Annotated in this window: 109 protein-coding genes, 1 tRNA gene and 2 pseudogenes (1 of these 112 only partly in view); 69 read left to right on the top strand and 43 right to left on the bottom strand. The window is 69.8% G+C overall.

Annotated elements, in window-relative coordinates; all coding sequences use genetic code 11:
• Positions 1–102: 102 nt before the first annotated feature.
• Together QM728_RS14765 and QM728_RS14760 are read left to right on the top strand one after the other, a co-directional pair.
• A complete protein-coding gene (locus QM728_RS14765) occupies positions 103–258 on the top strand; it encodes a hypothetical protein (RefSeq protein WP_415032760.1) in 156 nt (51 codons plus the stop codon).
• Between the two features lie 179 nt (positions 259–437).
• The gene (locus tag QM728_RS14760; protein ID WP_415032759.1) at positions 438–578 is read left to right on the top strand and encodes a hypothetical protein; all 141 of its coding nucleotides are present in this window, start codon (positions 438–440) and stop codon (positions 576–578) included.
• 9 nt (positions 579–587) lie between these two features.
• On the opposite strand, the gene QM728_RS14755 is transcribed toward QM728_RS14760, so the two are convergent.
• Positions 588–1,076 (bottom strand): PH domain-containing protein, encoded by a 489-nt coding sequence (locus QM728_RS14755; protein ID WP_415032758.1) that lies wholly within the window; start codon positions 1,074–1,076, stop codon positions 588–590.
• A gap of 92 nt (positions 1,077–1,168) precedes the next feature.
• A complete protein-coding gene (crgA, locus tag QM728_RS14750; RefSeq protein WP_415032757.1) occupies positions 1,169–1,459 on the bottom strand; it encodes a cell division protein CrgA in 291 nt (96 codons plus the stop codon).
• A 39-nt stretch (positions 1,460–1,498) separates the two neighbouring features.
• Here crgA and QM728_RS14745 point away from each other — a divergent pair, with 39 nt between their 5' ends.
• Positions 1,499–2,167 (top strand): aminodeoxychorismate/anthranilate synthase component II, encoded by a 669-nt coding sequence (locus QM728_RS14745; protein ID WP_415032756.1) that lies wholly within the window; start codon positions 1,499–1,501, stop codon positions 2,165–2,167.
• Between the two features lie 4 nt (positions 2,168–2,171).
• Here the strand turns inward: QM728_RS14745 and pknB are convergent, their stop codons facing one another.
• From pknB to QM728_RS14710, 7 genes are all read right to left on the bottom strand, one after another.
• Positions 2,172–4,067 (bottom strand): Stk1 family PASTA domain-containing Ser/Thr kinase, encoded by a 1,896-nt coding sequence (pknB, locus tag QM728_RS14740; RefSeq protein ID WP_415032755.1) that lies wholly within the window; start codon positions 4,065–4,067, stop codon positions 2,172–2,174.
• The gene (locus QM728_RS14735; protein ID WP_415032754.1) at positions 4,064–5,413 is read right to left on the bottom strand and encodes a protein kinase domain-containing protein; all 1,350 of its coding nucleotides are present in this window, start codon (positions 5,411–5,413) and stop codon (positions 4,064–4,066) included. Before QM728_RS14735 ends, pknB begins: the two co-directional genes overlap by 4 nt.
• Complete coding sequence (locus QM728_RS14730; RefSeq protein WP_415032753.1) at positions 5,410–6,909, bottom strand: penicillin-binding transpeptidase domain-containing protein; 1,500 nt, start codon at positions 6,907–6,909, stop codon at positions 5,410–5,412. Before QM728_RS14730 ends, QM728_RS14735 begins: the two co-directional genes overlap by 4 nt.
• Positions 6,906–8,387: an FtsW/RodA/SpoVE family cell cycle protein gene (locus QM728_RS14725; protein WP_415032752.1), complete on the bottom strand. Its 1,482-nt coding sequence runs from the start codon at positions 8,385–8,387 to the stop codon at positions 6,906–6,908. Before QM728_RS14725 ends, QM728_RS14730 begins: the two co-directional genes overlap by 4 nt.
• Positions 8,384–9,754, bottom strand: coding sequence for a PP2C family protein-serine/threonine phosphatase (locus QM728_RS14720; RefSeq protein ID WP_415032751.1), 1,371 nt, complete (start codon positions 9,752–9,754; stop codon positions 8,384–8,386). Before QM728_RS14720 ends, QM728_RS14725 begins: the two co-directional genes overlap by 4 nt.
• On the bottom strand, positions 9,751–10,215 hold the full coding sequence (locus QM728_RS14715) for an FHA domain-containing protein (protein WP_415032750.1): 465 nt from the start codon (positions 10,213–10,215) through the stop codon (positions 9,751–9,753). The genes QM728_RS14720 and QM728_RS14715 overlap by 4 nt, the downstream gene beginning before the upstream one ends.
• Before the next feature lie 193 nt (positions 10,216–10,408).
• Positions 10,409–11,431, bottom strand: coding sequence for an FhaA domain-containing protein (locus QM728_RS14710; protein ID WP_415032749.1), 1,023 nt, complete (start codon positions 11,429–11,431; stop codon positions 10,409–10,411).
• Between the two features lie 222 nt (positions 11,432–11,653).
• Between QM728_RS14710 and QM728_RS14705 the strand changes: the two genes are divergently transcribed.
• Together QM728_RS14705 and QM728_RS14700 are read left to right on the top strand one after the other, a co-directional pair.
• Positions 11,654–11,739, top strand: a tRNA-Leu gene (locus tag QM728_RS14705).
• A 67-nt stretch (positions 11,740–11,806) separates the two neighbouring features.
• The gene (locus tag QM728_RS14700) at positions 11,807–12,091 is read left to right on the top strand and encodes a YciI family protein (RefSeq protein WP_415032748.1); all 285 of its coding nucleotides are present in this window, start codon (positions 11,807–11,809) and stop codon (positions 12,089–12,091) included.
• Here the strand turns inward: QM728_RS14700 and QM728_RS14695 are convergent.
• Entirely contained in the window at positions 12,088–12,909 is an 822-nt protein-coding gene (locus QM728_RS14695; protein WP_415032747.1) for an SDR family oxidoreductase, read from the bottom strand. The genes QM728_RS14700 and QM728_RS14695 overlap by 4 nt on opposite strands.
• Positions 12,910–12,967: 58 nt before the next feature.
• Between QM728_RS14695 and QM728_RS14690 the strand changes: the two genes are divergently transcribed.
• From QM728_RS14690 to QM728_RS14680, 3 genes are read left to right on the top strand one after another with little or no spacing between them, the layout of a single operon-like run.
• The gene (locus QM728_RS14690) at positions 12,968–13,684 is read left to right on the top strand and encodes a hypothetical protein (protein WP_415032746.1); all 717 of its coding nucleotides are present in this window, start codon (positions 12,968–12,970) and stop codon (positions 13,682–13,684) included.
• Positions 13,684–14,817, top strand: a complete 1,134-nt coding sequence (locus tag QM728_RS14685; protein ID WP_415032745.1) for a DUF2157 domain-containing protein — start codon at positions 13,684–13,686, stop codon at positions 14,815–14,817. Before QM728_RS14690 ends, QM728_RS14685 begins: the two co-directional genes overlap by 1 nt.
• Complete coding sequence (locus tag QM728_RS14680) at positions 14,814–15,353, top strand: GDYXXLXY domain-containing protein (protein WP_415032744.1); 540 nt, start codon at positions 14,814–14,816, stop codon at positions 15,351–15,353. Before QM728_RS14685 ends, QM728_RS14680 begins: the two co-directional genes overlap by 4 nt.
• Here the strand turns inward: QM728_RS14680 and QM728_RS14675 are convergent, their stop codons facing one another.
• Positions 15,354–15,806: a DUF805 domain-containing protein gene (locus tag QM728_RS14675; RefSeq protein ID WP_415032743.1), complete on the bottom strand. Its 453-nt coding sequence runs from the start codon at positions 15,804–15,806 to the stop codon at positions 15,354–15,356.
• Positions 15,807–15,879: 73 nt separating this feature from the next.
• Here QM728_RS14675 and QM728_RS14670 point away from each other — a divergent pair, with 73 nt between their 5' ends.
• From QM728_RS14670 to QM728_RS14650, 5 genes are all read left to right on the top strand, one after another.
• Positions 15,880–17,235 carry a sugar porter family MFS transporter gene (locus QM728_RS14670; RefSeq protein ID WP_415032742.1) on the top strand — a complete coding sequence of 452 codons (1,356 nt, stop codon included), beginning with the start codon at positions 15,880–15,882 and terminating at the stop codon, positions 17,233–17,235.
• On the top strand, positions 17,232–18,329 hold the full coding sequence (locus QM728_RS14665) for an N-acetylglucosamine-6-phosphate deacetylase (RefSeq protein ID WP_415032741.1): 1,098 nt from the start codon (positions 17,232–17,234) through the stop codon (positions 18,327–18,329). The genes QM728_RS14670 and QM728_RS14665 overlap by 4 nt, the downstream gene beginning before the upstream one ends.
• A gap of 146 nt (positions 18,330–18,475) precedes the next feature.
• Complete coding sequence (locus tag QM728_RS14660; RefSeq protein WP_415032740.1) at positions 18,476–19,822, top strand: MFS transporter; 1,347 nt, start codon at positions 18,476–18,478, stop codon at positions 19,820–19,822.
• Positions 19,823–19,833: 11 nt separating this feature from the next.
• Positions 19,834–21,339, top strand: a complete 1,506-nt coding sequence (locus QM728_RS14655; RefSeq protein ID WP_415032739.1) for an ATP-dependent DNA ligase — start codon at positions 19,834–19,836, stop codon at positions 21,337–21,339.
• Between the two features lie 41 nt (positions 21,340–21,380).
• On the top strand, positions 21,381–21,629 hold the full coding sequence (locus QM728_RS14650; protein WP_415032738.1) for a hypothetical protein: 249 nt from the start codon (positions 21,381–21,383) through the stop codon (positions 21,627–21,629).
• A 6-nt stretch (positions 21,630–21,635) separates the two neighbouring features.
• Here the strand turns inward: QM728_RS14650 and QM728_RS14645 are convergent, their stop codons facing one another.
• The 4 genes from QM728_RS14645 to QM728_RS14630 all read right to left on the bottom strand — a co-directional run bounded on the left by QM728_RS14645 (position 21,636) and on the right by QM728_RS14630 (position 25,828).
• Entirely contained in the window at positions 21,636–22,208 is a 573-nt protein-coding gene (locus QM728_RS14645; protein WP_415032737.1) for a LemA family protein, read from the bottom strand.
• A 61-nt stretch (positions 22,209–22,269) separates the two neighbouring features.
• Positions 22,270–24,090: a DUF2207 domain-containing protein gene (locus QM728_RS14640; protein WP_415032736.1), complete on the bottom strand. Its 1,821-nt coding sequence runs from the start codon at positions 24,088–24,090 to the stop codon at positions 22,270–22,272.
• 73 nt (positions 24,091–24,163) lie between these two features.
• Positions 24,164–24,796, bottom strand: coding sequence for a DUF937 domain-containing protein (locus tag QM728_RS14635; protein ID WP_415032735.1), 633 nt, complete (start codon positions 24,794–24,796; stop codon positions 24,164–24,166).
• Positions 24,797–24,853: 57 nt separating this feature from the next.
• Positions 24,854–25,828, bottom strand: coding sequence for an alpha/beta hydrolase (locus tag QM728_RS14630; RefSeq protein WP_415032734.1), 975 nt, complete (start codon positions 25,826–25,828; stop codon positions 24,854–24,856).
• Positions 25,829–26,069: 241 nt separating this feature from the next.
• Between QM728_RS14630 and gltB the strand changes: the two genes are divergently transcribed.
• From gltB to QM728_RS14605, 5 genes are all read left to right on the top strand, one after another.
• Positions 26,070–30,662: a glutamate synthase large subunit gene (gltB, locus tag QM728_RS14625; protein ID WP_415032733.1), complete on the top strand. Its 4,593-nt coding sequence runs from the start codon at positions 26,070–26,072 to the stop codon at positions 30,660–30,662.
• The gene (locus QM728_RS14620; RefSeq protein WP_415032732.1) at positions 30,655–32,103 is read left to right on the top strand and encodes a glutamate synthase subunit beta; all 1,449 of its coding nucleotides are present in this window, start codon (positions 30,655–30,657) and stop codon (positions 32,101–32,103) included. Before gltB ends, QM728_RS14620 begins: the two co-directional genes overlap by 8 nt.
• Positions 32,104–32,155: 52 nt before the next feature.
• Positions 32,156–33,166 carry a bestrophin family protein gene (locus tag QM728_RS14615; protein ID WP_415032731.1) on the top strand — a complete coding sequence of 337 codons (1,011 nt, stop codon included), beginning with the start codon at positions 32,156–32,158 and terminating at the stop codon, positions 33,164–33,166.
• 140 nt (positions 33,167–33,306) lie between these two features.
• Positions 33,307–34,194: a cutinase family protein gene (locus tag QM728_RS14610; RefSeq protein ID WP_415032730.1), complete on the top strand. Its 888-nt coding sequence runs from the start codon at positions 33,307–33,309 to the stop codon at positions 34,192–34,194.
• 126 nt (positions 34,195–34,320) lie between these two features.
• Entirely contained in the window at positions 34,321–34,473 is a 153-nt protein-coding gene (locus tag QM728_RS14605; protein WP_415032729.1) for a hypothetical protein, read from the top strand.
• Here QM728_RS14605 and QM728_RS14600 read toward each other — a convergent pair.
• Positions 34,470–34,694 (bottom strand): RNA-binding S4 domain-containing protein, encoded by a 225-nt coding sequence (locus QM728_RS14600; protein WP_415032728.1) that lies wholly within the window; start codon positions 34,692–34,694, stop codon positions 34,470–34,472. The two genes, QM728_RS14605 and QM728_RS14600, sit on opposite strands and share 4 nt — an antisense overlap.
• 41 nt (positions 34,695–34,735) lie before the next feature.
• Between QM728_RS14600 and lysX the strand changes: the two genes are divergently transcribed.
• From lysX to QM728_RS14580, 4 genes are read left to right on the top strand one after another with little or no spacing between them, the layout of a single operon-like run.
• Entirely contained in the window at positions 34,736–38,086 is a 3,351-nt protein-coding gene (gene lysX, locus QM728_RS14595; protein ID WP_415032727.1) for a bifunctional lysylphosphatidylglycerol synthetase/lysine--tRNA ligase LysX, read from the top strand.
• Between the two features lie 20 nt (positions 38,087–38,106).
• Positions 38,107–38,598 carry a ribonuclease E activity regulator RraA gene (gene rraA, locus QM728_RS14590; protein ID WP_415032726.1) on the top strand — a complete coding sequence of 164 codons (492 nt, stop codon included), beginning with the start codon at positions 38,107–38,109 and terminating at the stop codon, positions 38,596–38,598.
• Between the two features lie 23 nt (positions 38,599–38,621).
• Positions 38,622–40,175, top strand: a complete 1,554-nt coding sequence (locus tag QM728_RS14585; RefSeq protein WP_415032725.1) for a succinic semialdehyde dehydrogenase — start codon at positions 38,622–38,624, stop codon at positions 40,173–40,175.
• Positions 40,176–40,186: 11 nt separating this feature from the next.
• Positions 40,187–40,630 (top strand): hypothetical protein, encoded by a 444-nt coding sequence (locus QM728_RS14580; protein ID WP_415032724.1) that lies wholly within the window; start codon positions 40,187–40,189, stop codon positions 40,628–40,630.
• Between the two features lie 48 nt (positions 40,631–40,678).
• Here the strand turns inward: QM728_RS14580 and QM728_RS14575 are convergent, their stop codons facing one another.
• The 3 genes from QM728_RS14575 to QM728_RS14565 are packed head-to-tail and all read right to left on the bottom strand — an operon-like array spanning position 40,679 to position 42,550.
• On the bottom strand, positions 40,679–40,915 hold the full coding sequence (locus QM728_RS14575) for a hypothetical protein (RefSeq protein ID WP_415032723.1): 237 nt from the start codon (positions 40,913–40,915) through the stop codon (positions 40,679–40,681).
• Positions 40,916–40,956: 41 nt separating this feature from the next.
• Positions 40,957–41,787: a sigma factor gene (locus QM728_RS14570; protein WP_415032722.1), complete on the bottom strand. Its 831-nt coding sequence runs from the start codon at positions 41,785–41,787 to the stop codon at positions 40,957–40,959.
• A 13-nt stretch (positions 41,788–41,800) separates the two neighbouring features.
• The gene (locus tag QM728_RS14565; RefSeq protein WP_415032721.1) at positions 41,801–42,550 is read right to left on the bottom strand and encodes a DUF6474 family protein; all 750 of its coding nucleotides are present in this window, start codon (positions 42,548–42,550) and stop codon (positions 41,801–41,803) included.
• Between the two features lie 101 nt (positions 42,551–42,651).
• Here QM728_RS14565 and QM728_RS14560 point away from each other — a divergent pair, with 101 nt between their 5' ends.
• Complete coding sequence (locus tag QM728_RS14560) at positions 42,652–44,325, top strand: TM0106 family RecB-like putative nuclease (RefSeq protein WP_415032720.1); 1,674 nt, start codon at positions 42,652–42,654, stop codon at positions 44,323–44,325.
• A gap of 11 nt (positions 44,326–44,336) precedes the next feature.
• Here QM728_RS14560 and QM728_RS14555 read toward each other — a convergent pair whose 3' ends face one another.
• Positions 44,337–45,812 (bottom strand): DUF222 domain-containing protein, encoded by a 1,476-nt coding sequence (locus tag QM728_RS14555; protein WP_415032719.1) that lies wholly within the window; start codon positions 45,810–45,812, stop codon positions 44,337–44,339.
• 170 nt (positions 45,813–45,982) lie between these two features.
• Between QM728_RS14555 and QM728_RS14550 the strand changes: the two genes are divergently transcribed.
• Entirely contained in the window at positions 45,983–46,555 is a 573-nt protein-coding gene (locus tag QM728_RS14550; RefSeq protein WP_415032718.1) for a hypothetical protein, read from the top strand.
• Here the strand turns inward: QM728_RS14550 and QM728_RS14545 are convergent.
• On the bottom strand, positions 46,540–47,352 hold the full coding sequence (locus tag QM728_RS14545; RefSeq protein WP_415032717.1) for a serine hydrolase: 813 nt from the start codon (positions 47,350–47,352) through the stop codon (positions 46,540–46,542). The genes QM728_RS14550 and QM728_RS14545 overlap by 16 nt on opposite strands.
• Entirely contained in the window at positions 47,353–48,108 is a 756-nt protein-coding gene (locus QM728_RS14540; protein WP_415032716.1) for a hypothetical protein, read from the bottom strand.
• A 212-nt stretch (positions 48,109–48,320) separates the two neighbouring features.
• Here QM728_RS14540 and QM728_RS14535 point away from each other — a divergent pair, with 212 nt between their 5' ends.
• Genes QM728_RS14535 through QM728_RS14525 form a run of 3 tightly spaced genes read left to right on the top strand, consistent with a single transcriptional unit; the run spans position 48,321 to position 50,488 of the window.
• Positions 48,321–48,785 (top strand): XRE family transcriptional regulator, encoded by a 465-nt coding sequence (locus QM728_RS14535; RefSeq protein WP_415032715.1) that lies wholly within the window; start codon positions 48,321–48,323, stop codon positions 48,783–48,785.
• Positions 48,786–48,845: 60 nt separating this feature from the next.
• Positions 48,846–49,355 (top strand): hypothetical protein, encoded by a 510-nt coding sequence (locus tag QM728_RS14530; RefSeq protein ID WP_415032714.1) that lies wholly within the window; start codon positions 48,846–48,848, stop codon positions 49,353–49,355.
• Positions 49,356–49,357: 2 nt separating this feature from the next.
• Positions 49,358–50,488, top strand: coding sequence for an MAB_1171c family putative transporter (locus QM728_RS14525; RefSeq protein ID WP_415032713.1), 1,131 nt, complete (start codon positions 49,358–49,360; stop codon positions 50,486–50,488).
• A 763-nt stretch (positions 50,489–51,251) separates the two neighbouring features.
• Here QM728_RS14525 and QM728_RS14520 read toward each other — a convergent pair.
• Positions 51,252–52,109, bottom strand: a pseudogene (locus QM728_RS14520) (formate/nitrite transporter family protein); the annotation flags it as partial.
• Positions 52,110–52,314: 205 nt separating this feature from the next.
• Here QM728_RS14520 and QM728_RS14515 point away from each other — a divergent pair.
• Positions 52,315–54,420, top strand: coding sequence for a DUF2232 domain-containing protein (locus QM728_RS14515; protein WP_415032712.1), 2,106 nt, complete (start codon positions 52,315–52,317; stop codon positions 54,418–54,420).
• On the top strand, positions 54,417–55,175 hold the full coding sequence (locus QM728_RS14510; protein WP_415032711.1) for an energy-coupling factor transporter transmembrane component T family protein: 759 nt from the start codon (positions 54,417–54,419) through the stop codon (positions 55,173–55,175). Before QM728_RS14515 ends, QM728_RS14510 begins: the two co-directional genes overlap by 4 nt.
• Before the next feature lie 186 nt (positions 55,176–55,361).
• Here the strand turns inward: QM728_RS14510 and QM728_RS14505 are convergent, their stop codons facing one another.
• Together QM728_RS14505 and QM728_RS14500 are read right to left on the bottom strand one after the other, a co-directional pair.
• Positions 55,362–55,994, bottom strand: coding sequence for a superoxide dismutase (locus QM728_RS14505; protein ID WP_415032710.1), 633 nt, complete (start codon positions 55,992–55,994; stop codon positions 55,362–55,364).
• A gap of 276 nt (positions 55,995–56,270) precedes the next feature.
• Positions 56,271–56,453 (bottom strand): hypothetical protein, encoded by a 183-nt coding sequence (locus QM728_RS14500; protein ID WP_415032709.1) that lies wholly within the window; start codon positions 56,451–56,453, stop codon positions 56,271–56,273.
• Between the two features lie 102 nt (positions 56,454–56,555).
• Here QM728_RS14500 and msrA point away from each other — a divergent pair, with 102 nt between their 5' ends.
• The 10 genes from msrA to QM728_RS14450 all read left to right on the top strand — a co-directional run bounded on the left by msrA (position 56,556) and on the right by QM728_RS14450 (position 66,832).
• The gene (gene msrA, locus QM728_RS14495; RefSeq protein ID WP_415032708.1) at positions 56,556–57,227 is read left to right on the top strand and encodes a peptide-methionine (S)-S-oxide reductase MsrA; all 672 of its coding nucleotides are present in this window, start codon (positions 56,556–56,558) and stop codon (positions 57,225–57,227) included.
• The gene (locus tag QM728_RS14490; RefSeq protein ID WP_415032707.1) at positions 57,224–58,285 is read left to right on the top strand and encodes a winged helix DNA-binding domain-containing protein; all 1,062 of its coding nucleotides are present in this window, start codon (positions 57,224–57,226) and stop codon (positions 58,283–58,285) included. The genes msrA and QM728_RS14490 overlap by 4 nt, the downstream gene beginning before the upstream one ends.
• 87 nt (positions 58,286–58,372) lie before the next feature.
• Positions 58,373–60,229, top strand: a complete 1,857-nt coding sequence (locus QM728_RS14485; protein WP_415032706.1) for an ABC transporter ATP-binding protein — start codon at positions 58,373–58,375, stop codon at positions 60,227–60,229.
• A complete protein-coding gene (locus tag QM728_RS14480; RefSeq protein WP_415032705.1) occupies positions 60,226–61,989 on the top strand; it encodes an ABC transporter ATP-binding protein in 1,764 nt (587 codons plus the stop codon). The genes QM728_RS14485 and QM728_RS14480 overlap by 4 nt, the downstream gene beginning before the upstream one ends.
• 20 nt (positions 61,990–62,009) lie before the next feature.
• Positions 62,010–62,675 carry a TetR/AcrR family transcriptional regulator gene (locus QM728_RS14475; RefSeq protein WP_415032704.1) on the top strand — a complete coding sequence of 222 codons (666 nt, stop codon included), beginning with the start codon at positions 62,010–62,012 and terminating at the stop codon, positions 62,673–62,675.
• A 365-nt stretch (positions 62,676–63,040) separates the two neighbouring features.
• Positions 63,041–63,364 (top strand): rhodanese-like domain-containing protein, encoded by a 324-nt coding sequence (locus QM728_RS14470; RefSeq protein WP_415032703.1) that lies wholly within the window; start codon positions 63,041–63,043, stop codon positions 63,362–63,364.
• Between the two features lie 3 nt (positions 63,365–63,367).
• Positions 63,368–64,411: a DUF4328 domain-containing protein gene (locus QM728_RS14465; RefSeq protein ID WP_415032702.1), complete on the top strand. Its 1,044-nt coding sequence runs from the start codon at positions 63,368–63,370 to the stop codon at positions 64,409–64,411.
• Entirely contained in the window at positions 64,408–65,190 is a 783-nt protein-coding gene (locus tag QM728_RS14460; protein WP_415032701.1) for a glycerophosphodiester phosphodiesterase, read from the top strand. Before QM728_RS14465 ends, QM728_RS14460 begins: the two co-directional genes overlap by 4 nt.
• A gap of 12 nt (positions 65,191–65,202) precedes the next feature.
• On the top strand, positions 65,203–66,192 hold the full coding sequence (locus QM728_RS14455) for a DUF5926 family protein (protein WP_415032700.1): 990 nt from the start codon (positions 65,203–65,205) through the stop codon (positions 66,190–66,192).
• A 103-nt stretch (positions 66,193–66,295) separates the two neighbouring features.
• Complete coding sequence (locus QM728_RS14450) at positions 66,296–66,832, top strand: ferritin (RefSeq protein WP_415032699.1); 537 nt, start codon at positions 66,296–66,298, stop codon at positions 66,830–66,832.
• On the opposite strand, the gene QM728_RS14445 is transcribed toward QM728_RS14450, so the two are convergent.
• Complete coding sequence (locus QM728_RS14445) at positions 66,833–68,425, bottom strand: LCP family protein (protein WP_415032698.1); 1,593 nt, start codon at positions 68,423–68,425, stop codon at positions 66,833–66,835.
• A gap of 395 nt (positions 68,426–68,820) precedes the next feature.
• Here QM728_RS14445 and QM728_RS14440 point away from each other — a divergent pair, with 395 nt between their 5' ends.
• From QM728_RS14440 to infA, 6 genes are all read left to right on the top strand, one after another.
• Entirely contained in the window at positions 68,821–69,759 is a 939-nt protein-coding gene (locus QM728_RS14440) for an AurF N-oxygenase family protein (RefSeq protein WP_415032697.1), read from the top strand.
• Positions 69,756–70,424 carry a DUF4873 domain-containing protein gene (locus QM728_RS14435; protein ID WP_415032696.1) on the top strand — a complete coding sequence of 223 codons (669 nt, stop codon included), beginning with the start codon at positions 69,756–69,758 and terminating at the stop codon, positions 70,422–70,424. The genes QM728_RS14440 and QM728_RS14435 overlap by 4 nt, the downstream gene beginning before the upstream one ends.
• Before the next feature lie 25 nt (positions 70,425–70,449).
• Positions 70,450–71,223, top strand: coding sequence for a CPBP family intramembrane glutamic endopeptidase (locus QM728_RS14430; protein WP_415032695.1), 774 nt, complete (start codon positions 70,450–70,452; stop codon positions 71,221–71,223).
• A gap of 31 nt (positions 71,224–71,254) precedes the next feature.
• On the top strand, positions 71,255–71,818 hold the full coding sequence (locus tag QM728_RS14425; protein WP_415032694.1) for a dihydrofolate reductase family protein: 564 nt from the start codon (positions 71,255–71,257) through the stop codon (positions 71,816–71,818).
• A 179-nt stretch (positions 71,819–71,997) separates the two neighbouring features.
• A complete protein-coding gene (locus QM728_RS14420; protein WP_415032693.1) occupies positions 71,998–72,480 on the top strand; it encodes a hypothetical protein in 483 nt (160 codons plus the stop codon).
• On the top strand, positions 72,477–72,695 hold the full coding sequence (gene infA, locus QM728_RS14415; protein ID WP_415032692.1) for a translation initiation factor IF-1: 219 nt from the start codon (positions 72,477–72,479) through the stop codon (positions 72,693–72,695). The genes QM728_RS14420 and infA overlap by 4 nt, the downstream gene beginning before the upstream one ends.
• A 6-nt stretch (positions 72,696–72,701) precedes the next feature.
• Here infA and QM728_RS14410 read toward each other — a convergent pair whose 3' ends face one another.
• From QM728_RS14410 to QM728_RS14400, 3 genes are read right to left on the bottom strand one after another with little or no spacing between them, the layout of a single operon-like run.
• Positions 72,702–73,166, bottom strand: a complete 465-nt coding sequence (locus QM728_RS14410) for a universal stress protein (protein ID WP_415032691.1) — start codon at positions 73,164–73,166, stop codon at positions 72,702–72,704.
• An 11-nt stretch (positions 73,167–73,177) separates the two neighbouring features.
• Positions 73,178–73,561 carry a fluoride efflux transporter FluC gene (locus QM728_RS14405; RefSeq protein WP_415032690.1) on the bottom strand — a complete coding sequence of 128 codons (384 nt, stop codon included), beginning with the start codon at positions 73,559–73,561 and terminating at the stop codon, positions 73,178–73,180.
• Positions 73,558–74,025 (bottom strand): fluoride efflux transporter FluC, encoded by a 468-nt coding sequence (locus QM728_RS14400; protein WP_415032689.1) that lies wholly within the window; start codon positions 74,023–74,025, stop codon positions 73,558–73,560. Before QM728_RS14400 ends, QM728_RS14405 begins: the two co-directional genes overlap by 4 nt.
• Before the next feature lie 165 nt (positions 74,026–74,190).
• On the opposite strand from QM728_RS14400, the gene pheA reads away from it, so the two are divergent.
• A complete protein-coding gene (pheA, locus tag QM728_RS14395; protein ID WP_415032688.1) occupies positions 74,191–75,129 on the top strand; it encodes a prephenate dehydratase in 939 nt (312 codons plus the stop codon).
• On the top strand, positions 75,129–75,782 hold the full coding sequence (locus QM728_RS14390) for a histidine phosphatase family protein (RefSeq protein ID WP_415032687.1): 654 nt from the start codon (positions 75,129–75,131) through the stop codon (positions 75,780–75,782). The genes pheA and QM728_RS14390 overlap by 1 nt, the downstream gene beginning before the upstream one ends.
• 81 nt (positions 75,783–75,863) lie before the next feature.
• Here QM728_RS14390 and QM728_RS14385 read toward each other — a convergent pair whose 3' ends face one another.
• Together QM728_RS14385 and QM728_RS14380 are read right to left on the bottom strand one after the other, a co-directional pair.
• A complete protein-coding gene (locus QM728_RS14385; RefSeq protein WP_415032909.1) occupies positions 75,864–76,214 on the bottom strand; it encodes a metallopeptidase family protein in 351 nt (116 codons plus the stop codon).
• The gene (locus tag QM728_RS14380) at positions 76,211–77,350 is read right to left on the bottom strand and encodes a septum formation family protein (RefSeq protein ID WP_415032686.1); all 1,140 of its coding nucleotides are present in this window, start codon (positions 77,348–77,350) and stop codon (positions 76,211–76,213) included. The genes QM728_RS14385 and QM728_RS14380 overlap by 4 nt, the downstream gene beginning before the upstream one ends.
• Positions 77,351–77,396: 46 nt before the next feature.
• Between QM728_RS14380 and serS the strand changes: the two genes are divergently transcribed.
• Together serS and QM728_RS14370 are read left to right on the top strand one after the other, a co-directional pair.
• The gene (gene serS, locus QM728_RS14375) at positions 77,397–78,650 is read left to right on the top strand and encodes a serine--tRNA ligase (protein WP_415032685.1); all 1,254 of its coding nucleotides are present in this window, start codon (positions 77,397–77,399) and stop codon (positions 78,648–78,650) included.
• A complete protein-coding gene (locus QM728_RS14370) occupies positions 78,647–79,171 on the top strand; it encodes a hypothetical protein (RefSeq protein ID WP_415032684.1) in 525 nt (174 codons plus the stop codon). Before serS ends, QM728_RS14370 begins: the two co-directional genes overlap by 4 nt.
• A 77-nt stretch (positions 79,172–79,248) precedes the next feature.
• Here the strand turns inward: QM728_RS14370 and QM728_RS14365 are convergent, their stop codons facing one another.
• The 7 genes from QM728_RS14365 to QM728_RS14335 form a co-directional block, all read right to left on the bottom strand.
• Positions 79,249–80,250 (bottom strand): isopenicillin N synthase family dioxygenase, encoded by a 1,002-nt coding sequence (locus QM728_RS14365; RefSeq protein WP_415032683.1) that lies wholly within the window; start codon positions 80,248–80,250, stop codon positions 79,249–79,251.
• A 4-nt stretch (positions 80,251–80,254) separates the two neighbouring features.
• Positions 80,255–81,838, bottom strand: a complete 1,584-nt coding sequence (locus tag QM728_RS14360; protein WP_415032682.1) for a Rieske 2Fe-2S domain-containing protein — start codon at positions 81,836–81,838, stop codon at positions 80,255–80,257.
• 130 nt (positions 81,839–81,968) lie between these two features.
• The gene (locus QM728_RS14355; protein WP_415032681.1) at positions 81,969–82,940 is read right to left on the bottom strand and encodes a hypothetical protein; all 972 of its coding nucleotides are present in this window, start codon (positions 82,938–82,940) and stop codon (positions 81,969–81,971) included.
• A 179-nt stretch (positions 82,941–83,119) separates the two neighbouring features.
• Complete coding sequence (locus QM728_RS14350; RefSeq protein WP_415032680.1) at positions 83,120–84,001, bottom strand: hypothetical protein; 882 nt, start codon at positions 83,999–84,001, stop codon at positions 83,120–83,122.
• A 13-nt stretch (positions 84,002–84,014) separates the two neighbouring features.
• A complete protein-coding gene (locus tag QM728_RS14345) occupies positions 84,015–84,806 on the bottom strand; it encodes a hypothetical protein (RefSeq protein WP_415032679.1) in 792 nt (263 codons plus the stop codon).
• A gap of 104 nt (positions 84,807–84,910) precedes the next feature.
• Complete coding sequence (locus QM728_RS14340; protein ID WP_415032678.1) at positions 84,911–85,936, bottom strand: hypothetical protein; 1,026 nt, start codon at positions 85,934–85,936, stop codon at positions 84,911–84,913.
• A gap of 11 nt (positions 85,937–85,947) precedes the next feature.
• Positions 85,948–86,820, bottom strand: a complete 873-nt coding sequence (locus QM728_RS14335; RefSeq protein ID WP_415032677.1) for a hypothetical protein — start codon at positions 86,818–86,820, stop codon at positions 85,948–85,950.
• A 221-nt stretch (positions 86,821–87,041) separates the two neighbouring features.
• Here QM728_RS14335 and QM728_RS14330 point away from each other — a divergent pair, with 221 nt between their 5' ends.
• From QM728_RS14330 to QM728_RS14310, 5 genes are all read left to right on the top strand, one after another.
• The gene (locus QM728_RS14330; RefSeq protein ID WP_415032676.1) at positions 87,042–87,833 is read left to right on the top strand and encodes a lysophospholipid acyltransferase family protein; all 792 of its coding nucleotides are present in this window, start codon (positions 87,042–87,044) and stop codon (positions 87,831–87,833) included.
• Positions 87,834–87,838: 5 nt separating this feature from the next.
• Positions 87,839–90,157, top strand: a complete 2,319-nt coding sequence (locus QM728_RS14325; protein WP_415032675.1) for a M20/M25/M40 family metallo-hydrolase — start codon at positions 87,839–87,841, stop codon at positions 90,155–90,157.
• A 29-nt stretch (positions 90,158–90,186) separates the two neighbouring features.
• The gene (locus QM728_RS14320; RefSeq protein WP_415032674.1) at positions 90,187–90,966 is read left to right on the top strand and encodes a lysophospholipid acyltransferase family protein; all 780 of its coding nucleotides are present in this window, start codon (positions 90,187–90,189) and stop codon (positions 90,964–90,966) included.
• Positions 90,966–91,823 carry an HAD family hydrolase gene (locus QM728_RS14315; RefSeq protein ID WP_415032673.1) on the top strand — a complete coding sequence of 286 codons (858 nt, stop codon included), beginning with the start codon at positions 90,966–90,968 and terminating at the stop codon, positions 91,821–91,823. Before QM728_RS14320 ends, QM728_RS14315 begins: the two co-directional genes overlap by 1 nt.
• Before the next feature lie 117 nt (positions 91,824–91,940).
• Positions 91,941–93,482, top strand: a complete 1,542-nt coding sequence (locus tag QM728_RS14310) for a SpoIID/LytB domain-containing protein (RefSeq protein ID WP_415032672.1) — start codon at positions 91,941–91,943, stop codon at positions 93,480–93,482.
• Between the two features lies 1 nt (position 93,483).
• On the opposite strand, the gene QM728_RS14305 is transcribed toward QM728_RS14310, so the two are convergent.
• Positions 93,484–94,242, bottom strand: coding sequence for a DUF2185 domain-containing protein (locus QM728_RS14305; RefSeq protein ID WP_415032671.1), 759 nt, complete (start codon positions 94,240–94,242; stop codon positions 93,484–93,486).
• Between the two features lie 158 nt (positions 94,243–94,400).
• Between QM728_RS14305 and QM728_RS14300 the strand changes: the two genes are divergently transcribed.
• The 11 genes from QM728_RS14300 (at position 94,401) to QM728_RS14250 (ending at position 106,981) form a co-directional block, all read left to right on the top strand.
• Positions 94,401–94,658, top strand: a complete 258-nt coding sequence (locus QM728_RS14300; protein ID WP_415032670.1) for a hypothetical protein — start codon at positions 94,401–94,403, stop codon at positions 94,656–94,658.
• On the top strand, positions 94,655–95,059 hold the full coding sequence (locus tag QM728_RS14295) for a PIN domain-containing protein (RefSeq protein WP_415032669.1): 405 nt from the start codon (positions 94,655–94,657) through the stop codon (positions 95,057–95,059). The genes QM728_RS14300 and QM728_RS14295 overlap by 4 nt, the downstream gene beginning before the upstream one ends.
• Positions 95,056–95,718 carry a hypothetical protein gene (locus QM728_RS14290; RefSeq protein WP_415032668.1) on the top strand — a complete coding sequence of 221 codons (663 nt, stop codon included), beginning with the start codon at positions 95,056–95,058 and terminating at the stop codon, positions 95,716–95,718. Before QM728_RS14295 ends, QM728_RS14290 begins: the two co-directional genes overlap by 4 nt.
• A gap of 141 nt (positions 95,719–95,859) precedes the next feature.
• On the top strand, positions 95,860–97,062 hold the full coding sequence (glf, locus tag QM728_RS14285) for a UDP-galactopyranose mutase (RefSeq protein ID WP_415032667.1): 1,203 nt from the start codon (positions 95,860–95,862) through the stop codon (positions 97,060–97,062).
• A gap of 4 nt (positions 97,063–97,066) precedes the next feature.
• On the top strand, positions 97,067–99,010 hold the full coding sequence (locus tag QM728_RS14280; protein WP_415032666.1) for a glycosyltransferase: 1,944 nt from the start codon (positions 97,067–97,069) through the stop codon (positions 99,008–99,010).
• Complete coding sequence (locus tag QM728_RS14275) at positions 98,991–99,590, top strand: phosphatase PAP2 family protein (RefSeq protein ID WP_415032665.1); 600 nt, start codon at positions 98,991–98,993, stop codon at positions 99,588–99,590. The genes QM728_RS14280 and QM728_RS14275 overlap by 20 nt, the downstream gene beginning before the upstream one ends.
• On the top strand, positions 99,590–100,558 hold the full coding sequence (locus QM728_RS14270; protein ID WP_415032664.1) for a decaprenyl-phosphate phosphoribosyltransferase: 969 nt from the start codon (positions 99,590–99,592) through the stop codon (positions 100,556–100,558). Before QM728_RS14275 ends, QM728_RS14270 begins: the two co-directional genes overlap by 1 nt.
• Before the next feature lie 13 nt (positions 100,559–100,571).
• Positions 100,572–102,644, top strand: a complete 2,073-nt coding sequence (locus QM728_RS14265) for a hypothetical protein (protein ID WP_415032663.1) — start codon at positions 100,572–100,574, stop codon at positions 102,642–102,644.
• Between the two features lie 348 nt (positions 102,645–102,992).
• Positions 102,993–103,940 (top strand): alpha/beta hydrolase, encoded by a 948-nt coding sequence (locus QM728_RS14260; protein WP_415032662.1) that lies wholly within the window; start codon positions 102,993–102,995, stop codon positions 103,938–103,940.
• Between the two features lie 120 nt (positions 103,941–104,060).
• On the top strand, positions 104,061–105,632 hold the full coding sequence (locus tag QM728_RS14255; protein WP_415032661.1) for an alpha/beta hydrolase-fold protein: 1,572 nt from the start codon (positions 104,061–104,063) through the stop codon (positions 105,630–105,632).
• 236 nt (positions 105,633–105,868) lie between these two features.
• Positions 105,869–106,981: a YdcF family protein gene (locus tag QM728_RS14250; protein ID WP_415032660.1), complete on the top strand. Its 1,113-nt coding sequence runs from the start codon at positions 105,869–105,871 to the stop codon at positions 106,979–106,981.
• Positions 106,982–107,047: 66 nt separating this feature from the next.
• Here the strand turns inward: QM728_RS14250 and QM728_RS14245 are convergent, their stop codons facing one another.
• Positions 107,048–107,782 (bottom strand): metallophosphoesterase, encoded by a 735-nt coding sequence (locus QM728_RS14245; RefSeq protein ID WP_415032659.1) that lies wholly within the window; start codon positions 107,780–107,782, stop codon positions 107,048–107,050.
• Positions 107,783–107,790: 8 nt separating this feature from the next.
• Positions 107,791–110,157, bottom strand: a complete 2,367-nt coding sequence (locus tag QM728_RS14240) for an ATP-dependent DNA ligase (protein ID WP_415032658.1) — start codon at positions 110,155–110,157, stop codon at positions 107,791–107,793.
• 54 nt (positions 110,158–110,211) lie between these two features.
• On the opposite strand from QM728_RS14240, the pseudogene QM728_RS14235 reads away from it, so the two are divergent.
• The 4 genes and pseudogenes from QM728_RS14235 (at position 110,212) to QM728_RS14220 (ending at position 114,395) form a co-directional block, all read left to right on the top strand.
• A pseudogene (locus QM728_RS14235) lies at positions 110,212–111,061 on the top strand (Ku protein).
• 67 nt (positions 111,062–111,128) lie between these two features.
• On the top strand, positions 111,129–112,631 hold the full coding sequence (locus QM728_RS14230; RefSeq protein WP_415032657.1) for a flavin-containing monooxygenase: 1,503 nt from the start codon (positions 111,129–111,131) through the stop codon (positions 112,629–112,631).
• A gap of 19 nt (positions 112,632–112,650) precedes the next feature.
• Positions 112,651–113,091 carry a DUF4334 domain-containing protein gene (locus QM728_RS14225; protein WP_415032908.1) on the top strand — a complete coding sequence of 147 codons (441 nt, stop codon included), beginning with the start codon at positions 112,651–112,653 and terminating at the stop codon, positions 113,089–113,091.
• 11 nt (positions 113,092–113,102) lie between these two features.
• Complete coding sequence (locus tag QM728_RS14220; RefSeq protein WP_415032656.1) at positions 113,103–114,395, top strand: alpha-hydroxy-acid oxidizing protein; 1,293 nt, start codon at positions 113,103–113,105, stop codon at positions 114,393–114,395.
• A gap of 39 nt (positions 114,396–114,434) precedes the next feature.
• On the opposite strand, the gene QM728_RS14215 is transcribed toward QM728_RS14220, so the two are convergent.
• On the bottom strand, positions 114,435–114,833 hold the full coding sequence (locus QM728_RS14215; RefSeq protein ID WP_415032655.1) for a hypothetical protein: 399 nt from the start codon (positions 114,831–114,833) through the stop codon (positions 114,435–114,437).
• 15 nt (positions 114,834–114,848) lie between these two features.
• A protein-coding gene (locus QM728_RS14210; protein WP_415032654.1) for an oxygenase MpaB family protein crosses the window boundary here: on the bottom strand, positions 114,849–114,894 show its end. Its footprint extends 836 nt past the window's final position; the window shows 46 of its 882 coding nt (coding positions 837–882); the start codon falls outside the window, past its right edge; its stop codon occupies positions 114,849–114,851.

Here is a 114,894-nt window from a genome sequence, read left to right as displayed (position 1 = left end):
GGCAGTGATTCGGGAGATCGGTCGAGTAGGTTCTTGGTCAATCGACCAACGTCGATTCAACAAGAGAGTCGACACAGTCGACAACGAGGAAAGGGCATTCATATGCGCCACCACCACGGTCCCCACGGTTACGGCCACGGCCCCCGCGGCTACGACGACCACGGCTACGGCCGCGGCCCGTACGGCCGCCGCTACCGCCGTCGCGGCCCCTGGGGCTACCGTCGTCGCCGTCCCTACGGCTACGGCTACGGCTGGTGATTAGCCCTCGCGGCTAACAGCTTTCTCGAGAGACCCGGTTGCTTCGGCGACCGGGTTTCTCCTTTCCACCGATTCCCAGCAAGCTGACAGGTACGAGCCAGCGGTTCGTGAAGATCGTGAACTAAGTTTTGAGATATCCGGCCGTTGACTGCGCCGAGAGAGACAAGGAGATGCGCGGCATGTTTACCAATCCCGCTCGGCGCGGCCGCCGGAATGCCAGTTGTGTCTGGGGGCCGCTGGTCCCGGGCCGCAAGCCGAAGTCGAAGTCCCGCTTCTACAACGCCCAGACCAAGCGCTGGGAATGGCGGTACTGCTACTAGCGCGCCGCGCTATCGATCGCCGCGGTCGGCGTCGTCGACGGGGAAACCCGCCCGAGCCAACGTTTGTGCCACCGCGTGCGGATCCTCGCCGAGATCCCATCGGCCGAACACCACGAGTCGAGAATTGTCCGGCGGCAACCCCGCCGCCGACTCTTGCGGTGCCGCGGTCGACTCCGGCGTCGCCAGATCCAACTCCAACTGCGAGCTGCGCCGCCCGATGTGCCGCAGCGAGAGAACCCGGATCCGGTAGACCTCGTCGGGCGCATACGACTGCCGCCCGGTCAGCGTCCGCACGGTGAGCAGGTTGTCGTGGACGGCCAGCCGCGGGCGCAGGCGCAGCGCGGAGGCGCCGGCGAACACGAGACCCGCGACGGCGACGAGCACCAGGACCAGCGCGACGGCGTCGACGCCCACGGCGAGTGCGCCGCCGAGCAGTGCCAGCGCGCCGATGAGTAGCGCATAGCCGAATCCAACCGGCGTCGCCCATGAAGCCTGCACCGCGCGCCTCCTAGTTATCCACAGGGGTTACCCACAGTGTGGACTAATTACACACATGTGATTTCCACAGTGTGGATGAAACGGTGGTCGGGTCAGCGCCACCGCATGGTCATGAGCAGACCGGCGACCATGAGCGAGAAACCGATGAGGAAGTTCCACGGGCCGAGCTCATTCATCCAGTGGAGGAACTTGCCCTCGGCGCCGTAGTGCTCGTCGTCGGCGGCCAGGTAGTTCACGACCAGCCACAGCAGGCCGAGGAGCATGAGGCCGAACATGACGCTCATGTAGACCACGCCGGACGGGCCGGCCTTCACCTTGACGGGAGTCCGGTTCGCCGTGGAGATCGTGTAATCGGTCTTCTTGCGGACTTTTGACTTGGGCATGGTTCCGAGTATCCCACGAACGGGCGGTAGCCTGTCCACGTGAGTCGCGAAAGCAGCCGGATCCTCGTGATCGACAACTACGACAGCTTCGTCTACAACCTGGTCCAGTACCTGGGCCAGCTGGGCGTGGCGGTCGACGTGTGGCGCAACGACGACCCGGCCGTGGCCGGCGACGACGTCGATCTGGCCGAGCTGATCGCCGAATACGACGGGGTGCTGCTCAGCCCGGGACCGGGTACCCCGGACCGCGCCGGCGTGACCAAGGACGTAGTGGCTGCGGCACGGACCACCGGAACCCCGCTGCTCGGCGTCTGCCTCGGCCACCAGGCGATCGGCGAGGTCTTCGGCGCCACCGTCGACCGCGCGCCCGAACTGCTGCACGGCAAGACGTCGACGGTCGAGCACGACGGCCGGGGCGTGCTCGCCGGTCTGCCGAGTCCCTTCACGGCGACCCGCTACCACTCGTTGACGGTGCTCCCCGAGACGATCCCCGACGAGCTGGAGGTCACCGGGCGCACCGACTCCGGCATCGTGATGGCGATGAAGCACCGCGACCTGCCGATCCACGGGGTGCAGTTCCACCCGGAGAGCGTGCTTACCGAGGGCGGGCACCGCATGCTGGCCAATTGGCTGCAGGTGTGCGGCATCGACGTCGACGACGCCCTGGTGGACCGGCTCGAGGCCCAACTCGCCGCTGCGCTGGACTAGTCCGTCAGAACGGGCGGCTCTGCCCCACGACGATGCTGACGCCGTCGGACTTTCGGATGGCCGACCCGGCCGGCGGATCCTGCGCGACGATCCGTCCGTTGTCGCGGTGCCGCGGCGGCAGAGCGCGGGACGACTGGGTCAGCGTCGACACCCGCCAGCCGGCGCTCGCCAGTGCGGCCCGCGCCTGGCCGGGCGTCTTGCCGATCAGATCGGGCACCACGAACATGTTGCCGCGGGAGACGGTGATCGTCACCGTCTGATCCGACGCCACGGTGGCACCCGCGGCCGGGGAGGTGGTGACCACTTCGCCGCGCGGCATCTCCGAATCGCCGGGCACGACCGACATCTTGACGCCGAGCTGGTTGAGGATCGCCCGCGCGCGGTCCTCGGTCTGGCCCACCAAGTCGGGGATGGTGACCTTCTTGGGCCCCTCACCGATGTGGATGGTGACGGTCGAGTTCACCGCGACGGCGGTGTTGACCGGGGGCGTGGTGTCGACCGTCTTGTCCAACAGGTCCGGCGGCGAATCTACCTTGTCGGTCTTGATCGTCGTGAAGCCCAGCGCCTTGAGCGCCTTGATGGCGTCGGTCTTGGACTTGCCCTTGAGGTCGGGGATCTTCTGCCGCTGCGGACCCGACGAGATGTAGAGCGTGACCTCCGAGCCCTCCTCGGCGCGGACGTCCTTCCCCGGGGTCGACCGGGTCGCCAGGCCCTCCTTGACGTCGAGACTCGACTCCTTCATGGGCTTCACCTTGAAGCCGGTCTGCGTCAACAACTGCTCGGCCTGCTGTTCGGGCAGCCCCTGCACCGTCGGCACGGTCAACTGGCGCGCCGGGCCCGACCACGGCGCCCACCACAGCAGGCCGCCGATCATCGCGGCCACCACGCCGACGATGGCGACCGCGCGCAACCGGCGCTGGCGGAACATCGCCTTCTCCTCGGCGCGGGCCTTCGGGTCGTGCCGACCGCCCGGCGTCGGGCGGACCATGGCGCGCGGACCGGTGTCGATCAGGTCGGTGCGCTCGGCCTCGGTCATGATCATCGGCGCCGCCGGCCGCTGGCCGGACAGGACGCGGATCAGGTCGGCGCGGAATTCCGCGGCGCTCTGGTAGCGGTTGTCCTTGTTCTTGCTGATCGCCTTGAGGATCACCGAGTCGAGCTCGGGCGTGATGTCCGAGCGGACGTCGGACGGCAGCGGCGGATCCTCGTGCACGTGCTGGTGGGCCACCGCGACCGGTGAGTCACCGGTGAACGGCGGCTCCCCGGTGAGCAGCTCGAACAGCACGCAGCCCATCGAGTAGATGTCGCTGCGCGGATCGACCTTCAGGCCGCGGGCCTGCTCGGGCGAGAGGTACTGGGCGGTGCCCATGACCGCCGACGTCTGCGTCATGGTGGCGCCGGTGTCGTTCATGGCGCGCGCGATGCCGAAGTCCATGACCTTGACCGCGCCGGTGCGGTCGATCATCACGTTCGCCGGCTTCATGTCGCGGTGCACGATGCCCGCGCGGTGGGAGAAGTCCATCGCCGCGGCGACGTCGGCCATCCAGGTCAGCGCCTGCCGCGGCGCCAACGGACCGTCGGCGCGCAGGATGTCGCGCAGCGTCTCGCCCTCGACGTACTCCATCACGATGAACGGCAGCGGGCCGTCCTCGGTCTGCGCCTCGCCGGTGTCGAAGACCTGCACGATCGTCGGGTGGTTCAGCTTGGCCGCGTTCTGCGCCTCGCGGCGGAAGCGCAGGTAGAAACTGGGGTCGCGGGCCAGGTCGGCGCGCAGCACCTTGATGGCCACATCGCGGCTCAGGAGCAGGTCCCGCGCGAAGTGCACCTCCGACATGCCGCCGAAGCCGAGCGTCTCGCCCAGCTGATAGCGGTCCGACAGCTGATGGGGGGTCGACGTCATGGCAACCCTGGGATCCGGGGCAGCGGCGGCGGCCACTGCGCCGTCGGGGCCCCCGGGTCGGGCGGGAGGTCCTCGGGGCGCGGGCGCTGCCGGGTCGGCTGCGGGCGCACCGGCGGCGGGGCCGGCGTCTGCGTGGTGGTGGTCGGCCGCGTCGTGGTCGGCCGCGGCGCGCGACTCGTCGGCCGCGTCGTCGAGGCCGCGGGTGCCTGCGTCGTCGACGGGCGCACGACGGTCGTCGACGACGAGGTCTCCGGTCCGGACGGCGTGTCCTTGGCCATCCGGGTGAACAGCACGACGACCAGGCCCAGCGCGGTCAGCAGCAGCATCACGGCGATCGTGGCGAGCGCCTTCTGCCCGGCGGTCCAACCGCCGTCGCCGGGGGCCGGTGCGGGCTTGCGCGGCTTGGGTCGCGGGGTCGCCCCGCTGTTGCGGGTACCGGCGGCGGACGCGGCGGCGGCACCGGCGTGCTTGCCACCGCGCTTGCCGCCCGAACGCGGCGCGGGCGGCGACTGCCCGTCGCGCACGGCGGCCACGGCGTCGGCGAACTCGCCGCCGTTGGCGTAGCGCTGGCCGGGATCCTTGGTCAGCGTCGACTCGATGAGTTCGCGGACGTTGGCCGGCAGGTTCGACGGCAGCGGCGGCGGATCCTCGCGGATGTGCTTCATCGCGATGGTGATCGCCCCGTCGCCGAGGAACGGCCGACGGCCGGTCAGCGCCTCGTAGCCGACCACGCCGAGCGAGTAGACGTCCGACGACGCGGTCGCCTCGTCGCCGTTGGCCTGCTCGGGCGAGATGTACTGGGCGGTGCCCATGACCATGCCGGTCTGGGTCACCGGGGCCGAGTCGGCCGCCTTCGCGATGCCGAAGTCGGTGATCTTCACCTGACCGGTCGGCGTGATCAGGATGTTCCCCGGCTTCACGTCGCGGTGGATGAGGCCCTGCTCGTGGGCGGCCTGCAGCGCGCGGCCGGTCTGCTCGAGCATGTCGAGGGTGTTGGAGACCGGCAGTCGGCCCAGGCGGGAGATGACGGCGTTGAGCGGCTCGCCGTCGACGAGTTCCATCACCAGGTAGGCCAGGTTCTGGCCGCCGTTGCGGTCGGGGGTCTCGCCGTAGTCGAAGACGTTCGCGATGCCGGGGTTGTTCAGCCGCGCGGTGGTCTGCGCCTCGGCGCGGAACCGGTTGATGAACTCGGGGTCCGACGAATACTCGGACTTGAGCACCTTCACCGCCACGCGCCGGTTCAGGCGCGTGTCCATGGCCTCCCACACCTGGCCCATGCCGCCGGTGGCGATCAACCGCATCAGGCGGTAGCGGTCGTCGATGACCGATCCTTGCTGCAAACTCATCGTCCGGTACCTCCTCCCAATGCCGCGTCGATCACTGCTCGTCCGATGGGCGCGGCGACGGTTGCCCCCGTCGAGTCCACGCCCAATTCTCCGTTTTCCACCACCACCGCAACAGCGATCCGGGCGTTGGTCGAGGGCCCGAATGCGATGTACCACGCATACGGCACCTGACTGCCGCCCTGACCGCCGGAGTGCTCGGCGGTACCCGTCTTCGACGCCACGGTGACCGAGCCGCCGGAGTGCCGTTCCGAATCGGTCATCAGCGACGTCAGCGTTGCCGCCTGCGCCGCGGTGATCGGTTCGTTGACTTTCGTCGGCGACGTCGTGCGCAGCGTTCGAAGGTCGGGTGCTTGTAGCTTATCGACCAGGTACGGCTGCATGCGCACGCCACCGTTGGCGACGGTCGCCGCGACGATCGCGTTCTGCAGCGCCGACGTCCGGACGTCGAACTGTCCGATGGCCGCCTGGCCGAGCTGCGCGTCGTTGGTGATCTTGCCGACGGTCGAGTCCGCGCGCACCGGGATCGGCAGCGCGGGCGACGGTTCGTCGAAGCCGAAGCGCTTGGCGGTCTCGGTGATGGTCGCCGTCGACAGCTTCATCTTGTTGATCGCGAGGTCGACGAAGGCGGTGTTGCACGAGTACTGGAAGGCCTGCGCCAGCGAGACCGTGCCGCCGACCGAGCCCGGGCACGACCGGTTGCCGTAGTTGGTCAGCGAGGTCTCGGTGCCGGGCAGCTCGATCGAGCGGGCGGCGGTCAACCGGATCTCCGGGTCGATACCGTCGCGCAGGGCTGCCGCGGTGACGACGACCTTGAAGGTCGAGCCCGGCGGGTAGTTCTGGTTGATGGCCCGGTTGAGCATGGGATCGGCCGTGTTGGGCGGGTTGGACCAGCTGTTGTAGGCCTTCTCCTGCTCGCCGATGTCCGGGCTCGCGAGCTTGTTCGGGTCGAAGGACGGCGAACTGGCCAGGGCCAGGACCTTGCCGGTGCCGGGCTCGATCGCGACGACCGCGCCGCGGCACGTGCCGCTGCACCGGCCGTTCTTCAAGGCGTCGTAGGCGGCGCGCTGGACCGACGACTTGATCGTCGTGACGACGTTGCCGCCGCGGGGGTCGCGTCCGGTGAACAGCGCCATGAACCGCTGGCCGAACAGCCGGTCGTCGTTGCCGTTGAGGATGGAGTCCTCGGCCTGCTCGAGGCCGCTGCTGCGGTAGTTGAACGAGAAGAACCCGGTGACCGGGGCGAACGCCGCGGCAGCGCCCGGGTAGCTGCGCTGGAAGCGCAGGTTGCCCTCCGACGGCACCGAGTGGGCGATCACGTCGCTGCCCGCCGTGATCGACCCGCGCTGGCGCGAGTACTCGTCGTACTGCATGCGCTTGTTGGCCGGGTCGTTGCGGAGCTTGCTCGCCTCGAACACCTGGATGTAGGTGACGTTGGCGACGAGTGCGGCGACGAGCAGGCACAGCAGCAGCCCGACCTTCTGGATCGGCTTGTTCACCCCTCACCTCCCGCCGTCGTCGACGGGATCTCCAGGGCGGTCGTCGGCATCGACGTCAGCGTCGGGCCGGCCGGCTTCGCCTGCTGCGGCTCGCGGGCCGCGTTGGACACGCGCACCAGCAGCGCCAGCAGGATGAAGTTGGCGACCAGCGATGATCCGCCGTAGGAGAGGAAGGGCGTGGTGAGGCCGGTCAGCGGGATCAGTTTGGTCACGCCGCCGCCGACGATGAACAGCTGGATCACCAGGGTGGCGGCCAGACCCGCGGCCAGCAGCTTGCCGAAGCTGTCGCGGACGGTGATGCCGGTGCGCAGCCCGCGCATGCCCAGCACCAGGAACAGGCACAGCACCGCGGCCAGACCGACCAGTCCGAGTTCCTCGCCGAGCGAGGCGAGGATGAAGTCGGTGTTCGCCAGCGGGACCATGTTGGGCCGCCCCGAGCCCAGCCCGGTGCCGAAGAGGCCGCCGTTGGCCAGGCCGAACAGGCTCTGCACGATCTGCATGCCCGAGCCGGTCGGGTCGGCGAACGGGTCCTTCCAGATCTCCACGCGGTTGTGGATGTGGTGGAACTGGGGGAGGTGATAGGCGACCACGGCGCTGATCGCGAAGAGCGTCAGCCCGATGACCACCCACGTCACCCGGCCGGTGGCGATGTAGAGCATCGTCAGGATCGTCATGAAGATCAGCAGTGCCGGGCCGAGGTCGCGCTGCAGGCCGAAGATCGCAAAGGCGAGGAGCCAGGCCAGCAGCAGCGGGCCCATGTCGCGGGCGCGGGGCACGTCCAGGCGCCAGATCCGCTTGCCCGCGGTGGTGAACAAATCCCGCTTGCTGACCAGCAGCGCCGCGGTGAACACGATCAGCGCCACCTTGGCGAACTCGCTCGGCTGGATCGAGAAGAACGGCGTCCGGATCCAGAGCTTGGCGGCATCCTGCTTCAGGTCGTCCGTGGCGGGGACGGTCGAGATGCTGTCCGGCAGGAGGATCGGCAGCGCCAGGAAGAACAGACCGCCGAAGCCCAGCGTGTACGCGTAGCGCGCGAGCGTGCGGTGGTCGGGCAGGAAGTACAGGACCGCGACAAAGGCGATGACGCCGACGGCGGTCCACAGCAACTGCTGGTCGGCGTTGTTGCGGACGTCGATGGCCGACGGCAGCGTCTCGGCGGTGTTGCGCGCGCCGAGGTCGAGCCGGTGGATCAACACCAGGCCCAAGCCGTTGAGCAGGGCGACGACTGGGACGAGCAGCGGGTCGGCGTGCGGCGCGAGGAATCGGACCGCGAAGTGCACCACGAGGTAGATCGCCGCGAAGGCGGCGACGTACTTGGCGAGGTCGAGCCCGATGGGCTGGTCCTGCGCGATCTCGACGATGACCGTGGCGAAGGCGAACAGGCCCAGCGCGAGCAGCAGGAGCCAGAGCTCGGTTCGCCGCGCGCGGTCGCGCTTGGTGGGCGCGGGGGCGTGCGGCGTCACGGCCGGGGCGCTCATCGCGCCCCCCGGCACGGCCCGTCGGTCACCGCGGGCGGTCCGGGCGGGGGCGGCGGGGCTCCGGGTGCCGGCGGCGGGGGCGGCGCCGGGTTGCACATCGGGAGCAGGTTCAGTTGCCGCACCCGCTGGTGCATGTCCTCGAGGGACAGGTTGCGCACGTTCTTCTCGCGCACCGCGTTGCGGTCCAGCTCGGCCAGCGCCGCGACCGGCAGCGGATTGCACGGCGCCTTCTTGTCGGTGACGAACGTGATGGTCGGCTTGGGTGCGGCCAGGTTGTCGATGCAGACGCGTTCGATTGCCGTGCTCAGGTCGAAACTGAGCACCGGGTCGGGCGAGCCCTGGTAGACCACCAGGTTGCCGTCGTCGACCTTGAGGAAGTGGTTGGCCTTGAGCCGGTCCTGGGTGAACCACCCGGCGGCGACCAGGCCGCCGGCGAGCACGGCCAGGATCCCCACGATCGCCAGCAGGCGCTTGAGAGCGGACTTGCGGACAGGCTCCTCGGGTACGGGGACGGCCAGCGGCGTGGTCGGTTCGGCCGGCGGGCGCAGGGCCGCGGCGCGGCCGGCCGCCGACGAGGGGTCGGGGGTGTACTCGGCTTCGCCGTCACCGCCGGCGGCGCCGCCGACGATGGGCCGAGATTCACCGAATTCGGTGTCCAGCACGTCGGCGATGATCACCGTGACGTTGTCCGGGCCACCGCCGCGCAGTGCGAGTTCGATCAGCCGGTCGGCGCAGTCGGAGGCGGACTCGACCGAGCCGAGCGTGTCGGAGATCGTCTCCTCGGTCACGACGTCGGACAGCCCGTCCGAGCAGAGCAGGTAGCGGTCGCCGGCGCGCGCCTCGCGCATCGTCAGCGTCGGGTCGACCGGGGTGCCGGTCAGGGCGCGCATGATCAGCGAGCGCTGCGGGTGCGTGTGCGCCTGGTCGGGGCTGATCCGGCCCTCGTCGACGAGGGTCTGCACGAAGGTGTCGTCGCGGGTGATCTGCGAGAGCTCGCCGTCGCGATACAGATACGCGCGGGAATCGCCGACGTGGCAGAGCCCGACGCGGGTGCCGGAGAACAGCAGTGCGGTCAGGGTGGTGCCCATGCCGTCCAGGTCGGGGTTGGCCTCCACCTGCGCGGCGATGGCGTCGTTGCCGGCGTCCATCGCGCGGTGCAGCAGGTCGAGGATGTTGCCGCCGGGCTCGTCGTCGTCGAGCGGTTGCATGGCCTGGATGACCAGCTGGCTGGCGACTTCGCCGGCCGCGTGGCCGCCCATGCCGTCGGCGAGCGCGAGCAGCCGGGCGCCCGCGTACACGGAGTCCTCGTTGTTCGAGCGGACCAGCCCCCGGTCGCTGCGCGCGACGTAGTCGAGTACGAGCGTCACGGCCTCAACTCGATCACTGTCTTGCCGATGCGGATCGGGGTGCCCAGCGGGACGCGCGTCGCGGTGGTCACCTTCGCGCGGTCGAGGTAGGTGCCATTGGTCGAGCCGAGGTCTTCGAGATACCAGTCGTCGCCGCGCCGGGACAGGCGGGCGTGGCGCTCGGAGGCGTAGTCATCGGTGAGGACCAGCGTCGAGTCGTCGGCGCGGCCGAGCAGCAGTGGCTGGTCGCCGAGCGTGATGCGGGTGTTGGCCAGGGCACCGCCGGTGACGACGAGGTGGCGCGCCGAGCCGCGGGCGGCGCGGTTGCCGGCACGGGCGCGGGGGGCGCGGGTGCTCAGGCTGACCGGGCGACCGCCGGCGATGGACAGGTCGCTGCGCAGCGCGCGGATCGTCGCGTAGACGAAGAGCCAGAGCAGGACGAGGAAGCCGATGCGGGACAGCTGCAGGATCAAGCCGGACACGTCGCACCGCCTTTCGTCTTGCGTCATCGGGTCAACGCCGCAGCCGTGATCGGCTGCGGCGCACGAGTGGTCTTCTCGATCTTATGGGTCGAACCGACACCGACACCCGTTGAAAGGTGACAGTTCGGTATCGACTGTGACCGGAGCGATACTCGACTTCCGCCCGGGTAATCGCTCCCGGGCGCGGCTTTCGCTACTGGAAGCGGACCGTGATGTCGGAGTGGCCGATGCGGATCCGGTCGCCGTCGGCGAGCTCCCAGTTGGACACCTGGACGTCGTTGACCGTGGTGCCGTTGGTCGAGTTGAGGTCCGAGAGGGTCGCGGTGTTGCCGTCCCAGCGGATCTCGACGTGGCGGCGCGAAACGCCGGTGTCGGGCAGGCGGAACTGGGCGTCCTGGCCCCGGCCGATGACGTTCGAGCCCTCGCGCAGCGTGAAGGTGCGGTTGCTGCCGTCTTCGAGCAGCAGCGTGATCGCCGTCGGGGCGTAGTTCTGCGGCTGGCCGTAGCCCTGCTGGTAGCCCTGGTCGTAGCCGGGCTGCTGGTAGCCCTGGTCGTAACCCGGCTGCTGGTAGCCCTGGTCGTAGCCGGGCTGGCCGTAGCTCTGCTGGTAGCCGCCCTGGTCGTAGCCGGGCTGCTGGCCGTAGCCCTGGTCGTAACCGCCACCCTGCGGATCGGGCTGGCCGTAGCCGCCCTGCTGGTAGCCACCCTGCTGGTAGCCGCCCTGGTCGTGTCCGGGGTTCTGAGTCATCTGCGGGGCTCCTCGTCGTGCGCTTTCATTGTGGTCTGGGGGGACGGTTGCTGCGGGGCTCGGCTGGCCCCGGCTGGAATGGGGCCGGGGGGCCGCGTCGGGATCGACGGACGCCGTGACGCGCATCTGTCCGCTGTGAAGTTCTGTTGTCGGGTCGAACTCTACGACGACCGGACCATAAGTTTGCCACCCGCTATCGCGAATGAAGTCGTTCAGGTGCCGGGAAAACGTCTTGCGGTTGAGTTCGTACTCGTCGTCGAGCGCTGCGAAATCCGCTTCGGAAACGTACAGCACGTAGCTGTTCGCGGCGAGGTAGACGCCGGCATCGAGGCTGCGCAGCGAATCCTCGGCGGCGCGCGCCAGGGCCTGTTCGATCTCCGGCGGCGCGACCTTGCCGCCGAAGACGCGGGCAAAGCCGTCGTCCACGGCGCCCTCGAGGGTGCGCTCGATGCGTTGCAGAATGCCCACGTCTCATCGGCCCCCTTTCGGCGCTCAGGCGTGTCGCGCGGGTAAAACAGATCGCTCCATGATAGCGGCCCCGAACTGCGGCTCAGGACACAAGATCGTCACAGTAGTATCGCCAGCCACATGCGCACCAGGACCCGTTCGGGGGAGGCCGATCGCGCGAAATCAGATTTCATCCGGTCTTCGCCACCGTGTTATCGTTCTCGCGCACTGTTTCAGTGCCACGGGCGAGTGGCGGAATGGCAGACGCGCTGGCTTCAGGTGCCAGTGTCCTTCGGGACGTGGGGGTTCAAGTCCCCCTTCGCCCACCACCAATCAGCGACAGCGAGCCGCGAATCCTTCGGGAGTCGCGGCTCCTTCGTTTACTACCCTGTTCCCATGCCGAACTTCGCCGTCGAATACACCTACGCACCCGACCGGGCCGCCGTGCGCGACGAGCACCGGCCCGCACACCGACAGTGGCTCGGCGACGGCCACGAGCGGGGCATCGTGCGGATGGCCGGCCCCTTCGTCGACGGCAGCGGCGCGTGGATCATGGTCGCCGCCGACGATGAGCGGGGCGTGCGCGACTTCCTGGCCGGGGACCCGTTCGCCGCCGTCGACGGCATCGCCGCGGTGCGCATCCACGAGTGGCTGAATGTCTTCGGCCCGTTCGGGAGCTAGTCGCTGAACCGGTCGGACTCATACCCGCGCCGGGCCGCCGAGCCGGTGACCGCGGCGACCTGGTCGGGCACCATCCGGCGCAGCACCCCGTCGCGCAGTCGTTGCGGCAGGAGTCCGGCGGCGGCGACGAGCGGCCCGACGTACCGGGGCAGGGTCGTGACGAATTTCGGCCGGTTGATCACGCGCACGACGGCCGCCGCGACGTCGTCGGGGGTGAGCAGCTTGGCGGCACCGGTCGCGGTGCCGACGGCGAGTTCGGTGTCGACGACGCCGGGCAGGATCGCCGAGATGATCACGCCGCTGCCGCGCAGCTCCTCGCGCACCGCGGTCAGATAGCCCAGCACCCCGTGCTTGGTGGCGGCATAGGTCGCCTCACCCGGCGGCGCCACCTTCGACGCCGCGGAGGCGATGGTGATGATCTGCCCGCCGCCGCGCGCCCGCATGGCCGGTGCGGCGAGGCGCACGCCGCGGATGACGCCCAGCAGGTTGACCGAGACCATCGCCGCCGAGGCTTTCGCGGGCTCGGCGTCGAACGGGCCGACCCACATGACGCCGGCGTTGTTCACCAGGACGTCGATCGGGCCGAGTTCGCGCTCGACGATCGCGAGGAACTCGGCGAACGATCCGTCGTCGGTGACGTCGAGGTGATAGCCGCGGGACCGGCCGCCGAGCATTTCGGCCGTGCGCGCGGCCGCCCGCGCGTCGCGGTCGCCGATGGCGACGACGGCCCCCGCCGCGTGGCAGCGCTGGGCGATCGCCGCGCCGATGCCGCGGGCGCCGCCGGTGATCGCGATGACTCGCCCCGATGCCGATCCCATGGGTCAAGCTTCGCAGATGTCCGTCTGGCGGCCGCGCCGACTTGTCATACTCGGAGGCATGCGCCGCGCCCTGCTCGTCTCCGCGACGGCCATCGGCGTCCTCGCGGCCGGTCTGGTCAGCGGGTGCTCCCCCGGTCCGGCGCCGACCGCCACCATCTCGGCCGGTGAGGCCGCGACCGCCGCCGGGTTCAGCGCCGTCACCGTCCGACGTGCCGGCCAACTCGGCGACGGCACCAACTGGACCGTGATGCTGCCGCAGGTGCGCGGCGGTGACGCCGGTGTCCGGACGTCGTTCAACGGCCAACTCGACGCCTTGCTCACCACGCTCACCGGGGCGCCCAGCGGTAACGGCCAAACCATGAGCGACGGCAGTCTGGGCAGCGCCGAGCGCAGCCGCGCGGTGATCGGCGAGCGGACCCTGGCGGGCGTCGTGATCGTGCTGTCGGGCGCGAAGGGGGCCGCGCATCCCAACACCCGGGTGGAGACCGTCGTGGTGGACAACCAGACCGGCGAGGCGATCACCGAACCGTTCGACGATCCCGACGGCGCCGCGGAAGCCATCGCCGAACTCGCCGCCGCCAATGACCCCACCGGACGGTTGAAGCAGGGCGGGGTCAGCTTCGGCACCTTCCGCGCGTGGCTTCCGCTGCCGGAGGGGATGCACCTCTACGTGTCGGTCCCGCACGCCGCCGGCGACTTCGTGCCGGTTACCGTTCCGTGGCACAAGGTGTCGGGGCTGCTCAAGCCGGACGTACGAGAGGTGCTGGTGGGCTGATGGCCGGATACACCGAGCGGGTCGCCGCGGACCTGGACCGCTGGGTCGCGGCCGGACTGGTGCCCGCGGAGAGCCGGGGCGCGATCCTCGCGACGTTGCCCGCGCGCCGTCGCGTCGATGCGGTGACCGCGTTGATCTGGGTGGCCGCGGTGCTGTTGGGCCTGGCCGTGATCGCGTTTATCGCGGCGAACTGGGAGGGGATTCCCCGATTGGTCCGCTTCGGCCTGCTCCTGGCGGGGTTCGCGGCGGCCGCGGCCGGCGGCGCGGAGATGGTGCGCCGACGTCGACGCCTCGGCTCCGACGTCCTGCTGACGATCGCGTCGCTGGTCTTCGCGTCGGCGGTCGGCTTGACCGGACAGATCTTCGAAATCACCGGCAACCCGCCCGCTGTCCCCTACGGCGCCGGGGCCGCCGCGCTGGCGCTGGGTCTGGCCGGGGCCTCGCGCGGTGCCCTCGCCATCGGCGTGGTCGGCATCCTCATCGGCGACCTGATCACCCACGACGGGAGCTGGCCGGTGCCGATCAGCCTGGTCGTCGCACCGGCGGCGCTGATCATCGCGCTGCGGTGGCGGTCGGGCTTCCTGGCGCACGTGTCCTCGGTCGCCGTCCTCGGCGTCGGCCTGTGGTTCGCGATCCACTACGAGCTGGTCGGATGGCCGCTCTTCGGCATCGCGGCCGCCTTCGCCCTGCTGGCCTTCAGCCCGATGGCGCTGACCGGTCGGCGCGGCAGCGACCGCGACGTCATCGCCCCGCTGCACCTGCTGCGGATCCCGGTGACCTGGTTCGTCCTCGGCGCGCTGGGCTTCTTCATCGCGGCCGGCTACTCCGGCGCCTTTAGCGGCCACATCGCGCTCGGCCTGACGCACCGGGTGGTGTGGATCGCCGTCTCGGCGGGCCTGATCGCCTACGGGCGCTACGACCGGCAGAGCGTGTTGACCGCGATCGGCGTCGTCAGCCTGATCGTCGCCGTGTGTGCCGTCCTCAACGACCTCGGCCTCGACCTCATCGTCATCTCGCTCGTGTTCCTCGCCTGCTCGATCGTCGCACTCGTCGTCGGCCTGGCCCTGCGCCGCGACCGCGCGCCGAAACGTGCGACGCCCGCGGAATCGTCGGAACCGGAGGCCGTGGCATGAAGCCGGATCGAGACTTGGCCCGTCCCGTCGCCATCCTCCTCGTCGCGGCGGTGTCCATCGCCGCGCTCGTCGGGCTGGTGCTGCGCGAAGCGCACGCGCGCAGCCACGGCACCGAGATCACGGTGTCGATGCGCGGCGCGGACCCGCGCGACCTGGTGCGCGGCCACTACGTCGAGATCCGGTTGGCCGAGTCGACCCCGCCCGCCGCGACGTGCCGGCCGCGCCCGGGCGAGGGGTGGATCGCCCTCCGCAACAACGGGACCCGGTACGTCCCCGTCGGCAAGTACGACTCCCGCGAGGGGGCCCGGGACAACGGCGACATCGCCGTGCGCGGCTCGCTGAGCTGTACCGAGAACACCACCTGGCTCAGCTTGGGACCACAGCGGTTCTACGTGAACCAGCGCGACGCCACGACCATCGACCGGGCACTGTTGCAGGGCCGCGAGGCCGCCGCGGTGCTGTCCGTGGGATCGGACGGCCGGGCCCGGCTCGTCGGGCTCGACGTCGACGGAAAGCGCTACGACCTGACGTGGTGATCAGGCCGGCGGGCCGAACCGTGCAGCCTGCGGTGACGTCGCCTGGAAGCACAGCGCGACGACGATGAGGCTGCCGATCAGCGGGATGAAGTGCAGGAAGAAGTACCAGCCGGAGAACCCCGCGTCGTGCAGGCGGCGCACGGTGATCGCCAGCGACGGGATGATCGTCGCGATCAGGAACACGAAGAGGAGCGCGGCCAGGATGAACACCACCGGGCCGGCGCTGCCCGAGGTCGGGTCGTCGGGGTTGTTCAGCACGAGGATGAGCAGCGGAACGTAGAGGACCGCGGTGACCAGCGCGATGCCCAGCGTCCACCACCAGAACTCGCGGCGGCTCGCCCGGCCGGAGAACGTGGCGAACTTCTGGAAGCCGCGCTTGACCGCGGCGACGAGGCCGATGTCGTAGTCGGGCCAGTCGAGCGGGACGGTCACGGGTGCGGCGGTATTCGTCATGGGTTGATTATGCATGCGCGGAAGTGTCGTACGCTGGCGCGATCGAACGCGATCGCGTGGCGGAAGGACGGGCGTGCATAACCGATTGAACGTGTTGGTGGCGGTCGCCGCCGCCAGCATGGGCCTCGTCTACGGCTACGACCAGTCCAACATCGGCGCCGCCATGGAGTACGTCGGCCGCGACTTCACCCTCGACGACAACGGCAAGCAGTGGCTCTACACGGTCGCCGTCATCGGCTCGATCGTCGGAGCCCTGCTGGCCGGACCGCTGGCCAACCGGATCGGGCGCCGCGCGTCGATGATCGGCGTGGCCATCGGGTACGGCCTGTTCGCCGTGCTGTCCGGTCTGGCCGGCGACTTCGCGACGCTGCTCGTGGTCCGACTGCTGCTGGGCGTCACGGTCGGCGTCTCCCTGGTCGTCGTACCGGTCTTCGTCGCCGAGTCCGCCCCAGCGCGCAGCCGCGGCGCGATGCTCGTGGCCTACCAGCTGACCACCATCCTGGGCATCATCGGCGGCTTCGTCATCGGCTACTTCCTCGCCGGCCACGGCGCCTGGCGGTGGATGCTCGGCCTGGCCCTGGTGCCGTCGCTCGCGGTGCTGCTGATGGTGTGGCGACTGCCCGACACCCCGCGCTGGTATCTCTCAAAGGGCCGTGCCGACGAGGCGCGCGCCGCCCTGGCCGCCGTCGACCCCGACGCCGACATCGACGGTGAGCTCGCCGAGATGCGCGCGGCGCTCGCCGCGGAGACGGGCGGGCACCTGCGCGAGATGCTCCGCAAGCCGTGGGTCCGGGCGACGGCGTTCGTCCTGGGCCTGGGCTTTCTGATCCAGATCACCGGCATCAACGCGGTCGCCGTCTACGGGCCGCGGTTGTTCGAGGAGATGGGCTACACCGACGACTTCGGCAAGCTGCTGCTGCCCGCCCTCGTCCAGGGCTACGGCCTGATCGCCGTGATCCTCGCCCTGCGCTGGGTCGACCGGATCGGCCGACGACCGCTGCTGCTCGGCGGGATCTTCGCGATGATTGTCGCCACCGCGATCCTCATCGTCGTCTACGGACCGCTCGCCGACGACGTCGCCGCCCGGCAGATGTGGGGCTTCGCCGGGCTGGCGGTGTTCACCATGGGCTTCTCCTTCGGGTTCGGCGCGCTGGTCTGGGTGTACGCCGGGGAGAGTTTCCCGGCGCGACTGCGCTCCTACGGGTCGTCGGCGATGCTGACCTCCGACCTGGTGGCGAACGTGATCGTCGCCCAATTCACGCTCACCCTGATCAACAGCCGCCTCGGCGGTGCGGGCACCTTCGCGATCTTCGGGGCGCTCGCGGTTGTCGCGTTCGTGTTCGTCGCGCGGCTCGCGCCGGAGACCAAGGGCCGGACGCTCGAGGACATCCAGCAGTACTGGACCGACGGCGGGCGCTGGGCGCGGTGACCGAACGCGTCGTCGCAGCCGGGCGCCTCGTCTACGACGGGGAGGTGCTCGAGCCCGGATGGCTGCGGATCGTCGATGGGTCGGTCGTCGACGGCGGAGCCGGCAGCGCGCCGGCCGAACCCACGCATGTCGTCGACGGGACCGTCGTGCCCGGCTACGTGGACCTCCACTGCCACGGGGGCGGCGGACACGACTTCGCCGATCCCGACCTCGACCACGTGCGCGCCGCGCTCGCCTTTCATGCCGCGCGCGGCAATGCCGCGACGATGCTGAGCCTGGTGACCGCACCTGCCGATCTGCTGCTGGAGCAGGTGCGACGACTGGCGCCGCTGGTCCGTGACGGCGCGGCGCCGGGCATCCACCTGGAGGGGCCGTGGCTGTCGGTGGCGCGCTGCGGCGCGCAGAATCCGGCGGCGATGCGCGATCCGGATCCCGCCGAGATCGACGCGCTGCTCAAGGCCGGGCGCGGGACGATCGCGATGGTGACCATTGCGCCGGAGCGAACCGGCGCGCTGGCCGCGATCGAGCGGCTCGTCGCGGCGGGCGTCGTCGTGGCCGTCGGGCACACCGATGCCGACTACGACACGGTGCGGGCGGCGGTCGATCGCGGCGCCACCGTCGCCACACACCTGTTCAACGGGATGCGGCCGTTCGGTCATCGCGATCCCGGGCCGGTGCTGGCCCTGCTCGACGACCCGCGCGTGGTCGTCGAACTCATCGCCGACGGCGTGCACCTCGACGATCGGGTGGTGGCCTCCGTCGTCGCCGGTGTGGGAACCGGGCGCGTCGCGCTGGTGTCCGACGCGATGGCGGCGGCCGGGATGGCCGACGGGCCATATCGGTTGGGTGCGCTCGACGTCACGGTCTCCGGCGGCGTCGCGCGACTGACCGGGTCGGAGACGATCGCCGGGAGCACCGCGGTCGTCGCGAGCCTGGTCGAGCGGCGGTTGGGCCTGCCGCGCGCGGACGAGCCGTCGCCGACGGAACTGTTGGCGGCGGTGGCGATGAGTTCGACCACCCCGGCGCGAGTCTTGGGGCGAAGCGACCTCGGTGTCCTGCGCCCGGGATCGTCCGGCTCCTACGCCGTGCTGTAGGTACGTGATCTGCCGAACCTCGCCGAGTGGGCGGTCCAACCCCGCCGAGTGGGCGCACAGTCGACGGCGAGTGTGCGCACAGTCGCGGAGAATGACCGCCCACTCGGCGATCTGGGGGAGGCGGCGCACCCAGTAGGCTCGGCCGGGTGACCGCAGCACAGGTGCCGGACGCAGTGCCCCGACGACGGATCATCGTCGCGTCGATGGTCGGCACCACGATCGAGTTCTTCGACTTCTACATCTATGCGACCGCCGCGGTCTTCGTCTTCCCGGCGCTGTTCTTCCCGACCGGCAACAAGACGACGAGCCTCCTCGCGTCCTTCGCCGTCTTCGGCGTGGCCTTCGTCGCGCGGCCGGTCGGCTCGATGCTGTTCGGGCACTTCGGCGACCGCATCGGCCGCAAGGCGACGCTCGTCGGCTCGCTCGTGACCATGGGTGTCGCGACCTTCCTCATCGGCCTGCTGCCCACCTACGCGACCGTCGGCCTGCTGGCCCCGGTCCTGCTGACACTGCTTCGTTTCGCGCAGGGCGTGGGCCTCGGCGGCGAATGGTCGGGCGCGGCATTGCTGGCGACCGAGACGGCCGAGCAGGGCAAGCGCGGCGCGGCGGCGATCTGGCCGCAGCTCGGCGCTCCCCTCGGCTTCTTCCTCGCCAACGCGAGCTACCTGGCGCTCATGCTGCCGATGGGTTTCGACAAGAACACCTCGCCCACCGATCACCCCTTCTATGTGTGGGGCTGGCGGGTGCCCTTCCTGGCCAGCGCGCTGATCGTCATCGTCGGCCTCTACGTGCGACTGCGGTTGACCGAGACGCCGGTCTTCAGCGCGGCGGTCGACGCCGGCGAGAAGCTGCGCGCCCCGGTGGCCACGGTCTTCCGCACGTCGTGGCGCCCGCTGATCCTGGGCACGCTGGTCGTCGTCGCCGCGTACACGCTGTTCTACCTGGTCATGGTGTGGTCGAGCGCGTACGGCACCGGCGGGCTCGACGAGGCGCGGGCACCGAACCTCGACATCGGCGAGACCCGGTTCATCGTGCTGCAGCTGATCGCGGTGAGCTTCTTCGCCGCGTTCATCCCGGTCTCGGCGCTCCTCGCCGACCGCCTCGGCCGCAAACCGGTCCTCATCCCGATCACCGTCGGCATCATCGCGTTCGGCCTGGTCTTCGGCAAGATCCTCGGGCCCGACGTCGCCACCGAGGGCTCGATGCTCGGCTTCCTCGTCGTCGGCATGATTCTGATGGGCTTGATCTTCGGACCGATGAGCGCGGTCCTGCCCGAGTTGTTCCCGACCAACGTCCGCTACACCGGATCGGGCATCGCGTACAACGTCGCCTCGATCCTCGGCGCCGCGATCGCGCCCTTCATCGCGACGGCCCTCGTCGCGCGCCACGGGGTCGCGGCCGTCGGCCTCTATCTCGCTGGCGTCGGCGTGATCACCCTGATCGCCCTCGTCGTCGCGCCCGAAACCCGCGACGTCGAGCTCACCGACGTGTAGACAATGGTCGGATGAGCGGGCTTGGGTTGGCCGAAGTCGCCGCGACGTCGGCGGTCGTCGCGGCCACCCGGTCGCGCACCGAGAAGACGGCAGCCATCGCGGACCTCCTGCGCCGGTGCGACCCCGACGAGATCGGGACCGTCACCGCGTGGCTCGCCGGCCACCTGCCGCAGGGACGCATCGGCGTCGGGTGGTCGAGCCTGGGCAAGCTGAGTCGGCAGGCCCCGGCGCCCGCGCCCGTGCTGACCGTCGACGACGTCGACAGCGTGCTCACCCGCGTCGCCGGACTGTCCGGCGCCGGATCGGCGACGGCCCGCGGGTCCGCGATCGCCGAGTTGTTCGCCGCGGCCACCGTCGACGAGCAACACCTCTTGCGCGGGCTCCTCTCCGGCGAGGTGCGCCAGGGCGCCCTGGCGGGCGTGGTCACCGACGCGGTGGCCGTTGCCGCCGGCATCGACAAGGCGATCGTCCGACGGGCCGTCATGCTGTCCGGCTCGCTGCCTGAGACGGCGCGGCTCGCCCTCGTCGGCGGGGTCGATGCGCTGACCGCGCTGGGGATCGTGGTCGGTCGGCCGCTCGAGCCGATGCTCGCCACCCCGGCCGACTCCGTCGAAGCGGCGTGGGCGGAACTCGGCCCGCGGGTGATCGTCGACGCCAAGTACGACGGCGCGCGGATCCAGGTGCACCGCAACGGCGACGACATCGCGGTGTTCACCCGGTCGCTGCGCGACATCACCGGCGCGGTCCCCGAGATCGCGCGACTCGTCGCCGCACTGCCCTGCGACGCGGCGATCCTCGACGGAGAGACCCTGGCGCTCACCGACGACGGCCGACCGCGCCCGTTCCAAGAGACGATGAGCGGCTTCGGCGGCGACGGCCTGGCGCCCTTCTTCTTCGACTGCCTGCACCTCGACGGCACCGACCTCATCGACGAACCGCTCACCGGGCGCCTCGACGCGCTCGAGTCGGTGGCGCCCGGTCTGCGGATCCCCAGCGTCGAGCTCACCGGGGCCGAGGAGATCCACGCGCAGTTCGAGCGCGTCGTCGCCGACGGGCACGAGGGCGTGATGGTGAAGTCGCCGACGGGCGTCTACGCGGCGGGCCGACGGGGACGGTCGTGGCAGAAGATCAAACCGGTGCACACCTTCGACCTGGTCGTGCTCGCGGCCGAATGGGGCTCGGGCCGTCGGCGCGGGTGGCTCTCGAACATCCACCTGGGCGCCCGCGACCCCGACGGCGGGCCGCCGATCATGGTCGGGAAGACCTTCAAGGGCATGACCGACGAACTGCTCGCCTGGCAGACCGCCGAGTTCCCCAAGCACGAGACGTCGCGGGACTCCCACACCGTCTACCTGCGTCCGGAGCTGGTCGTCGAGGTCGCCGTCGACGGCGTGCAGCGCAGCTCCCGCTACCCCGGCGGCCTCGCGCTGCGCTTCGCCCGGGTGCTGCGCTACCGACCGGACAAGACGCCCGCGCAGGCCGACACCATCGCTGATCTGGCGAAACTCGGGCCCTAGGGCCTACCGGGATACGGCGAATATCCGGCTACGCTGTCCCCATGGCAGCGGAGAAGGCTAAAGAGGCGACCTGGTCGTTGCTCGCGACGGTGCTCTTGGTGGTGCGCGTGTTCGCGACCATCGCCGTGATCCTCTCGGTCATCGCCTGGATCCTCAGCGCCCGCAACCACGGCGGCCTGGGGCCGAGCAACGTGTGGTTCTGGCCGTCGATCGGCTCGTTCATCGCGCTGCTGACCAGCACCTGGTGCTACGGCTGGATCCGCGCGCGATACCCGCGAAACCCCGACTAGTCCGGCCTAGAACTGCACCTGCGGCGGAGCCTGCTGGCCCTCGGGCGCCTGGTAGAAGTCGCGGGCCTTCACGCCGGCCACGCCGCTGAAGAACATCCACGGCACGGTCTTCACCAGCTGGTTCAGCTGTGACACGGCGTCGTTGTAGTACTGCCGGGCGAAGCTGATCTTGTTCTCGGTGTCGCCCAGCTCGCTCTGCAGCTGCATGAAGTTCTGCGAGGCCTGCAGCTGCGGGTAGTTCTCGGCGACCGCGAACAGGCGGCCCAGCACACCGGTCAGGCCGGCGTCGGCGGCGGCCTTCTGCTCGACGGTGCCGCTCTGCGCGGCCTGCTGCACCGAGGCGCGGGCCTTGGTCACCTCTTCGAAGAGTTCCTTCTCGTGGGTGGCGTAGCCCTTGACGGTGTTGACCAGGTTCGGGATCAGGTCGGCGCGGCGGGTGAGCTGGACGTCGATGCCGCCGAGCGCCTCCTGCGCGGCGATGTCGGCCTTGCGCAGCTTGTTGAAGCCGGTGATGCCGAACAGCACCAGCGCGGCGATGAGCGCCACGATGACGATCAGGACGATTGCAACAGCGGACACGTCGGTCCCCTTTCGTAGGTGTTGGTCTAGAGATTACCGGGATTCGCGGTGCCGGCGGGCGCTACCAGGAGCCGCCGCCACCGCCGCCGCCACCGCCGCCGGAGAAGCCGCCCCCGGAGAAGCCGCCGCCACTGCTGCTCGAGGCGGCCTGGCTCGCGGTGTACGCGGAGATCGACGACGACAGGCTGGACTCGAAACTGCCGATGCCACCGGGGCCGCTGAGCATGATCGCCGGGACCGGGGCGCCGGTCGGGGAGACGATCCACGGCGGCGTCGGCGGCTCGGTGCCCATCGCCAGTCGGTACTTGTTCGCCCAGGCGGCGGCCGCACCGAAGGCGACGGCGTACGGGATGAACGAGGTGTAGAGGTCCTTGCGCGCGGAGAAGTCCAACCGCTCCTTGTTGGAGTCGGTCGACAGCAGGCGCTCGAAGCCGCCCGCCCGCGACCACAGGTCGCGACCGAGCAGGGTGCGCCGCGTGCCGACGCCGCTGACGAACAGGCCGGCGCCGCCGATGACGAAGGCCGCGATCGGCAGCACCGCGAGGGAGAACGGATACCACTGGAAGATGAACAGCAGCGCCGCGAGGGCGAAGGCGAGGCCGACGAGCATCCGACCGGTGGTCTCGAAGCCGCTGCGGGCGATCGCCCCGGACTGCACGCCCCAGATGCGGGCGTTGGACGCCATCGAGGACTGGGCCTGTTGCAGCTCCTCGCCCGCGGACACCGAGCCGTCGGCCTTGAAGGAGGCACCCTTGCCGCTCGCGATGCCCAGTGAACGCGCGACGCCCAGGGTGACCGGATCGGTCTGCTCCCACTGGTGCGCGTCGGCGTCGGAGACGATCGTGAAGTCGCCGTTGTCCTCGCGGACGATGTGGGCCAACTTCTGCTCCGCCATGAAGAGCAGCGTGGCGGTCAGTCCCTTGGTCGGCTGCGACTCCCGCGTGACGTAGTACGCCTGCACCGGGGAGAGAGTCTTGCCCGCCTGATCGGTCGGCGGTTCGAACATGACCGGCAGCAGCGGGATCTCCTCGCGGCTGCGCCACGTCCACCACAACCCGAGGCCGAAGGTCACCAGCGACGCCAGCAGCGTGAGCAGCACCAACAGCAGCGACCGGCCGAGCATCGGGTCGAGCTGGATCGCCCACGGCACCGTGGCGCGCTTGGGCGGCGCGAGTTCGAGGTCGGCCAGCAGCGCGACGCCGTTGTACGTGCCGAGCTGACCGGTGCTCACCACGACGGTCCGCGGGTCGGTGTTGCGGTCCTCGCAGGGGGTGTTGTTGCTCGTCGCGCAGGTGGTGGTGATGGCGTTGGCCGGCAGGTGCACGGTGACCGTCGAGGCCTGGATCGGCATCGACCAGCCGTCGGCGACGACGCGCCACCGGAACCGGGCCCGCGTCTTGTCGCCCCAACTGGAGGACACCTCGCCCTCGCCGGGGCGCGTGTTGGCCGGTTCCAGCACCCCGTCGATGGTGTAGCTGATCGTGTACACGTGCTGGCCCGGGTCCAGGTACCGGTCGGCGGACCCGACCTTGGTGACGTAGATCCGCCGGCCGCGCTCCCAGCGCGTGACGAACGGCTCCTCGTGGCCGTCGAGGGTGACCTTGATGTCCTTCGGCACGTACCGCACATGCGTGTTCGACGAGTCGGCGAGGTCGAAGTACTTGAAGATGCCGTGCCGCAGCGACGGGAAGTCGGTGGTGAGCGTTTCCGTGGCGGTCAGCTTGCCGTTCGCGTCGATCTTGTAGTCGGCCGCGAAGTTGCTGATGGTCACCGGGTCGACGGAGCCGCCGCTGCGCCCGCTGATGCTGCCCAGGGACAGCGGGAGGACCAGGCCGACGGCGGTCAGCAGGGCGGCGAGGAAGACGAGGAAGGCGCGACGCACCTTGGCAGCCTAACGCGAAACGGCCGCCGCGTCCCCCGTGGAACGCGACGGCCGTCCGTCGATCAAATGCGGGCTACTTCTTGCCGCCCAGGATGCTGCCGAGCACGTTGCCCAGCGCGCCACCGGCGCCGCCGCCCTGCTGGCCGCCGCCGAGGACGCTGCCCAGGATGTTGCCGAGGCCGCCGCCCGCGCCGCCGCCGCCGAGCGCGCCGCCCAGGATCTGGCCGAGTGCGCCACCGGCACCGCCGGCGGGGGCCGCCTGCGGCTGCTGCTGGGCCGACGGGTCACCGGCCGACGGGGGCTGCTGGCCGGGGACCGGCTGGCCGCCCGCCTGCTGCTGGCCGCCCTGGCCGCCGAGGAACTTCTGGGTGACGTAGGCGATGACGATCGGAGCCAGCATCGGCAGGACCTTCTTGATCAGGTCGGGCTGCACGTTGGCCGGGCCGTGCTTGGCCGCGGCCTCGGCGACCTTGTCGGTCTTCTTGCCGAACAGGCCGTTCACCAGGCCCTCGCCGTCACCGGCGTCGGCGGCCTTGGTCAGCTCCTCGGGAGCCGGGCCCGGGGTCTGCTCCTGCGCGTGCAGGCCGTGCAGCAGCGTGGGCACCGCCTGCTGGATGGTGGCCTCGGCGGTCGCCTCGTCGACGCCGAGCTTCGACGCGATGTCGCCGACGTTGATGGACTTCAAGAGGTCGTCAAGTTCTGCCACTGGGGCTCTCCTTCATAGTGGCGACGGGCGATTTCGGACATCCCGCGCCGGTGGGATTCATGCTACCGAACGGACGAACTTCGCGGCTTCGCTCACAGCGCGGCGGGACTCGGGGGTGAGCCCGGGGAACATCTGGAACACGTGCCCCTGGTCGGGCCACAGCTGCAGCTCCGACTCGGCCCCGGCGGCGATGAGCGCGGCATGCAGGAAGCGGGCGTCGTCGCTCATCACCTCGCGCGCGCCGACCTGGATGAGCGTGGTCGGCAGATCCCCCGACGGGCGCAGCGACACCGTCATCCGCGGGTGGTCGGCCGGCGCACCGGCGGTGTACATGTCCAGGAAGTGCTGACCGGCCTTGGCCTTGATGATGGGGTCCTTCAGTCCGCGCGCCTCGCGGGCGATGGCCAGGCCGAAGGTCGGGTCCATCAGCGGGGAGAACAGCACCATCGCGCGCGGCTGTGGTCGCGACTGCGCTTGGTTGTCGGCCAGCAGGTCCATGGCCAGGTGTCCGCCGGCGGAATCCCCGGCGACGACGATGTTCTCGGGGCGGTAGCCCTGGTCGAGCAGCCACTCGTACCCGCGGACGGTGTCGTCGCCCGCCGCGGGGAACTGGTGCTCGGGGGCGAGCCGGTAGTCGAGCGAGAAGGCGACGCGGTCGGTTTGGCGGGACAGCCGCGACACCAGGCCGCGGTGGGTGCGCGGATTGCAGATCACATAGCCCGACCCGTGCAGGTAGTAGATGACGGGGGTGTCAGCGACCCGGCGCTGCCCGACGCCCGGGCCCCATACCCATTCGCCGCGCACCTGGCCCGAAGCGGCGGTCGCCCGCACGTTCTCGGTGCGGGTGCCCGACGGCACCGGACTGGCGACGTTGATCGTTCGGTTCACGAGCGGCCGCATGGCGGACAGGATCTGCCGGTTCCCCAGCGTCGCGAGGCCGAATGCCGGCTGCACGACGCGGGTCATCGAACCGTTGAGCGCACGGGCCCGGAGGGATCCTCGTGCGCCCGGAACACCGGTGTTCACGCTCACGAATTCCGACTGTACTGCTCCGCACTCGCCGCCGCGCGCGAAACACGCAGGTCACCGACGGGAAATGTGATTGTCGTCAAACCGATTTCCCGTGGCGGACTCGCGCGTGGGAGAATGGCCGCACAGATGAATCGTCAGCAACGACGCTGACCCTCGTCGCGCAGCCCGCGACGATATTCACCCACAGTCTTAATGTTTGGGGTGCCCAGCGTCGCGCACCGTTTGAGTGCAAGGGGCGATCATGAAGCAAGCTCCGGGACCGGTCGGTCTCTACGATCCCGCCAATGAGCACGACGCGTGTGGCGTCGCGTTCGTCGTCGACATGCACGGCCGCAAGAGCCGCGACATCGTCGAGAAGGCGATCACCGCGCTGGTCAACCTCGAGCACCGCGGTGCCGCGGGCGCCGAGCCGAACACCGGTGACGGCGCGGGCATCCTGATCCAGATCCCGGACGCCTACTTCCGCGAGGTCGTCGACTTCGACCTCCCCGCGCAGGGTGCTTACGCCTCGGGCATCGCCTTCCTGCCGCAGGGCGCCCAGGACGCCAAGACCGCCGTCGAGGGCGTCGACAAGATCGTCGAGGCCGAGGGCCTGACCGTCCTCGGCTGGCGCGAGGTCCCCGTCGACGACTCGTCGATCGGCGCGCTCGCCCGCGACGCCATGCCGACGTTCCGACAGATCTTCATCGGCGGCGCCGACGGCGACGACCTGGAGCGCAAGGCGTACATCGTCCGCAAGCGCGTCGAGCACGAACTGGGCCACAAGGGCGCCGGCCAGGGCGCCGAGGCGTCGGGCACGGTGTACTTCCCCAGCCTGTCCGGCCGCACCTTCGTCTACAAGGGCATGTTGACCACCCCGCAGCTGCGCGGCTTCTACCTCGACCTGCAGGACGACCGCGTCGTCTCCGCGCTGGGCCTGGTGCACTCGCGCTTCTCGACCAACACCTTCCCGAGCTGGCCGCTGGCGCACCCGTACCGCCGCGTCGCGCACAATGGCGAGATCAACACCGTCAACGGCAACGAGAACTGGATGCGCGCCCGCGAGGCGCTCATGGACACCTCGGTCCTCGGCGAGGGCGGCGACCGCATCTTCCCGGTCTGCACCCCCGGCGCCTCGGATACCGCGCGCTTCGACGAGGCGCTCGAGCTGCTGCACCTCGGCGGCCGCAGCCTGCCGCACGCGGTCCTGATGATGATTCCCGAGGCGTGGGAGCGCCACGAGTCGATGAAGCCCGAGCACCGGGCGTTCTACGAGTACCACTCGGCGCTCATGGAGGCCTGGGACGGACCGGCGTCGGTCTGCTTCACCGACGGCTCGGTCATCGGCGCGGTCCTCGACCGCAACGGCCTGCGTCCCTCGCGCATCTGGGTCACCAAGGACGGCCTGGTCGTCCTCGGCTCCGAGGTCGGCGTCCTCGACATCGACCACGCCGACGTCGTGCAGAAGCTGCGCCTGCAGCCGGGCAAGATGTTCCTGGTCGACACCGAGCAGGGCCGCATCGTCGACGACGTCGAGATCAAGGATCAGCTGGCCGCCGAGCACCCGTACCAACAGTGGCTCGACGACAACCAGATCAAGCTGGCCGAGCTGCCCGCGCCCGAGCACATCCACATGTCGCACAAGCGCGTGGCGCACCGCCAGCAGCTGTTCGGCTACACCACCGAGGACCTGAACATCCTCCTCAAGCCGATGGCGGCGACCGGCGCCGAGGCGATCGGCTCGATGGGCACCGACACTCCGGTGGCCGTGCTGTCGGCGCGCTCGCGACTGCTGTTCGACTACTTCCAGCAGCTGTTCGCCCAGGTGACCAACCCGCCGCTGGACGCCATCCGCGAGGAGGTCGTCACCAGCATCGGCCAGCGCATCGGCGGCGAGCGCGACCTGCTCAAGCCGACGCCCGAGTCGGCCAAGCAGATCGTGCTGCCCAGCCCGATCCTCGACAACGACGACCTGCAGCGCCTGATCAAGATCGACGGCAAGGGCACCGGCTTCCCGTCGGTGCACATCCACGGCCTCTACCCGGTGGCCGAGGGCGGCGAGGGCCTGCGCAAGGCCCTCGACGAGGTCCGCGCCAAGGTGTCGGCGGCTATCGCCGACGGTGCACGGCTGATCATCCTGTCCGACCGCGAGTCGGACGAGACGCTCGCCCCGATCCCGTCGCTGCTGCTGACCTCCGCGGTCCACCACCACCTGGTCCGCGAGCAGACGCGCGGCCGCGCCAGCCTGATCGTCGAGGCCGGCGACGCCCGCGAGGTGCACCACATGGCGACGCTGATCGGCTTCGGCGCGTCGGCGATCAACCCGTACATGGCCTTCGAGTCGATCGAGGACATGCTGGAGTCGGGCGTCATCGCCGGCGCCACCGGCGACCACGCCTCCGACTTCGCCACCGCGCGCGCCAACTACATCAAGGCCGCCGGCAAGGGCGTGCTGAAGGTGATGAGCAAGATGGGCATCTCGACGGTCCCGTCGTACAACGGCGCCCAGCTGTTCCAGATCATCGGCCTGAGCCAGGACACCGTCGACGAGTTCTTCACCGGCTGCAACAGCCAGCTCGACGGCATCGGCCTCGACGAGATCGCCGCCGAGGTGGCCGCCCGCCACCACCTGGCCTTCCTCGCGAACCCGTCCGAGTGGGCGCACCGCGAGCTCGAGGTCGGCGGCGAGTACCAGTGGCGCCGCGAGGGCGAGTACCACCTGTTCAACCCGGACACGGTGTTCAAGCTCCAGCACTCCACGCGCACCGGCCAGTACTCGGTGTTCAAGGAGTACACCCAGCTCGTCGACGACCAGTCGCGCCGCCTGGGCACCCTGCGCGGCCTGTTCGACTTCAAGTTCGGCGACCGCGACCCGATCCCGATCGACAAGGTCGAACCGGCCAGCGAGATCGTCAAGCGCTTCTCCACCGGCGCGATGAGCTACGGCTCGATCTCGGCCGAGGCCCACGAAACCCTCGCCATCGCGATGAACCGCCTCGGCGGCAAGTCGAACTCCGGCGAGGGCGGCGAGGACCCGCGTCGCTTCAGCTACGACGAGAACGGCGACTGGCGCCGGTCGGCGATCAAGCAGGTGGCGTCCGGCCGCTTCGGCGTGACCAGCCACTACCTGACCAACTGCACCGACATCCAGATCAAGATGGCGCAGGGCGCCAAGCCCGGCGAGGGCGGCCAGCTGCCGCCGCACAAGGTGTACCCGTGGGTCGCCGAGGTCCGCGGCAGCACGCCCGGCGTCGGTCTCATCTCGCCGCCGCCGCACCACGACATCTACTCGATCGAGGATCTGGCGCAGCTGATCCACGACCTGAAGAACGCCAACCCGCAGGCGCGCATCCACGTGAAGCTCGTCTCCGAGATCGGCGTCGGCACGGTCGCCGCGGGCGTCTCCAAGGCGCACGCCGACGTCGTGCTCATCTCCGGCTTCGACGGCGGCACGGGTGCGAGCCCGCTGACTTCGCTCAAGCACGCCGGCGCCCCGTGGGAGATCGGCCTGGCCGAGACCCAGCAGACGCTGCTGCTCAACGGTCTGCGCGACCGCATCGTCGTGCAGGTCGACGGCCAGCTCAAGACCGGTCGCGACGTGATGATCGCCGCGCTGCTCGGCGGCGAGGAGTTCGGTTTCGCGACCGCCCCGCTCGTCGTGTCCGGCTGCGTGATGATGCGGGTCTGCCACCTCGACACCTGCCCGGTCGGCGTCGCCACGCAGAACCCGCTGCTGCGCGAGCGCTTCACCGGCAAGCCGGAGTTCGTCGAGAACTTCATGCTCTACATCGCCGAGGAGGTGCGCGAGCTGCTCGCGCGCCTGGGCTTCCGCACTCTGCAGGAGGCGGTCGGCCAGATCGAGGCGCTCGACACCTCCAAGGCGCTGGCGCACTGGCGCGACTCGAAGGCCGGCAAGCTCGACCTGAGCCCGATCCTGGCCGAGCCGGAGTCGCCGTTCATGAACCAGGACCGCTACTGCTCGGGCCGCCAGGACCACGCGCTGGACAAGGCGCTCGACCAGGAGCTCATCGCGCAGAGCCGCGCGGCCATCGACAACGCGACGCCCATCTCCATCACGATGGGCATCAGCAACGTCAACCGCACCGTCGGCACCATGCTCGGCCACGAGGTCACCAAGGTGCACGGCGCGCAGGGTCTGCCCGACGACACGATCCAGGTCGCGTTCACCGGGTCGGCCGGCAACAGCTTCGGCGCCTTCGTCCCGGCCGGCGTGACCCTGCGGCTGCAGGGCGACGCGAACGACTTCGTCGGCAAGGGCCTGTCCGGCGGCCGCATCGTCGTCCGCCCGACCGAGTCGATGCCGAAGGGCTTCGTCGCCGAGGAGAACATCATCGCCGGCAACGTGATCGGGTTCGGCGCGACCGCCGGCACGATCTACCTGCGCGGCATCGTCGGCGAGCGGTTCTGCGTCCGCAACTCGGGCGTCACGGCCGTCGTCGAGGGCGTCGGCGACCACGCCTGCGAGTACATGACCGGCGGCCGGGTGATCGTGCTCGGCGCGACCGGGCGCAACGTCGCGGCCGGCATGTCCGGCGGCATCGCCTACTTCTACGACCCGGATAACGCGCTGGTCGAGAACCTCAACCCCGAGTTGGTCGACATCGAGCAGCTCGATCCCGAGGACGTGGAGTTCCTGCAGGCGACCATCGCGGACTACCGCGACGAGACCGGTTCGCCGGTGGCCGCGAAGATCCTCAAGGACTTCAAGGCGCAGCAGGGCCATTTCCGGAAGGTGATGCCCCGGGACTACAAGCGGGTACTGCTCGCCATCGAGGCCGCCGAGCGCGACGGCCGCGATGTCAACGACGCGATCATGGAGGCGGCAAATGGCTGACCAGCGCGGATTCCTCAAGCACACCGAGCGCGAGCTCCCGACGCGGCGCCCGGTGCCGCTGCGCCTGCTCGACTGGAACGAGGTCTACACCGAGTTCGAGAAGGACACGCTGAAGACCCAGGCGAGCCGCTGCATGGACTGCGGCGTCCCGTTCTGCCACAACGGCTGCCCGCTGGGCAACCTGATCCCGGAGTGGAACGACCTGGTCTACCGGGACCGCTGGAAGGACGGCATCGAGCGCCTGCACGCGACGAACAACTTCCCGGAGTTCACCGGCCGCCTGTGCCCGGCTCCGTGTGAGGCGTCGTGCGTGCTGGGCATCAACCAGCCGGCCGTCACCATCAAGCAGGTCGAGGTCGAGCTCATCGAGAACGCGTTCGCGACCACCGGCGTCGAGCCGGTGCCGCCGACGGTCCGCACCGGCAAGAAGGTCGCCGTCGTCGGGTCGGGCCCCGCGGGCCTGGCCGCCGCCCAGCAGCTCACCCGCGCCGGCCACACGGTGACGCTCTTCGAGCGCGCCGACCGGATCGGCGGACTGCTGCGCTACGGCATCCCCGAGTTCAAGATGGAGAAGAAGTACATCGACCGTCGGCTCGAGCAGATGGAGGCCGAGGGCACCGAGTTCCGCACCGGCGTGAACGTCGGCGTCGACGTCACCGTCGAGCAGCTGCGCGGCGACTACGACGCGGTCGTGCTGGCGGTCGGTTCGACCATCGGGCGCGACCTGCCGATCCCCGGCCGCGAACTCGACGGCATCCACCAGGCGATGGAGTTCCTGCCGCAGGCCAACCGCGTGCAGCTCGGCGACGAGGTCACCGGCCAGATCACCGCCAAGGACAAGGCCGTCGTCATCATCGGCGGTGGCGACACCGGCGCCGACTGCCTGGGCACCTCGCTGCGCCAGGGCGCCAAGAGCGTCCACCAGTTCGAGATCATGCCGCGCCCGCCGGGCGAGCGCGCCGACTCGACCCCGTGGCCGACCTACCCGCTGATGTTCCGCGTGTCCTCGGCCCACGAAGAGGGCGGCGAGCGCGTCTTCAGCGTGAACACCGAGGAGTTCACCGGCAAGGGCGGCAAGGTCACCGCGCTCAAGGCGCACGAGGTGAAGATGTCCGGCGGCCGATTCGAGAAGGTCGACGGCAGCGACTTCGAGCTCGAGGCGGACCTGGTCCTGCTCGCGATGGGCTTCGTCGGCCCCGAGCGCGGCGATCTCTTGGACAAGCTCGGCGTCGAGTACGACGCGCGCGGCAACATCAAGCGCGACGACGAGTTCTCCACCCAGCCGGGCGTCTTCGTCGCCGGTGACGCCGGCCGCGGCCAGTCGCTCATCGTGTGGGCCATCGCCGAGGGCCGGTCGGCGGCCGCGGCGGCCGACCGCTACCTGATGGGGACGACGGACCTGCCGGCGCCGATCGTGCCGACGCAGGTCGCCCAGCGCTAGACCGGACGAGTCGGGTCCGGCTGCGGATCCGTGCTGACTAGAGTGAGCCGCTATGCACATCGGTAGGAACTACTCGCTGGCCGAGTTCCTGGCCTGGCGGCAGAACGGCACCCTGATCATCATGGTGCTGGTCTCCATTCCGACCGTGCTGTACGCGGTCTTCGGCTGGACGTTCCTGTCCATCCCGTGGGAGCCGGTCGCGATCTTGGGCACCGCGCTGGCGTTCATCGTCGGTTTCAAGAACAACGCCAGCTACGACCGCCTCTGGGAGGCGCGCAAGATCTACGGCTCGATCGTCAACGACAGCCGCAGCTTCGCGTACACGCTGCGCGACTCGGCCGGCGGCAAGCGCGACGACGCGGTGAAGACGATGTTCAACCGCCACTTCGCGTGGCTGACGGCCCTGCGCTTCCAACTGCGCGAGCCGCGGGAGTGGGAGAACCAGCACCTCAAGTGGTTCCGCCGCTACCGCGCCCGCACCTACGACGTCCCGGAGTGGACCACCGATCGCGACGTCGAGCTGATGCCGTACCTGTCCGAGGACGACTTCCGCTACGTCAAGCACAAGACAAACCGGGCCACCCAGCTGATCGCGATGCAGTCCCAGCAGCTCGGTGAACTGCGCGCCGCCGGGGCGATCAACGACTGGCAGTGGAAGGACCTGCAGGAGAGCCTGGCCAAGCTCACCGACGACCAGGGCATGGCCGAGCGGATCAAGAACTTCCCCTACCCGCGCAACTTCGCGTCGATCGCGATGTACCTGATGTTCGCCTTCGTCGCGCTCGCCCCGTTCGGCCTGATGGACCCCATCGCGCACATGGGCGACGGCACGGCATTCGCGGGCAAGACGATCTGGCTGAACATCCCGGTGTCGGCGATCGTCTGCGGTGTCTTCCACACGCTGGAGACGGTCGGTGAGGCGGCGGTCAACCCCTTCGAGGGCAGCGCGAACGATGTGCCGATCACGCAGATCAGCCGGTCGATCGAGATCGACATGCGGGAGATGCTCGACGAAGTCGGCATCCCCAAGCCGATCGTCCCGCCCAAACAGATCGTTATGTAGCGCCCGAGGCGGCTGTGACCGTAGTAAACCGTGAGGTTGCTGCGGTGTAGTGGTGCTTAAGTTGCGCAGATTGTCCGGTTCCCGGATAGACTCTGGATCTCGCCCGTATCACAGATCAGTAGTCAATTGGAGGAACCGCCATGCTCGGCGTGTCTCGTCGAACCGCTGTTGCCGCGGCCGCCCTCGCCGGTGCCGCCCTGACCGGGGTCAGCGGCGCCGTCGCCTCGCCGCGCGCCGTCGCCGCCCCCTGCCCGCACCTGTACGTGCTGGGCCTGGCCGGCACCTGGGCGCAGGGACCGGGCCTCCTCGGTGCGGTGACCGACGGCCTCAGCGCCAAGGTCGACTACGTGGGCTACGCGCGCAGCGCCTTCCCCTTCGTCGAGAAGCGCAACTACGGCGCGTCGAAGGCGCAGGGCGTCAACAACGCCCGCGGTCTCGCGCTGCAGATGGTCCGGCGCTGCCCGGGCACCAAGGTCGCGCTGACCGGGTACAGCCAGGGTGCCGACGCGGCCGGCGACCTCGCCTCCGAGGTCGGCACCGGCCTGTCGCCGCTGCGCCCGGAGAACATCGCCGGCGTCGTGCTGCTGGCCGATCCGCGCCGCTCGGCGCGGGACCAGCTCGTCGGCCCGCGGCTGAACGGCCAGGGCAGCGGCGGTCCCCGGTTCAACGGCTTCGGCCGGGTGAGCCACAAGGTGTACACGATCTGTGAGCCCGGCGACATGTACTGCAACGTCCCCCGCGACTACTACATCACCCGCATCGTGGGGTTCCTCGCCGAAGTCAGCAACCCCAACCCGCAGCAGATCCTCGCCTACGGCGGGGAGGCGGCTGCGATCCTGGGCGAGCTTCTGACGGTCGGCGGACCGGGTGCGATCGTGGGCGAGCTGTCCAACGCCAAGGCGCGCCAGCAGATCACGTCGTTCTGGCAGTTCCTGCGCTCGGGCGCGCACGGCCGCTACACGACCTTCCAGGTGAAGCCCGGTGTGACCGCGACCCAGTGGGCGCACAACTACCTCAACCGGCTCTGACCGACGACTCGACGGCCGCGCGCCGGTAGTGACGAAAGCCTCCTCGTCGAGGGCTGCCCGGGAACCAGAGGTTTGCTATTCTGAATTGCGTACTCATCAGTAGCTACGCATCATCGGAGCCCCGGAATGTCGCCTTCATCGCGTCGAGACAACAAGCGCCCCCGCCTGGTCAGCCTTGCCGCCGGTCAGGCCCGTCGCCCCATCGCGGCCCGCCGTCTGCCCGAGTCGGCCGAACGCCTGGTGACGCCCGCCGAGCTCAAGACGCTGGCGCTGGGCTAACCGTCGGCCCCGGCCGCCGCCACTTTCACCGAGTACTGAGCGAACTCGACGACGTCGCCGTCGACGAGTTGTCGGCCCCGTCGACGCTCGACGTCGCCATTCACCCGGACCAGGCCGTCGGCGATCACGCCTTTGGCATCTGAGCCCGAATCGATCAGGTTCGCCAGCTTCAGGAACTGGCCGAGTTTGATCTTCTCGCTGTCGATGGGTACCTCGTCCATGTCGACAGTCTAATTCTCGGCCGCAGGACTACCGTGAACGCGTGACCCCGACGCCGACCCCGCGCCCCGCCGGGCGCGCCCCGCGGTTCGGCGGCGGCGCCCCGCACATCGCCTCGCTGATCGTCGGCACCCTGGCCACCCTGTCCCTGCTCTCGTCGGTGTCCGAGCGGGTCCGCCACCTGCTGCACGTGCCGCGGCAGTTCATCGACGGCTACGTCATCACCTGGCCGGACACCAGCTTCGCGTGGGCCTTCGTCCTGGTCCTGGTGGCCATCGCCCTCGGGCACCGCAAGCGCGTGGCGTGGTGGATCGCCGTGGGCTATCTGCTGGCCTACGCGGTCGCCAACATCCTCGTCCTGACCTCTGCCGCCCCCGCGTGGCTGGCCGGGGAACTGACCCACAACGATCGCCTCGCGGCGGCAGTCGGCCTGGGCATCGATCTGGTCGCGCTCGGCTTCCTCGTGCTGACCCGACGCCAGTTCTACACGCGGGTGCGGCGCGGCGCCGTGTTCGCCGCGCTCGCCACCCTGCTGGTCGGCCTCGCCCTCGCGACGCTGCTCGGCTGGGGCCTGGTCGAACTCTTCCCGCGCAACCTTGCCCGGGATGAGCGGCTGGCCTACGCGGCGAACCGGGTCGTCGCCTTTGCGGCCATCGACCAGCACACCTTCGACGGACACCACGCCGCCGGACCGATCAACACCCTGCTCGGTCTGCTCGGCGCGCTGGCGATGCTCGCGGCGACGGTCGTGCTGTTCCGGTCGCAGCGATTGCGCGGGCTGATGACGCCGACCGACGAGAAGCTGATCCGGGCGCTCATCGACGTCTACGGCGAGGACGACTCGCTGGCGTACTTCTCGACCCGTCGGGACAAGGCGGCGGTGTTCTCCCCGGACGGTCGTGCCGCCATCACGTACCGCGTCGAGGTGTCCGTCGGCATGGCCGGCGGCGATCCGGTGGGCGACCCGAAGTCGTGGCCCGCTGCCGTCGCAGCCTTCCTCGACGTCTGCGAGCGCTACGGCTGGCATCCGTCCGCCGTCGGGGTCAGCGAGCGCGGGGCAGCCGTCTATCAGCGGGCCGGGCTGAGTCTGCTGGGCATCGGCGACGAGTCGATCCTGTACCCGCGATCCTTCACGCTGCGCGGCCCCGAGATGCGCAACGTCCGGCACGCAGTGGCGCGCACCCGCCGCAGCGGCATGACCGTGCGCCTGCGCCGACACCGGGACATACCGCCCGCCGATATGGCAGAGATCGAGAGGTTGGCCGCCGAGTGGCGCGACACCGACTCCGAGCGCGGCTTCGCCATGGCGCTGGGCCGCCTCGGCGACCCACTCGACGGCGACTGTCTCCTGGTGCAGGCCGAGGTCGGTGCCGACGGCCCCGATCGGCGGACCGTCGGGATGCTGTCCTTTGTGCCGTGGGGATCCACCGGCGCCTCGCTGGACGTGATGCGCCGGGACCGGACGGCGGGCAACGGCATCGTGGAGCTCATGGTCGCCGAGCTGTTGGAGTGCGCCGACGAGGTGGGCGTCACCAAGGTGTCGTTGAACTTCGCGGCGTTCCGGGAGTTCTTCGAGCGGGGCGAGCGGATCGGCGTCGGACCGGTGGTGCGGGCGACGCACGGCGTGCTGACGGTCGCCTCGCGCTCCTTCCAGATCGAATCGCTGTATCGGTCCAACGCGAAGTATCGGCCGGACTGGACGCCCCGCTTCCTGGCGTTCGAGGACGGCCGCGCGATTCTCCGAGTCGGGACGGCGGCGTTCGTCACCGAGGGTTGGCTGAAGCTGCCCCGGCTGGCGGGGCGGCCGAAGCCGGGCCCGCCGGAGGAGTCGGCCGTGCCCCCGGGCGTCGACGTCGACGCGCTGATCGCCGAACTTGCCGCGCAGGCGCAGCCGGTGACCGCGCACCGCCGACCCGAGCAGGTCCGCGTGCGGCTGGCCAAGGTCGACGAATTGCGCGCCGCCGGGATCGATCCGTATCCGGTCGGCGGCGCCGGCGAAGGGCCGTCGCACACCGTGGCCGAGGCGAACGCGGCGCCCGCCGACACCCCCGTGGTGGTGGCCGGCCGGGTGACCGGGATGCGGGACTTCGGCGGTGTCGTGTTCCTCGACCTGCACGACTGGTCGGGCCAGACCCAGGTGGTCTTCGAGCCGGGCGTTCTGCCGGACGGCGCGGCCGACCCGGCCCGCAACATCGACCTGGGCGACCTGGTCGGCGTCGTCGGTCGCACGGGGCGTTCGCACAGCGGGCAGCAGTCGGTGCTGGCGTCGTCGTGGCGGATGCTCGGCAAGTGCCTGCACCCGCTGCCGGACAAGTGGCGCGGCCTGGCCGATCCGGAGGCCCGCGTGCGCCAGCGCTACCTCGAGCTGGCCGTCGACCCGGCCGCGCGCGAGTTGCTCGTCGCGCGCTCGCGGGTCGTCGGCGCGCTGCGTGATCATCTGGCGAGCCGCGGTTACCTGGAGGTGTCGACGCCGATCCTGCAGCCGGTGCACGGCGGGGCCAACGCCGAGCCGTTCCGGACGCATATCAACGCCTATGGCATCGATCTGTACCTGCGGATCGCCCCCGAGCTCTACCTCAAGCGGTTGTGCGTCGGCGGTGTCGAGAAGGTCTTCGAGATCGGCCGGAACTTCCGCAACGAGGGCGTCGACTTCAGCCACAACCCGGAGTTCACCAGCCTCGAGGCCTACCGCGCCCACGCCGACTACCGGGACATGGCGCAGTTGGCGCGGGAACTTATCCAGGCCGCGGCGATCGCCGTGCACGGCGAACCGGTGGTGCTGCGGCCCGACGGCACGGGCGGCATGCGCCGCGTCGACATCTCCGGCGACTGGACCCACGCGTCGGTGTTCGCAGCGGTCTCCGCGGCCGTCGGCGAGACCATCACCCCGAGCACGGGCGTCGGGGAGCTGCGCGCGATCGCCGACCGGCACGGCGTCGCGGTGCGACCGGTGTGGGGTGCGGCGGAGATCGTCGACGAACTGTACGAGCGGTTCGTGGAGGCGCCGACTCAGCTGCCGTCGTTCTACTACGACTTCCCCGCGGCGACCTCCCCGCTGACGCGTCCGCACCGCGAGATCGACGGGGTCTGCGAGCGGTGGGACCTGGTCGCCTGGGGCGTCGAACTGGGCACCGCCTACTCCGAGCTCACCGATCCGGTCGCGCAGCGCGAGACCCTCACCGAGCAGTCCCGCCGGGCCGCCGGCGGCGATGCGGAGGCGATGGAGTGCGACGAGGACTTCCTGCGCGCACTGGAATACGCGATGCCGCCCACCGGCGGGCTGGGCCTGGGCGTCGACCGGATCGTCATGCTGATCACCGGCCGCTCGATCCGCGAGTCGCTGCCGTTTCCGCTGATCCGGCCGCGGTCGACGCCGGAGACCACGCGCGAGTAATCGGCGGTTAGGATTCACTCATGAGTCGAGCTCCGGAGTTCACCCCCACCGCTGACCTGGTCGACGAGATCGGCGAGGACGTGCGCAGCTGCGACACCCAGTTCCGCCGCTTCGGCAAGAAGGACACCTTCGTCGGCACCGTCACGACGGTCCGCTGCTTCCAGGACAACGCGCTGCTCAAAGAAGTCCTCGGCGAGGACAACCCGGGCGGCGTGCTGGTCGTCGACGGCGACGCCTCGGTGCACACCGCCCTCGTCGGTGACCTCATCGCCGAGCGCGCCCGCGTCCACGGCTGGGTGGGCATCGTCGTCAACGGCGCCATCCGCGACGCCGCCACCATCGACGGCATGGACATCGGCGTGAAGGCCCTGGGCACCAACCCCCGCAAGTCCAGCAAGACCGGCGCCGGCGAACGAGACGTCCCCGTGGAGTTCGGCGGCGTCACGTTCACCCCCGGCGACACCCTGTACTCCGACGCCGACGGCATCGTCCTCGTCGCCGCCGACGCCTGATCCCGCAACCGAGGAGACTCACGATGCCCGCACCGTCCGCCGCCGTCTTCGACCGGCTCAACAAGCTGATCGCCATCGACCCGAAGGCCAAGCGCAAGACGCGCCCGATCCTGGAGGCCTTCAGCGGCACCGAGCTGGCCCAGATCCCGGTCGGCACCGCCGACGACCTGAAGGCCGCCGTCGCCGCCGCCCGCGTCGCGCAGCAGGGCTGGGCGCAGCGCACGCCGAAGGAGCGCGCCAAGGTCCTCTTCGCCTTTGCCCGGTTGGTGCACCGCGACGCCGACAAGCTCATGGACATGGTCCAGGCCGAGTCGGGCAAGGCGCGGCAGTACGCGCAGGAGGAAGTCCTCGACGTCGCGCTGACCGCCCGCCACTACGCCAACAGCGGGCCGTCGACGCTGGCCGAGCACAAGGCCAAGGGCATGATCCCGGGCGCCACCGACGTGCGTGTGCGCTACCAGCCCAAGGGTGTCGTCGGGGTCATCTCGCCGTGGAACTACCCGCTGACGCTGGCCGTCTCCGACGCGCTCGCCGCCCTGCTGGCCGGCAACGCCGTCGTCATCAAGCCGGACAGCCAGACCCCGTACTGCGCGCTGTCGGCCGCCGAGCTGCTCTATGAGGCCGGCCTGCCGCGCGAACTGTTCGCCGTCGTGCCCGGCCCGGGCCGCATCGTCGGCCAGGAGATCGTCGCGCAGACCGACTACGTCATGTTCACCGGTTCGTCGCAGACCGGCTCGGAGTTGGCCGCACAGGCCGGCAAGCGGCTGATCGGCTTCTCCGCCGAGCTGGGCGGCAAGAACCCGTTGATCGTCACGAATGGCGCCAACCTGGACCAGACCGTGCCCGGCGTGGCCCGCGCGTGCTTCTCCAACTCGGGTCAGCTGTGCATCTCGATTGAGCGCATCTACGTCGAGAAGGGCATTGCCAACGAGTTCACCAAGCGCTTCGCCGCGTTCGTGAACGACATGAAGCTCGGCGCCGCCTACGACTTCTCCGTCGACATGGGCTCGCTCGCGTCGGCGGCGCAGGTCGAGACCGTGCAGGAACACCTCGACGACGCCGTCAAGAACGGTGCCAAGGTCCTGGCCGGCGGCAAGCGTCGGGAGGACCTGGGCCCGTTCTTCTTCGAGCCGACGGTCCTGGCGGACGTCACCGACAAGGCCATCTGCCACCGGCAGGAGACCTTCGGGCCGCTCGTCGCCATCTACCCGGTCGACTCGGTCGACGAGGCGATCAAGCTCGCCAACGACACCGAGTACGGGTTGAACGCCAGCGTCTTCGCCGGCAGCAGTCGCGAGGCCAACGCCATCGCCGACCAGCTGCGCGCGGGCACGGTCAACATCAACGAGGGCTACGCCGCGGCGTGGGGCTCGACCGCGGCACCGATGGGCGGCATGGGGATCTCCGGTGTCGGCCGGCGCCACGGCGAGGAGGGCTTGCTCAAGTACACCGAGCCGCAGACCGTCGCCGAGCAGCGCGTCATCGGCATCGACGGCATGCCCGGCGTGCCGCAAAGCGTCTTCCTCAAATTGACGCCAAAGGCCATGGAGGCCATGAAGTTCCTCCCGGGACGGTAGGTTTACCAACCATGACGAACCTCATGATCCGACTGGGCACCGCCGTGGCCGCGACCGCGGTCGCCGGTGCCGCCCTGGCCGCTCCCGCCGTCGCAGCCCCCGCCGTCCCGGGCGTGCCCGCTCCGCACGACGCCGCCTCGATGAAGATGGCCGACTGGTACGGCACCGCCTTCGCCGTGACGCTGCTGTCGCCGGACAACGGCTGGTACACCCTGCAGCACGACGGCGGTTCGCGCCCGGTCGTGCTGGAGCAGCGCAACGTGAAGTACCGCAAGCGCGCCAAGGACCCGGCTGCCACCCCGTGGCGCCGCCTCGCCATCGCCCACCGCGGCTCGCCGCTGCTGTGGGGCCAGTGGAGCCGACTGCCCGGGTTCACCGGCAAGCAGTTCCGCCTCTGCCGCCTCGCGGTCGACGGCAAGCAGTGCACGTCCTACAGCGGCATCCTGACGGCCTGATCGTCTCGATACACCTGCCTCGCGGGCTCGGCGGGCACTCGACCACCGCTACTCCTCGGGCAGGGCGGCGAACGCGCTCTTGGCGTCGCGGTACCAGCCCATCGACTTGCGCGGGTGGCGCCAACGGGCCTTCATCTCGTCCCGGGCCTCCTGATGGCTGGCGTCGCCGGCCTTCTCGGCCTCCTTGAGGTGGCGGTCCTGCGCCTTGATCACGTCGTCGGCGCTCTCGCCGCGGTGGGGCTGGTCGCAGGGTCCGCCGAGCTGGCGGCACGTCATCGTCTTCATGTCGATCCTCTCGTCCGAGGGCGGTCGCTCCGCCCCTACCTCTATGACGAGCGGGCGGGTCGACGTGTGACGCGGGAGAGCACGGCGGGATCGGCGCGGAACGTGATCGCCCCGACGGTGCCCCCGGTGACGTCGAAGTCGAAGACGACCATCGGTTCGCCCCGCAGGAACCAGGCGTAGACCGGGCGCCCGTCGAGGATCGCCGGCAGCGCCGCATGTGCCGAACCGTTGAAGAACCCGGCGATGGCGCGGCTCCCGTCGAGCCGCTCGGGCGTGCCCGTGGCAATCGCGGCGTCGTCGGCGCGCACCCGGGCGTCGGGGGCGAGCACGGCGATCAAGCGGTCGAACTCTCCGCCGCGGGCGGCGGCCATGAACGCGTCGACAACCTCGCGGTCGGCCATCGCGCCGACGGCATCGGCGTTGCGGACCTTGGCGCGCCCGCGCGAGGCGAGCTTGCGCGCGGTGGCCGGTGCGACGTCGAGGGCCGCGGCGATGGTGGGGAAGTCGAAGTCAAAGGAGTCGTGCATCACGAAGGCGATCCGCTCGGGCGGGGTCAGTCGGTCGAGGACCAGGCCGAGGGCGTCGCCGACCTCGTCGCCGAGGACGGCCGCGTCGGCGGGACCGGCGTCGGGGGTCGGGCCGTCGTCCGGTTCGGCCGGAACGGGAATCCGCGCTTTGAGTCGGTCCAGGCACAGGCGGCTGGTCACGGTGGTCAGCCAGGCGGGCAGGTTGTCGACTTGCGCGGGCGAACCGTCGAGCCGGAGCCAGGCCTGCTGGACGACGTCCTGCGCCTCGACGGGGTCGGCGAGGATGCGGGTCGCGAGTCGGGTCAGCCGGGGGCGCTGATCCTCGAACTCCGCGGCTCGGTCCACCTGTTCGGCGCGATCAGTGCGTCGCGACGCCCAGCCGCGCGAGGATGTCGGCGTCGATGGCCGACAGCTCGTTGCCGATCGCGCGGTGCGCGTTCTTGCGGGCGCTCGGGGTCATCGACTCGGCGGCGTCGACGGCGACGGTGAGGTTGTCGAGCCGGGCGTCCATCGCCGAGGCGAAGTCGACCGAATCGGTGCTCGTGTCCGTGATGGTGAGGCTGCGCAGCGACTGCCGCGTCGTCGCGATCCGGGCGGCCAGCGGGGCGCCCTTGCCCGTGAACTGGCGCAGCGTCTCCGGGGCGACGCCGTGCTTCGACGCCTGGTAGTCGTGCAGCTTCTCCCGTGCCACGACCCCGCCGCGGTAGACGATCGGTGCGGCGATCGGGGCGACGATCTGCGCCACCGACAGCACGCGCTTGGCGTTCTTGCGGGTCAGCTTCTTCTTGTTGGCCGCCGCCTCGATCTTGGCGGTCTGCACCTTGGCGTCGGCGACCGCGGCCTTCGACTCATGCTTGGCCTGCTGGGTCTGTGCGCGCACCTCGCGCTTGTGCTGGCGGTCGGACAGCTTCGCGCTGCGACGTTCATCGCGCTTGCCGCCGCGCTCCTGGCGCTTGCGCTCGGCGCGACGCTCCTTGGCGTCGTACTTCGCCTCGTACTTGGCCCGCTTCTTCGCCGCCTTGGTGGCCGCCTTGGCGTCGGCGCGGCGCGCCTTCTTGGCGGCCTTCCGCTCGGCCCGGGTCTGGTCGTTGCCGGAGAACAATCCCATGGGGCCAACCCTAGGGCATGACGGGCGGCGTTGTCGCCGGTCACCTGCGCATCGGAGTCAGACCCATCGGATACGTTGAACATTGTGAGAGCGAGGCAGCGGTGAGCACCGCGACGAGGAGTCCGACGGGCGTCCTGTTGACGGCCCGCGACCTCTCCGGGTGCGCCCACAAACTCGCCCTCGACAACGCCCCCGCCGCCGGTCGATTCGGTGTCGACGAGGACTCCCCGGAGGTCGCGCGCCGCAAGGAGGCCGCTGCCCTGCACCGTGAGCGGGTCCGTGACCTGCTGGCCGCGCTCCACAGCGATGAGGGCCAGACGACCTTCGTCGCCATCCCCGACGGCCCGCGCGGCGAGCGGGTGGCCCAGACCATGGTCGCCGTGGCCCGCGGGGTGCGGTGGATCTGGAACGCCACGCTGCCCGACGACGTCGCCGGCCGCCGCCGCGGGCACAGCGAACTCCTAGTACACGACGGCATCGGCTACGTCCCGGTGATCGTCGTCAACCACCGCGTCACCCGGTCGGCGGGCAAGCCCAACGGCAACGGCGCCGACGGCGACGCGGCGCCCCGCACGATCACCACCAGTCCGCTGTGGACCTGGTTCCCGCAACCTGACGCGACGCGCACCATGCGCCCCAATCGCCGGGACACCCAGCGCCTGCAACACCTCACCGAGATGTTGGCGGCGGCCGGGTTGTCGGGGGAGCGCGGCCCGGGCCAGTGGCGGGCCGGGGTGATCGGCATGGATGCCGAGTGCATCGCCGTCGTCGACGTCGGGTCGTCCCGGGCCGAGTTCGCGGCGTTGACCGACGAGCGGTTGGCGATCGTCGACCAGCGGGTGCCCACCCATCCGAGTCGGGTCGGCGAGTGCCGCGACTGCCCGTGGTGGCCGCAGTGCGAGGCCGAGCTGATCGCCCGCGACGATGTGAGCCTCGTCGTCAACGGGATGGTCGCCGACGCGCTGCGGGGCTACGGGATCTTCACGATCGCCGACCTGGCCGCGGCCGACCCGCGGGTGGAGCCGCCCGAGTGGCGCACCGGCTCCTTCGAGGAAGCCGTCGCGGCGGCGCGGTGTCACCGCACCGGGGACCTCATGGTGCGCCGCGCGGAGGCGACGCCGGTGGTGCGCGCCGATGTCGAGGTCGACGTCGACATGGAGAGCTTCGGCGAGGACGGCGCGTACCTGTGGGGGACGCTGCTCACCGACCGCACCGATCCGAATCGCCCGGTGCGCTACCGGCCGTTCGTCACGTGGCGGCCGCTCCCGACGACGGCGGAGGCCGAGTCCTTCGCCGCCTTCTGGCGTTGGCTGCACGAGGAGATGGCGGACGCACTGGCGTCGGGCAAGACGTTCGCCGCCTACTGCTATTCGGAACAGGCGGAGAACCGGTGGCTGCGTGGTTCGGCCGAGCGGTTCGCCGGCCTGCCGGGTATTCCGACCAAGGCCGAGGTCGAGGAGTTCATCGCGTCGCCGCACTGGGTCGACGTCTACGCGGCGGTGTCCTCGAACTTCTACTGCCCGAAGGGCAAGGGACTCAAGCGCGTCGCTCCGGTCGCCGGCTTCCACTGGCGCGACGACGAGGCGAACGGTGCCGCGTCGATGGACTGGTACGCCGCCGCCGTCGGCTTGGACGGAAGGGTTCCCGACGAGTCGCAGCGCGTGCGGCTGCTGCAGTACAACGAGGACGACGTGTGGGCCACGAAGGTCCTGCGCGAGTGGATGGACGGCCCGGAGGTCAAGCGCCTGCCCACCATGCGGGCACTCCTGGACTGAGTCACTACCGGTTAGCCCGGTGGGTCGGGATCAGCGCCTCGGGCGGCACGGTCCCGTGCCGCGTGGCATCTGAACGGGTCGTGCAGCGGATTGGTTCGATACTGGCCGCCACTGCCGGTTAGACGCCATCCGGTGCGTCCTGCGTCGGGTCCGTGGGTGATGGGTGTGGTTTCCCATTGGCCGGGGGTGGTGCCGACGTTGCGGTTGTCGGGTCCGCACGCGAGGGTGAGGTCGCCGATGTTGGTGTTGCCGCCGTCGGCCCAATCGGCGGTGGCGTGGTGGGCCTGGCATTGGGATGCCGGGCGCGGGCACATGGGGCGGGTGCAGCCGCGGTCGCGGCCGAACAACGCCAGCCGCTGTGACTTGGAGGCGATCCGTGCCCCGCGGTACAGGTCCAGCACCTGCCGCGTCCCGGCAGCGAATACTTCGAGCCACGGGGTCGCCTCGGCGGCCAGGTCGATCAACTCGCTCACCGGCACCGGCGTCCCGGTCGCGGTCGTTGCGACCCCGGCGCGTCGGGCCAGGTCGGCTTCGTCGATGGTGATGACCAATTCGGCCGGCAACCGGGCCGGTGGGCCCAACGCGCCGTGGCCGAGGATCCAGTGGGCGGCGGTGACAAAAGCGTCGTGGTTGCGCTGGGCGGGGGTGCGACGGTCGCGGGCCGCGGCGTTGGCGAGGGCGTCACGATCCTCGGCGCCCAGTTCGGCGGCGGAGCCGTCGATCGAGTTCTCGTCGTCGGGGTTGTTCATGCCGGGCTTGGCCCAGTTGTCGAGCCACACCTCCAGCAACGCCCGCGCGGCCGGAGTCAGATACCCCGACAGCTTGCTCATGCCTTGGGTGTCCTGACGCCCCAAAGTCAGGCCGCGTTGACGCTGCCGGTCTTCGTCGTCGGTCAGGCTGCCGTCGGGGTCGAGATGCGCCAGAATCCGCTGGCCGAGCTTGCCCATGTCCTCGGGTGGTAGTTCTATCGCCGCCGCTGACAGGGTGGCCTCGGCCTGCTCGACATCCTCGACTGCCACCGCTGCGGGAATCGCGGCCATCACTCTCTCCACCTCCCGCACATGATGACCAGAGGCCTGCCCGGCGGCTACGAGTTCGGCCAGCAGCTCGCGCCTGGGCGGCAGCTTCTCCCCGGTCATCGACGACAACCGACCGATCGCCGCCGCCACATCTTCGCGCCGACGGGCTTCGGCCGCGCCGAGCCGCAAGTGCTGGCCGTAGAAATCGCGGGGCTTCTTGTTGCCCGTCCGCAGGAACACCTGCCGATCAGAGACCTCCACGTAGAAGGCCGCATCGACGCCGTCCAGGCGTCGGCGCGTGGTCTCCAAGGACTCCACCGTTGCCTGCACCGCGGCGTCGGTCATCAATCCGAGCTTGGCGTCGGCGAGCTTGACCGTCGCGGCATCGATCAACTCGGCCAACTCGACAGGTGAATCCGGCAGACCGTCAGCCAACACGTTGTGCTCACGCGCCGCTGCTGTTGTCATCGGATTCACCCCCTGCGAACTGCCGCTATGAACGTTGATTCGAACTAATGTTCATACTACCTGGCGCCAGTGACATACGCCACTATTTAGCTGTGAAGCAGCTGTGAATAGAAGGTCGACTGTCGTTCGGGCAACAGCGCACCGACCGCAGGACGGCCTACCATCCCCGCATGGCCGTCGACATCCCGCACGACATCCGCACAGACCTGCTGCACCGCTGGAACGAGCCGCACCGCCGCCATCACAATCAGCGGCACCTCGACGAAGTGCTCGCCGCCCTCGCCGAACTGCGCGGCGCGGACCTGTCCTTCGCCGAGCGGCCCGTCGTGCTGGCGGCCTGGTTCCATGACGCCGTCTACAAGCCGCTCAGCGGGACCAACGAGGAGGACTCGGCGGCGCTCGCCCGCATCGCGTTGGCGGACGACCCCGACCGTGACGAGGTTGCGCGGCTCGTCGAACTGACGAAGACCCACGAGCCCGCGCCCGACGACGCCAACGGCGTCGCCCTGTCCGATGCCGACTTCGCCGTCCTGGGCGCCGATCCCGAGCGCTACGACGAGTACGCGGCCAACGTGCGCACCGAGTTCCGCCGCGTCCCCGGCTTCCTCTACCGCCGCAAGCGGCGCGAATTGCTCACCGAGTTCCTCGACCGCCCGCACATCTTCGCCTCGACGCCCGCCCGGGAACGGTGGGAGGCGACCGCGCGGGCCAACATCGCGCGGGAGATTCAGTCGTTGAGCTGAGCGCGGATCGCGTCGCCAAGCGCGCGCATGACGCGCAGCACCGCGTCCCGATCGGGATCGTCGGCCCCGTTCGGCGACCAGTTCGCCAGGCAGGCGTAGGCGATGGTCCCCGACGGCCCGGCGGCCAATCCCACGTCGACGCGGATCCCGTCGTCGGTGCCGGACTTGTTGACGACGCTGAGCCCGCGATCGGACCCGTCGTGCGCGAGGGGGTCCAGCCCGAACGCCGACGCGACCATGCTCAGGTCGAGCCCGCCGCGCAGCCAGCCGAGGACGCGGGCACTCACCGCCGGACCGCCTACCTCGCCCCGGTGCAACGCGCCGACGAGCGCGGCATAGCCGCGCGCCGAGCCGCTGCTCAGCGTCGGCGGTGCCCCCGGGCCGCGGTCATCGCGGACCAGGTCGTGCAGCGCCACGTCGCCGAGCGTCAGTGCGTCGACGCCGCCAATCCGATCGAGCAGCACGTTGGTGGCCAAGTTGTCGCTGGCCAGGCCGACGAGCCGTGCCACATCCTCGACCGGCAGTGCGTCGACGGACAGGTGCTGCCAGATGCCGGAGTCGGCGACCGGAGCCGCCGAATCGCGACGCAGCAGCTCATCGGCGGCAAGTTCACGGGCCTCGATCCGGCGGGCGACCGCCGTCAACAGCACGAGCTTCGCGGCGCTGGCGGAACGCAGGACGGTATCGGGGGATGCGGCGAAGAGTTCGGCGCCGGAATCGGCGTCACCGACGACGACGCCCCACTCGCCGGGCGCCTCATCGATCAGCGCGGCCAGATCGCCGAAGGCGTCGCCCATTTAGCGGCGGATCGCCCGCAGCGCGTCGAGGAAACGGCCGCTGCCCAGCACCGCGAGCGTCGACAGTCCCATCAGCACGGCCGGACCGTAGCCGTCGGCGGCCCCGCCGAAGTCGCCGCGGGGCGCGGCTTTGACGGTCGGTTTCGGGGCCGGCGTCTGGGCCGGGGTCGGCGCGGGTGCGGGCACCGGACGAGCCGGGGCCTGCGGCGCGGGACGAGTCGGTGCGGGCGCAGGAGCCGGTGCCGGTGCGGGTGCGGGTGCGGCCGGGGGCGGCGGCGCGACCGGTGCCGCGGGCGGAGCAGGGGGTGCCACCGGGGCCGGCGGCGCCTGCGGTGCTTGCGGGACCGGGTGCGGCGGGGGAACGGGTGCTGGCGGCGGCTGCCAGGTCGGCGGCGTGTTGTGGTCCAACCCCCGCGTCGGCGGGATGTGCGGGTTCCCGCCGGCACCGGGCGCCGGTGCCGCGAGACCGCTGCCGGCCGATCCGCCGCCGGAGCCGCCCGAGCCCGCCGAGCGCGGGGGGTGCGCCTGCGGGGCGGTGGCGGCACCCGGCGGGATGCCGTCCTCGTCGTCGCCGGGAGCGGCGGTGGCCGGGGCCACCGGCGTTTCGCTAGTACTGGGGCCGTCGTCGGGGTGGGCGGACGCGCCGGGCGCGCCGATGACCGTCGGGCCGGCGAAACAGATCACGCCGGCCGCCCCGCACGCCAGGGCCGCGCGCGCCGCGAGGCGGCTGCCGCGGAGTAGCCGGGTGGCGTGCATGGGTCCGTTCCTCACCTGTGGTGTCGATGGCCGCGGTGAACCTTGCGTTGACCGGCGACTCACCGAGAATACCCGGGCGCCCGGACCGCCGGGACGTCGCGATCGGCGAAGTGAGGTATCCTGAAGAATATTCACGCGATTCCGATTCTCAGTTCACAGGAACAGCAACCGGGTCAAGTGTCCAAGTCAATCGACCGAGTATGGGGTGAACGATGACGGCTAGCGATAGCAGCAACGTCGAACCGGGCCTGTTCGCACGGCGCCTGGAGGAGCTCTTCCGCACTGTTCCCGGTCCCAACGGTCGCGCTTACAGCGCCAAGGCCATCGCCGCCCGCTCCACCGAGCGCGGCTTCCGCCTCGGCGAGTCCTACCTGAGCCAGCTGCGCTCGGGGAAGGCCAAGTCGCCGTCGTTCCGCACGGTCGAGGGCATCGCCGCGGCCTTCGGCGTCGACGTCCACTACTTCCTCGAGGACGGTGCCGCCCAGCGCACCCGCGAGGAGATCGACAAGCTCCGCATGCAGGCCGACGCCGACGTCCAGCTCGCCGCCTTCCGCCTGGCCGGCCTGTCGAGCGACAAGGTTTCCGTCGTCAACGAGCTCATCAAGGTGCTCCGCGAGCAGCAGGGCCTGCCGCAGGATCCCCCGGAGATCTCCGAGTCGGACATCACCTCCGCCTAGCGCCCGCGGGGCACTAGAATCAACCGGTCAGCGGCAATACCGTCTACCGGGGGAGATTCGATGCGCAGCGAACGGGCTCTCCGTGCGCTCTGCCGCAAGGAACTCCGCGGCCTCGACCTCGACCTCCCGCTCGACGCCGAGCAACTCTGCCGGCGCTACGGCGAGCGTCGCGGTCGGCCGATCAACGTCATCTCCCACCCGCTGCCGGCGGGCATGCCCAACGGGGTCTGGCTCGCCGCGAGCGACGGCGACTACTTCTTCTGCCAGGCCAACACGACGCCCCACCACCGCAACCAGATCATCGTCCACGAGTTCGGCCACCTGATCGCCGGACACCAGATGCTCGGACAACTCGACGCAACGGCCCTGCTGGCCCCCAGCGAGGACGACGCGGACGACGCGCTGGCCCGCACCTGCTACTCCGACGAGCGCGAGTGGGAGGCGGAGATGCTCGCCTCGATCATCGTCGGGTGGGCGGCCGAGGCCGCGGGTTCGGTCGACAAGACCGCTGACGACGACGGATTGCGGCGAATCCAGCGCCTGCTGGGCGGCCATGGCGGTTGGATGTAGCCGTGCACGGAATCTTCAGCGCCGACACGGTCAACTTCCTCGCCCTGGTGATCTTCGCCGTCGCGGTGTGCTGGCGCATGGATCAAATCCGTCGCTACGGCGGCGGCCTGCAGGCCGCCGCGATGACCGTCAGCATCGTCGCCTTCACGCTCGCCTTCGTCGCCGCCAACCCCGCGGTGGCGCGTCGACTCAACTCGGGCGTCTTCGACGGATTCGCCCGCGTCCTGCTCTGGTGCATGCTGGCGCTGGGGGTGGCGGCTCTCGTCGTCGTCTTCTACTACGACCCCGCCCAGTCCCACCGCGCCCGACGGGCCGGCATTGAAGCCATTCCGCTGACGATCGCCGCCGTCGGCCTGCAGGTCGCGATGTCGATGATCCCCCACGACCTGCGCCTGGACGACCTCGACGGTTCGTCGGCCAAGGACTGGGCGTTCGCCACCTTCTTCCTCATCGGCAGCATCTACCTGACCTACGGCTTCACGGCGTGCATCAAGAGCATCCGCCAGTTCGTGCCGGCCGCGGCGGGGTACCTGCGGACGTCGCTGGTCCTGCTGATCCTGGGCCTCGTCGCGCTGGCGACCGCCTCGGCGCTGCAGATCGTGTTCATCGTGGGCGTGATGACCGGCTGGTTCGTGCTGCCCGGGCTGCTGTACGCGACCAACATCCTGGTGCTGGTCGGCATGGCCGGCTTCCTGCTCGGCATCTCCTACCCGCTGATCTACTCCCGGATCCGGTGGATCAAGGCCCGGCTCACCCTGCGCCAGCAGTACCGCGACCTCGAGCCGCTCTGGCAGGTCGTGACCGGCGCGGTCCCCGGCGTCGTGCTCCCCGGCAAGGACGGCGCCGAGTTGAACGCGTCGCCGATGGTGCTGTTCAACCGCCGGGTCGTCGAGATCCGCGACGGTCTGACGCAGCTCAGCCCGCTGTTGCCGGACGATTTCGCGCAGTGCTCGCCGGAGCGGCAGGGCAAGCTCATCACGGCTGCGGCGAAGAAGTACGCCGACAAGGGGGAGGCGCCCGGCGAGGTCCGCGACCTGCTGCCGGCCAATGCCTCCACCCTCGTCGGCGATGCCGAACCGCTGCGCGAGGTGTCGTTGACGCTTACGCGGGAAGCGCGCTGGGTGAGCTCGTAGCCCGCCGCTGCGCCTTCTTCTTGGCGCCGGGCAGCGGCGCGTTGACGGTCGTGAAGTACTCCGCGATGGCGAAGGCGGCGATCGGCGCGGCGACGAAGATCTGCCCGGCCATCACGCCGACGGGCGCCAGGAGCGCGGCACCGGCGACGCAGCCGGCGATGGCGGCGGGGAACACCGCGCCCAGGAAGCCGATGAGCGCCGCCAGCGACGCGGCGCCGAGGCCCGCACCGCCGATGGCACACCCGACGACGCCGGCGCCGATGGCACCGACCGCGGCGCCGATGAACGAACCCGCGACGACGGTCTGGTTCAGCCGGGCCAGCGCCTGCGCCTCCCGCTGCTTGGCGTCGACCTTGGGCGCACCGCCGGTCGGCTCCTTGGCGACCGGCCGGTAGACGGCATCGGCGACGGAGAACTTGGGGCTCATCGTCACGGTACGACCGCGGATCGTCGACACGATGGGGAAGACGAAGTCGTCGACGCGGAACAGCATCGGGATCGACCACAGCGGCTTGTCCCGCGGCGACCGCACGACCAGCGCGGTGCCCTCCTGAGCGAGCGAGCCCTGGTCGAACTTCAGCACCAGGTCCTTGTTCTCGGTGAACCGCGCGGTGTAGTCGATCGTCGCCGGGTCCTTGTGGGGCGCGGCAACGGCGTGACCCGACGACGACGCGGCCACCGCCAGCGACACCAGACCGACCGCCGCCAGGCTCATCGCCACCCGGGCGCCCGCGAGACGTCCATTCGGGCTCGGGGTGACCATCGGGGTCTTCGGGAGCTGGGCGGTGGCCTTCGGCTCGCGCTTGGGCTTGGTCTTGTAGTGGGTCACGTAGATGGCGAGACCGGTGAAGAGCAGGCCGCCCACCAGGTTGCCGAGCACGACGGGCAGCTCGTTCCACAGCAGGTAGTCGCCCCAGGTGAAGTCGGCGCCGAGCATGATGCCGACCGGGAAGAGGAACATGTTGACCACCGAGTGCTCGAAGCCCATCGCGAAGAACAGCAGGATGGGCAGCCACATCACCACGATCTTGCCCAGCACGTCCTTGGCGAGCAGGGCGCCGACGACGCCGGTGGAGACCATCCAGTTGCACAGCATCCCGCGCACGAACACCGCGAGCCAGCCGTTCGCCCCGTGCTCGGCGTAGCCGACGGTCCGCTCGTGGCCGATGGCGGCGAGCTTCTGCCCGTAGGCGGCGAACTGGTTGCCGGCGTCGTGGATGTTGGTGTCGAACCCGTAGGTGACGAAGATCGAGACCAGCAGCGCGACGGTGAGCGCGCCGGCGAAGTTGCCGACGAACACCAATCCCCAGTTGCGCAGGACCGACCCGACTGTGACGCCGGGCCTGCGGGCGATCCACGCCAGCGGCGCCAGCACGAACACCCCCGTGAGCAGGTCGTATCCGAGCAGGTAGAGCAGGACGAACCCGATCGGGAACAGCAGTGCGCCGATCAGCGGGGTGCCGGTGTCGACGGCCATCTTCACCGCGAAGGCGGCCGCGAGCGTGAGCATCGCGCCCGCCATGTAGGCGCGGACGAGGGTGTCGCGGGTCGACATCGCGACCTTCGACGCCCCGGCGTCGATGAGGGACACCGCCAACTCGGGCGGTTTGACGTACGTCATGGGAACTCCTGTGGCTTGCGGGTTGCTTCGGTCTGCCGAAGGTAGGAATCGCGTGTTAACCCGGGCGCGCCGGAGAAGTTCGCTGCCGTTACTTTCTTCGCACACGGTCGGCGCGGACGCTGAGAGAGTGGTGCGGAAGTGGGCCCTGACCTGCGCGCGGACTCCCTCAGCGTCAGTTAACAATCGGTCAGGCACACTGGTTGCGATGTCCACGAAACCTGCGCCGACGCCTGTGCGCGGCCCGTTGCGCCCGCACGAGGTCGCGCTGTGCGCCGTGCTGGGCGGGCTGACGGTCGCGACCATCGTCGTCGCCCAGGTGCTGCCGATCCTGACGTCGGTGGCCCTGCTCGCCCCGGTGCCGATGGCACTGGTCGGCCAGCGCACCCGTCCGCGCGCCACGGTCGCCGTCGTCGTCGCGGCGGCGGGCGTCGCGTTCGCGCTGGCCGGTCTGTCCGCGGCGGTATCGGTGGTGGGTGCCGGCGTGATCGGCGGCCTGGTCGGCGAGATGAAGCGCCGTCGACGCGGGCTGGCGTCGTTCACCGCCGCGTCGCTGATCGTCGCGCCGATCCTCGGCGGACTGTCGGTGGTCGTGCTGCTGGTGCTGGCCCCGCTGCGGCGGTTGGTGCTGGAGTCGATGAAGAACACCTTCGACGGTGCGGCCAAGGCCGTCGAGAGCATGGCCGGCTCGGTGAGCGGGATGGCACCGGAGTTCGCCGATGCGCTCAAACAGTCCGCGGCGATGACGCGTTCGCTGACAACCGCGATCGTCCACTACTGGTGGGCCTGGCTGTGGGTGTCAGGCACGCTGAGCGCGCTGCTGACCCTCTACCTCGCGTGGTGGCTCGTCGGCGGCGTCATCGAGCGCATCCGGGCCATTCCCAGCGTCGACACGCTCGACGACCCGCGTCGGGACCTGACCGCCGCCGTCGCGCCCGGCCCGCTGCCGGTGGAACTCGACCACGTCGGATTCCGGTATCCCGGTTCGTCGAAGGCACAGCCACCCGCACTCGCCGACGTCTCGCTGCGGATCGATCCGGGCGAGCTCGTCGCGATCGTCGGCGCCAACGGTTCCGGCAAGTCGACGGTCGCCAAGCTGCTCGCCGGCCGTGCGCCGACGTCGGGCGAGGTGCGCCGACCCGGCGACCCCGGGCTGGGTCAGCCGGGCGGCACCGCGATGGTGCTGCAGCGCCCGGAGACCCAGATGCTCGGTGCGCGCGTCGCCGACGACGTCGTCTGGGGGCTGCCCGCCGACGTCGAGGTGGATGTCGACGCGCTGCTCGCCGAAGTCGGGCTCGACGGCCTGCGGGACCGGGATACCGCCGACCTGTCCGGCGGTCAACAGCAGCGTCTCGCGCTCGCCGCCGCGCTCGCCCGCAACCCCGCGCTGCTGATCGCCGACGAGGTCACCTCGATGGTCGACCCGGACGGGCGGGGCGAACTGCTCGAGGTCCTCACCGAGCTGCCCGCCCGTCGGGGGCTGGCGGTCGTGCTCATCACCCACCGCGCCGACGAGGCCGCCGCCGCGGACCGGGTGATCCACCTGCGCGACGGCCGCGTCGACCCCGAGCCGCCGCTCTGGCTCGGCGCGGAGGAACCCGACGTGCCGGTCGCCGCCCCGATCCCGGTGGTCGCGCGGCCGCTGGGCGGCCCGCTCATCGAGCTCCGCGGCATCGGACACAAGTACCTGGCCGGATCGCCGTGGGAGGTCACCGCGCTGCGCGACGTGACGCTGACCGTGCGCCGCGGCGAGGGCCTGCTCATCGTCGGCGGCAACGGGTCGGGCAAGTCGACGCTCGCCTGGATCCTCGCCGGGCTGACCACCCCGACGTCGGGCACCGCGCTGTACGAGGGCACCCCGATCAACAAGCAGGTCGGCGCGGTGAAACTGACCTTCCAGCATGCGCGCCTGCAGCTGCAGCGGCCGACCCTCGGCGAGGACATCCAGGCATCGGGCGGCGCCCTCGTCGGCAGCGCCGAGGTCGCGCGACTGCTCGAGGAGGTCGGGCTCCCGCGCGAGTTCGCCGCGCGCAGCACCGATGCGCTGTCGGGCGGGCAGATGCGCCGCGGTGTGCTGGCCGGCGCGATGGCCGGTCGCCCGGACGTCATCGTCGCCGACGAGCCGCTGGCCGGCCTCGACCCACAGGCGCGCGCCGACGTCGTCGCCCTCTTCGGCCGCCTGCGCGCCGCCGGGCTCACGCTCATCGTCATCTCCCACGACCTCGACGAGATCGCCACGGTCTGCGACCGTCAGGTCGAACTGGTCGACGGCGTGCTGCTCGCCGATGCGGCCCAGCAGGGGGTGGTCTCGTGAACGCCGTCCCGCTGCGCGTCATCCCCGGCGACTCGGTCATCCACCGGCTGTGGGCCGGCACCAAGCTGATCGGGATCGGCCTCATCGGCGTGCTGCTCTGGGTGCTGCCGTCGTGGCCGGCGCTCGGCGTCGTCGCCGCGGTCGTCGTGGTGGTCGCGCTGCTCGCCGGGATCCCGCTGGGCGCCGTGCCGCGACCGCCGTGGTGGTTCTGGGCGCTGGCGCTGGCGAGCATCGCGCTCTCGACGCTCGTCGCCGGGTGGTCGGGTGGGCTGGTCACCGCGCGCGGCGTGGTGCTCGGGATCCTGGTGATCGCGATCTCGGTGCTCGTCGTCTGGACGACCCCGACGGCGGAGTTGGCGCCCGCGATCGCCAAGCTGATGACCCCGCTGCGCTGGCTGCGGCTGCCGGTCGACGAGTGGGCGGTGGTGATCGCGCTGTGCCTGCGGTCGTTGCCGCTGATGGTCGACGAGCTGATGACCCTGCGCGCCGTGCACCGGCTGCGGCCGAAGACCCCGTCGGATTCCGGCCACCCGTCGGCGCAGCTGACCCTGGTCGACATCATCGTCGCGGCGCTCTCCTCCGCCTTGCGGCGGTCGGCCGAGATGGGCGAGGCGATCACCGCGCGCGGCGGCATCGGGCGCCTGACCGCCGACGCGGCCCGACCGGGCCGGATCGACTACATCGCGCTGACGATCATGGCCGTCGTCCTGGGCGTGGCCATCGCGGGCTCGTTCCTGATCAAAGGCGCGATGTAGCGCGCGCTCCTCTCGCCGAGTGGGCGGTCGAACCCCGCCGAGTGGGCGGTCCTACCCCGTCGAGTGGGCACCAGAACCCCGTCGAGTGGGCACCAGAATTCCATCGAGTGGGCAGTCGAACCCCGGTAGAGACAACAACGGCGGCCACCCCGTCGGGGCGACCGCCGCTGTCGGTGAGCGTGGTGATCAGGCGTTGACGACGAGGCCCTTGCCCTGCTTGACCGCGCGGTCGAAGCGCTCGGCGGCGTCGGCCCAGTTCACGACGTTCCACCACGCCTTGACGTAGTCGGGCTTCACGTTCTGGTAGTCGAGGTAGAAGGCGTGCTCCCACATGTCGAGCATGACGACCGGGATCAGGGCGGCGGAGGTGTTGCCGCTCTGGTCGGTCAGCTGCTCGATGACGAGGCGCTGGCCGATGGTGTCGTAGCCCAGGATGGCCCAGCCACTGCCCTGCAGGGTGGTGGCGGCGGCGGTGAAGTGCGCCTGGAACTTGTCGAAGCCGCCGAAGTCGTTGGCGATCGCATCGGCGAGGTCACCGGTCGGCTTGTCGCCACCGTTGGGGGACAGGTTCTTCCAGAAGATCGAGTGGTTGGTGTGGCCACCGAGGTGGAAACCGAGGTTGGCCGACAGGCCGTAGACCTTCTGCGCGATGGTTCCGTCTTCGCGGGCCTCGGCGAGCTTCTCAATCGCGGTGTTGGCGCCGGCGACGTAGGTCGCGTGGTGCTTGCTGTGGTGCAACTCCATGATGCGGCCCGAGATGTGGGGCTCGAGCGCGCCGTAGTCGTAATCGAGTTCGGGCAGGACGTACTTTTCGGCCACGAGACTTCCCTTCGCAATTCTTTTGTTTTCTTGACGGTGTCCACTCCACCGTATCCCTCGGCGAGAGGCGCGTCACACCGGTGTCGTGGTTCGACGGTGCCCACTCGGCGGATTCTGCCGCCCACTCGGCGGGTTTGGACCGCCCACTCGGCGAGAATTGCCGCCCACTCGGCGGGTTTAGACCGCCAACTCGACGAGATATTGGTGCCCACTCGGCGAAAAGAGAAGAGCGCCGACCCCGTTCGGGTCGACGCTCGGAGGCGACAGTCGCCAGCGCTAGAGGGCGATCACCAGGAGCAGGATGCCCAGCGGAACGATCGACGCGAAGGTCCACAGACAGGAACCGGAGATGTTGTACACCGGTCCGGCTTCCGGAGTGAGATGCGCGGTGCGAGTCGTCGCCGCCATTCCTTGTCCCCCTGTTGGTCTGTCGTTCATCTTCGCGGTGAAGTGGGTCACACGCTGAGTGTGACCGCCATCATAAACAGATGACTCAATCGACTTCAAATCCGGGTCCGAGCGGCGCTCGACGGCCCTGTTCCGACGCGTAGGATCGATCCCATGTCCTGGGGTTTGTCGCGATCGAAGATGGTGATGATCGACGCCGCCGACGCGTTGCCGGGTCGGTCGGTCGTCGTGCCGGTGCCGGAGAAGCACCTGGTGCTGGGCACCCCGATGGTCTCCCCGAACGGAACCTGCGATTGGGGGCCGGGATACCGGGCGGTCGTCCTCGGCGGCGGCTGCTTCTGGGGCGTCGAGGAGATCTGCTGGCAGCTGCCCGGCGTCTACACGACGGCGGTGGGCTATGCGGGCGGCTTCACCCCGAACCCGACCTATGAAGAGGTGTGCACCGCGCGCACCGGCCACACCGAGGCGGTGCTGGTTGTGATCGACGAGAGCCAAACCGATCTCGAGACGATCCTGCGCACCTTCTTCGAGACCCATGACCCGACGCAGGACATGCGCCAGGGCAACGACATCGGCACGCAGTACCGATCGGCGGTGTTCACCTGCAGCGCGGCGGACGCGCAGCTGGCCCGCGACATCGCCGAGCGGTACCAGTCCGCCCTCACCGCGGCCGGCTACGGCCCGATCGCGACGGAGATCGCCGAGCTCGCCGACGTCGGCGACGGCCGCTTCTACTACGCCGAGGACTACCACCAGCAGTACCTCGCCAAGAACCCGCACGGCTACCGCTGCCACGCGTCGACCGGGGTGCACTTTCCGCAATGATCTCCGTCGAGCAGTGGAACCGCACCCTGCTGGCCCGACAGCACCTGCTCGAGCGGATCGATGAAGACGTCATCGAGGTCCTCGACCGCTGCGTCGGCCTGCAGGCCCAGGACCCGGCACCGCCGTTCTTCGCGCTGTGGTCGCGCATCGAGGGCTTCGACCCCGCCGACTACGACGAGCTGCTCACCGAGCGCGAAGTCGTCCGCTCGGTCGTCCTACGCGGCACGCTCATGGCGCTCGACGCTCACGACGCCCGCTGGATGCGCGCCCTCGTCCAACCGCGGATCGACGCCGTCACGCGCACCAACCACAAGCTCCCCGCCGACGTCGACGCCGCCGCGGTCGTCGACTTCGGCCGGGAGCAGATCGCCGGCACCGAACTCGCCGGGAGCAGTCTGCGCGACGCCCTGGCGCAGCGCTGGCCGTCGGTGCCGGCCGCCGACCTCATGGCCGTCGTGCGCGATGGGCTGCACCTGGTGCAGGTGCCGCCGCGCGGCACGTGGCGCGGGTCCGGCCAACCGACCTACGCCCTGCTCGACGACTGGATCGGACCGGGCGAGCCCGCCGTCGACGGCGACGAGGCGCGCAAGGACCTGGTCCGCATGTACCTGCGCGGCTTCGGCCCGGCGTCGGTCGCGGGCATCCAGACGTGGTCGGGGCTGACCGGGCTCGGCAAACTCGTCGAGGCGATGGAGGCCGACTGGGAGCTGGCGAAGCTCGACGGCCCGAACGGCGAGGTCCTCTACGACCTCGACGGCCTGCCCATCGTCGACGGCGACACCCCCGCGCCGGTCCGCCTCGTCGCGCCCTTCGACCACATCCTCGTCGCGCAGGCGCCGGCCGACCGGATTCGCATCGCCGACCCCGACGTCTTCGCCAAGACCGTCACCCCCAACGGCCGCAGCCCCGGGTTCGTGCTCGTCGACGGTCGGTTGGCCGGGACGTGGCGGTTGACCGACGGGCGGGTCGGCGTCGACTACCTCGTCGACGTCCCCGCGGCCCAGCGCCGCCAGGTCGACCAGGAGGCGCTGCGCCTCGAAGCGTTCGCCAGTTCGTAGGGGGTTGCAGTCCGCGTCGTCGCTCACTAACGTGAACTACGTTCAGAAATAGGTAAGCCTTACTTATAGTGATCGAGGCATGAGTCGATGACGACAACCGCTCCCGCACCCGAATCGAACGCACCGGACGACACCGCGACCGTCGACCCCAAGGTGCAGCAGAAGGCCGACGCGAAGGCGCTCAAGGAGCTGATGCGCCCGGTCCGACCGCAGCTGACGCTCGGCCGCATCCTCGCGGTCGTCTCCGGGATCCTCGCCGTCGTGCCCTACATCGCACTGGTCCACGTCGGCGACGTCCTGCTCACCGCGGCTCGCACCGGCAACCCCGTCGACGGCGGCGAGGTCGGCCGGTGGATCCGCATCCTGGTCATCACCTTCACGCTGCGCCTCGGCGTCTACTTCCTCGCGCTGAGCATCACCCACTTCGCCGACATCAAACTCGGCTACGTCATCCGCCAGCGCCTCGTCGAACGCTTCGCCAAGGTGCCGCTCAACTGGTTCACCGCGACCAACTCCGGCCGCGTCCGCAAGGCGCTGCAGGACGACATCGGCACCGTCCACCACCTGATCGCCCACCAGCCGGTCGACGGCACCCAGGCGGTGGTCATGCCCCTGGCGCTGATGGTCTACGCCTTCGTCATCGACTGGCGGCTCGGACTGCTCGCCATCGCGACCCTCCCGCTCTACGCCGCCGCGATGGCGATCGGCATGAAGGACATGGGCACGAAGACCGTCGAGATGGACAAGAAGCTCGCGGTGGTGTCCGCCCGGATGGTCGAGTTCGTCACCGGCATCACCGTCGTCAAGGCCTTCGGCCGCGTCGGCCGCGCGCACCGCGCCTACCAGGATGCGGCCGACGACTTCCAGGCCTTCTACTACGACTGGGTGAAGCCGCTGATCCGCGTGAGCTCGATCGGCATCTCGCTGCTGGCCGTGCCGTTGATCCTGCTCATCAACCTCGGCGGCGGCGCCTGGCTGGTGCACCGCGGCCATGTCACCGCCGCCGACGTCCTGGCGACGTCGCTCATCGCGCTGCTCATCCCCTACGGGCTCGAGGTCCTGATGGGTTCCATGTGGGCGGCGCAGCTGGCCGGCGCGGGTGCTCGCCGCATCACCGACCTGCTCGCCACGCCAACGCTCCTCGACGACGGTCGGCGCGCCACTCCGCGCGGCCACGACGTCGCCTTCGACGGTGTCGGCTATTCGTACAGCGGCGACGACGAGCTGGCGCTCGACGATGTGTCCTTCTCCCTCCGGGAGGGCACGATCACCGCGCTGATCGGCCCGTCCGGTTCCGGCAAGTCGACGATCGCGACGCTCCTCGCCAGGTTCGACGACCCGCAGTCCGGCGAGATCCGGCTCGGCGGGGTCCCGGTCCGCGAGGTGGACGACCTCTACCGACACGTGGGGTTCGTCCTGCAAGACCCGCAGCTGCCCTCGATCAGCATCCGCGACAACATCACCCTGGGCCGTCCCGACGCCACCGACGACCAGGTCCGCGCCGCCGCCCGCGCCGCCCGCGTGCTCGACGAGATCGAGGCGCTGCCCCACGGGTTCGACACCGTCTACGGCGCCGACACCGGACTGTCCGGCGGTCAGGCGCAACGCATCGCGATCGCGCGCGCCATCCTCGTCGACGCCCCGGTACTCATCCTCGACGAGGCGACCGCGCTGACCGATCCCGAGAGTCAGCACCAAATCCAGCAGGCGCTCAGCGACCTGGCCAAGGGCAAGACCGTGCTGCTGGTCGCACACCGGCCCGAGGTGATCAAGGGCGTCGACCAGATCGTCCTCGTCGACAACGGCCGTGTCGTGGCGACCGGGACCCACGACGAGCTCCTCGCCGAACCGGGCTACGCCCACCTGTGGGAATCGACCACGGCAACGATTCGGCCCGCTCACGATGTGCCCGGCGCCGAGGCAACCCTTGGAGGTCAGAAATGAGCACCCTTCCGATCGTCGACATCGTCCCGCGGATGAAGCGCATGGTCTCCCACCCGGAGGCCATTCGGCCCGCGATGGCCATCGCCGCGCTGTGCGGCCTCATCGAGGGCCTGGCCCTGGCCGCACTGCTGCCGGCGATCAGCGCCCTCGCCGCCGACAAGCCGTACTGGGGGATGGGCCTGACCGGCTGGCTGATCGTCTTCGCGGTGCTCGCGGTGGTCAGCTTCGGGGTGAACTACTGGCAGAGCCAGCGCGCCTACGGCGTGGCCCTCGACTTCCTGCACAGCCTGCACCGGCTCGTCGGCGACCAGGTCGCCAAGCAGCCGCTCGGCTGGTTCGCACGGCCACTGGCCGGGCGCCTCTCCCGGATGGTCTCCACCGAACTCATGCAGGCCGGCGAGATCTACGCCCACATGTTCGGCCCGCTGGTCTCCAAGATCACCTCGGCGGCCGTCATCGTCGTCGCGGCGTGGTTCTGGAACCCGACGCTGGGCCTGGTCCTCACCCTCGCCATCCCGGTGTTCGTGGTGATCACCCTCGTCTCGACCGCCCTCATGCGCCGCGGCGGACGACTCTACGAGCCCCAGGAGGTCAACCTGGCCAACCGGGTCGTCGAGTACGCGCAGTGCCAGGGCGCGCTGCGCTCCTGCGGACAGAGCGAACACTTCGCGCCGCTGGACGACGCGCTGGCGGGGACGCGGCGGGCGCGGACCAGGGCGCTCTGGATCGAAACGGCCGGCATGCTGCTCTCCGGCATGGTCACGCAGGGCGTCATCGTCGTGCTGATCACCGTCACCGGCACACTCGCGGTGTCCGGCTCCCTCGCCCCGATCCCGGCGCTGGCCTTCATCGGGCTGGCGCTGCGTTTCACCACGATCCTCTCCGGCATCACCGAGGGCGCGATGAGTCTCGAATCGCGGCGTCCGCTGCTCGACGCCCTCGACGAGGTGCTGACGGCCGAGCCGTTGACCGAGCCGGCCGCCCCGGCCGAGCTCACCGCACCGGGAACCGTCGACCTCGCCGGCGTCTCCTTCGCCTACGACGACACCGCCGAGTCCGTACTCGACGACGTGTCCTTCACCGTGCCCGCGGGCACGATGGTCGCGCTCGTCGGCCCCTCCGGCAGCGGCAAGACGACGGTCGCCCGCTTGGTCAGCCGTTTCTACGACGCCGACTCCGGCACCGTGAAGGTGGGCGGCGTCCCGGTCGCCGAGCAGACCACCGAGCAACTCATGGGCCAGCTGTCGATGGTGTTCCAGGACGTGTACCTCTTCGACGACACCCTCGAGGCCAACATTGCCGTCGGCCGGGAGGACGCGACCGACGAGGAGATCCGATCGGCGGCCGACCTCGCCGGCGTCACCGAGATCGCCGAGCGGCTGCCCGACGGTTGGGCCTCGCGCGTCGGCGAGGGCGGCAAGGCGCTGTCGGGCGGGGAGCGCCAACGCGTCGCGATCGCCCGTGCCCTGCTCAAGCAGTCGCCGATCGTCCTGCTCGACGAGGCCACCTCGGCCCTCGACGTGGAGAACGAGGCCAACATCGTCGCCGCCGTCGATCAGCTGCGCAAGCAGGCGACGATCCTGATCATCGCGCACCGGCTCGACACCATCGCCGCGGCCGATCAGATCGTCGCGCTCACCGACGACGGCCGGGTGGAGGCACAGGGCACGCACTCCGAACTCCTCGCCCAGGGTGGCACCTACGCGCGGTTCTGGGAGCGGCTGCACAGCGCCCAGGGCTGGCAGCTCGCCGACGCCTGAGCGCCGACTAATGTGAAACCGTGCATGAATCCACGTCGGCGACCCGGTCGGCCGGTGGCGTGCCCGGCAGTCGCAAGGTGGGCCGCAAGCCCGTCTTCACCGCCGCCGACGTCGTGGCCGCCGCCGTCGCGGAGGGCCTCGACGGGTTCACCCTCTCAGCCGTGGCGCAACGCCTCGGCGTCGTCACCGCCGCAATCTACCGACTTTTCCCCTCCCGCGACGACCTGGTGGTCGCCTGCCTCGACACCGCGGCGGCCACCCTGCGGACCCCCGCTGCCGACGCCGACTGGCGCGCGGCCCTGCGGCTGTGGGCCGACGAGTGCTGGCGGGTGTGCGAGGAGTACCCGGGGCTGAACCGCCTGGTCTACAGCTACCCGACGGCGTTCACGCGGATCGATCACGTGCTCGGCCAATATGCCGAGGTGCTGGGGCGGTCGGGGCGGACGCCGGGGCAGGCGATGTTCGCCCTCGACTTCATCGGGGACACGGTTTTCGCGTCGCACCTGGGCGTCGAGTCGATGCGGGCGTCCGACGAGTCCGGCGACTCCGGGTTGGACCGGGTTCGCGGGGCGCTCGACGACGGCGCCGCGCTGAAACCCCAGGATTCCTGGGCCGATCGCGGTTTCGTCGACAAAAAGGTCGATTTCATCATCGGCGGCCTGGAACGGGACTGGCCCGAACTCTGACCTGCGACGATGCGGCTTTCGCGGTTATCCACAAGTTATCCCCAGGCTGCTCGCCATTTGTGGGAAGTCACAAATCGTTGGGGCATATCTTCGCGATAGTGCTGGAAGATGCATGGAATTCACCTGAAGTAGTGGTGTCGTTCACAGTAGGGGCCGTTTTTCGCGCATAGCGGTTGGAATTGCGCACCAGCGGATTCGCTGTCGCGAATCGGCCCACCGATGGATTCTGCGAAGTTGCACACAGTTATGCCCGGTGCCTGTGGATATCTCATCTGCCCTGGTGACAACCTGCGCAAACGCGATCTGGGCGGTTGAAGGGCCGACGTTGGCGCCCTCGGCCCGGGGTCATATGCCACGATGGATGTATGCCCGCATTCGACCAGGTGCCGGTGACGGAATTGCCCGATGATTTCACCGCTGAGACCGACCGCATCCTGCTCGATATCCGCGAACCCGACGAGTGGGAACTCGGTCACGTCCGCGGCGCGCTGCACATCCCGCTCGGCCAGGTTCCCGAGCGCATCGAGGAGATCGATCCCGACGCCGACGTCTACGTCATCTGCCGCACGAGTGGGCGGTCGTTCCGCTTGATCGAGTACTTGGAGCACATCGGCCGCGAGGCGACCTGCGTCGAGGGCGGCATGGTGGCGTGGGAGGCCAGCGGCAAGCCGGTCGAGACGGGGGCCTGACCGATGACCGTGCCACCGCTCCGGCCGCCCGGCGGCGACCGCCTCGTCGACCTGTGCCGCACGTGCCGCATCCAGGCCCCGCACCGCGCCGGCCGCATCCACTGCCCGCGCTGCGACGGGATCCTCGTCGTCGTCGATCGTGACCGCGTCGGCGATGCGTTGGCCCAGGCGCGTCCGACGCCCCCGGCCAAGCAGGTCCCGCAGCAGCGGGTCGCCGGCGTCCGCGGCACGCTGCCCGCCAAGGTGAAGTGGGTTGCGCAGCGACCGCCGGAGGCCCGCCCGGCCCCGCGCGCCCCGCGGATCACCAAGAGCAAGGTGACGCCGCACTACACGTCCGTGCCGCAGTGGGGACTGCAGGACCTGCCCGCGAATTGGCAGGAGATCCCGGTCGAGCAGCAGGCCCGCGGGGATGCGCTGCGCTTCGTCGCCGCCGGCCGCAACGCGGCGATGGTGTTGGCCGCCAGCGCGGTCATGCACCTGTTGCGCTACCTGCTCATCATGGTCAACCGCGACCACCTGATCCCGGGGTGGCTCGACATCATCAGCTACCTCACGGTCGTACTCGCCGGCCTGGCCGCCGTCGGTGCGATGGTCTACGGCCTCTACAGCTTCGGCCGGTGGCTCATCGCGACCCGGGCGCTCGCCTACCGGCACGCGCACCGCCTGGAGCCGCGACCGACGTGGCTGCTGTGGCTGTGCGCCGTCCTCCCCGGCCTCAACATCCTCAGCGCCCCGTTCCTCATCCGCGAGGCCGCCCTCGTCGACGACCGCGTCCTCACCACGCGCAACCGCGCCGAGTTCCGCAAGATCTGGGTGGCCTGGGCCCTGGTGAACCTCGTCGCCCTCATCGCCATCTGGATGCGCTGGGCCGGCAATCGCAGCGGCAGCATCCAGACGCAGGCCGACTCACTCGGCTGGGTGATCATCTCGGCGCTCGTATCGGCCGCGTTCGCGTGGTGGATGGTGCCGCGCCTGGTCGAGATCTTCCTCCCGGCGCCGGCCGTCGAGAACACCAAGGTGCGACGCCGATGGGTGAACACGGCGTGACCGAGCCCCGTGTCTCCCGGTCCGGCAAGCCCGCCGTCGTCGCGCACCGCGGGGCGTCGGGAGACGCACCGGAGCACACGCTGGCGGCCTACGAGTTGGCCCTCACCCAGGGCGCCGACGGCCTGGAGTGCGACATCCGGCTGACCGCCGACCACGAGCTGGTCTGCATCCACGACCGCACCATCGACCGCACGTCGGACGGCTCCGGCGTCGTCAGCGAGATGTCGCTGGCGCAGCTGCGCGAGTACGACTTCGGCAGCTGGCACGGCGGGCAGAAGGCGTCGGTGCTCACCCTCGACGAGCTGATCACCCTCGCCCTCGACTGGCGCCGACCGGTCCGCCTGTTCATCGAGACCAAGCATCCGGTGCGGTTCGGCAGTCTCGTCGAGACCAAGCTCCTGGAGACGCTGCACCGCTTCGGGGTGGCCTCGCCGCCCTCGGCCGACCACAGCCGGGCCGTCGTCATCTCCTTCTCGTCGTCGGGCGTCTGGCGCATCCGCCGGCACGCCCCCTTGCTCCCGACGATCCTGCTCGGCGACACCGCCCGCGTCTTGGGCGGCAGCGCGGCGACGGCGGTCGGCGCGACGGGCATCGGTCCGTCGGTCGAGACGCTCCGGCTGCACCCGGACCTCGTCGACAAGGCCGCGGCCGCGGGGCGCGTCACCTACTGCTGGACCGTCGACGAGGAGGCCGACGTCCGGATGTGCGCCGAACAGGGCGTCCGGTGGATCGCCACGAACCACCCCCAGCGCGTGCGGGACTGGCTCGTCACGGTGTGACAGAGTTGAGCCATGGCCAAGAAGAGCAAGCGCGGCAGCGGACCGCGCCCGGGTAGCAACCGAGCCGAGCGCGTCGCCGCGCGCAAGGAACGACAGGCCGCGGCAGCCACCGGGCAGACCCGCCCCTTCGACGGACTCGCCGCCGAGTGCGACCTGGTCGCGCTGCGCACCTTCGTCGCCTCGGCGACCGCTCGACTGCCGCTGATCGAGCCCGGCCCGCCGGAGCCGGAGCTGACCTCCGTCGTCCCCGACGACGAGCTCGGCCCGAACCTGCAAAAGGACGGCGTGCGCAACCACGTCAACGCCGCGACCGTGCTGCCCGGCGTCATCGGCGCCATGGTGCGCGACGGCAAGGGCGCCCGCGAGGGCTTCGCCGCGCTGCAGCTCAACCCCGACCCCACCGACCTCGCCGCGGAGTTCGCCGCCGAGATCGAGTTCGCCGCCCACGCCAAGGTCGACGACAAGTACACCCCCGGCGCCGCGCCGAGCAAGCCGCTGACCAAGCTGCTCGACGCAGATGCGCCGCTGGACATCACCGTCTACGACGACTTCGCGTGGTGGTACGCGCCGGGCGCCAAGTTGGACGCGGGCGTCAAGCAGATGCTCGAGCAGGCGGCGGCGACGATCCAGCCGACGGCGCGCCTGAAGCCCAAGAGCGGGCTCGGCGCCCCCTGGTGGGTCGACGCCGGCGACAAGGCGCACCTGCGCTGGATCCGCCCGGAGGACGAGGACACGGTGATGACCGCCCTCGCGCGACTGCACGCCGCCGGCCACCTGACCCTGGGCGAGGGTTCCCGCTTCGCGGGCTCCTTCCGCACCCACGGCCTGCTGGTCCCGGTCTTCGACCTGGATGTGAAGAAGCACGCGGAGGACTGGTACGACGGTCTCGACCAGTTCGACGCCTGGCTCGTCGAGGCGATGGCCGACAAGTCGGAGCTGACCACCGAGGAGCGTCGCTCCCGCGCCGGCATCCGCACCCGCCAGGTCACCCTGCGCGCCTGAGCCACCGCTTTTTCGTCGAGCGTGCCCAGTTTCTCGTCGAGCGTGCCCGGAATCTCGTCGAGCGTGCCCAGAAACCACTGAGCGTGCCCTTACCATTGGTGCCATGACGGAACGGACGAAGTTTCAGCAGCTGTTGGCCGACCAGATCACCAACGAGTTCGCTGCGAGCCAGCAGTACAACGCGATCGCGGTCTTCTACGACAACGAGGACATGCCGCAGCTCGCGCAGCACTTCTACGAGCAGGCGGTCGAAGAGCGCAACCACGCGATGATGATCGTCCAGTACTTCCTGGACCGCGATCAGGCCGTCGAGATCCCCGGCGTCGAGGCTCCGGTCAACAAGTTCGGCGACTACTCCGAACCGATCAAGTTGGCGCTCAAGCAGGAGCAGCAGGTCACCGAGCAGATCGTGAACCTGGCCCGCGTCGCGCGCGACGACGGCGACTACCTCGGCGAGCAGTTCATGCAGTGGTTCCTCAAGGAGCAGGTCGAGGAGGTCGCGACGATGACGACGCTGCTGACCATCGCCGAGCGCGCCAAGGGCAACATCTTCGACCTCGAGACCTTCGTCGAGCGCGAGATCAACAGCAAGGCCGCCGACGATGCGGGCGCACCCGAAGCGGCCGGCGGAAACCTCTAGTCAGCCGATCTCTTTGCCGTCGTCGTCGTCGACGAGGCTCTTGCTGACGGCCTTGCCCTTCGCCAACCGGGAGAAGAACTCCTCGGTGTCGTCGTCGACGGCCAGCGAGTCGCCGTCGCCGGTCCACTCTGAGCCGCCGGTCGGCACGGTCACCATCAGCGGGGATCCGCGCAGCGACCAGGCGAGCCGGGCGAGGTCCCACGAGTGGTCGCCGCGGTCGACGGTGAGGGCGTCGGCGGTCCCGTTGACCAGCGATGCCGCGCGGAACGGGTTGAGGAGCACGGCGGGGCTGCTGGCGCGGTTGACGAGCGCCGAGAACACCTTGCGCTGATTGATGACGCGCTGCAGGTCCGCGCGCGGGAAGTCGCGGCTGCGGACCAGGCCGAGGGCCTGCTTGCCGTTGATCTTCTGGCAGCCCGCCTTGAGTCGCAGGCCGGCATTGCGGTCGCGCAACGACTCCTTCAGGCAGATCTTGACGCCGCCGACCGCGTCGACGATGTTGGCGAACCCGCTGAAGCCGATCTCGGCGTAGTGGTCGATGTGCACCCCGGACACCGACTCGATGGTCTGCACCAGCAGCTTGGGGCCGCCCATGCTGTAGGCGGCGTTGATCTTGTGCTGGCCGTTGCCGCCGGGCAGGTCCACGTACAGGTCGCGCGGAATGGAGATGATCGCCGTCGGCCCCTTCACCGGCTTCGAGATCAGCATGATCGTGTCGGTGCGGATACCGCCCTCGTCGGGACCGGTGGACAGCCGCTTGCGCTCCTTGGCCGACATGCCCTCGCGGGAGTCGGTGCCGACGATCAGCCAGTTGGTGCCGGGGGTGTTCGAGATGCGGCCGGAGAAGGACAGTGCGTTGATCCGGTCGAGCCGGGTGTCGACGTAGAGCAGGCCGCCGATCGCCGACGCGATGAACAGGAACACCGCCACCAGGAAGATGTTGACGATCCGTCGCGGCGTCCAGCGGCGCTTCGTGCGCGGCGTCTTCGACCTCGCGGGTCGGGCCGGCTTGGGCTTCGTCGACGGTCGGCTCGGCGGGCGACGCTTCGCCGGCGTGACGTTGGCGCCCCGCTGCGGGGGACGAGTCGGTCGCCGCTCGTCGACGGGGACGGGTTGCGGAGTCTGCGTCGGCGCGTACTTGCCCGTGACGAGCGGCTTCTTGGGCGGTGCCGGCGGTTGCTGGCCGGGCGACGGCGGCCGGCCCTGACCGGCGGCCGGGGGCTGCTGGCCCGGCGGCTGCTGGCGCGGCGGTGCGTCCGGAGTCGGCTGCTGGGTGGGCGCGTACTTGCCGGTGATCAGCGGCTTCTTGGGCCGCTGCGGTGCGGGCGGTTGCTGGGCGGGCTGCTGCGGCGCGGGAGGGGCAGCCGACCACGCCTGCGGCGGCTGATAGCGCTGCGGGGGGCCCTGCGGCGGTCCCGGCCGCGTCGGGGGCGCCGGGATCGGTCCGCGCTGCTGCGGTTGTTGGGGCCGTTGCGGATCACGCGGCGGTGAACCCGGGGGCTGACCCTGGGGCGGGCGCTGGCCGGCGGGCGGAGGCTGCGGCGGTCGTTGGCCGGCCGCCGGACCGGGTGGCCGGCCCTGCGGCCGGGGCATAGGGCGACCCTGCGGGGGCATCGGGCGACCCTGTGGCGGGGGTCCGGGTGGACGTTGACCCTGCGGGCGTTGACCCGGCGGCGGGCCTTGCGGCGGACGTCCCTGCGACGACGGCGGACCCTGCGGCGGGCGGGCAGCGCCGGGTTGCGGAGCCGGGCCGGGCGCAGGGGATCGCGGAGCTTGTCGTTGCTCGTTTTGCGGGCCCTGTTCCTGGCGTCGGCGCCGCAGATTCGGCTGCTCGCGCGGGTCGGTCACCCGACCAATCTACGCAAGACGGCTGAGGGGGTGCTGAACCAGGATTGGGTAAGTCCAATAGTGACACTCCGGAATGGCACAGTCGTCATTGACGTTCCGGTGAGTGGTCCCTACTCTGGTCGCCAACAGGAGGTTGACCCATGACTGTGGTGAACGACAATCCCAAGGCCGCGACCGGCAAGCCCGCGTACGACCACGCCGGCCGCACGGCCATCGCCAATCGACTTCTCAAAGGCTCCTCGGCCCGGTCCTACGACCCGGTCGTCGAGCTCGATTGGGACGCGCCGCTCGAGGAGGGCAAGTACTTCCTCCCGCCCAAGGTGCTGTCGCTGTACGGCACGCCGCTGTGGGACCAGATGAGCGAGGAGCAGCGCATCGAGCTGTCCCGCCAGGAGATGGCCAACGTGCTGTCGGTCGGCATCTGGTTCGAGAACCTGCTCAACCGCGCCCTGCTGATCCGGCTGATGCGCGAAGACCCGGCCGCCGCCACGTCGCACTACGAGCTCACCGAGATGGGTGACGAGTGCCGCCACATGACGATGTTCGGCAAGGTCATCGAGCGCAGCGGCGCTCGGCCCTACATGATGCGCCGGTGGGAGCGCTGGGCGATGCTGGCGATGCCCGCGTTCATGCGCGGCACCTTCATGTGGGTCGTCACGCTCGTCGGCGAAGAGCTCTTCGACGCCCTGCAGCGGGAGATGCGCACCGACCCCCAGCTGCAGCCCCTCGTCGCGCGGCTCATGCAGATCCACGTCACCGAGGAGTCCCGCCACATCGGCTTCGCGCGCGACGGCATCATGCGCCGCAAGCCGGTGCGCGGTCGATTCGAGACGCTGGTCGCCGCCAACCTGCACGGCCTCGGCGGACCGGCCTTCAAGCGCCTGTTCACCAACCCGCAGATGTACAAGCGGGCCGGGATCGCAAACCCGCGGCAGGCGGCCAAGATCGCGCGTCGGAACCCGAACTTCCACGAGGTGACCGTCAAGTCCTTCGAGCCGCTCTCGGCGTTCCTGCGCCAAGCCGGTCTGATGGGACCGGTCGGCGAATACCTGTGGCGCAAGGCGGGATTCCTGCCGTGACGACGATTGCGCTCGTCGGCTCGTCGGACGCGATCTCGTCGACGCGCCGCCACCTCGAGCTCTCGCCGCTCGACTTCGCCCTCGTCGACGATCCGGCCCGCGCCGATCTGGTGGTGACCGATGAGGCGCCGCCGTCGTCGAACTATCTGACGGTCGCCGCCGAGCAGACGCCGAACCGCTTCTACTGCCGCGACGAGTCCGTCGACTACGTCGTCGCCGCCCTCACCGAGGCACAGCTCGCCGGTGCGCACGGCGTCCGCGTCCGCCCGCCGGTGCAGCACAACCCGCTCCCGGCCAAGCGGCGACGCTGGTGGCAGCGACCGACGGATCCGCTGGCAAGTTTCAACCCGGTCGACTACGACTGGTCCACCGAGGAGACCGTCGAGGCCGAGGTCTTCGACGACGAGGTCCGCATCAACGCCGACGGCGCGGAGTTCACCGCGCGGCTGCGCGCCCGCGGCCACATCGACGGCAACGACGGCCAGTACCACTGGGCCGGCATCCTGTACGGCCGGCGGGCCCACGATCTGTTCGTGGCCGGGACCAAGCGCGTCGAGGTGTCCTTCGGCGACCACGAGCCGGTCGCCGCGAAGCTCGCCGAGATCACGCAGTGGGGCACCGTCCGGATGACCGGCGTCGGCACCCCGCCCTGGCTCGTCGACTGACCTGCCGCAGCCTAGGGTGGGCGGCGTGAACATCCAGCCCGTCACCGACCCGTCCCAGCGCCGCGCGCTGTGGATCGAGCTGGCGATCGTCGGCGTCCTGACCCTGGGGATGTCGGCGCTGTTGGCCCTGCTGGCGCTGATCGAGGCGCAGCTGACCGGCGGGATCGACCAGACCACCGTCGAACTCAACCCGTCGCAGTCGAAGGTCGGATGGATCGACGCCGCGCGACAGTCGCTCGGCGTGGTCCGGCTCCTCGGGATGGCGGCGCTGGCCTGCTATCTGTTGTGGCGCAGCGGCATCCGGCTGGCCAAGATCGGTCTCACCCGACGACCCGAGCGCGCCGACCTGCCCCTCGGCGTCGGACTCGCCGCGCTCATCGGCCTGCCCGGCCTCGCCTTCGTCTTCGTCGCCCATCACTTCGGCTGGAACGCCGCGCTGGTACCCAGCGACACCGACGGCCCGTGGTGGCAGGCGCCCGTCCTGATCGCCGTGGCGATCGGCAACGCGGTCGCCGAGGAAGTTGTCGTCGTCGCGTACCTGTTGGTGCGACTGCGCCAGCTCGGCGTGCGCGACGGTGCGGCCCTCGCCGCCAGCGCGCTGCTGCGCGGCGGCTACCACCTCTACCAGGGGATCGGCGGCGGCCTCGGGAACGTCGTCATGGGACTGGTGTTTGGCCGCTTCTATCAGCGCACCGACCGCGTCTGGCCGCTGATCATCGCGCACGCCGTGATCGACGTCGTCGCCTTCGTCGGATTCCTGTTGCTCGGCGACCGGCTGGGTCTCGCGCAAGTCCGCTAGCGCGTCGGAGAGCCGGGCTACGCTCGGGCGCATGGCTCGGCTGATCTACGCCTCGATGACGGTTTCGCTCGACGGGTTCTTTGAGGACGCCGACGGGGGCATCGGCTGGTCGACGCCCGAGGACGAGCTGCACCGCGCGTCGAACGAGCAGGTCGCCTCGCTGGCCGCCATCGTCATGGGCCGACGGCTCTACGACGTGATGGTCCCGTACTGGCACGATCTGCTGACCGACCCGGCGGCGCCCGAGGTCGAGCGGGAGTTCGCGCAGGTGTGGGACCGACTGCCGAAGTACGTGGCGTCGCGCACGCTGACCGATGTCCATCCGAGCTGTGAGCTGATCGTCGGCGACGCCATCGAATGGATCGCTCAGCGCAAGGCCGATACCGACGGCGACATCGAGGTGAGCGGCGTCGACCTCGCCGCCCAGGTCGAGGCGGCCGGCCTGATCGACGCCTACCGCTTCAACGTCGCGCCGGTGCTGCTCGGCGCCGGCAACCCGCTGTTCCGGCCCGGGACCCGGCGCGATCTGGAACTGACCGAGACGCGTCGTTTCCCGGGCGGGACCGTCGCGCTCGAGTACGCCGTGCGGCAGTAGCCGAAAAAGAATTGTCCAGCAGGGGTGTCGCGCCGATACCCTGGCCGCAACCGTGACAGGACCCGAGGAGGTGACACCCGTGAACGTTTCTACGACGTCGGTGCTCCCTCCGATCTCACGGTCGACCTAGGTGTCCACACCGGGAGTGCCGCCGAACGGCATTTCCGAAAGGCACCACCATGAACAACACCTCTCTCACCCTGCGGCGCTCCGCCGACGGCGATTGGCTCGCCGTTGACGACGAGGCGCGGACCATCGGCCGCGGAGCCCGCTCCCGACGACCCGGACCGGCGATGTTCATCAGCGTCGACGCGTGGTCGACGGCGGCGTTCGACCTGCTCGCCGATGCGATCGTCGCCGAACTGCCATCGCCGCTGCACACCCTGGCCGACGCCGACGACGTCGAACTGATCGACGCCTGGCGACGCCACGGATTCACCGAGCGCCGACGGTCGGCGTGCTACCGAATCCCCTTCGCCCCGCCGCCGGGCACACCACCACCCGGCATCCGGCGCCTGCCGGGTGCCCGGATCATCCTGCGCGGCCCCGACGCACCCTTTGTCGCGCTCGACGTCGACACCGGCGCTGCCGATCTCGTCGCCGCGGTCGAGGCGCTGGGCGGCAGCGTCGTCGAGACGACCGTCGAGCTGGTGCGGCCATGACCGGCACCGGGATCGAAGCCGAGGGCACCGTCGTCGAAGCCCTCCGCAACGCCATGTTCCGCGTCGAACTCGACAACGGCCACGTCGTCCTCGCCCACATCAGCGGCAAGATCCGGAAGAACTACATCAAGATCGTGCCGCTCGACCGCGTGCTGGTCGAGATCAGCCCGTACGACCTGACGCGGGGACGGATCGTGTTCCGGTATCGGACCTGAGCACGCTCATGCGGGCGGCACGACGAGGACCTGCAGACCCGCGTCGACGAGCTCGTCGGCCAACGGCCGCCGGGTGACCCGCGACAGCAGCCCGGCGACGCCGCGGCGGTGCTTGCCGATGACGACGATCCGGGAACCGGATTCGCGCGCCACCTGGCCGAGCACCGCGGCGGCGCTGCCGCGTGCGCTGTAGTACGTCCAGCCGGTGTCGAGACCGCGCAGCTGGCCGCGCAGCCAGTGCGCCTTCTCGTCGGCGGCGGCCTTGGTCTGCTCCTCCCACGTCGGCGAGTCCGGGTCGACGCCGAGGTCGGAGTCGTCGGCGATGTGCGCGATGTGCAGTTGCGCGCGGAGCTTGCCGGCGAGGTCGACGGCGGCCGCCAGTGCCGCCTGCGCGGCCGGGGTCCGGTCCCATCCGACGACGAGGTTCTCGCCGCCCGGGTCCCCGGTGCCGGAGAACGATCTGATGTTCATGGCCACTCCTCCTAGTTCCCGTGGATCAGCCAGGCGATCCACATGCCGGCGCCGCACGCCAGAACCGTCGCGATCCAGGTCCCGATCGCGTTGACCGCGGCCAGCCGGGTCTCCCCGCGACGGGCCAGTGCGACGGTCTCGAAGCTTGCGGTGCTGAACGTCGTGAAGCCCCCGCAGAAGCCGGTGCCCGCCACCAGTTGCAGCGTCGACGGCGATCCGGCGAACACCACGAGCCCGGTGATGAAGCCGAGCAGCGCCGAGCCCGCGATGTTGATGCCGATGGTCGCGACGGGCAGGTCGGTGGAGACCCGACGCTTGACCTCGCCGTCAACGACATAGCGCAGCAGGGAGCCGACGCCACCCGCGGCGCACGCCGCCAGGGTCCACCCGCTCATCGCCGGTCTCCCGAATCGGGATCGATGAACTCGGGGTCGGTCGCGGTGCCGCGGACCAACCGGGCGCCGATCGCGAGGCCGGCGATCGTGCCGATCGCCCCGCACAGCAGGGTGCCGAGCCCGTAGCCCAGCGCGATCGGCAGCTGGCCGTCGCGCACGAGGTTGACCTGCTCCTGCGCGAAGGAGCTGTAGGTGGTGAAGCCGCCGCACAGCCCGGTTCCGCCGAACAGTCGGATGCGGCGGCCCAGTTCTTCGTCGAGTCGCGTCGAGGCGAGGTATTCGAGCAGGGCGGCCAGGATTAGCGCGCCGACCAGGTTGATGACGAAGGTGGTCATCGGCCAGCGGCCGGATTGTGCCGGGAAGGCTTGTTCCAGATGGAGGCGGGCGGCCGTGCCGACCATGCCGCCGATCAGGACGAGAAGCAGTCCCGGGGCGTCGCGCAGGACGGGGGACAGGCGGTTCATTGCGAGTCGTTCCTCTCGGTCGCGGCGATTCCGCGCAAGCGGAATCGAGGGTGACCAGGAACTATCAGCCGTGTCGGCGGGTCGGGCGTCGAGCGCCCCGGCGAGATCCATCGCCTCGGCGGCGCGTGCGCACCACCGCGGCCAGTATACGGCTAACCTGACAGCGTGCCCGTGATCGCCTATTTCGGCCCCGCCGGAACCTTCACCGAGATGGCGATGAACCGTCTCCTCTCCGCCGGTGCCGGGCCGTTGGCGGGTGTCGACGCCGAGCGCCTGCCCGTCGCCAGCCCGACCGCTGTCATCGAAGCCGTCCGCAGCGGGAGCGCCGACTTCGGGGTGGTGCCGATCGAGAGCTCCATCGAGGGTTCGGTGCCGGCGACGATGGACGCCCTCGTCCCCGCCGCCGACGCCGATCGCGTCCAGGTCTTCGCCGAGACCGCCCTCGACATCGCCTTCACCATCGCCGCGGCCAAGGGCCTCGCGCCGGGCGACGTCCGGACGATCGCGGCCTACCCGGTGGCGCAGGCGCAGGTGCGCGAATCCGTCGCCAAGCTCTTCCCCAACGCCGAGTTCGTCCTCGCCTCGTCGAACGCCGCCGCCGCGCAGGACGTCGCCGCGGGCAAGGCCGACGCGGCCGTCACCACGCCCACCGCCGCCGAGGCCAATGGGTTGCACGCGCTGGCCGAGAACGTCGCCGACAGCGGTGATGCCGTCACCCGCTTCGTGTTGCTGGCCCGTCCGGGCGCCGTGCCGGCGGCCACCGGCAGCGACCGCACGTCGGTCATCCTCGACCTCGCCAACGAGCCCGGCAGTCTGCTGGCCGCGCTCGACGAGTTCGCCGCCCGCGGCATCGACCTCACCCGGATCGAGTCGCGACCGCGTCGCTCCGGCGGCCCCGGCCTCGAATACCGCTTCTTCATCGACGCGGTCGGCCACATCGACGACGCCGCCATCGGGGAGGCGCTGCGCGCGCTGCACCGGACCGTCGAGCAGGTCGTGTTCCTCGGGTCGTGGCCCGTCGACGGCCAGGGCGGCACCCCGCCGCCCGACCACGGCGACAGCGAGACCTGGTTCACGCGGCTGCGCGATCCCGGCGGCGCATAGTGGCCCGGCTGTACCTGGTCCGCCACGGCGAGACCACGTCCAACGTGATGAAGCGCCTGGACACCGCTATGCCGGGCGCCTCCCTCACCGACTTCGGCGTGCGGCAGGCCGCGCGCTTCGCGCTGGACCGCTCCGGCGACGTCGAGCAGCAGGCGGTGCTGATCAGTTCGCAGGCGCGGCGGGCCCAGCAGACGGCGGAGGTCATCGGCGGGTTGTGGGGCGTAGAGCCCGAAGTGACCGCCGGGCTGCACGAGGTGCAGGTCGGCGAGCTCGAGGACCGCGACGACGAAGAGGCCTACAAGACGTTCGGCTCGGTGGTCGAGCGCTGGCACCACGGCGAGACGGCGGTGGCGATGCCCGGCGGCGAGTCGCTGGACGAGGTGATCGCGCGGTACGTGCCGGTCGTCGACGGGATCGCGGAGCGGCACCTCGTCGGGCCGGATGCCAAGGATGTCTTCGTCGTCAGCCACGGTGCGGCGATCCGGCTGATCGCCGCACACCTCGCCTCGATCGACCCCCACTTCGCGGTCAAGAATTACCTGCCGAACACCGGCGTCGTCGAGCTCAGTTACGCGCCGGACGAGCCGGAGATCAACTGGTCGGCGCACCGCTGGGGTGATCGGGTCGCGCCGTTCACCAGTTCCGAAGGCTGAGCTGCTGAGATTTCTCCCCTGCTGACCAACGGACGGCAATCTTCCCTTGATGTATCGCCACGGGAGGATTTTCAGCAGCCGCTAGGCCCAACCGTGCTCGTGCAACCAGTCGTCGTCGATGCCGAAGTGGTGGGCGATCTCGTGGATGACGGTGATGCGGACCTGCTCGCGGACCTCGTCGCGGGTGCGGCAGATGCCGAGGATGGCGTCGCGGTAGATCGTGATGGTGTCCGGCAGGAAACCGCCGTACTCGCTGGTCCGCTCGGTGAGGGCGACACCCTCGTACAGCCCGAGCAGACCCGGTCCCTCGGCGCTCATCGGCTCCACCAGGATCACGACGTTCGACATCTCCCGGGTGAGTTCCTCGGGGATCTCGTCGAGCGCGTCCGACACCAACTTGTCGAACTCACGGTCGCTGAGCTGCACGATCAGCCGGCGGGGGCGGGCTCTTCGGCCGGGTTCGGCTGGTAGCCCGGGGGCAGCGGCACCGGCGTCGGCAGAGCACGACCCGGCGGAGCCGCGGGCGGCGGCGTCGGGATCTTGCCGTTGATCAACAGTCCTCGGCGGGCATCGCCGACCAGCGTCGCGAAGCCGCCCTTGAAGGGCAGGCCCATGTAGCAGACGGCCTTGCGACTGCCGGCCAGCCAGCCGATCTCCGACACCGTCGACCACTGGATGTTCAGCGTCGTCTTGTCGAAGTTGCGCTTGCCGACCATGAAGCGGTGCGCCTGCACCGGGCAGATCGGTGTCAGGAACTTGTTCTGCGCGTCGACGCCCGGCCACGGCTTGCCCGACGTCCGGTTGCCGAAGCGCGCCGACATGTCGATGATGCCGGTGGTCTGGAAGGCGTGCGGCTCGGCGCAGTTCACCGGGAAGGTGGGCTGGCGGCTGCGTACGTCGATGCCGATGCACGTCCCCGGCGGCCACTCCGGCGATTGGTCGAGGTCGGCGACCTTGCCGACGATGTCGATCTCGTGACCGCCGGTGCCCTGCTGGACCAGGCCGCAGCGCAGGTCGCGCTGGCCGTGGTCCCACTGGGCCTCCGACGGGAACATCAGGTTGGGGACGAAGCGGCCCTGCGGGTCGTAGCGGCCGTTCAGGTACGACGACACGAGGACCGGGCAGTGCTCGACGCGCAGCGCCGCGAACCGTTCCGGACCCGGCCACTTGGCGTCGGCGCTGAACTCCCCGCCGGGCAGGACCTTGCCGTCGACGGCGGCGGCGACCTCGAACTTGTGCGGTTCGCCGCAGTCGACCTTGGTGGGGGTGCCGGGCTTGCCGTCGGGCCACTCGAGGCAGTCGCCGGGGGCCGACGTCGTGAAGGCGTCCTGGGCGACGCGCTGGCCGGTGCCGATCTTGGTGTTGCCGGCGCGTCCGGCGCTGTTGCCGACGCCCATCACGAAGGCGCCGATCATGATCGCGACGGCGCCGATCACACCGGCGGACAGCACGACGCGCAGCGGGTGCGTCACCGCGGCCGTCCGCCAGCGGGCGATGCGGCCGGGCTCGGCCTTGGCGTCGGCGGTCGTCGGCTCGTCAGACACGGGGTTCTCGTCGTCGGAAGTCATCCCCTCCATAATGCCCGCTCGGTGGCGCATGGGTAGGCTCTGGTGGGTGATCGACCTCAAGACTCTTCGCGACGACCCTGATCTGGTCCGCGAATCGCAGCGCATCCGAGGCGAAGATCCCGCCCTCGTCGACCAGGCCCTCGACGCCGACGCGCGCCGGCGCACGGCCATCGCCCAGGCCGACACCCTGCGCGCCGAGCAGAAGTCGCTCGGCAAGCTCGTCGGCAAGGCGCAGGGCGACGAGAAGCAGGAGCTGCTGGCCAAGGGCAAGGAGTTGGCCGAGCAGGTCAAGGCGGCCGTCGCCGAGCAGAAGCAGGCCGACGAGGACAGCGAGAAGGCCCTGCGGTCGATCTCGAACCTCGTGCAGGGCGCGCCCGCGGGCGGCGAGGACGACTTCATCGTGCTCGAGACCGTCGGGACGCCGCGCGACATCCCCGACGCCAAGGACCACCTGGAGCTGGGCGAGTCCCTCGGCCTCATCGACATGGAGCGCGGCGCGAAGGTGTCCGGCTCGCGGTTCTACTTCCTCACCGGCAACGGCGCGCTGCTGCAGCTCGGGCTGCTCAACCTCGCCGCGCGCAAGGCGGTGGAGAACGGCTTCCAGCTGATGATCCCGCCGGTGCTGGTGCGCCCGGAGGTCATGGGCGGTACCGGCTTCCTCGGTGCGCACGCCGACGAGATCTACCACCTGCCCGACGACGACCTGTACCTCGTCGGGACGTCAGAGGTGCCGCTCGCCGGGTACCACAGCAACGAGATCCTCGACCTCTCCGACGGTCCGAAGCGCTACGCCGGATGGTCGAGCTGCTTCCGCCGAGAGGCCGGCAGCTACGGCAAGGACACCCGCGGCATCATCCGCGTGCACCAGTTCGACAAGGTCGAGGGCTTCGTCTACTGCCGACCCGAGGACGCCGACGCCGAGCACCAGAAGCTCCTCGGCTGGGAGCGTGACATGCTCGCCGCGATCGACGTGCCGTACCGCGTCATCGACATCGCCGGCGGCGACCTGGGCAGCTCGGCGGCCCGCAAGTTCGACTGCGAGGCCTGGGTGCCGACGCAGCAGACCTACCGCGAGCTGACATCGACGTCGAACTGCACGACGTACCAGGCCCGACGGCTATCGATCCGCTACCGCGACGAGAACGGCAAGCCGCAGATCGCCGCGACGCTCAACGGCACCCTCGCCACGACGCGCTGGATCGTCGCGATCCTGGAGAACCACCAGCAGGCCGACGGTTCGGTCGTGCTGCCCGACGAGCTCGCCGCCTCCGTCGGAATCAAGGTGTTGGAGCCCAGGTGACAAGGTCCGCGACGCGCAACTACGCCCTGTGGGCGGCGGTCACGGCCCTCATCGCCGGCGGGATGTCGGCGCTGCCGTGGGTGTCGATGTCGAAGCTGGGTGCGCCGGTCAGCTGGGCCGGCCTCGGCTTCTACTACGGCGAGATCTCCGAGGTGCGCGCGTCGATCGTCCCGCTCGGCTGGGTGGTCGTGTTCGTGGCCTTCGAGGCGCTGACCCTCCTCGGCGTGGAGCTGTTCGCGGCGGGGAACCCCCGGGTCGAGGCGGTCAAGAAGTGGCTGTACGTCGCCCTGTCCGGGCTGGCCGCCGCCGTCGCAGTGCTGATGATGGTCATCGTGATCGCGCCGTCGCTCCTCTACGGCAACGCCTTCGCCGAACTCGCCGCGCAGGTCGACGCCCCCGCGCCCGACGGCCTCGGCCGCAACGTCCTGGTGCTCCCCGCGATCCTCGGCGTCTTCTTCTGGCTCGCGGTCACGTCCGCGATCGCCGTCGGCGGTTTCCGCAAGGCCGGGCAGTCGGTCTAGCCCTCCCGCGAGGGCATTGTCATCGCGCGTAGACGATTGGCGCCGCGCGACGACAATCCGCTCGCGGGACTCAGTCCTTAGACCAGATCCGGGTGGTGCCGCGCGGCGACGTCGGGGTGGGCGCGCAGGCGCGCCTTGAGGATGTTGTCGCCGAAGGTGCCGGAGATCGGGTTGGCCGGATCCTCGGTGACGCCGGCGGCCTCGGCGGCCAGCGCCGGCGGGAGGTCGATCTTCGGCATCGTCGCCGACAGCGCCGGGTTGAAGAAGAACGGCACCGACAACCGTTCGGTCCCCGGCTTCGGCGACTCGACGCGGTGCATCGTCGCCTTGAGGTAGCCGTCGGTGGCGAACTCCATCGCCTCGCCGATGTTCACGACGAACGCGTCCTCGACCGGCGGCGCATCGATCCACTGATCCCCGTACCGCACCTGCAGGCCGCCCTTGCCGGGTTCGACGAGCAGCAGCGTCAGCACGCCCGGATCCTTGTGCGCACCGACGCCCTGCCGGTCGGCGGACTCCTCGCGACCCGGGTACCGGACCAGCTTGATCAGCGTCGACGGCCGCTTGGCAAACGCCGGGTCGAAGACGTCGCGGTCAGCGCCCAGACACTCGGCCCACTCGCGCATGAGCCGCAGGCCCAGCGTCGAGCAGCGCTGCTGCCAGTCGGTGACGACCTCCCGCAGCACGGGCAGCGCCGACGGCCACAGGTTCGGCCCGTCCAGCCGTAGATACGCGGGATCGTCGCCGAGCGGCTCGTACTCGGCAGCCAGGTCGATCTGCTCGCGCCAGTCGATCGCGCCCTGGGTGTATTCGCCGCCGAACCGCGTGTAGCCGCGGAACTGCGGCGACTTCAGCATCTCGACGTCGAACTTGGCGTCGTCGGGCAGGGCGAAGAACTCGCGCGCGGTGTGAAACAGCCGGTCGCGGACGTCGCGGGGGATCCCGTGCCCGACGAGGTAGAAGAACCCGACCTCGTGGGTGGCCTCGCGCAGCGCATCGCGGAACGCCGCCCGATCGGCCTCGTCGCCGTCGAGCAGCGACATGTCGACGACGGGCAGCGTGCCGAGCGTCGAGGTCACCGGCTCAGCTCTCGGTCGCGAGCTTCTCGGCGCGGATCTCGTGGCCCTTCGACGTCAGGCAGCGGCCCGACTCCAGATCCCACTGCCAGCCGTGCAGGTTGCAGGTGAGCTTGCTGCCCTCGATGACGCCGAACTTCTCCAGGTCGGCCTTGAGGTGCGGGCAGCGGCGCTGCATCTCCCAACCGTCCTTGCAGATGGTCGCGGCGTCGTCGTGCGCCTCGGAGAACCAGCCGTCGGCGTAGTGGATGCGCTCCTCGGTGAGGCACTTGAAGAACGTGTAGAGGAACTCGTTGTAGCCGCCGATGCGCCACGTGGTGAACCGCGTCGACAGGAAGATCGTGTTGACCCAGTCCGGCTCGTTGTCGCGCAGGACGGTGCGCACCAGCTCGGGGGCGATGCGGAAGCCGTAGCGGTACTTGCCGTCGCCCTCCTCGCGCATGCGGACGGTGCGGTTGGGGAAGTCGAGCACGAAGGTCTCGTCGCCGACGACCAGTCCGACGGGGTAGCCGATGCCGTCGGAGATGAGGTCGGACTCCTTCATGATCGGCTCGAAGGTCTCCTTCAGCTGCGGCAGCAGCGGCTCGCCCTCGGCCGGCGCCCAGGTGGCCTTCTGCGCGGCGATGATCGGCGCAAACTTCTTCTTCATCCGATCCAGGTACGGCTTCTTGTTCTCGCCGAACACTTCTTCCGGCGGGTACGGGTGGGTCAGTTCCACCAGCTCCGAACCCTTGAGGTCGACGGTCGAGCCGGACACCATCATCAGGCCGCGGTGCTTCTTGCCGTCGTCGGTGCCGTGCGTCTTCATCTGCTCCAGGAACTCGGCCTGGTCGGGGAAGATGCTCGCCTGGTCGGCTTCGCTGCCGGTGTTGAAGTCGTTGACGCCGTAGAGGTCGTCGTCGAGGAACATGGGCGGACCGGCCGACGGCACGACCCACGTCGCGCCGACCTGCTCGATGTACGACCGCGCCCGGTCCATGCCGCGCTGACGCTTCTGCTTGGCGAAGTTGGCCTTCGACTTCTTCGGGATGTCGTAGACCATCGGGTACCAGATGGCGCCCGAGTACTGCAGCAGGTGGATGTCGACGTGGCCGAACTCCTCGCCGACGACGTCGAGGTCGATCGGGCGGGCGTCGTTCATGTTGAAGACGGTGGTCTCGCCGTCGGAGACGATCAGGCCAGAGTCGCCGATCGGGCCGTCGGCCGGCGCGCGCAGCGCGATGATCATCACCTCGAGGTCGCCCTTGGGACCGGAGACCTTGTGCTTCTTGGAGTCCTCGGTCTCGACGAACTTGGTGAACCCGATGCGCTCGAGGTCGCGCTTGAGGTCGGGCACCGGGTAGTCCGGCAGCAGGACCGTCGCGTTCTTGTTGACGTTGGCGATCAGGTTCTCTTCGTCGTAGTGGTCCTTGTGCAGGTGCGAGACGTAGAGGTAGTCGCAGTCGCCGAGGGCTTTCCAGTCCAGCTCGGTGTTGTCCGGGAAGGGGATCCACGACGCGAAGTAGGCGGGGTTGACCCACGGATCGCACAGGATGGATCCGGCCTTGGTCTCGAGGTGGAATCCCGCGTGGCCGACGCTGGTGATCTGCAACTGCTTGCCTTCCGAAAACGTGAGCTGTGGCCGCCCCGGGAAAACCGGGTTCGGCCCATCCCTTCCAGGATAAACGTCCCCCCGCCCGGAACTCGATTCCAGGCGGGGGGACCTTTGTCTGAACTGGCGTCTAGCGGACCGTCACGGGGCGCTTGGTCACGTTGTGCGTGCGCGGCCCGTAGCTGCGGACGACGTTGTGCGTCTGCTCGGCGCCGGCCGACTTCGGGGGCACCGGGATGCCCAGGGCACCGGCGAGGCCCCGCTTGGCGTTGTCGACGGCCTTGTCGGCGGCGGGCGGCAGCGCGATCTGGTCGCGGGTCGGCGCGGTCAGCGCATCCTGCAGCTGGGCGACGGGGCTCGGCTGCGTCTTGCGGGCCGCCAGTTGACGGTTCGCGCCGGGGAGGGTGAGGACCTGGTCGGCAATGGGTGCGACGGTGGGCTTGCCGCCGTTGCGCTTGACCGCCGAGTTGTGCCAGCGGGCGTTGGCGAGGCCCTCGTTGTAGCCGCCGACCGCGCCCGCGGCCGCACCGATGCCGCCGCCGATGGCCGCTCCAATACCGGCGCCGATGACGCCGACGACGATCGCGCCGCCGATGGCGCCCAGGATGGTCCCGGCGACGGGGAAGATCGTCGTGCCGAGGGCGCCGCCGATGATGCCGCCGAGGACGGCGCCACCGATGCCGCCGATGACCGCGCCGATGGCTGCGCCGGCCTGGCCCTGCTCGGCCGCGCCCTGGCCCGCTCCGCGCCAGGCCCACTGCTGCTCGTTGACGTAGCCCTCCTTGCGGTTGGACTCGCCGAGGACGTTGCGCTTGCCGAACGGAATCGCGACGACGCCCTTCGTCGACGTCGGCTGCGCGACGAGGACGATCGGGGCCGGAGCGCCCGGGAGGGCGGCGCCGATCGGGGCACGGGTGACGATGACGACCGGACCGTAGTCCTTCGTCAGGGCGGGGGCGACGGGCGCCGCCACCGGGGCCGGTGCGGCGGCGATGTAGCCGTTCGCGGTGGCACCGGAAGCGACCGGGGCGAGCATCGCGGCGACGGCGGTCGAGCTGATCAGACCGAGGGCGACGCGGGACGAGAGCTTCTCTGTACGCATGGCAGGGAAGTTAGGGAGTGCAATCGCCCGGGAGGTGTCCCTCGTTTGAACGTGCGAGTTCAGTCAGTGAAACCTTGGATGAACACGCAGGTCACAGGCAATAAACTCGTCGTGAGAGAAAGCTGTGGCCGGGCGTGATGTCCGCCACCGCGACGCGTCGGCCGAGTCGGGATTCGGGCTTATCGGACACGCTTGCGCGTCGGCTGCGGCAGCAGGTTGGCAATCGCGCGGTGCGCATCGTCGACGACGCGTGCGGCCTCGCGCGGTATCGGCAGGGCCGCGGGCACGGTCGGCGAAATCCTGGGCACGGTCGGCGAATATGTGGGCACGCTCGGCGCGAGTGCGGGAAGGGACCGCTGGAGGCCGTTGAGGGTGAACTCCTGCTGCGCGACGGGCCACAGCACCGGTCGGCCCTTGTTGAGCTTGACCTTCTCGTTGTGCCAGCGGGCGTTCTGGATGCCCTCGTTGTAGCCGCTGATCGCGCCGTCGATCGATCCGGCGATGGCGCCGATTCCGGCACCGATGCCCGCGCCGATGGCGCCACCGATGAGGGCTCCGCCGATGACGGTGAGTGGGATGATCGGCGGGAACGACACCCCGACGACGAAGCCGATCAACCCGCCGCCCACGGCACCGATGATGCCGCCGATGACCGCGCCGTAGGCCGCACCGGTGCCCGCACCCGCCCCGGCGCCTTCACCGGCACCGCGCCAGGCCCAGTCCTGCTCGTTGACGTAGCCCTCTTTGCGGTTTGACTCGCCGAGCGCGTCATAGCGGTAGTCGGGTGCCCGACGAGTTTGCGAGCCGGGTGTATCGAGACCCCCGACGAGCACGATCGGTGCGGGCGCTGCCGGACCGACCATCCCGACGGGGGCACGGTTGATGACCACGTACGGGCGCTGCGCGGTCGCCGGGCTCACCTGCTGCGCGACCACGGTGGGCGCTGCTGCGGCGATGGCGCCGGTCGGCGTTGCTCCCGCAGCGGTCGGGGCGAGAACGGCCGCGACGCTGGCGGAGCCGATCAGGCCGACGGTGAGGCGGGTCAGGAGGGTGCGGTGCATTCCCTGAGCGTAGTCAGCGACGGCGCTTGGGTGTGGGAACGCCGAGGACGTTGTTCAGCGCGCGTTGGGCGTCGTTGATCGCTGCGGCGGCTTCCTTCGGCACCGGGATCCCGGCGACCTGGCGCGGGATCACGACGGGTGCGATCGGCTGGACCGCCGACGCGCGCCGCGCGACGGTCGTCGGCTGGGCCGCGGGGTGCTGGCCGCCGGAGCGGTAGTACTGGCGGAGCTTGCGGTTGTGGAAGCGCGCCTCGCCGAGACCGTCGTTGTAGCCGTTGATCGCGCCGGTGATGGTGCCGACGGTGCCGCCGATGACCGCGCCGATGCCGGCGCCGATGAGAGCGCCGACGACGACGCCGATGATCATGCCGGGGACGCTGAGGGAGATGACGCCGATGAGTCCGCCCGCGAGGCCGCCGATGATGCCGCCGGCGAGCGCGCCGTAGGCGACGCCCTGACCGCCGGAGAGCAGTGCGCCCTGCCAAGCGGTCTGCTCGGCGAAGGCGCGCTCGTCCCAGTACTTGTTGCCGGCAAACGCGGCGGCGGGCGAGGGCTTGACCGGGACGGACTTGGTTGCGACGACGACGATCGGCGCCGGTGCGGCCGGACCGGCGGTCCCGATCGGCGCCGTCGGGATGACGACGTAGGGCCGGGCGGTCGTCGGCAGCGAGGTGGTCGTCGCCGGTTGCACGGCGGGGCGGGCGGCGGCGACGCCCTGCGGGGTCGCGCCGGATGCTGCGGGTGCGAGGAGTGCGGCGACGGTGGCCGAGCCGATGAGGCCGGCGGTGATGGCGGTGTTACGCATAGTTGGGAATCGTAGTTCGTGCGGGTCAACGCATGAATCAGGATGCGGAAAAGAACGATCCCCGCACGCCGCGCGGGCGTACGGGGATCGTCGTCGAACTGGTTCTAGCGAACCCGGTGGGGAACCGGAAGGCCGAACTGCTTGGCCACGTTCCGGTGGACGTCGTTGAACGACTTGTTGACGTCCTGCACCGTGCGGTTGAACTGCTGGTTCACCTGGGCCGGGGTCGGCAGGACCGGAACCTGGATCGGAGCAGGAGCAACAGCCTTCTGAGGTGCCGGGATGAACGCCTGGGCCTGCTTGGTGGCGTTCTGCACGAACTGGTTCACCTGGTTCTGGCCGTTCTGGACGAACTGGTTGACCTGGTTCTGCCCGTTCTGGACGAACTGGTTCACCTGAGCCTGGCCCTGGCGGACCATCTGGTCGACCGGGTTGACCGGGCCGGTGGCCAGCGTGGCTGCGGCCTTCTTGCTGGCCTGGTTCTGAGCAAGCGCACCGCCCGCGATGCCGCCGAAGAGCCCACCCAGGATGGCGCCGACGATCGCGCTGGTGATGGCACCGGCGATCGAGACGCTCCAGAAGCCCGTCCACGCGCCAACGGCCGCACCGGCCGCACCGAAGATCAGCGCGCCGAGCGGCACGGTGATGATCATCAGCGGGAAGCCGAAGGCGAGGCCACCGAGGGCACCGCTCACGGCACCAGCGAGACCCATGCTCACCGCGCCGAACACCACGGGATACAGGAACGCGCTGAGGAGTCCGCCGAGCGCGCCGCTGAGCGCGCCGCCCGCGGCGCCACCGGCAGCCGCACCTGCGATGTCTGCGGGGCTGGCGGCCGCGTTGCGCTTACCGCTCAGGGCCGCAATCTCGCTGCGGTCCAGGGCGATGACAACCGGGGCCGACTTCGCCGGGCCGGCCACGCCGATCGGCGCGGTCTCGACCATGACGAGCTTCTTGCCCGGCACCGACGGCAGCTCCGGCTTGACCGGAGCCTTCTTCACGGCTGCGTGCTTGATGCCGGCGGCCGGACCCGACTGGGTCACGCCCGACGCGATCGGAGCGGCCACTGCGGCGATGGCCGCCGAGCCCATGAGGCCGAGGGCCAGCTTGTTCTTGAAGGTGTTACGCATGATTCGCTTTCTTATTTCTGCTTGGCCGGGATGGGGAGGCCGAACTGCTTGGCCACATTCCGGTGGAAGGTGTTGATGGTCTGGTTGACCTGCTTCGGGGTCGGGATCGCGATCTGCGGAACCTGAACCGGAGCCGGGGCGACAGCCTGGCGCGGAGCCGGGATGAAGGCCTGGGCCTGCTTGGTGGCGTTCTGGACGAACTGGTCGACCGGGTTCACCGGGGTCGAAGCGTTCACGGTGACCGGAGCGGAAACCGGGCGGCCACCATTGCGGCGCACGGCGTCGTTGTGGCGCTTGGCCTGGTTCTCGCCCTGGATGTAGCCGTTGATACCGCCACCAATCGCGCCGATGATCGCACCGGCAAGCGCACCGAAGAGAGCGCCACCAATTGCAGCGATGATCGCCGGAATCCACACGGGGGGCAGGAACAGGCCGCCGATTAGGACACCCAGCCCCGAGATAACGCCGCCAGCGATGGCGCCACCGAGAGCGCCAACAGCAGCACCCTGGCCCGCGCCCTGCAGCGCGCCCTGGTTGGCAGCGTCGCCGACGTTGACGTAGCCGCGCTTGGCGACCTGGGTACGACCCAGCGCAGCGGGGGTGACACCGGCGTCGGCAAGAGCCTTCTTGTCGACCGCAACGGTCACGAAGTTGGTGATGGCCGGGCCGTTCATGCCGACCGGGGCGACCGGCACGGTGACGAGCTGCTTGCCCGGCATCGACGGCAGAACCGGGGCGACCGGGGCCGCCTTGACGGTGTGCGCCTTCACGGCGGCGGCCGGACCGGCCTCGGTGGCGCCGGAAGCAACAGGAGCGATGATGGCTGCGGCGGCGGCCGAGCCCATCAGGCCGAGGGCAACCCGGCCGGTAAAGGTGGTACGCATGTCTCTACTTTCGTCAGGAGGGGCGTATAGATGTGCCGAGTAGATATTCGCAGGTCAAACCGCCTTCGTTACTCGATCGTGGAGCGATTCTTTGCTGTGCTGCACCCACGCAGGCCGACTACCTGCATTTTCACGGATTTCTGTGAATCGACTGCCAATCGTCGAAAGTGGGCATGCCGCACCCCTGCCGCCCGTCGTCGTCCCCGACTAGGCTTTCGAACATGGAACCGGTCTACGACTCGATCATCGCGGCCGCCCGCGGCCTCTGGGCCCTGCAGGGCATCAAGTTCAAGATCTCCGGCGTCGAAAACGTGCCGGAAACCGGGCCGGGCGTCGTCGCCATCAACCACACCGGCTACCTCGACTTCACTCTCGCCGGGGTGCCGCCGTACCTGCGGGGCAAGCGCAAGATCCGGTTCATGGCGAAGAAGGAAGTCTTCGACAACAAGATCACCGGACCGCTCATGCGCGGGTGCAAGCACATCCCCGTCGACCGCACGTCCGGCGCCGACAGCTACCTGGCCGCCGTCGACTACCTGAAGGCGGGCGAGCTCGTCGGCGTCTACCCGGAGGCGACGATCAGCCGCAGCTTCGAGATCAAGGCCTTCAAGTCCGGCGCCGCGCGCATGTCGCTGGAATCGGGCGCCCCCATCATCCCGACGATCATCTGGGGCGCCCAGCGCATCTGGACCAAGGGCCACCCGAAGAACCTCGGCCGCTCCAACATTCCGGTCTCGATCGCCGTCGCCGAGCCGCTCGAAGCGACCGGTTCGCCCGACGCGCTGACCAAGAAGCTCCACGAGGTGATGGTCGCCAAGCTCGACGAGGTTCAGCAGGAGTACGCCGCGCTCAACGGCCCGTACCCGGCCGGCGAGTTCTGGGTGCCGGCCCGCCTCGGCGGTGGCGCCCCGACGCTGGAAGAGGCCACCAAGCTCGACGAGGCCGAGCAGGCCGAGCGGATGGCCAAGAAGGCGGAGCGGGACGCCGCCCAGAAGGCCAACCCCGACGCCTGACCCCCATGACTTCCGTCGACGACGCCACCAGCCGCCGCGGGCTCGGCATCGCGGGCCTGCTCGGCGCGCTGATCCTCGTCGCCGTCGCCGTGTGGGCGGTGCTCGACACGACGCCGCCCGACCCGGTAGCCGCCGACGCGCCCGCGTCGGACTTCTCCGCGCAGCTCGCCCACCGGCAGATCCAGCAGTTCGCCACCGCGCCACACTCGGTCGGCACCGCCGAGCACGACCGCGTGCGCGACTACCTCGTCGACCACCTGCGGTCGCTCGGCCTCTCGCCGACGGTCCAGGAGGGGATCGGCGTCGTCCCCGACGGCATCGGTCAGGTGGCCGGCCTCATCCCCGTCGGCCGCGCGCAGAACATCGTCACCGTCATCAAGGGCACCGCCTCGACCGGGCGGCTGGTCCTCGCCGCGCACTACGACTCGGTCCCCTCCGGCCCGGGCGCCAACGACGACGGAGCCGGCGTCTCGACGATCCTCGAAGTCGCCCGTGCGCTGCGGGCCGGACCGCCGCCGCGCAACGACATCGTCCTGCTCATCACCGACGCCGAAGAACCCGGTCTCCTCGGCGCCGACGCCTACACGCACGGCCTGCCGGCCGGAGGCGCTGACGGCGTCGTCCTGAACCACGAGTCGCGCGGCACGTCGGGGCCGGTGCTCATGTTCCGCAGCACCCCCGGATCGGCCGCCCTCACCAAGCTCTACGGCGACGTCGCTCCCCACCCGACCGCCGACTCCACATCGTCGACGCTGTTCCGGCTGCTGCCCAACGGCACCGACTTCACCGCCTTCTCGGCGGCGGGCTTCACGGCGATGGATTCGGCCTATCTCGACGGTGGCGCGCACTACCACTCGGCGGTCGACGCGCCGCGGTACGTCGACCTGCGGTCGCTGCAGCAGATGGGCGCGAACACCCTCGCGATGACGCGCGCGCTGGCCGCCGCCGACCTGGCCGACTACACCCGTCCCGGTGGCGACGGCGTCTACTTCAACCTTCCGCCCGGACTGTTCGTCCACTTCCCCGCGGTGTGGGTGTGGCTGCTCGCCGCATTGGCGCTACTCCTCACCGCGCTGGTGGTCCTGCGGCTGCGCGCCAGCGGGGAAGTCACCGTGCGGCAGATTTTCTGGGCGATCGTGGCGCTCGGCTTCGCCGCCGGCATCGGCGCGCTCGCGGGCCTCGCCTATTGGTTCCTGCTGCGGCTGATCCGGCCCGACTTCGCCATCCTCGCGACGCCGTGGCGGCCGCTCACCATGCAGTTCGGCGGCGTTGCGGTGGCCGTCGCGGTGCTCGGCATCTGGTACTCGATCGTCCGTCGGCTGGGGACGTGGGCGCTGTGGTCGGCCGCGCTCGTCAGCCTGACGGTGCTGGGCGTGGGCGCCGTCGCGTTCTCCCCGCAACTCGCCCCGCTCTTGCTGCCCGCGCCGTTCGCCGCGCTCGGCGGATTGATCGCCCACCGGGCGTCGTCGACAACGGGCAAGGCCGTCGCGCTGACGCTGGGCCTCGTGCCGACGGCGATCCTGCTGTTGGCCGTCGGTTGGATGTACTTCAGCGTCGGTCTGCGCGACGGCATGTACCTGGCGCTGCCGCTCATGGTCCTGGCGCTGGTGCTGATGCTCCCGCTCGTGGCCGCGCCGACCGTCGAACGGAGTCGCCTGCGGCTGGTGCCGATCACCGCCGCGATCGTTGCCGTCGTGCTGGGCGTCGTCGGCGTCCGGGTGAACACGCCGAGCCCGACGCAGCCCAGTCCGGCGCGCCTGGCATACGTCCTCGACGCCGACAAGCGGCAGGCGACGTGGGCCGCACCCATCGCGCAGGGCGAGTTCGGCGCGCTCGATCCGTGGACCGAGCGGTACGTCGGGCGCGACACCGTCGCGAATCCGGCGCCCGACCCCTCCCTGCCGCGGGCGCGCACCGGCCCGGCGCCCGTCGTCGACGCCGCGCCGCCGACGCTGCAGATCCTCGACGACGCGACGGTCGGGGCCGAGCGGACCGTGCGCCTGCGCCTTGCGTCGCAGCGGCGGGCCGAGGGACTGGTTCTGGCCGTCGACGATCCCGACCGTCGGGTGACGGCGATGCGCGCCGCCGGTCGCGACCTCCCGGTCCGGCCGGAGCGCGACGTCGTCGGGATGCAGATGTACGCGATGACCGGCCCCGTCGACGTCGAGCTGCGCTTCCGCGCGGGCGCGCCGCTGTCGGTCCGCCTCGCCGACGTCGACCAGCTGGCGTCGGCGCTGACCGCCGTCCCCGGCTATACGCCGCCGCCGGAGCACCTCTTCCTGCAGTACAGCCGGTTTACGGTCACCACGGCCCGCCGCCTCTGAGTAAGGTCGGATTCGAGAGGGGGCCCGAGATGGAGCCGGTATACCGCGCGCTGGAGTTGACCGGTGTGACGCTGCACCGGGTCCAGGGCGCGACCGTCGACCTTCGCGGCACGGAGAACATCCCGACGACCGGCGGCGCTGTGCTCGCCATGAACCACACCGGCTACCTGGACTTCCTGCCCATCGCCCTCGGGGTGTACCGGCAGGGCCGACGCATCCGGTTCCTCGGCAAGGTCGAGATGCGCGACAACGCGATCCTCAACTACCTGATGAACCACACCGGGACCGTCGCCGTCGACCGCTCCGCCGGGCACGCGGCGTTCGAGGAGGCCGTCGAGGCGTTGCGCGCCGGGGAGCTCGTCGGGGTCTTCCCCGAGGCGACGCACAGCCGCAGCTTCGAGATCAAGGAGCTCAAATCCGGCGCGGTCCGGATGGCGGCGGCCGCGGGCGTGCCGGTCATCCCCGTCATCGGCTGGGGTGCGCACCGGCAGTGGGGCAAGGACGTGCCGCGGACGATGGGCCGCGCCAGGATCCCGATGATCGTCGAATACGGCACGCCGATGGACATGTCCGACGTCGACCTGGACTCCCCGGCGTCTGTCGAGGCGAAGGTCAAGGAGTTGCGCGACACGATGACCGCGATGTTGCACCCGATCCAGGAGGAGTACCCGCATCCGGCCGGGGAGCCGTGGGTGCCGGCGCGGCTCGGCGGCGGCGCGCCCACCTACGACGAGGCCAAGGTCCTCGAGGACGAGGAGGCGGCGCAGAAGGCCGCCGCCCGTGCGGCGAAGCGCGAGTCCGGGAAGTGATGGCCGACCGGGTCCCGTCGCTCATCGCGAGCGACGTCGACGGCACCTTGCTCGACGACCGCAACCGGGTGTCCCCGGCGACCGTCGACGCGGTCGTGAGTGCGGCGCGCTCCGGCGTCGACCTCGTCCTGGCCACGGGCCGCCCGCCGCGCTGGATCGCCGAGGTCACCGATCAGCTCGTCGTCCCCGACGACCTCGTCGAGGCACGGCCCGGCGGCTCACTCGTCCGGTACGCGGTGTGCGCCAACGGCGCGATCGTCTACGACGTCGAGAACGACCGCATCCTGAGCGCCGCCGAGCTGGAGGTGCCGCGACTGCGGAAGCTCATCGAGATCGTCGAGGACGTGCTGCCCGACGCGGGGTTGGCCGCCGAGCGTGCCGGGAAGTCGGCGCACGACTCGGCCACCCGGCCGTTCGTCGCCAGCGCGGGCTACGAGCACGCGTGGCTCAACCCCGACCATGAAGTCGTCGACGACGTCGATCTGGCCGACGAGCCGGCGGTCAAGCTGCTCGCGCGAGCGCCGCAGATGCGCAGCGAGGAGATGGCCGAGCTGTTGATTCCCGCCGTCGGCGACCTGGCCGCTGTCACCTTCTCGACCAGCAACGGGCTGATCGAGTTGGCGGTGCCCGACACCCACAAGGCGTCGGGCCTGCAGCGCCTGGCGCAACACGTCGACCTGCCGATGGACCGGGTCGTCGCGTTCGGCGACATGCCCAACGACGTCGAGATGCTGCGCTGGGCGTCGCACGGCGCCGCGATGGCGCACGGGCATCCCGACGCGATCGCCGCCGCCGACGAGGTCGCGCCGACGAACAACGACGACGGCGTTGCGACGGTTCTGCGGCGCTACTTCTGAGTTCTCGACACTCCCGCGCCCCGAGGCCGACGCGCGACCGTCGGTGCTTGTCGGTCCACACCCGCGGGACTAAAGTCACAACAACCTCATTAGTCACACCAGTAACAGAAGGTTGTCATGCGGCAGGTACGGAAGAAGGCGTTCTCGGTTGCCCTCGCCCCGGTCCTCCTCGTCGGCGGAGTTGCCGTCGCCGGGGTCGCTGCGACGACGGTGACCACCATCAAGCTGACCGCGGGCGAAGACATCCGCCTCGACGGTCACGGACTCGGCCACGGTCGCGGGATGGGTCAGTGGGGTGCGTTCGGCTATGCCAAGAAGGGGTGGCCGGCGGATCGGATCCTGCGTCACTACTACGGCGGCACCACCGCGGGGAAGGCGGACAAGCCCGAGGTCTCGGTGATCCTCACCAAGATCCGCGGGGTCGATGTGCGTGCGGATGCGCCGATGAAGGTCGGTGGCCAGACGGTGGCCCCGGGGCAGGCGGTTCGCCTGTCCGGGTCCACGGCCACGATCACGTCGGGCTGTGGCGGCGCCCCCGTCAAGAGCGTCCCGCTGGGCGCCAATCCTTTCGTCGACCCGGTCAATCCGGCACCGAGCCGCCCGGCAAACGAGCTGCTGCGCCTCTGCGGCAACAACGCCGCCTACCGCGGCGGGCTGGGCCTGGTCGACGGCAAGGTCGTCAACCGGCTCCACGTCGACGACTACGTCAAGGGCGTCATCCCGCGCGAGAGCCTGCCTAAGTGGGCAGACCAGGGCGGCGCCGAGGCGCTCAAGGCACAGGCGGTCGCCGCGCGGACCTATGCGCTCGCCGCGCTGGAGTCGGGCAAGAAGATCGACGACACGATGAACTCGCAGGTCTACGGCGGGGTGTCGGGCGAGGACCCGCGCACCAACGCCGCGGCCGACGCGACGGCCGGCCAGATCCTGCTCGCCGGCGGCAAGCCCGCCTTCACCGAGTTCTCCGCCTCGACCGGCGGCCACACCGCGGGCGGAAACTTCCCGGCGGTCCAAGACGACGGCGACGCCGTTTCCCCCGCGCATCGTTGGACCGCGACGGTGGGCGCGGCCAGTGTCGGGCGCGCGTTCGGCGTCGGGGCGTTGAAGGCGCTCGAGGTCGTCCAGGCCAACGGCCTCGGCCAGGGTCACGGCCGCGCGATCAAGGTGAAGGCCACCGGCTCCCACGGGATCAAGGAGGTCACCGGTGAGGAAGCGCGGTCGCTGCTGAAGCTCAAGTCGTCGTGGTTCACCGTCGCCGGGCAGAAGGTCAAGCCGCGGATCGTCGCGCCGCCCACCGGGCCGGGCGCGGGGGTCAGTCCGCTGGGACCGATCGAGAACTTCGACCTCGGCTCGCTGCTGCGCGGCGTCACCGACAACGCCAGCTTCGACCCCGGGACCGTCGACAAGCTCCTCGGTGCCGCCGGTACCGCGTTCGCCGCGAAGCAGGTCGCGCTCGGCGGACCGCGCTCGCCGTTGGGCAAGCCGCTCGGCGTGCCCGAGCTGACCGAGGACGGCGGCGGGGTGTTCCAGCGCTTCTCCCGCGGCGTGATGCTCTACAGCCCGCAGACCGGGCCGGCCGCGTTCTCGCACCGCGGGTTCCAGGCGTTCAACGAGCGCGGCGGCCTCGTCGCCCTCGGCTTCCCCCGCGCCGACGAGTTCTGACTTACCGGTAGCGGCAGGCGAAGAAGTAGAACGAGTCCTGGCGCTGCACGGCGAGCAGCATCGTCGACCACATGCGGCCCTGATCGTCGGGCATGGCCTCGCGGTGCGCCGCGATGTGGTTGACCAGTTCCGGCGAGAGCTGCGGCTCGTTGACCAGCGGCATGCCGGGCGGGAGTGAGCCGGTGCCGAACCAGCGCTCGAGGTCGGGCTCGTCGTGGCCGACGTTGAACAGCTGACAGGTCGTCGTCGGAGCCGACGCGTTGGAGGCGAAGGTCGCCGTGACCAACGCCAGGTCCCACCCGGGGATCGCGTCGAAGGTGCTGCACGTCTCGCTGGCGATCGCGTCCTCGCGCTTGGCGATCTCATACGGATGCGGTCCCGGGGCGGCGGCGCGGGTGCGGGTGCGCCGGATCGGTCCGCTCTTGGGCGGCTCGGGGATCACCTGCCTACCCGACGCCGTGTCGACGATGCGCGTGCCGGCCTCGTCGCGGACCAGCTGCAGGTCGGAGCCGACGGGCAGCGGCCACATCTCGATCAGCGCCGGTTCGAGCTCGCAGACGTCGTTGAAGTCGACGATCCGCCAGCAGCCGTCGCTGTTGAGGTACTCCTCGGTGTCGATGTGGCTCATGATCCGCCAACCGTTGTCGGCGGGGTCCTGCGAGTTCTCCCGAACCATCCAGCGGACCTGGCCGCGTCGCTCCAAAACGTTGGTCGTCGCGAGGCAAGCACCGGCGTTGCGGATGAACTCATTCGATGGCATTGCGCTCCTGTTCGACGGCGGCCGTGCGCGGCCTCTCAGTCGAAGGATACGACCCATGTCCAGGACCGCATCAACTAACGACCGTGGCGCGGTTCCTCCGGGCCAATGTGCCCTCTTGAGCACCTCGTGTAGCACGATATCGGTGCTACACTGAATGTATGGCCAATCTGACGATCACCGTGGATGAAGAGACGCTGAAGCGCGCCCGCATCCGCGCGATCGAGCGCGGCGAGTCCGTGAATCAGTACCTGGCGGACCGACTGCGCGAGTACGCCGACGACGATCAGGTTCGGCAGCGCAAGACTGAAGCGGCACGGCGCTTCATCGCGTTGTCTGAGGAGCTCAAGGGCAGCAGCGGCGGTCGTGGCTGGACGCGCGAAGACCTCTACGAAGAGCGCATCGGCCGGCCCGAATGACGGTCTTCCTCGACACCAACGTTCTTGCCTACCTGTACGACGAAACGGCTGAGGAGAAGCGGCGAGTCGCAGCTGAAGTGTTGGAGAATCACGCGGCCGACGCTGTCATCAGCACCCAAGTGCTCATCGAACTCCATGCGGTTCTCACGCGGATCGGTCTGTCGCGTGAACATGCGGCCCGGGTCCTGGATGCCATCGACATCGACGTGGTGACGGCCGACGAGCACCTAGTGCGGAGGGCCGCCACCACAGCAGCGGAGCATCAGCTATCGATCTTCGACGCCCTGATCTTGGAAGCAGCCGTCAGTTCGGGCTGCGAAGAGCTGTGGACCGAGGACTTGGCGGCGGGCTCGACCCTGCGCGGCGTTCGGATCGTGAATCCTTTCGCCGGCATTGCGTGACTATGGACGATCTGTCCGAACTCGACGAAGGCGTCGCCCGCGTCGTGCAGGGCACCGAGCGGTCGATCATGTGGATCTGCGTATTGGCGATGCCGTTCTTGGCGCTACTGGGCGGCACCTTCCTCGTCGTCGCGCTTCTCAGCGGCGGGTCCGATCCGGATCGCTTCGGCGTCATGTTGTTCGGCGCCGCGATGGTGGTACTCGCCGTCGGGTCGCTGCCGGCGCTCCGGCCGCGGTGGCTCCCCCGACCGTTGCGCGCCGCGTGGTACCGCCGAAGCGGCGACCACGTCGAGTTCGGATCGCACCGGTGGGCGAGTATCCCGCTCGCGGTGATGCTGCTACTGCTCGGCGCAGCCCCGCTGGTGCTGCTGGGGATGAACCCGGGCACCGACTTCTTCAGCGGCCGTGGCGGGTGGGTGCCGTGGTTGTCGCCGTTCTTCCTCGTCGTCGGGTTGGGGTTCCTGGTGACCTTCGGCGCGCGCACCCAGATCGTCGAGGATTCGGTGGTCCACGGCGGCCGTGTGTTCGGCGGTCGCAACGAGTTCGCGGTGTCGGCGATCCGCACCGTCCAGCTGGACGCTCCGAACAACAACATTCGACTGCGGTTCGACGGTGACGTCCGCGAGGTTGCGCGCCCCTGGTTCGACTGGGGGAGCTGAGTGCGCGTCGCGCGAGCGGAATGTCGTCGCGCGGGCGCAATCGTCGACGCGCGACGGTAAACCACTCGCGGGACGGACGAGAGTCGCCTCGAACCCGGCGAAATGGGGATTCTCAGGGTCGGTCCGATACCCTGAACACCCGTGGCGAGCAATAACCAGACGTACGACCTCATCGTCGTCGGATCGGGCCTGTACGGCCTGACCGTGGCCGAGCGCGCGGCTACCCAATTGGGCAAGCGCGTGCTCATCGTCGAGCGCCGCGAGCACCTCGGCGGCAACGCCTACTCGGAGGCCGAGCCGGAGACCGGCATCGAGGTCCACCGCTACGGCGCGCACCTGTTCCACACGTCCAACAAGCGGGTGTGGGACTACGTCAACCAGTTCACCACCTTCACCGACTACCAGCACCGCGTCTTCGCGATGCACGACGGCCAGGCCTACCAGTTCCCGATGGGCCTGGGCCTGGTCTGCCAGTTCTTCAACCGCTACTACAGCCCCGACGAGGCGAAGGCGCTCATCGCCGAGCAGGCCAGCGAGTTCGACACCAAGACGGCGAAGAACTTCGAGGAGAAGGCGATCAGCCTGATCGGCCGCCCGCTGTACGAGGCGTTCGTCAAGGCCTACACCGCCAAGCAGTGGCAGACCGACCCCAAGAACCTGCCCGCCGCGAACATCACCCGACTGCCGGTCCGCTACACGTTCAACAACCGCTACTTCAACGACGACTACGAGGGCCTGCCGACCGACGGCTACACCGCGTGGCTGCAGAACATGGCCGCCGACGACAAGATCGAGGTGCGCCTCGACACCGACTGGTTCGACGTCCGCGACGAGTTGCGCGCCGCCAACCCCGACGCCCCGATCGTCTACACCGGCCCGCTCGACCGCTACTTCGACTACGCCGAGGGCCAACTCGGCTGGCGCACCCTCGACTTCGAGACCGAGGTCCTGCCGACCGGCGACTTCCAGGGCACCCCGGTGATGAACTACAACGACGCCGACGTCCCGTACACGCGCATCCACGAGTTCCGCCACTTCCACCCGGAGCGGACCACCTACCCCGACGACAAGACCGTCATCATGCGCGAGTTCAGCCGCTTCGCCTCCGACGACGACGAGCCGTACTACCCGATCAACACCCCCGAGGACCGCGCGATGCTCGCCAAGTACCGCGAGCGCGCCGCCGCCGAGCTGCGTGACAACAAGGTGCTCTTCGGCGGCCGCCTCGGCACCTACCAGTACCTGGACATGCACATGGCGATCGCCAGTGCGCTCACGATGTTCGACAACACGCTGGCCCCGCACCTGAGCACGGGTGCGCCCCTGGTCGAGCAGAAGGACTAACGCGATGACCACCGCCACCAAGCCCAAGGGCGCCGCCAAGGCCAAGCCCGAGTCGAAGGCCGTCGAGCTCCTGCAGCGCGTCATCTTCCCGCGCCCGGGCGAGCCCCTCGACGTCCGCTCGCTCTACCTCGTCGAGGCCGAGGGCAACAACCGTCGCGCCCACTCGCCGTCGCGCACGTCGGTCACCATCGGCGGCGAGTCCGAGGTCAGCTTCCAGACCTACTTCAACGCCTTCGCCGCCGCCTACTGGCGACGCTGGTCGACGCTCAAGTCCGTCGTGCTGCGCGTCGAACTGACCGGCACCGCCCGCGTCGACATGTACCGCTCCAAGATCGACGGCTCCCGCATCGGCATCGGTGGCGACCTGGTCCCCGTGGATAAGGACGGAAAGGGCTTCATCGAGTTCGAGGTCGACCTCGGCCCGTTCGAGGACGGCGGTTGGATCTGGTTCGACGTCACGACCGACACCGACACCGAGATCACCGCGGCCGGTTGGTACGCCCCCGTCCCCGCGCCGACCCCGGCCGAGGGCGGCAAGGACAAGCGCGTCACCGTCGGCATCCCGACGTTCAACCGGCCCACCGACGCCGTCGCCGCACTGGCCGCACTCACCAGCGACCCGATGGTCGACGAGGTCATCGACGCGGTGATCATGCCCGACCAGGGCACCAAGAAGGTCGTCGACGAGCCCGGCTTCGACGAGGCGTCGGCCCGCCTGGGCGACCGCCTGCACATGTTCGACCAGGGCAACCTCGGCGGCTCCGGCGGCTACTCGCGCATCATGTACGAGGCGCTGCGCCTGACCGACAGCCCGTACATCCTCTACATGGACGACGACATCGCCATCGAGCCCGACTCGATCCTGCGCGCGCTCGCCCTGTCCCGTTTCGCCAAGACCCCGATGCTCGTCGGCGGCCAGATGCTCAACCTGCAGGACCGCAGCCACCTGCACTGCATGGGCGAGGTCATCAACCGCCACACGTTCATGTGGACCGCGGCGCCCTTCGTCGAATACGACCACGACTTCTCCAAGTACCCGATGAGCGACCGGGACAACTCGAAGAACCTGCACCGGCGCATCGACGTCGAGGGCAACGGCTGGTGGATGTGCATGATCCCGCGCGAGTGTGCGGAGACCATCGGCCTGCCGATGCCGCTGTTCATCAAGTGGGACGACTGGGAGTTCGCCCTGCGCGCCGCCAAGGCCGGCTACCCGACGGCGACCGTCCCCGGCATCGCGATCTGGCACATGGCGTGGAGCGACAAGGACGACGCCATCGACTGGCAGGCGTACTTCCACCTGCGCAACCGCCTCGTCGTCGCCGCCATCCACCACGACGGCCCGATCAACGGCATCCTCACCTCGATGGCGAAGGCCACCGGCAAGCACCTGCTGTGCCTGGAGTACTCGACCGTCGCCATCCAGAACGAGGCCATCCGCGACTTCCTCGCCGGCCCCGACCACATCCGCTCGCTGCTGCCGACGGCGCTGGGCAAGGTCGCCGGGATGCGCAAGGAGTTCCCCGACGCCGTCGTGCTCGAGTCGTCGACCGAGCTGCCCAAGGCCACCGGGGAGGCCACCGCCTACGGACCCAACGAGCCGAAGAACCCGGTCAAGAAGGTCCTCACCCTCGGCAAGGTGCTCGCCAACAACCTGCGCCCGGCCGACCCGCGCCACCACGAGGTGCCGCAGGCCAACTACCCGCCGGTGGAGGCCCGCTGGTTCTCGCTCGGCCGCGTCGACGGCGTCACCGTCACCACGGCCGACGGTCGCGGCGTGGTGTACCGCCAGCGCGACCGCGACAAGGCGCTGGCCCTGGGCAAGGAGTCGGCCGCCCTCGTCAAGGAGCTGCGCGAGCGCTTCCCCGAGATGAAGCAGAAGTACCGGGCCGCGCACGCCGATCTCGTCAGTAAGGAAAGCTGGGCGAATGTCTTCGGAATCGACTGACGTCGTCGCCCCCGGCGGCAAGCCGGCCGGCGAGGCCGCGATCCTGGCCGGTGTGCAGAAGGCGATCACCAACCCCACCACCGTGACGGCGGCGCGGGGCCTGTCCCACTTCGGCGAGCACTCCCTCGGCTGGCTCGCGCTCGCCGGTGCGGGCGCCCTCGTCGCGAGCCGACGCGGCAACCAGACCGCCAAGCGCCGCTACATCGAGGCCGGCATCGGTGCTTTCGGCGCCCACGCGGCGTCGGTGATCATCAAGCGCATCGTCCGCCGCCCGCGACCGAACCACCCCGACATCCAGGTCGGCGTCGGCACCCCGAGCAAGCTGAGCTTCCCGTCGTCGCACGCCACGTCGACGACGGCGGCCGCCATTCTGCTGGGCCGGGCCGCCGGACTGAATCCCGTCGTGGCGCCGGCCGTCATCGTCCCGCCGATGCTGCTGTCGCGGCTCGTGCTGGGAGTGCACTACCCGACCGACGTCCTCGCCGGGGCCGCGATTGGCGCGGCGAGTGCGGGCGCCGTCATCGCGGGTGACAAACTAGTGGGCGACAAACTATTCGCTAGCCGAAAGCCAGGAGTCTGATGAGCGAGGAGCCGATCGAAACCGGCAAGGTCGTCGGGCCGCCGAAGAACTTGGCGACCGGACTGATCAAGGCGATCCGCCCCCGCCAGTGGGTGAAGAACGTCCTGGTCCTGGCCGCGCCGCTGGCCTCCGGACAGCTGAACTTCGACAACGCCGAGATGTGGCGCAACGTCGGCATCGCCTTCGTCGCCTTCTGCCTCGCCGCGTCGGCGATCTACCTGATCAACGACGCCCTCGACGTCGAGGCCGACCGCAACCACCCGACCAAGCGCTACCGCCCGATCGCCGCCGGCGTCGTCCCAGTCAACCTGGCCTACGGACTGTTCGCGCTGTTCGCGGCCGGATCGATCGCCGTCGCGCTGCTGGCCAACTGGCAGACCGCCGTCGTCATCGGCGTCTACCTGGCCATCCAGATCGCCTACTGCGTCGGGCTCAAGCACCAGGCCGTCCTCGACATCTCGATCGTGTCGTCGGGCTTCCTGCTGCGCGCGATCGCCGGTGGCACCGCGACGTCGATCGTGCTGTCCAACTGGTTCCTCCTGGTGATGGCCTTCGGCTCGCTGTTCATGGCGTCGGGCAAGCGGTACGCCGAGCTGCACCTGGCCGAGCAGACCGGCGCGAAGATCCGCAAGTCGCTCGAGTACTACACGACCGGCTACCTGCGCTTCGTGTGGACGCTGTCCGCGACGGCCGTCGTCGTGTTCTACGGCCTGTGGGCCATCCCGTTCACGATCGGCGAGAAGGGCGGCGAGGTCGCCAACGCGCTGGAGGACGGCAACGTCTACCGGACCCTGTCGATCGTGCCCTTCACCATCGCGATCCTGCGCTACGCCGTCGACGTCGACGGTGGGGAAGCGGGCGAGCCGGAGGAGATCGCGCTGAAGGATCGCGTCCTTCAGGTCCTGGCCGTGGCGTGGATAGTATGCGTGGGTGTCGCCGTCTACGCCTACCCGCACTGGATCAAGTAGGCGCGTGAGCAGCGTGGGATCCCCCTCGCCGGGCTCGACCGCCTCATCAGTCGCTGAGGGGTCTCGGCTGCGCACCCGCGTCGCCATCGGCAGCTTCTCGATCGGCGCGATCGTCGTCGCCACACTCTTCGCCACCGGCGGTTGGCAGCGGCGCTGGAACGCCGACGACGGCCTGATAGTCCTGCGCACCGTCCGCAACCTGATGGCCGGCAACGGCCCGGTGTTCAACATGGGCGAGCGCGTCGAGGCCAACACGTCGACGCTTTGGCAGTACGTCCTCTGGTTCTTCGCCTGGCTCACCGGCGGGCAGCTCGAATGGGTCGCCATCTGGACCGCGCTGGTGCTGTCGGTGCTGGCCGTTCCGCTGGCCATGTACGGCGCGGCCAAGCTCTACTGGCCGTCGCTGTCGGCCAGCGGCCTGAGCCTGCTGCTGCCGCTCGGCGCCATCATCTACATCGCCCTGCCGCCGGCGCGCGACTTCGCCACCAGCGGTCTGGAGAACGGCCTCACCATCTTCTGGGTCGCCGCGCTCTGGGTGTTGTTCCTGTCCTGGTCGCGACGGGAGGCCGGTACCAGCCGCGACCGGCTCGACACACTGTTCCTCGCCTTCGTCGCCGGCCTCGCCCCGCTGATCCGTCCGGAGATCACCGTCCTGGGCGCACTGGTCCTCGTGGTGATCTTCCTGGCCCCGACGACGTGGAGGATGCGCCTGGGCATCGCCGCCGTCGCCGGCTTCCTGCCGGTCGCCTACCAGGTCTTCCGGATGGGCTACTACGCCGTGCTCGTGCCGAACCCGGCCATCGCGAAGGACGCGTCGGGCTCCAAGTGGGGCCAGGGCTTCAAGTACCTGTTCAACATGTTCGGGCCCTACGTGCTGGTGCTGCCGGTGATCCTGGCGCTCGTCGCGGTCGGGTGGCTGGTCTACGCGCGCCGCGCCGCGCCGGCCAACCCCGCGCTGCCCACCGAGCCCGCCTCCCGCGGCCGCCACGCCAAGCCCGAAGACGACGCCGAGACCGTCGCGCTGCGCAAGCCGTCGGCGTCTGAACCGTCGTCGACGGGGCTGCGCGGCCGCTGGAGCTCGCTGCAGCAGGGACTGCGCCGACCCCGGACCGTCGTGCTGGTCGTCGTCGCGGCCGGCCTGATCCTGAGCCTGTACTGGCTGCGCCAGGGCGGCGACTTCATGCACGCCCGCGTGCTGCTCACGCCGCTGTTCATCCTGCTGCTGCCGATCATGGTCATCCCGGTGACCGTGCCGGAGAACGTCCGCCTCGCCTGGCGGCGCAGCGCCAGCCCCGCCGACGACGTCGTGCGCCGCAAGACCCGGACCGCGCTGGGCGGCGCCGTGCTGCTCGGCGTGATCTGGATAAGCACCGTCTGGTGGGCGGTCGCCGTGCACGAGAACACCCTGCCCGGCGACGGCCTCGACATCGGCCGCGTCGGCATCGTCGACGAGCGCCGCTTCTACGCCGTCAACATGGGCAACCCGAACCCGGTCACCGCGCAGGACTACCTCAAGTTCCCGCGCATGCAGGCGATGATGGACTCGATCGAGGAGTTCCACGACAAGGGCGCGGTGCTGATCGCGTCGGCGAACTACGACGAGTGGTACTACGTCAAACTCCCCGACAAGATGCCGCCGAACACGCCCCGCCAGGTATCGGTGTTCTTCCTGAACCTGGGCATGACGAGCATGAACGCACCGCTCGACGTCCGCGTCATCGACCAGATGGGCCTGGCGTACCCGATCGCCGCGCACACCGACCGCCTGCCGGACGGGCGCATCGGCCACGACAAGATCCTGCCGCGCGAATGGGTCGTCGCCGAGTCGGGCGCCTTCGGCCGGTCGCCGCTGCTGCCGAGCTTCATGGACGAGGAAGTCGTGCAGCAGGCGCAGGTCGCGCTGACCTGCCCGGCGACCATGGACCGGATCGCGTCGTACAAGGACAAGCCGTTCACCATCAAGCGCTTCCGCAGCAGCCTGCGGCAGGCCTTCGGCTTCACCAAGTACCGCATGTCGCGGGTGCCGGAGTACGAAATCCAGCGCTGCGGCCTGCCGATGCCCCCGCGCATCAAACCGGACAAATAGCCGGTCAGGGCCATAACCGACCGGAATCCGGGGCGGGAAACCTGCAGGTTTCCTGTCAACCTGAGAAACAGCTAAACGGGGTCGGACCTGCGACGATGGTGTGCGTGAAGCTCGGGGGAGCGCCGTGTAGCCCCGTTCACAGCCGCAGCGGGTTTGTGAGTCACAAACCCGTTGCAATACGATTCCTTAGCGTTGCGGTTTGCCGGGATCTGTCGTGTTCCACGCCCGAAGCCGCTTAAATCGAACAAGTGGTTTCTGCCATGTGGCACGGAACCGCGGACAGCCGCGCCGGATGACCGCGCGCGGGACGGATATGGAGAGATCGGTCGGATGTCGAAGACTGCGTCTATGAAGACGAGGACCCGCGTTCTTGCGGCGACTGTCGCACTGTCGGCCACTGCCGGCGTCGTCGCGACGACCGGCGGCGAGGCCGCCGCCCGCATCGGTGGCACCCAGGTCGGCAAGCAGCAGTTCTGGATCAACGGCTGCGGCATGCCCAAGGTGAAGGTCCGCGCCTGGAAGCGCCCCGGCAACTACAAGACCGTCATCATGCTCGACGGCATGCGCGCCCAGTACGACTACAGCGGCTGGGAGATCAACACCAACATCCAGGAGATGGTCCGCTCCGGCGTCAACGTCGTCGAGCCCGTCGGTGGTCCCGCCAGCTTCTACACGGACTGGGTCGCCCCCTCGAACTTCAACCACCAGCGCTACCGCTACCGCTGGAACTGCGTCATCACCCGGTCGCTGATCCGCAACCTGGATGCCCGCGGCTTCCGCGTCGGCAAGCGCAAGAAGTACGCCATCATGGGCCTGTCGATGGGTGGCAACGCCGCCCTGTCGATCGCGGCGCAGAACCGTCGCAACTTCGACCGCGCCGGTTCGCTCTCGGGCTACAACTGGCTGTCGGCGCCCGGCATGCGGACGATGATCCGCCTGGCCATGCTCGACGTCGACCCGAAGCCGTGGAACGTCGACTCCATGTGGCCCTTCTTCGGCCCGCAGTGGTTCCAGAACGACCCGATGATGAACATCAACGGCCTGCGCGGCATGAAGGTGTTCGTCGGCTCGGGCAACGGCCTGTTCGGCAAGTACAACGCCCTGCCGAACGTCTTCGACGACCTCTTCAAGGGCTCGACGCTGGAGTTCCTGGCCTACACCCAGGCCAAGGCCTTCCAGGCCAACGCCGCGATCCAGGGCCTGCCGGTCATGACCTACGACGCGGTCGGCACGCACGCGTGGGGTTACTGGCAGGACATGGTCTGGAACGCCAAGGCGCGCGGCTTCTTCCGCTAGCCCCTGAAGTAACAAAAATCCCACGTGTAACAGCGTGGCAACCGTACAACTCAACGCCCTCCGTGTAGGAATTACACGGAGGGCGTTGTGCTTTCTCGCCGGGCCTGCGCGGCCTCGGTGATGAGCTCCGCCCGCCGATGTTGCGAAGGAGCGGTACTGGTGAGGACCTGGGGGCGCCGAGCGTCGTCGGCCCGGTGGGCGGGCCGTGCGGCAGCATGCGCACTGGCCGTCGGCCTGACCGTTCCCCTCGTCGCTCCCGCCGTCGCTGCTCCGCCCCCGCCGCCCGCGCCTCCCGCCGCTCCCGCGCCCCCGGCTCCGCCCGCTCCGACGCAGGTGGCCCCGCCGCCCGCGCCGAATCCGGCTCCCGCCCGTCCGGCCCCGCCCGCGCGGCCCGGTCCGCCGCCCCGTCCGGGTGCGCCCAAGCCGCCGCCCGCCGCGCCGGCTCCCGACGCCGCGCCGTCGGGTGTGCGCGTCACCCGCACGTTCTGGTACTCCGATCGTCGCGTCGCACTGTGGGTCTACTCGCCGGCGATGAACACGCCGATCCAGGTGCAGCTGCTGTTGGCGCGCGACTGGTGGTCGCGGCCGACGGCGAAGTTCCCGCAGTTGACGATGCTCGACGGCCTGCGCGCCCAGGATGACCAGAACGGCTGGGTCATCAACACGAACATCATCGACTTCTACAAGGACAAGAACCTCAACATCATCCTGCCGATCGGCGGGGAGTCGAGCTTCTACACCGACTGGCAGCAGCCCGACCGCGGCAAGAACTACAAGTGGGAGACCTTCCTCGTCCGCGAGCTCCCGCAGATCCTCGAACGTGACTGGCGCTCGACCGACGTGCGCGGCATCGAGGGGCTGTCGATGGGCGGCACCGCCGCGATGGCGTTGGCCGGTCGTAACCCCGGGTTCTACAAGTTCGCCGCGTCGTTCTCCGGCATCCTGCAGCTGACGTCGCTGGGCATGCAGCCCGCCGTCCAGTTCGCGATGCGCGACGCCGGCGGGTACGACTCGCAGAAGATGTACGGCCTGCCGAGCAATCCGGCGTGGAAGGAACACGACCCGTACCTGCTCGCCGACCGACTCGAGGGCACCAGCCTGTACGTCTCGTCGGGCAACGGCATCGTCGGCCCGCACGACAAGCCCGCCGACATCCCGCTGCTCGCGACGAACTACGCCGGCGTCGGGCTCGAGCTCCTCTCCCGCGTCACGTCGCAGCAGTTCGCGTCCGAGTTGAACCGTCGGGGCATCCCCGGCCAGGCGGTCTACCGGCCGTCGGGCACGCACACGTGGCCGTACTGGCAGTTCGAGATGACCCAGGCGTGGCCGCAGGCCGCGAGCGCGCTCGGGTTGTCGGAGGACCGTCCCGCCTGCCGCACCGGCGGCGCGATCAAGAAGGTTTACGACCAGAACAAGCGTCTGCTCGGCGAATGCTTCACGCCGGAGTACTCGGTGCCCGGTGGTCGGGCGCAGGACTTCCGCGGCGGTCGGATCATCACCGGTCCGAAGGGCCCGAAGATCGTGACCGGCGCGATCGGTGGCGCGTACGTCCAGGCCGGCGGTCCCGGCGGGCGACTCGGGCTGCCCGTCGCCGGCGAGCACCCCACGCGCGACCGCAAGGGCAAGGTCGCCGACTTCCAGCGCGGCAAGATCACCTGGACCCCGCGCCGCGGCGCTGTCGTCGGCAAATAGCGCCGACTGGGCACCCCAACGTCGCCGAGTGGGCACCCCAGCATCGCCGAGTGGGCGGTGCAGAACCACCGAGTGGGCGGTGCAGAACCGCCGAGTGGGCGGTGCAGAACCGCCGAGTGGGCGGTCGACAACCGCCGAGTGGGCGGTCGACAACCGCCGAGTGGGCGGTGCAGTCGTTGCCGATCCGAGACCGGACCGAACCATCCGCGTAGCACCCCGTCGATACTGTTACGTGTGTGACTAATGGGACTAATGTGAAGAAGCGCGTCGCTGCCGGAGCAGCGGTCGTTGCCGTGGCCGGCCTGGGTGGCGTTGCCCTGGGCACGCTGCCGACGAACTCGACGTCGGTCACCCGGACCGCCGACGAGATCACGCCGTCGGGCCTCTACAACTCCGCGCAGAAGAGTTTCGCCGCGCGCAAGGTCACCGACGGCCTCGAGAGCATCAAGCGCATGCTGGCCATCACGGCCAACGACCCCGACGCCCTGACGCTGCAGGCGGTTTGGGCCGACCAGGAGGCCGACGCCGCCACGCGCGACGCCGCGCTGCGCAAGCTGTCGACGGTTCGTCCCACCGCCGCCGGCAAGGCCCGCAACCTCGTCGAGGGCGTCACCAGTGCTGCTGCGCTGGTGCCGTCGACCAGTCCCGTAAGCGCGCCGTCGGGCTCGGCCATCGTCATCCTCGGCATGGGTCTGCGCGCCAACGGATCGATGGCGCCCGAGCTCATCAACCGACTCAAGGCCGGACTCGACCAGGCCGAGATGTCGCCGCAGACCCCGATCTTCGTGACGGGCGGTCTGCCGAAGAAGGGCATCACCGAAGCCGGGACCATGAAGAAGTGGCTCATCAGCAAGGGCGTTTCGGAGTCGCGCATCACCACTGAGGACAAGTCCACCTCGACGGTGACGAACGCTCAGAACACCACCGAGATCCTGCGCATGCGCGGGGTTTCCCAGATCGTTCTGGTGACGTCGCCCAACCACATTCGACGAGGCGCCGCGGACTTCGCCGGCGCTGGGACGAAGGTGGTGGGCGCGGTGACGACGTCGACGGACCTCAGCCGCTACAGCAAGCCGCTCACCGGCGCGAGCATCGCGGGGATCCGCTACGAGGCGACGCGCGCCGCCAACATCCCGGTGACCAAGGGTGCGTCGGACATCCTCCCCGACACCGGCCCGGGCCTGATCGGCGACATCGCCGACAAGCTGATGAACGAACTCATGCAGGGCAATGGATCGAAGGGTGGCGCCGCCAAGGGCGCTCCCGCGGCGCCGCCTGCGCGCCCGGCCGCACCGGCTCCCGCGCGACCGGCCCCCGCGGCGCCGCGTCGTGCGCCTGCGCCGCGCTGACCGCACACTCGGTGGTGTCGGACTGCCCACTCGGCGTATGTTGGCCGCCCACTCGGCGATCTGGCGCTAGGGGATCGCGCGGAAGTGCGTGATGACCCGACCGTCGTCGTCGACGAGGTGGAAGGCGACGCCGGCGGGCTGGTTCTTGTTGACGACCTCGGTGCCCTCGAAGGGCAGGTTGAGCGTCGACGCCACGCCGGGCGCCAGGCAGAGCGGTCGCCCGTGGAAGGTCGTCACCGCGGGCGTGTGCGCGTGACCGCACACCAGCGCGACGACATTCGGGTGGTCGTCGAGCACCGCGGCCAACCGATCGGGCTGCTGCATCATGATCGAATCCATCATCGGCATGCCCAGCGTCACCGGCGGGTGGTGGAACGACACCACGACTTTCCCCGGAGCCGCGGCCAGCTCGTGGTCGAGCCACAGGATCGTCTCGTCGTCGAGGAAACCGCTGCGCTCACCGGGCAGTGAGCTGTCGACGGCGAGCAGCGTGACGTCCCCGACGGTCAGCGCCACGTTCACCGGCGACGTCGGCTCGACGTCGGGCCGGAACACGGCGTTGAACGACGGTCGCGCGTCGTGGTTGCCGATGGTGACCAGCGTCGGCAGCGGGCTGTGGATCAGCTTGCGCGCCTCGGCCATCTCCTCCGGCGAAGCGTGGTCGGTGAGATCGCCGGTGACCAGCAGCGCGTCGATCCCGTCGGCCCGCGAGTTCACGTAGTCGAGCGCGGCCTCGATCCGCCCGCGGTTCCGGTGGGTCCCGTTGGCATGCAGGTCCGAGAGCTGCGCGATGACGAACACGCGGCCTCCTACAGATCCCCGGGCAGCTTGTCGTGCCTGATGCCCCGCCAACTCGGATGGCGGAGATGCCCGGTCGACGTCCAGTCTAGGAACTGCACTTCGCCGACGATTTTCGGCAACACCCAAGTGGCACTCGACGCGACCGGCGCATCGATCTCGTCGAGGAACGGGCTGCGGCTGATGGTGAGCGGCTTCAGTTCTGCCGCAAGGGTTTTCAGTGCCGCCTCGGTGAACCCGGTGCCCACCCGTCCGACGTAGCGCAGCCCGGTTTCCTCCGGCAGGCCGACGAGCAGCGACCCGATCATCCCGGACCGGTTGCCCCGCCCCGGCCGCCAACCGCCGACGACGACCTCGATGTCGGACCAGTTCTTGTGCTTGAGCCACGTCTTCGTCCGACGACCCTGCTGATACGTCGACGACCGCCTCTTCGCGACGACCCCCTCGTACCCGCGATCTCGACTGGCCGCGACCGCGGCCTTCCCCGGCCCGGGCAGCAGTGGCGGGATCTCGACGTACGGCGACCGCTTGAACAGCGGCGCCAACTCCTCGAGCAGCGCCCGCCGCTGCTCCCACGGCGTCGACAGCAACGACTTGCCGCCCAGCGCCAGGATGTCGAACAGGAACAGTTTGAGCTGGTACGGCTCGGTGGTGTTGCGCCGCGAGCTCAGCAGGGTGAAGTTGGTCCGGCCCGACGAGTCGAGCGCGACGACCTCCCCGTCGAGGACGACGTCGAGCATGCCGAGCTCGTCGGCCATGACGGTCAGTTCCGGGAAGTCGCCGGTCATGTCGATGCCCGACCGCGACGAGAGCCGCAGCTTCCCGCCGACGTACCGCGCGATCAGCCGGTACCCGTCCCACTTGCCCTCGTACGCCCAGTCGTCGTCGAGCTTGTCGATGGACTCGTCGGTCGCCAGCATCGGGCGCGGATCGGCCAGCGACTCCGGCAGCAGCGGTCGCGGCTCGTCGGCCATCAGGTGCACGAGCCAGTTCTTGTCGCCGCCCTCGCCGCGCCCGGTCTTGATCAGCGCGTACCGCCCCTGCACGCGCTCGCCGTGCAGCACGACGATGACTTCGTCATCGCGCCACTTCTCCAGTGTGTACGTGCCGCTGTCCCAGATCGACACGCTCCCGCCGCCGTACTCGCCCTTGGGGATCTCGCCCTCGAACCGCGCGTACTCGAGCGGGTGGTCCTCGGTGTGGATGGCCAGACGGTTCTGCGTCGGATCGTCGGGCAGGTTCTTGGGCACCGCCCAACTGACCAGGACGCCGTCGTGCTCGAGTCGGAAGTCGTAGTGCAGGCGGCGCGCGTGGTGCTCCTGGATGACGAAGGTCGGGCCGACGACGGCGTCTCGATACAAATCCTCGCTGCGCTCGGATTCACTCGACGACCGAGAAGCGGGCGCGACGCCGGGCTCGGGCGTCCTGCCGGGGGTGCGTTTGCGACGGTACTCACCGAGGTTCACGACCTCGGTTTCGTCGCCACTCGACGACCCTTCTGGCGAGGAGGTGTATCGAGACCCGTCGTCCAGCCCCGACAACAGGTCACCGTCGGCCTCGACGCGGTCGAGCACCTCGTCGAAGCGCAACTGCCGCAGATCGTCGTCGCCCAGCTCGTCCCACGACCGCGGGGCGGCGACCCACGGCTCCTCGCGCCCGCGCAGCGAATACGGGGCCAGCGTCGTCTTCGACCCGCTGTTCTGGCTCCAGTCGATGAAGACGCGCTCGTCGCGCACCGACTTCGTCATCGACGCGGTGATCTCGTCGGGGTGCGCGGCGGCCAAGGCCTCGGCGACCTCCTTCGCGACGGCCCGCGCCGAATCCGGTGCGACCGGCGGATCCATCCGCGCGTACAGGTGGATGCCCTTGCCGCCGCTGGTCACCGGCCAGCACGACAGCCCGACGTCGGCCAGCACGTCGCGGATCAGCAGCGCGACCCGTGCGCACTGCGACAGCGGCACCCGGGGACCGGGGTCGAGGTCGAAAACCACCCGATTCGCGAGATCGTCGGTAATCCGCCACTGCGGCACGTGCAGCTCGAGCGCCGCGAGCTGGGCCAGCCACACCAGATCCGCGCGCCCGGTGATCACCGGGTAGACGATGGCGCGCTGGCTGTGCCCGACGGTCTGCGTCGCGAGCCAGTCCGGGCTGCCGGCGGGCAGGCTCTTCTCGAAGAAGGGAGCGGCGTCGACGCCCGACGGCCAGCGCTTGCGCGTGACGATGCGGTCGCGCACGTGCGGGAGCATCGCGTCGGCGATCCGCGTGTAGTAGTCGATGACCTCGAATTTGCGCGTGCCGGTCGCCGGGTAGAGCACCTTGTCGAGGTTGGTGACGCTGATCGCGCGGCCGTCGACGTCGAGCACACCGCCGGAGGACATGTCTCCATCCTGCCAACCCGTGGCAATCCGCGCCGACAATGGCACAATTGGCCCATGCGCTCGATCTGGAATGGCGATCTGAGCTTTGGCCTGGTCAATGTCCCCGTCAAGGCCTATTCGGCGACGGAGAGTCACGACCGCAAGTCACACCAGGTCGACGCCAAGGACGGGACCCGGATCCGCTACAAGCGGGTGCGCGAGGGAACCGACACCGAAGTCGACTTCGCCAACATCGCCAACGCCTATGAGGCCGACGACGGCGAGACCGTCATCCTGACCAAGGACGACCTCGCGACGCTGCCGGTGACCCGCAGCCCGGAGATCTCGATCCTCGAGTTCGTGCCGGTCGACCAGGTAGACCCGATCTACTTCGACAAGCCGTACTACCTCGAGCCGTCGTCGAAGTCGCCGAAGGCCTACGTCCTGCTGGCCAAGGCGCTGGAGAGCACCGACCGCCTCGCCATCGCCGAGTTCACCCTGCGCAACCGGACGCGGCTGGCCGCGCTGCGCGTCATCGACGGCGTGATGACCCTGCAGACGCTGCTGTGGCCCGACGAGGTGCGCAAACCCGACTTCGACTTCCTCGACGGCGACGTCGAGGTGCGCGACCAGGAGCTCGAAGATGGCGAAGTCGCTGATCGAGACGATGGCGAACGACTTCGACCCGGGTGAGTATTCGGACACCTACACCGAGGAGCTCGGCAAGCTCATCGATTCCAAGGTCGGCGGCAAACCGGCCTTCGACGACGCCGAGCCGGAGAAGCCGGCCGAGGACGGCGAGGTCGCCGACCTGCTCGCCGCACTGCGCGCGTCGGTGAAGGACCGCGCCGACAAACCGGCCAAGAAGCCCGCCGCGAAGCCGAAGACGGCCAAGAAGGCAGCTGCGAAGAAGGCAGCCAGTTAGCCAGATGTGACAATGAACATTGTCGCGTCCGACTAGGCTGCACCACAGCAGCCAGCAAGGAGTCACCATGCCCACCAAGACCGATGCCATCGACGTCCTGATCGTCGGGGCCGGCCTGTCCGGCATCGACGCCGCGTACCGGCTGACCGAGCGCAACCCCGACTTGAAGTACACGATCGTCGAGCAGCGCGACCAGCTCGGCGGCACCTGGGACCTGTTCCGCTACCCGGGCGTGCGGTCGGACTCGGACATCTTCACGCTGAGCTTCCCCTGGTACCCGTGGAAGGGCACGCGCACCGTCGCCGAGGGCCACGAGATCCGCGAGTACCTCGAGGACACCGCGCAGCACTTCGGCATCGACAAGCACATCGACTTCGGCGTGAAGGTTCTCGCGGCCGACTTCGACACGTCGACCGACCTGTGGACCGTCGAGACCGAGGTCGGCGGCAAGAAGCGCACGTACACCTCGCGCTTCCTCTACGTCTGCGCCGGCTACTACCGCTACGACCGCGGCTACGAGCCCGACTTCCCCGGCATCGACAAGTTCGGCGGCCAGGTGGTCCACCCGCAGTTCTGGCCCGAGGACCTCGACTACACGGGCAAGAAGGTCGTCGTGATCGGCTCGGGCGCGACGGCGGTGACGCTGATCCCGTCGATGGCCGACGACGTCGAGAAGATCACCATGCTGCAGCGGTCGCCGACCTACATGCTGGCGCTGCCGTGGTCGGATCCGATGACCAAGATCGTGCAGAAGGTGTTGCCGGGCACGGCCGCCCACAGGGTGATCAGCACGCGCAACGCGCTGGCCACGTTCTCCTTCTACCAGTACTGCCGACTGTTCCCGAAGCTGTCGCGGCGCACGCTGCGCGCGATGGCGAAGGCGCAGCTGCCCAAGGGCTACCCGGTCGACGTCGACTTCAAGCCGAAGTACGAGCCGTGGGACCAGCGCCTGTGCGTGATCCCCGCCGGCGACCTGTACACGGCGATCCGCAAGGGCAAGGCCGAGGTCGTGACCGACCAGATCGACTCCTTCGACGAGACCGGCATCCTGCTGAAGTCGGGCAAGCACCTCGACGCCGACATCATCGTCACCGCGACCGGCCTCGAACTCGTCGCCATGGGCGGTGCGGAGGTGTCGATCGACGGTGCCGAGCAGAAGCCGGGCGACAAGTACGCCTACCGCGGCTACATGCTCAACGACGTGCCGAACCTCGCGTGGGCCGTCGGCTACACCAACGCGTCGTGGACGCTGCGCGTCGACCTCACGGCGCAGGCCGTCGCCAAGCTGATCGCACTCATGCGGGAGAAGGGCTACACGCACGCCTACCCGACCGCCGAGGGCGAGGTCCTCGAGGATGCCCCGCTGCTCGAGCTCGACTCGGGGTACGTCCAGCGCGCCCAGGGCAACATCCCCAAGGCCGCGCGCACCCAGCCGTGGGTGGTCCGGCACAACCTCGTGCTCGACGCCTACGACGCCCGCCGCTACGACCTCACCGAGGCGATGGTGTTCGGCACCGCCGACCAGGGCAACGGCAAGGGCAAGAAGAAGGAGGCGAAGGCCAGTGCCTGAGCAGGACGCCGCTGGCCAGATCCTGGCCCGCATCGACTCCGGCGAGAAGAACCACGCCGACGCCCTCGACGAGCTGTGGGCCCAGTTGCCCACGGTCCGCATCGACGAGATCCTCGGGTCGTGGCGCGGCGGCGAACTGCCGACCGGGCACCCGATGGACGGCCAGCTGCAGCAGGTCGGCTGGTACGGCAAGAACTTCATCTCGCCCACCGACGTGCAACCGCTGGTCTGCCGGAACGCCGACGGCGAGCTCTACTCCAACAAGGAGCTGGGCAACGGCGAGGCGAGCCTGTGGCACGTCGAGTTCCGCGGTGAGGTGACCGCGTCGATGGTCTACGACGGCCAGGCGGTGATCGACCACTTCAAGAAGGTCGACGACAACACCCTCATGGGCATCATGAACGGCAAGTCGTCGTTGGTGCGCGACAAGCACTTCTACTTCTACCTCGTGCGCGACTGAACGCTCGTCCCGTGGAGCAAGGCTGCGGCCGCGAGCGGCAGAACGTCATCTACCGGGCGGGCATCGCCGACCGGAAGCCGAAGGTGCCCACCGACTTCGCCGAGTTGGAGCGTCGTGCCCACGACGCGATGTCGGACAAGGCGTGGGCGTACATCGCCGGTGGCGCCGGCGAGGGCGAGACCATGCGTGCCAACCGTCGCGCGCTGGACCGGTGGGCGATCGTGCCGCGGGTCCTGCGCGACGTCTCGCAGCGGTCGCTGGGCATCGAGCTGTTCGGCCAGCGGCTGCCGGCGCCGCTGCTGCTGTCGCCGGTCGGGGCCGGTGGATTGGTCACCCGCGACGCCGACGTCCTGATCGGACGCGCCGCCGCCTCGCTCGGGCTGCCGTACATCTTCTCCAACCAGGGCAGCGCGTCGATGGAGGACGTGGCCGCGGCGATGGACGCGGTTGAGCCCGGGTCGCCGCGCTGGTTCCAGCTGTACTGGTCGACCGACGAGCAACTCGTCGACAGCTTCGTGCGACGGGCCGAGGCGATCGGCGCGGCGGCCATCGCCGTCACCCTCGACACGACGATGCTCGGCTGGCGCCCGCAGGACCTCAACCTCGGCTCGCTGCCGTTCGCGCGCGGCGAGGGGATCGCCCAGTACACGCGGGACCCGCGATTCCGGGCGATCGTCTACGAGAAGGTTGCGCACCCCGATCCCGACGCGGAGTCGCCGAAGCCGTCGCTCGGGGCGATCAAGACGCTGGTGTCGATCGCGCGGAACGCTCCGGGCAGCTGGTGGCGCAACCTCGTCGACAAGCACCCGCGCGCGGCGGTCGAGACCTTCCTGGCGATCTACTCCAACCCCGGGCTGTCGTGGTCGGACGTCGCCGGCCTGCGCGAGCGCACCACGTTGCCGATCGTCCTCAAGGGCGTGCTGCATCCCGATGACGCGCGGCAGGCCGTCGACACCGGCGTCGACGGGATCATCGTGTCCAACCACGGCGGACGGCAGATCGACGGCTCGATCGGCTCCATCGACGCCCTGGTCGACGTCGTCGATGCGGTCGACGGTCGCATCAAGGTCCTCGTCGACTCGGGCATCCGCACCGGCGCCGACGTCTTCAAGGCGCTCGCCCTCGGCGCCGACGCGGCGTGCATCGGCCGACCACACATGTACGGGCTGGCGATCGACGGGGAAGACGGCGTCCGCGACGTCATGGCGAACATCGCCGCCGAGCTGGATCTCACCCTCGGACTGTCGGGCCACACCGACGTCGCGGCGCTGGATCGCGACGCGCTGAAGAAGCTCGATTACTAGTTCGTTGGCATGTCTGACCCGGCGAGACGACGTCGGAACTCAGCGCCGGACGAGGCGATCGCGCAGCGGTGTGTTGCCGACCATGCGGTCGGTGCGGTACCCGTAGCGGGTGCGGTAGTAGCGGTCCGCCGGGTAGAGCGGATCGGTCGCGATCCAGCCGCCGTTTCGGGCCGGCCGGATGCGGAAGACGTTGGTCGACTTCTCCTCCGACGGCGGGTAGGCGATCGTCAGGATGTTGCCGCTCACCGTCGCCGGCCACCGCTTCTTGCGGATGTGTGGGCGGACGATCCACAGGTTGGGGGCGTCGAGGACGATGCTCTCCTTGACGAACCAGTAGTTCCCCGGGGTGATGTCGGCGCGGGAATCCGGTGCGCCGACCGTCGACCCGGCGATCGCAAGGGTCCCGGCGAGGAGTAGCGGGGCGACCCAGCGCGGCATAGCGCTGATCCTAGATCAGATCAGCGGCTGGCCGGTGCGGATGCGCCGGCGGACGTCGGCG

Origin of the sequence: Gordonia sp. (in: high G+C Gram-positive bacteria) (genome assembly GCF_047602025.1) — a bacterium.
GTDB lineage: Bacteria > Actinomycetota > Actinomycetes > Mycobacteriales > Mycobacteriaceae > Gordonia.
The sequence above is the reverse complement of the archived record's forward strand: the minus strand, read 5'-3'. Positions and strand labels throughout refer to the sequence as shown.

Coding starts and splice junctions, on each gene's coding strand:
- QM728_RS14765 (WP_415032760.1), top strand. CDS start 103: ATGCGCCACCACCACGGTCCCCACGGTTACGGCCACGGCCCCCGCGGC.
- QM728_RS14760 (WP_415032759.1), top strand. CDS start 438: ATGTTTACCAATCCCGCTCGGCGCGGCCGCCGGAATGCCAGTTGTGTC.
- crgA (WP_415032757.1), bottom strand. CDS start 1,459: ATGCCCAAGTCAAAAGTCCGCAAGAAGACCGATTACACGATCTCCACG.
- pknB (WP_415032755.1), bottom strand. CDS start 4,067: ATGACGTCGACCCCCCATCAGCTGTCGGACCGCTATCAGCTGGGCGAG.
- QM728_RS14735 (WP_415032754.1), bottom strand. CDS start 5,413: ATGAGTTTGCAGCAAGGATCGGTCATCGACGACCGCTACCGCCTGATG.
- QM728_RS14725 (WP_415032752.1), bottom strand. CDS start 8,387: ATGAGCGCCCCGGCCGTGACGCCGCACGCCCCCGCGCCCACCAAGCGC.
- QM728_RS14700 (WP_415032748.1), top strand. CDS start 11,807: ATGCCGAACTTCGCCGTCGAATACACCTACGCACCCGACCGGGCCGCC.
- QM728_RS14695 (WP_415032747.1), bottom strand. CDS start 12,909: ATGGGATCGGCATCGGGGCGAGTCATCGCGATCACCGGCGGCGCCCGC.
- QM728_RS14690 (WP_415032746.1), top strand. CDS start 12,968: ATGCGCCGCGCCCTGCTCGTCTCCGCGACGGCCATCGGCGTCCTCGCG.
- QM728_RS14685 (WP_415032745.1), top strand. CDS start 13,684: ATGGCCGGATACACCGAGCGGGTCGCCGCGGACCTGGACCGCTGGGTC.
- QM728_RS14680 (WP_415032744.1), top strand. CDS start 14,814: ATGAAGCCGGATCGAGACTTGGCCCGTCCCGTCGCCATCCTCCTCGTC.
- QM728_RS14675 (WP_415032743.1), bottom strand. CDS start 15,806: ATGACGAATACCGCCGCACCCGTGACCGTCCCGCTCGACTGGCCCGAC.
- QM728_RS14655 (WP_415032739.1), top strand. CDS start 19,834: ATGAGCGGGCTTGGGTTGGCCGAAGTCGCCGCGACGTCGGCGGTCGTC.
- QM728_RS14650 (WP_415032738.1), top strand. CDS start 21,381: ATGGCAGCGGAGAAGGCTAAAGAGGCGACCTGGTCGTTGCTCGCGACG.
- gltB (WP_415032733.1), top strand. CDS start 26,070: ATGAAGCAAGCTCCGGGACCGGTCGGTCTCTACGATCCCGCCAATGAG.
- QM728_RS14620 (WP_415032732.1), top strand. CDS start 30,655: ATGGCTGACCAGCGCGGATTCCTCAAGCACACCGAGCGCGAGCTCCCG.
- QM728_RS14615 (WP_415032731.1), top strand. CDS start 32,156: ATGCACATCGGTAGGAACTACTCGCTGGCCGAGTTCCTGGCCTGGCGG.
- QM728_RS14610 (WP_415032730.1), top strand. CDS start 33,307: ATGCTCGGCGTGTCTCGTCGAACCGCTGTTGCCGCGGCCGCCCTCGCC.
- QM728_RS14605 (WP_415032729.1), top strand. CDS start 34,321: ATGTCGCCTTCATCGCGTCGAGACAACAAGCGCCCCCGCCTGGTCAGC.
- QM728_RS14600 (WP_415032728.1), bottom strand. CDS start 34,694: ATGGACGAGGTACCCATCGACAGCGAGAAGATCAAACTCGGCCAGTTC.
- rraA (WP_415032726.1), top strand. CDS start 38,107: ATGAGTCGAGCTCCGGAGTTCACCCCCACCGCTGACCTGGTCGACGAG.
- QM728_RS14585 (WP_415032725.1), top strand. CDS start 38,622: ATGCCCGCACCGTCCGCCGCCGTCTTCGACCGGCTCAACAAGCTGATC.
- QM728_RS14580 (WP_415032724.1), top strand. CDS start 40,187: ATGACGAACCTCATGATCCGACTGGGCACCGCCGTGGCCGCGACCGCG.
- QM728_RS14575 (WP_415032723.1), bottom strand. CDS start 40,915: ATGAAGACGATGACGTGCCGCCAGCTCGGCGGACCCTGCGACCAGCCC.
- QM728_RS14565 (WP_415032721.1), bottom strand. CDS start 42,550: ATGGGATTGTTCTCCGGCAACGACCAGACCCGGGCCGAGCGGAAGGCC.
- QM728_RS14555 (WP_415032719.1), bottom strand. CDS start 45,812: ATGACAACAGCAGCGGCGCGTGAGCACAACGTGTTGGCTGACGGTCTG.
- QM728_RS14550 (WP_415032718.1), top strand. CDS start 45,983: ATGGCCGTCGACATCCCGCACGACATCCGCACAGACCTGCTGCACCGC.
- QM728_RS14545 (WP_415032717.1), bottom strand. CDS start 47,352: ATGGGCGACGCCTTCGGCGATCTGGCCGCGCTGATCGATGAGGCGCCC.
- QM728_RS14540 (WP_415032716.1), bottom strand. CDS start 48,108: ATGCACGCCACCCGGCTACTCCGCGGCAGCCGCCTCGCGGCGCGCGCG.
- QM728_RS14535 (WP_415032715.1), top strand. CDS start 48,321: ATGACGGCTAGCGATAGCAGCAACGTCGAACCGGGCCTGTTCGCACGG.
- QM728_RS14530 (WP_415032714.1), top strand. CDS start 48,846: ATGCGCAGCGAACGGGCTCTCCGTGCGCTCTGCCGCAAGGAACTCCGC.
- QM728_RS14515 (WP_415032712.1), top strand. CDS start 52,315: ATGTCCACGAAACCTGCGCCGACGCCTGTGCGCGGCCCGTTGCGCCCG.
- msrA (WP_415032708.1), top strand. CDS start 56,556: ATGTCCTGGGGTTTGTCGCGATCGAAGATGGTGATGATCGACGCCGCC.
- QM728_RS14490 (WP_415032707.1), top strand. CDS start 57,224: ATGATCTCCGTCGAGCAGTGGAACCGCACCCTGCTGGCCCGACAGCAC.
- QM728_RS14485 (WP_415032706.1), top strand. CDS start 58,373: ATGACGACAACCGCTCCCGCACCCGAATCGAACGCACCGGACGACACC.
- QM728_RS14480 (WP_415032705.1), top strand. CDS start 60,226: ATGAGCACCCTTCCGATCGTCGACATCGTCCCGCGGATGAAGCGCATG.
- QM728_RS14470 (WP_415032703.1), top strand. CDS start 63,041: ATGCCCGCATTCGACCAGGTGCCGGTGACGGAATTGCCCGATGATTTC.
- QM728_RS14465 (WP_415032702.1), top strand. CDS start 63,368: ATGACCGTGCCACCGCTCCGGCCGCCCGGCGGCGACCGCCTCGTCGAC.
- QM728_RS14455 (WP_415032700.1), top strand. CDS start 65,203: ATGGCCAAGAAGAGCAAGCGCGGCAGCGGACCGCGCCCGGGTAGCAAC.
- QM728_RS14450 (WP_415032699.1), top strand. CDS start 66,296: ATGACGGAACGGACGAAGTTTCAGCAGCTGTTGGCCGACCAGATCACC.
- QM728_RS14445 (WP_415032698.1), bottom strand. CDS start 68,425: ATGCCCCGGCCGCAGGGCCGGCCACCCGGTCCGGCGGCCGGCCAACGA.
- QM728_RS14440 (WP_415032697.1), top strand. CDS start 68,821: ATGACTGTGGTGAACGACAATCCCAAGGCCGCGACCGGCAAGCCCGCG.
- QM728_RS14425 (WP_415032694.1), top strand. CDS start 71,255: ATGGCTCGGCTGATCTACGCCTCGATGACGGTTTCGCTCGACGGGTTC.
- QM728_RS14420 (WP_415032693.1), top strand. CDS start 71,998: ATGAACAACACCTCTCTCACCCTGCGGCGCTCCGCCGACGGCGATTGG.
- infA (WP_415032692.1), top strand. CDS start 72,477: ATGACCGGCACCGGGATCGAAGCCGAGGGCACCGTCGTCGAAGCCCTC.
- QM728_RS14410 (WP_415032691.1), bottom strand. CDS start 73,166: ATGAACATCAGATCGTTCTCCGGCACCGGGGACCCGGGCGGCGAGAAC.
- QM728_RS14405 (WP_415032690.1), bottom strand. CDS start 73,561: ATGAGCGGGTGGACCCTGGCGGCGTGCGCCGCGGGTGGCGTCGGCTCC.
- QM728_RS14400 (WP_415032689.1), bottom strand. CDS start 74,025: ATGAACCGCCTGTCCCCCGTCCTGCGCGACGCCCCGGGACTGCTTCTC.
- QM728_RS14380 (WP_415032686.1), bottom strand. CDS start 77,350: ATGACTTCCGACGACGAGAACCCCGTGTCTGACGAGCCGACGACCGCC.
- QM728_RS14355 (WP_415032681.1), bottom strand. CDS start 82,940: ATGCGTACAGAGAAGCTCTCGTCCCGCGTCGCCCTCGGTCTGATCAGC.
- QM728_RS14350 (WP_415032680.1), bottom strand. CDS start 84,001: ATGCACCGCACCCTCCTGACCCGCCTCACCGTCGGCCTGATCGGCTCC.
- QM728_RS14345 (WP_415032679.1), bottom strand. CDS start 84,806: ATGCGTAACACCGCCATCACCGCCGGCCTCATCGGCTCGGCCACCGTC.
- QM728_RS14340 (WP_415032678.1), bottom strand. CDS start 85,936: ATGCGTAACACCTTCAAGAACAAGCTGGCCCTCGGCCTCATGGGCTCG.
- QM728_RS14335 (WP_415032677.1), bottom strand. CDS start 86,820: ATGCGTACCACCTTTACCGGCCGGGTTGCCCTCGGCCTGATGGGCTCG.
- QM728_RS14330 (WP_415032676.1), top strand. CDS start 87,042: ATGGAACCGGTCTACGACTCGATCATCGCGGCCGCCCGCGGCCTCTGG.
- QM728_RS14325 (WP_415032675.1), top strand. CDS start 87,839: ATGACTTCCGTCGACGACGCCACCAGCCGCCGCGGGCTCGGCATCGCG.
- QM728_RS14320 (WP_415032674.1), top strand. CDS start 90,187: ATGGAGCCGGTATACCGCGCGCTGGAGTTGACCGGTGTGACGCTGCAC.
- QM728_RS14315 (WP_415032673.1), top strand. CDS start 90,966: ATGGCCGACCGGGTCCCGTCGCTCATCGCGAGCGACGTCGACGGCACC.
- QM728_RS14310 (WP_415032672.1), top strand. CDS start 91,941: ATGCGGCAGGTACGGAAGAAGGCGTTCTCGGTTGCCCTCGCCCCGGTC.
- QM728_RS14305 (WP_415032671.1), bottom strand. CDS start 94,242: ATGCCATCGAATGAGTTCATCCGCAACGCCGGTGCTTGCCTCGCGACG.
- QM728_RS14300 (WP_415032670.1), top strand. CDS start 94,401: ATGGCCAATCTGACGATCACCGTGGATGAAGAGACGCTGAAGCGCGCC.
- QM728_RS14295 (WP_415032669.1), top strand. CDS start 94,655: ATGACGGTCTTCCTCGACACCAACGTTCTTGCCTACCTGTACGACGAA.
- QM728_RS14280 (WP_415032666.1), top strand. CDS start 97,067: ATGACCACCGCCACCAAGCCCAAGGGCGCCGCCAAGGCCAAGCCCGAG.
- QM728_RS14275 (WP_415032665.1), top strand. CDS start 98,991: ATGTCTTCGGAATCGACTGACGTCGTCGCCCCCGGCGGCAAGCCGGCC.
- QM728_RS14270 (WP_415032664.1), top strand. CDS start 99,590: ATGAGCGAGGAGCCGATCGAAACCGGCAAGGTCGTCGGGCCGCCGAAG.
- QM728_RS14260 (WP_415032662.1), top strand. CDS start 102,993: ATGAAGACGAGGACCCGCGTTCTTGCGGCGACTGTCGCACTGTCGGCC.
- QM728_RS14255 (WP_415032661.1), top strand. CDS start 104,061: ATGAGCTCCGCCCGCCGATGTTGCGAAGGAGCGGTACTGGTGAGGACC.
- QM728_RS14240 (WP_415032658.1), bottom strand. CDS start 110,157: ATGTCCTCCGGCGGTGTGCTCGACGTCGACGGCCGCGCGATCAGCGTC.
- QM728_RS14230 (WP_415032657.1), top strand. CDS start 111,129: ATGCCCACCAAGACCGATGCCATCGACGTCCTGATCGTCGGGGCCGGC.
- QM728_RS14215 (WP_415032655.1), bottom strand. CDS start 114,833: ATGCCGCGCTGGGTCGCCCCGCTACTCCTCGCCGGGACCCTTGCGATC.